Annotated in this window: 111 protein-coding genes, 1 tRNA gene, 1 other RNA gene and 2 pseudogenes (1 of these 115 cut by a window edge); 53 read left to right on the forward strand and 62 right to left on the reverse strand. The window is 67.8% G+C overall.

Features of this window, described 5'->3' with window-relative positions; translation table 11 throughout:
* Positions 1-125 precede the first annotated feature (125 nt).
* Positions 126-950 (reverse strand): glycosyltransferase, encoded by an 825-nt coding sequence (locus FN829_RS13325; protein WP_142987461.1) that lies wholly within the window; start codon positions 948-950, stop codon positions 126-128.
* 73 nt (positions 951-1,023) lie between these two features.
* A pseudogene (locus FN829_RS16470) lies at positions 1,024-1,158 on the reverse strand (glycosyltransferase family 1 protein); the annotation flags it as partial.
* A 48-nt stretch (positions 1,159-1,206) separates the two neighbouring features.
* Here FN829_RS16470 and FN829_RS13335 point away from each other — a divergent pair.
* Positions 1,207-1,803, forward strand: a pseudogene (locus FN829_RS13335) (NAD-dependent epimerase/dehydratase family protein); the annotation flags it as partial.
* Between the two features lie 68 nt (positions 1,804-1,871).
* On the opposite strand, the gene FN829_RS13340 reads toward FN829_RS13335, so the two are convergent.
* Entirely contained in the window at positions 1,872-2,213 is a 342-nt protein-coding gene (locus FN829_RS13340) for a hypothetical protein (protein ID WP_142987462.1), read from the reverse strand.
* Complete coding sequence (locus FN829_RS13345; protein WP_142987463.1) at positions 2,206-2,619, reverse strand: MarR family transcriptional regulator; 414 nt, start codon at positions 2,617-2,619, stop codon at positions 2,206-2,208. The genes FN829_RS13340 and FN829_RS13345 overlap by 8 nt, the downstream gene beginning before the upstream one ends.
* Before the next feature lie 112 nt (positions 2,620-2,731).
* Here FN829_RS13345 and FN829_RS13350 point away from each other — a divergent pair, with 112 nt between their 5' ends.
* Positions 2,732-3,124 (forward strand): winged helix-turn-helix domain-containing protein, encoded by a 393-nt coding sequence (locus FN829_RS13350; RefSeq protein ID WP_142987464.1) that lies wholly within the window; start codon positions 2,732-2,734, stop codon positions 3,122-3,124.
* A 483-nt stretch (positions 3,125-3,607) separates the two neighbouring features.
* On the opposite strand, the gene aglM is transcribed toward FN829_RS13350, so the two are convergent.
* Positions 3,608-4,927 (reverse strand): UDP-glucose 6-dehydrogenase AglM, encoded by a 1,320-nt coding sequence (gene aglM, locus FN829_RS13355; protein WP_142987465.1) that lies wholly within the window; start codon positions 4,925-4,927, stop codon positions 3,608-3,610.
* Positions 4,928-5,087: 160 nt separating this feature from the next.
* On the opposite strand from aglM, the gene aglF reads away from it, so the two are divergent.
* The 3 genes from aglF (at position 5,088) to FN829_RS16385 (ending at position 6,752) form a co-directional block, all read left to right on the forward strand.
* Positions 5,088-5,852, forward strand: a complete 765-nt coding sequence (aglF, locus tag FN829_RS13360) for a UTP--glucose-1-phosphate uridylyltransferase AglF (RefSeq protein WP_142987466.1) — start codon at positions 5,088-5,090, stop codon at positions 5,850-5,852.
* A gap of 209 nt (positions 5,853-6,061) precedes the next feature.
* Complete coding sequence (locus tag FN829_RS13365; RefSeq protein WP_185955767.1) at positions 6,062-6,493, forward strand: nucleotidyltransferase domain-containing protein; 432 nt, start codon at positions 6,062-6,064, stop codon at positions 6,491-6,493.
* Positions 6,486-6,752 carry a HepT-like ribonuclease domain-containing protein gene (locus tag FN829_RS16385; RefSeq protein ID WP_142987467.1) on the forward strand — a complete coding sequence of 89 codons (267 nt, stop codon included), beginning with the start codon at positions 6,486-6,488 and terminating at the stop codon, positions 6,750-6,752. Before FN829_RS13365 ends, FN829_RS16385 begins: the two co-directional genes overlap by 8 nt.
* Here FN829_RS16385 and FN829_RS13375 read toward each other — a convergent pair.
* Positions 6,718-7,959, reverse strand: coding sequence for an RNA-guided endonuclease InsQ/TnpB family protein (locus FN829_RS13375; RefSeq protein ID WP_142987468.1), 1,242 nt, complete (start codon positions 7,957-7,959; stop codon positions 6,718-6,720). The two genes, FN829_RS16385 and FN829_RS13375, sit on opposite strands and share 35 nt — an antisense overlap.
* 3 nt (positions 7,960-7,962) lie before the next feature.
* The gene (locus tag FN829_RS13380) at positions 7,963-8,103 is read right to left on the reverse strand and encodes a DUF2080 family transposase-associated protein (RefSeq protein WP_142987469.1); all 141 of its coding nucleotides are present in this window, start codon (positions 8,101-8,103) and stop codon (positions 7,963-7,965) included.
* Between the two features lie 218 nt (positions 8,104-8,321).
* Here FN829_RS13380 and FN829_RS13385 point away from each other — a divergent pair, with 218 nt between their 5' ends.
* Entirely contained in the window at positions 8,322-9,482 is a 1,161-nt protein-coding gene (locus FN829_RS13385) for an NAD(P)/FAD-dependent oxidoreductase (protein ID WP_142987470.1), read from the forward strand.
* A 133-nt stretch (positions 9,483-9,615) separates the two neighbouring features.
* The gene (locus FN829_RS13390) at positions 9,616-10,548 is read left to right on the forward strand and encodes an NAD-dependent epimerase/dehydratase family protein (RefSeq protein WP_142987471.1); all 933 of its coding nucleotides are present in this window, start codon (positions 9,616-9,618) and stop codon (positions 10,546-10,548) included.
* Between the two features lie 36 nt (positions 10,549-10,584).
* Here the strand turns inward: FN829_RS13390 and FN829_RS13395 are convergent, their stop codons facing one another.
* From FN829_RS13395 to FN829_RS13420, 6 genes are all read right to left on the reverse strand, one after another.
* Positions 10,585-11,016, reverse strand: a complete 432-nt coding sequence (locus FN829_RS13395) for a type II toxin-antitoxin system VapC family toxin (protein ID WP_142987472.1) — start codon at positions 11,014-11,016, stop codon at positions 10,585-10,587.
* Positions 11,017-11,289, reverse strand: coding sequence for an AbrB/MazE/SpoVT family DNA-binding domain-containing protein (locus FN829_RS13400; protein ID WP_142987473.1), 273 nt, complete (start codon positions 11,287-11,289; stop codon positions 11,017-11,019). It lies immediately after the preceding gene.
* Positions 11,290-11,515: 226 nt separating this feature from the next.
* Positions 11,516-13,147 (reverse strand): hydantoinase B/oxoprolinase family protein, encoded by a 1,632-nt coding sequence (locus tag FN829_RS13405; RefSeq protein ID WP_246066538.1) that lies wholly within the window; start codon positions 13,145-13,147, stop codon positions 11,516-11,518.
* Positions 13,144-15,204, reverse strand: a complete 2,061-nt coding sequence (locus FN829_RS13410; RefSeq protein ID WP_142987474.1) for a hydantoinase/oxoprolinase family protein — start codon at positions 15,202-15,204, stop codon at positions 13,144-13,146. Before FN829_RS13410 ends, FN829_RS13405 begins: the two co-directional genes overlap by 4 nt.
* Positions 15,205-15,382: 178 nt before the next feature.
* Positions 15,383-16,798, reverse strand: a complete 1,416-nt coding sequence (locus FN829_RS13415; protein WP_142987475.1) for a sugar transferase — start codon at positions 16,796-16,798, stop codon at positions 15,383-15,385.
* Positions 16,799-16,906: 108 nt separating this feature from the next.
* Positions 16,907-19,372 (reverse strand): hypothetical protein, encoded by a 2,466-nt coding sequence (locus FN829_RS13420; RefSeq protein ID WP_142987476.1) that lies wholly within the window; start codon positions 19,370-19,372, stop codon positions 16,907-16,909.
* Positions 19,373-19,498: 126 nt separating this feature from the next.
* Here FN829_RS13420 and FN829_RS13425 point away from each other — a divergent pair, with 126 nt between their 5' ends.
* From FN829_RS13425 to FN829_RS13435, 3 genes are all read left to right on the forward strand, one after another.
* Complete coding sequence (locus tag FN829_RS13425) at positions 19,499-19,945, forward strand: VanZ family protein (RefSeq protein WP_142987477.1); 447 nt, start codon at positions 19,499-19,501, stop codon at positions 19,943-19,945.
* An 86-nt stretch (positions 19,946-20,031) separates the two neighbouring features.
* Positions 20,032-20,301 carry a ribbon-helix-helix domain-containing protein gene (locus FN829_RS13430; protein WP_142987478.1) on the forward strand — a complete coding sequence of 90 codons (270 nt, stop codon included), beginning with the start codon at positions 20,032-20,034 and terminating at the stop codon, positions 20,299-20,301.
* A 10-nt stretch (positions 20,302-20,311) separates the two neighbouring features.
* Complete coding sequence (locus tag FN829_RS13435; RefSeq protein ID WP_142987479.1) at positions 20,312-20,611, forward strand: type II toxin-antitoxin system RelE family toxin; 300 nt, start codon at positions 20,312-20,314, stop codon at positions 20,609-20,611.
* Between the two features lie 205 nt (positions 20,612-20,816).
* On the opposite strand, the gene FN829_RS13440 is transcribed toward FN829_RS13435, so the two are convergent.
* The 4 genes from FN829_RS13440 to FN829_RS13455 form a co-directional block, all read right to left on the reverse strand.
* A complete protein-coding gene (locus FN829_RS13440; protein ID WP_142987480.1) occupies positions 20,817-23,804 on the reverse strand; it encodes a BGTF surface domain-containing protein in 2,988 nt (995 codons plus the stop codon).
* 428 nt (positions 23,805-24,232) lie between these two features.
* Complete coding sequence (locus tag FN829_RS13445; protein WP_185955773.1) at positions 24,233-24,391, reverse strand: hypothetical protein; 159 nt, start codon at positions 24,389-24,391, stop codon at positions 24,233-24,235.
* 1 nt (position 24,392) lies between these two features.
* The gene (locus tag FN829_RS13450) at positions 24,393-24,629 is read right to left on the reverse strand and encodes an antitoxin VapB family protein (RefSeq protein WP_142987481.1); all 237 of its coding nucleotides are present in this window, start codon (positions 24,627-24,629) and stop codon (positions 24,393-24,395) included.
* Between the two features lie 104 nt (positions 24,630-24,733).
* Positions 24,734-25,387 (reverse strand): DUF6517 family protein, encoded by a 654-nt coding sequence (locus FN829_RS13455; protein ID WP_142987482.1) that lies wholly within the window; start codon positions 25,385-25,387, stop codon positions 24,734-24,736.
* 187 nt (positions 25,388-25,574) lie between these two features.
* On the opposite strand from FN829_RS13455, the gene FN829_RS13460 reads away from it, so the two are divergent.
* Positions 25,575-26,315: a hypothetical protein gene (locus FN829_RS13460; RefSeq protein ID WP_142987577.1), complete on the forward strand. Its 741-nt coding sequence runs from the start codon at positions 25,575-25,577 to the stop codon at positions 26,313-26,315.
* A gap of 59 nt (positions 26,316-26,374) precedes the next feature.
* On the opposite strand, the gene FN829_RS13465 is transcribed toward FN829_RS13460, so the two are convergent.
* Positions 26,375-27,430 (reverse strand): PhzF family phenazine biosynthesis protein, encoded by a 1,056-nt coding sequence (locus FN829_RS13465; RefSeq protein ID WP_142987483.1) that lies wholly within the window; start codon positions 27,428-27,430, stop codon positions 26,375-26,377.
* Positions 27,431-27,528: 98 nt separating this feature from the next.
* Here FN829_RS13465 and FN829_RS13470 point away from each other — a divergent pair, with 98 nt between their 5' ends.
* The 3 genes from FN829_RS13470 to FN829_RS13480 all read left to right on the forward strand — a co-directional run bounded on the left by FN829_RS13470 (position 27,529) and on the right by FN829_RS13480 (position 29,986).
* A complete protein-coding gene (locus FN829_RS13470; RefSeq protein WP_142987484.1) occupies positions 27,529-28,875 on the forward strand; it encodes an alkaline phosphatase family protein in 1,347 nt (448 codons plus the stop codon).
* Positions 28,876-28,902: 27 nt separating this feature from the next.
* Positions 28,903-29,610: a hypothetical protein gene (locus FN829_RS13475; protein ID WP_142987485.1), complete on the forward strand. Its 708-nt coding sequence runs from the start codon at positions 28,903-28,905 to the stop codon at positions 29,608-29,610.
* Positions 29,611-29,707: 97 nt separating this feature from the next.
* Entirely contained in the window at positions 29,708-29,986 is a 279-nt protein-coding gene (locus tag FN829_RS13480; RefSeq protein ID WP_142987486.1) for a ubiquitin-like small modifier protein 1, read from the forward strand.
* Positions 29,987-30,053: 67 nt separating this feature from the next.
* Here FN829_RS13480 and FN829_RS13485 read toward each other — a convergent pair whose 3' ends face one another.
* Positions 30,054-31,760, reverse strand: coding sequence for an aldehyde ferredoxin oxidoreductase C-terminal domain-containing protein (locus FN829_RS13485; protein WP_142987487.1), 1,707 nt, complete (start codon positions 31,758-31,760; stop codon positions 30,054-30,056).
* A gap of 177 nt (positions 31,761-31,937) precedes the next feature.
* On the opposite strand from FN829_RS13485, the gene FN829_RS13490 reads away from it, so the two are divergent.
* The 10 genes from FN829_RS13490 to FN829_RS13535 all read left to right on the forward strand — a co-directional run bounded on the left by FN829_RS13490 (position 31,938) and on the right by FN829_RS13535 (position 40,701).
* Positions 31,938-32,534: a DUF7097 family protein gene (locus FN829_RS13490; RefSeq protein WP_142987488.1), complete on the forward strand. Its 597-nt coding sequence runs from the start codon at positions 31,938-31,940 to the stop codon at positions 32,532-32,534.
* 157 nt (positions 32,535-32,691) lie between these two features.
* Positions 32,692-32,886 carry a DUF7333 family protein gene (locus tag FN829_RS13495; RefSeq protein WP_142987489.1) on the forward strand — a complete coding sequence of 65 codons (195 nt, stop codon included), beginning with the start codon at positions 32,692-32,694 and terminating at the stop codon, positions 32,884-32,886.
* A 144-nt stretch (positions 32,887-33,030) separates the two neighbouring features.
* Complete coding sequence (locus FN829_RS13500) at positions 33,031-33,981, forward strand: calcium/sodium antiporter (protein ID WP_142987490.1); 951 nt, start codon at positions 33,031-33,033, stop codon at positions 33,979-33,981.
* Between the two features lie 87 nt (positions 33,982-34,068).
* Positions 34,069-34,752, forward strand: a complete 684-nt coding sequence (locus FN829_RS13505) for a haloacid dehalogenase type II (protein ID WP_142987491.1) — start codon at positions 34,069-34,071, stop codon at positions 34,750-34,752.
* Positions 34,753-34,858: 106 nt separating this feature from the next.
* The gene (locus FN829_RS13510) at positions 34,859-36,304 is read left to right on the forward strand and encodes a D-aminoacyl-tRNA deacylase (protein ID WP_142987492.1); all 1,446 of its coding nucleotides are present in this window, start codon (positions 34,859-34,861) and stop codon (positions 36,302-36,304) included.
* Positions 36,305-36,421: 117 nt separating this feature from the next.
* Positions 36,422-37,576 (forward strand): cell division protein FtsZ, encoded by a 1,155-nt coding sequence (ftsZ, locus tag FN829_RS13515; protein WP_142987493.1) that lies wholly within the window; start codon positions 36,422-36,424, stop codon positions 37,574-37,576.
* A 78-nt stretch (positions 37,577-37,654) separates the two neighbouring features.
* Complete coding sequence (locus tag FN829_RS13520; protein WP_066414288.1) at positions 37,655-37,831, forward strand: protein translocase SEC61 complex subunit gamma; 177 nt, start codon at positions 37,655-37,657, stop codon at positions 37,829-37,831.
* Positions 37,831-38,283, forward strand: coding sequence for a transcription elongation factor Spt5 (locus tag FN829_RS13525; RefSeq protein WP_112077898.1), 453 nt, complete (start codon positions 37,831-37,833; stop codon positions 38,281-38,283). Before FN829_RS13520 ends, FN829_RS13525 begins: the two co-directional genes overlap by 1 nt.
* A 131-nt stretch (positions 38,284-38,414) precedes the next feature.
* Entirely contained in the window at positions 38,415-39,377 is a 963-nt protein-coding gene (artA, locus tag FN829_RS13530; protein WP_142987494.1) for an archaeosortase A, read from the forward strand.
* 76 nt (positions 39,378-39,453) lie between these two features.
* Positions 39,454-40,701, forward strand: coding sequence for an MgtC/SapB family protein (locus tag FN829_RS13535; protein ID WP_142987495.1), 1,248 nt, complete (start codon positions 39,454-39,456; stop codon positions 40,699-40,701).
* A 177-nt stretch (positions 40,702-40,878) separates the two neighbouring features.
* On the opposite strand, the gene FN829_RS13540 is transcribed toward FN829_RS13535, so the two are convergent.
* From FN829_RS13540 to dph5, 4 genes are all read right to left on the reverse strand, one after another.
* Positions 40,879-43,038, reverse strand: coding sequence for a beta-alanine-activating enzyme beta-propeller domain-containing protein (locus tag FN829_RS13540; RefSeq protein ID WP_142987496.1), 2,160 nt, complete (start codon positions 43,036-43,038; stop codon positions 40,879-40,881).
* A gap of 180 nt (positions 43,039-43,218) precedes the next feature.
* Positions 43,219-43,593: a CBS domain-containing protein gene (locus tag FN829_RS13545; protein ID WP_142987497.1), complete on the reverse strand. Its 375-nt coding sequence runs from the start codon at positions 43,591-43,593 to the stop codon at positions 43,219-43,221.
* A gap of 68 nt (positions 43,594-43,661) precedes the next feature.
* Positions 43,662-44,045 (reverse strand): CBS domain-containing protein, encoded by a 384-nt coding sequence (locus FN829_RS13550; protein WP_142987498.1) that lies wholly within the window; start codon positions 44,043-44,045, stop codon positions 43,662-43,664.
* Between the two features lie 75 nt (positions 44,046-44,120).
* The gene (gene dph5, locus FN829_RS13555; protein WP_142987499.1) at positions 44,121-44,918 is read right to left on the reverse strand and encodes a diphthine synthase; all 798 of its coding nucleotides are present in this window, start codon (positions 44,916-44,918) and stop codon (positions 44,121-44,123) included.
* Between the two features lie 242 nt (positions 44,919-45,160).
* Between dph5 and FN829_RS13560 the strand changes: the two genes are divergently transcribed.
* The 3 genes from FN829_RS13560 (at position 45,161) to lrpA1 (ending at position 48,508) form a co-directional block, all read left to right on the forward strand.
* Positions 45,161-47,056 (forward strand): 2-oxoacid:acceptor oxidoreductase subunit alpha, encoded by a 1,896-nt coding sequence (locus tag FN829_RS13560; RefSeq protein ID WP_142987500.1) that lies wholly within the window; start codon positions 45,161-45,163, stop codon positions 47,054-47,056.
* 3 nt (positions 47,057-47,059) lie between these two features.
* Positions 47,060-47,998 carry a thiamine pyrophosphate-dependent enzyme gene (locus FN829_RS13565; protein ID WP_142987501.1) on the forward strand — a complete coding sequence of 313 codons (939 nt, stop codon included), beginning with the start codon at positions 47,060-47,062 and terminating at the stop codon, positions 47,996-47,998.
* 81 nt (positions 47,999-48,079) lie between these two features.
* Positions 48,080-48,508, forward strand: a complete 429-nt coding sequence (gene lrpA1 / locus FN829_RS13570) for an HTH-type transcriptional regulator LrpA1 (protein WP_142987502.1) — start codon at positions 48,080-48,082, stop codon at positions 48,506-48,508.
* A 196-nt stretch (positions 48,509-48,704) separates the two neighbouring features.
* Here lrpA1 and FN829_RS13575 read toward each other — a convergent pair whose 3' ends face one another.
* Positions 48,705-49,175, reverse strand: a complete 471-nt coding sequence (locus FN829_RS13575) for a GNAT family N-acetyltransferase (protein WP_142987503.1) — start codon at positions 49,173-49,175, stop codon at positions 48,705-48,707.
* A 122-nt stretch (positions 49,176-49,297) separates the two neighbouring features.
* On the reverse strand, positions 49,298-52,447 hold the full coding sequence (ileS, locus tag FN829_RS13580) for an isoleucine--tRNA ligase (RefSeq protein WP_142987504.1): 3,150 nt from the start codon (positions 52,445-52,447) through the stop codon (positions 49,298-49,300).
* Between the two features lie 180 nt (positions 52,448-52,627).
* Here ileS and FN829_RS13585 point away from each other — a divergent pair, with 180 nt between their 5' ends.
* Positions 52,628-53,938, forward strand: a complete 1,311-nt coding sequence (locus FN829_RS13585) for a carboxypeptidase-like regulatory domain-containing protein (protein WP_142987505.1) — start codon at positions 52,628-52,630, stop codon at positions 53,936-53,938.
* Between the two features lie 105 nt (positions 53,939-54,043).
* On the opposite strand, the gene cobT is transcribed toward FN829_RS13585, so the two are convergent.
* Positions 54,044-55,132 carry a nicotinate-nucleotide--dimethylbenzimidazole phosphoribosyltransferase gene (gene cobT, locus FN829_RS13590; RefSeq protein WP_221929844.1) on the reverse strand — a complete coding sequence of 363 codons (1,089 nt, stop codon included), beginning with the start codon at positions 55,130-55,132 and terminating at the stop codon, positions 54,044-54,046.
* Positions 55,129-55,587, reverse strand: coding sequence for a hypothetical protein (locus tag FN829_RS13595; protein WP_142987506.1), 459 nt, complete (start codon positions 55,585-55,587; stop codon positions 55,129-55,131). Before FN829_RS13595 ends, cobT begins: the two co-directional genes overlap by 4 nt.
* Before the next feature lie 111 nt (positions 55,588-55,698).
* On the opposite strand from FN829_RS13595, the gene FN829_RS13600 reads away from it, so the two are divergent.
* Together FN829_RS13600 and ffs are read left to right on the forward strand one after the other, a co-directional pair.
* Positions 55,699-56,106 (forward strand): DUF7548 family protein, encoded by a 408-nt coding sequence (locus FN829_RS13600; RefSeq protein WP_142987507.1) that lies wholly within the window; start codon positions 55,699-55,701, stop codon positions 56,104-56,106.
* A 96-nt stretch (positions 56,107-56,202) separates the two neighbouring features.
* An RNA gene (gene ffs, locus FN829_RS13605) (signal recognition particle sRNA) lies at positions 56,203-56,511 on the forward strand.
* Positions 56,512-56,608: 97 nt separating this feature from the next.
* On the opposite strand, the gene FN829_RS13610 is transcribed toward ffs, so the two are convergent.
* Positions 56,609-58,243, reverse strand: a complete 1,635-nt coding sequence (locus FN829_RS13610; RefSeq protein ID WP_142987508.1) for a tryptophan--tRNA ligase — start codon at positions 58,241-58,243, stop codon at positions 56,609-56,611.
* A gap of 100 nt (positions 58,244-58,343) precedes the next feature.
* Positions 58,344-59,531: a tRNA-intron lyase gene (endA, locus tag FN829_RS13615; RefSeq protein ID WP_142987509.1), complete on the reverse strand. Its 1,188-nt coding sequence runs from the start codon at positions 59,529-59,531 to the stop codon at positions 58,344-58,346.
* A 147-nt stretch (positions 59,532-59,678) separates the two neighbouring features.
* On the opposite strand from endA, the gene FN829_RS13620 reads away from it, so the two are divergent.
* Positions 59,679-61,940, forward strand: a complete 2,262-nt coding sequence (locus tag FN829_RS13620) for an AAA family ATPase (protein ID WP_142987510.1) — start codon at positions 59,679-59,681, stop codon at positions 61,938-61,940.
* A 42-nt stretch (positions 61,941-61,982) separates the two neighbouring features.
* Here the strand turns inward: FN829_RS13620 and FN829_RS13625 are convergent, their stop codons facing one another.
* The 5 genes from FN829_RS13625 to lwrS form a co-directional block, all read right to left on the reverse strand.
* Positions 61,983-62,471: a CopG family ribbon-helix-helix protein gene (locus FN829_RS13625; protein ID WP_142987511.1), complete on the reverse strand. Its 489-nt coding sequence runs from the start codon at positions 62,469-62,471 to the stop codon at positions 61,983-61,985.
* A gap of 27 nt (positions 62,472-62,498) precedes the next feature.
* Positions 62,499-62,882, reverse strand: a complete 384-nt coding sequence (locus tag FN829_RS13630) for a PadR family transcriptional regulator (RefSeq protein ID WP_142987512.1) — start codon at positions 62,880-62,882, stop codon at positions 62,499-62,501.
* Positions 62,883-63,081: 199 nt separating this feature from the next.
* Positions 63,082-63,732 carry an HAD family hydrolase gene (locus FN829_RS13635; protein ID WP_142987513.1) on the reverse strand — a complete coding sequence of 217 codons (651 nt, stop codon included), beginning with the start codon at positions 63,730-63,732 and terminating at the stop codon, positions 63,082-63,084.
* Between the two features lie 59 nt (positions 63,733-63,791).
* The gene (locus tag FN829_RS13640; protein WP_142987514.1) at positions 63,792-64,109 is read right to left on the reverse strand and encodes a hypothetical protein; all 318 of its coding nucleotides are present in this window, start codon (positions 64,107-64,109) and stop codon (positions 63,792-63,794) included.
* Between the two features lie 103 nt (positions 64,110-64,212).
* On the reverse strand, positions 64,213-64,578 hold the full coding sequence (gene lwrS / locus FN829_RS13645) for an LWR-salt protein (protein WP_142987515.1): 366 nt from the start codon (positions 64,576-64,578) through the stop codon (positions 64,213-64,215).
* Between the two features lie 142 nt (positions 64,579-64,720).
* Between lwrS and uppS the strand changes: the two genes are divergently transcribed.
* Positions 64,721-65,674 carry a polyprenyl diphosphate synthase gene (gene uppS, locus FN829_RS13650; protein WP_142987516.1) on the forward strand — a complete coding sequence of 318 codons (954 nt, stop codon included), beginning with the start codon at positions 64,721-64,723 and terminating at the stop codon, positions 65,672-65,674.
* A 16-nt stretch (positions 65,675-65,690) separates the two neighbouring features.
* Here uppS and FN829_RS13655 read toward each other — a convergent pair whose 3' ends face one another.
* Positions 65,691-66,149 (reverse strand): NOB1 family endonuclease, encoded by a 459-nt coding sequence (locus FN829_RS13655; protein WP_142987517.1) that lies wholly within the window; start codon positions 66,147-66,149, stop codon positions 65,691-65,693.
* Positions 66,149-66,394, reverse strand: coding sequence for a PRC-barrel domain-containing protein (locus FN829_RS13660; RefSeq protein WP_142987518.1), 246 nt, complete (start codon positions 66,392-66,394; stop codon positions 66,149-66,151). The genes FN829_RS13655 and FN829_RS13660 overlap by 1 nt, the downstream gene beginning before the upstream one ends.
* Before the next feature lie 179 nt (positions 66,395-66,573).
* Between FN829_RS13660 and infB the strand changes: the two genes are divergently transcribed.
* Positions 66,574-68,367: a translation initiation factor IF-2 gene (infB, locus tag FN829_RS13665; RefSeq protein WP_142987519.1), complete on the forward strand. Its 1,794-nt coding sequence runs from the start codon at positions 66,574-66,576 to the stop codon at positions 68,365-68,367.
* 135 nt (positions 68,368-68,502) lie between these two features.
* Here the strand turns inward: infB and FN829_RS13670 are convergent, their stop codons facing one another.
* The 7 genes from FN829_RS13670 to larE all read right to left on the reverse strand — a co-directional run bounded on the left by FN829_RS13670 (position 68,503) and on the right by larE (position 74,256).
* A complete protein-coding gene (locus FN829_RS13670) occupies positions 68,503-69,057 on the reverse strand; it encodes an HAD family hydrolase (protein ID WP_142987520.1) in 555 nt (184 codons plus the stop codon).
* The gene (locus tag FN829_RS13675; protein WP_142987521.1) at positions 69,054-70,214 is read right to left on the reverse strand and encodes an acyl-CoA dehydrogenase family protein; all 1,161 of its coding nucleotides are present in this window, start codon (positions 70,212-70,214) and stop codon (positions 69,054-69,056) included. Before FN829_RS13675 ends, FN829_RS13670 begins: the two co-directional genes overlap by 4 nt.
* A gap of 78 nt (positions 70,215-70,292) precedes the next feature.
* Positions 70,293-71,297: an AIR synthase family protein gene (locus FN829_RS13680; RefSeq protein ID WP_142987522.1), complete on the reverse strand. Its 1,005-nt coding sequence runs from the start codon at positions 71,295-71,297 to the stop codon at positions 70,293-70,295.
* On the reverse strand, positions 71,294-72,523 hold the full coding sequence (locus FN829_RS13685; protein WP_142987523.1) for an alanyl-tRNA editing protein: 1,230 nt from the start codon (positions 72,521-72,523) through the stop codon (positions 71,294-71,296). The genes FN829_RS13680 and FN829_RS13685 overlap by 4 nt, the downstream gene beginning before the upstream one ends.
* Before the next feature lie 101 nt (positions 72,524-72,624).
* Complete coding sequence (locus tag FN829_RS13690) at positions 72,625-72,927, reverse strand: glutaredoxin family protein (protein WP_142987524.1); 303 nt, start codon at positions 72,925-72,927, stop codon at positions 72,625-72,627.
* A 66-nt stretch (positions 72,928-72,993) separates the two neighbouring features.
* Entirely contained in the window at positions 72,994-73,197 is a 204-nt protein-coding gene (locus FN829_RS13695; protein ID WP_142987525.1) for a hypothetical protein, read from the reverse strand.
* Between the two features lie 114 nt (positions 73,198-73,311).
* Positions 73,312-74,256: an ATP-dependent sacrificial sulfur transferase LarE gene (larE, locus tag FN829_RS13700; protein WP_142987526.1), complete on the reverse strand. Its 945-nt coding sequence runs from the start codon at positions 74,254-74,256 to the stop codon at positions 73,312-73,314.
* Between the two features lie 170 nt (positions 74,257-74,426).
* Here larE and FN829_RS13705 point away from each other — a divergent pair, with 170 nt between their 5' ends.
* A complete protein-coding gene (locus tag FN829_RS13705) occupies positions 74,427-76,469 on the forward strand; it encodes a MutS-related protein (RefSeq protein ID WP_142987527.1) in 2,043 nt (680 codons plus the stop codon).
* 27 nt (positions 76,470-76,496) lie between these two features.
* Here the strand turns inward: FN829_RS13705 and FN829_RS13710 are convergent, their stop codons facing one another.
* From FN829_RS13710 to FN829_RS13720, 3 genes are all read right to left on the reverse strand, one after another.
* Positions 76,497-76,880: a RidA family protein gene (locus FN829_RS13710; protein WP_142987528.1), complete on the reverse strand. Its 384-nt coding sequence runs from the start codon at positions 76,878-76,880 to the stop codon at positions 76,497-76,499.
* A gap of 74 nt (positions 76,881-76,954) precedes the next feature.
* The gene (gene uvrA / locus FN829_RS13715; protein WP_142987529.1) at positions 76,955-79,909 is read right to left on the reverse strand and encodes an excinuclease ABC subunit UvrA; all 2,955 of its coding nucleotides are present in this window, start codon (positions 79,907-79,909) and stop codon (positions 76,955-76,957) included.
* 70 nt (positions 79,910-79,979) lie between these two features.
* Positions 79,980-82,208, reverse strand: coding sequence for a twin-arginine translocase subunit TatC (locus tag FN829_RS13720; RefSeq protein ID WP_142987530.1), 2,229 nt, complete (start codon positions 82,206-82,208; stop codon positions 79,980-79,982).
* 117 nt (positions 82,209-82,325) lie between these two features.
* Here FN829_RS13720 and FN829_RS13725 point away from each other — a divergent pair, with 117 nt between their 5' ends.
* Complete coding sequence (locus FN829_RS13725) at positions 82,326-83,639, forward strand: twin-arginine translocase subunit TatC (protein WP_142987531.1); 1,314 nt, start codon at positions 82,326-82,328, stop codon at positions 83,637-83,639.
* A 15-nt stretch (positions 83,640-83,654) separates the two neighbouring features.
* Here FN829_RS13725 and FN829_RS13730 read toward each other — a convergent pair whose 3' ends face one another.
* Together FN829_RS13730 and FN829_RS13735 are read right to left on the reverse strand one after the other, a co-directional pair.
* Positions 83,655-84,104 carry a DUF6653 family protein gene (locus tag FN829_RS13730; protein WP_142987532.1) on the reverse strand — a complete coding sequence of 150 codons (450 nt, stop codon included), beginning with the start codon at positions 84,102-84,104 and terminating at the stop codon, positions 83,655-83,657.
* Between the two features lie 146 nt (positions 84,105-84,250).
* The gene (locus FN829_RS13735; protein WP_142987533.1) at positions 84,251-84,709 is read right to left on the reverse strand and encodes a DUF5807 family protein; all 459 of its coding nucleotides are present in this window, start codon (positions 84,707-84,709) and stop codon (positions 84,251-84,253) included.
* Between the two features lie 292 nt (positions 84,710-85,001).
* Here FN829_RS13735 and FN829_RS13740 point away from each other — a divergent pair, with 292 nt between their 5' ends.
* Positions 85,002-87,464, forward strand: coding sequence for a DEAD/DEAH box helicase (locus tag FN829_RS13740; protein WP_142987534.1), 2,463 nt, complete (start codon positions 85,002-85,004; stop codon positions 87,462-87,464).
* 37 nt (positions 87,465-87,501) lie between these two features.
* Here the strand turns inward: FN829_RS13740 and FN829_RS13745 are convergent, their stop codons facing one another.
* Positions 87,502-88,329, reverse strand: coding sequence for an MBL fold metallo-hydrolase (locus tag FN829_RS13745; RefSeq protein ID WP_142987535.1), 828 nt, complete (start codon positions 88,327-88,329; stop codon positions 87,502-87,504).
* 98 nt (positions 88,330-88,427) lie between these two features.
* On the opposite strand from FN829_RS13745, the gene FN829_RS13750 reads away from it, so the two are divergent.
* Complete coding sequence (locus FN829_RS13750) at positions 88,428-89,453, forward strand: succinylglutamate desuccinylase/aspartoacylase family protein (protein ID WP_142987536.1); 1,026 nt, start codon at positions 88,428-88,430, stop codon at positions 89,451-89,453.
* A gap of 33 nt (positions 89,454-89,486) precedes the next feature.
* Here the strand turns inward: FN829_RS13750 and FN829_RS13755 are convergent, their stop codons facing one another.
* The 3 genes from FN829_RS13755 to FN829_RS13765 all read right to left on the reverse strand — a co-directional run bounded on the left by FN829_RS13755 (position 89,487) and on the right by FN829_RS13765 (position 91,104).
* On the reverse strand, positions 89,487-89,990 hold the full coding sequence (locus FN829_RS13755; protein WP_142987537.1) for a Tfx family DNA-binding protein: 504 nt from the start codon (positions 89,988-89,990) through the stop codon (positions 89,487-89,489).
* A 134-nt stretch (positions 89,991-90,124) separates the two neighbouring features.
* Positions 90,125-90,607 carry a TRAM domain-containing protein gene (locus FN829_RS13760; protein WP_142987538.1) on the reverse strand — a complete coding sequence of 161 codons (483 nt, stop codon included), beginning with the start codon at positions 90,605-90,607 and terminating at the stop codon, positions 90,125-90,127.
* Between the two features lie 149 nt (positions 90,608-90,756).
* Positions 90,757-91,104 carry a hypothetical protein gene (locus FN829_RS13765; protein WP_142987539.1) on the reverse strand — a complete coding sequence of 116 codons (348 nt, stop codon included), beginning with the start codon at positions 91,102-91,104 and terminating at the stop codon, positions 90,757-90,759.
* A 116-nt stretch (positions 91,105-91,220) separates the two neighbouring features.
* Between FN829_RS13765 and FN829_RS13770 the strand changes: the two genes are divergently transcribed.
* From FN829_RS13770 to FN829_RS13785, 4 genes are all read left to right on the forward strand, one after another.
* A complete protein-coding gene (locus tag FN829_RS13770; protein WP_142987540.1) occupies positions 91,221-91,442 on the forward strand; it encodes a hypothetical protein in 222 nt (73 codons plus the stop codon).
* Positions 91,439-92,281, forward strand: coding sequence for a BKACE family enzyme (locus FN829_RS13775; protein ID WP_142987541.1), 843 nt, complete (start codon positions 91,439-91,441; stop codon positions 92,279-92,281). Before FN829_RS13770 ends, FN829_RS13775 begins: the two co-directional genes overlap by 4 nt.
* A gap of 124 nt (positions 92,282-92,405) precedes the next feature.
* A complete protein-coding gene (gene purL, locus FN829_RS13780; RefSeq protein WP_142987542.1) occupies positions 92,406-94,664 on the forward strand; it encodes a phosphoribosylformylglycinamidine synthase subunit PurL in 2,259 nt (752 codons plus the stop codon).
* A gap of 189 nt (positions 94,665-94,853) precedes the next feature.
* Positions 94,854-96,095: an ABC transporter ATP-binding protein gene (locus FN829_RS13785; RefSeq protein ID WP_142987543.1), complete on the forward strand. Its 1,242-nt coding sequence runs from the start codon at positions 94,854-94,856 to the stop codon at positions 96,093-96,095.
* 43 nt (positions 96,096-96,138) lie between these two features.
* On the opposite strand, the gene FN829_RS15980 is transcribed toward FN829_RS13785, so the two are convergent.
* Positions 96,139-96,285: a DUF7550 family protein gene (locus FN829_RS15980; protein ID WP_185955768.1), complete on the reverse strand. Its 147-nt coding sequence runs from the start codon at positions 96,283-96,285 to the stop codon at positions 96,139-96,141.
* A gap of 113 nt (positions 96,286-96,398) precedes the next feature.
* On the opposite strand from FN829_RS15980, the gene FN829_RS13790 reads away from it, so the two are divergent.
* Positions 96,399-97,001, forward strand: a complete 603-nt coding sequence (locus tag FN829_RS13790) for a hypothetical protein (protein WP_142987544.1) — start codon at positions 96,399-96,401, stop codon at positions 96,999-97,001.
* Positions 96,979-97,245: a hypothetical protein gene (locus tag FN829_RS13795; protein ID WP_142987545.1), complete on the forward strand. Its 267-nt coding sequence runs from the start codon at positions 96,979-96,981 to the stop codon at positions 97,243-97,245. The genes FN829_RS13790 and FN829_RS13795 overlap by 23 nt, the downstream gene beginning before the upstream one ends.
* 10 nt (positions 97,246-97,255) lie before the next feature.
* Here the strand turns inward: FN829_RS13795 and FN829_RS13800 are convergent, their stop codons facing one another.
* Together FN829_RS13800 and FN829_RS13805 are read right to left on the reverse strand one after the other, a co-directional pair.
* Positions 97,256-97,774 carry a DUF3368 domain-containing protein gene (locus FN829_RS13800; RefSeq protein WP_142987546.1) on the reverse strand — a complete coding sequence of 173 codons (519 nt, stop codon included), beginning with the start codon at positions 97,772-97,774 and terminating at the stop codon, positions 97,256-97,258.
* Positions 97,771-98,073 carry a UPF0175 family protein gene (locus FN829_RS13805; RefSeq protein ID WP_142987579.1) on the reverse strand — a complete coding sequence of 101 codons (303 nt, stop codon included), beginning with the start codon at positions 98,071-98,073 and terminating at the stop codon, positions 97,771-97,773. Before FN829_RS13805 ends, FN829_RS13800 begins: the two co-directional genes overlap by 4 nt.
* A gap of 135 nt (positions 98,074-98,208) precedes the next feature.
* Here FN829_RS13805 and FN829_RS13810 point away from each other — a divergent pair, with 135 nt between their 5' ends.
* Positions 98,209-98,499, forward strand: coding sequence for a ribbon-helix-helix domain-containing protein (locus FN829_RS13810; protein WP_142987547.1), 291 nt, complete (start codon positions 98,209-98,211; stop codon positions 98,497-98,499).
* Entirely contained in the window at positions 98,486-98,773 is a 288-nt protein-coding gene (locus tag FN829_RS13815) for a type II toxin-antitoxin system RelE family toxin (protein ID WP_142987548.1), read from the forward strand. Before FN829_RS13810 ends, FN829_RS13815 begins: the two co-directional genes overlap by 14 nt.
* A 33-nt stretch (positions 98,774-98,806) precedes the next feature.
* Here the strand turns inward: FN829_RS13815 and FN829_RS15985 are convergent, their stop codons facing one another.
* From FN829_RS15985 to FN829_RS13830, 3 genes are all read right to left on the reverse strand, one after another.
* Positions 98,807-98,986, reverse strand: a complete 180-nt coding sequence (locus tag FN829_RS15985; RefSeq protein WP_185955769.1) for a hypothetical protein — start codon at positions 98,984-98,986, stop codon at positions 98,807-98,809.
* Between the two features lie 172 nt (positions 98,987-99,158).
* Positions 99,159-100,061, reverse strand: a complete 903-nt coding sequence (locus FN829_RS13825) for a hypothetical protein (protein ID WP_142987549.1) — start codon at positions 100,059-100,061, stop codon at positions 99,159-99,161.
* 157 nt (positions 100,062-100,218) lie between these two features.
* Positions 100,219-100,797: a DUF7344 domain-containing protein gene (locus FN829_RS13830; RefSeq protein ID WP_142987550.1), complete on the reverse strand. Its 579-nt coding sequence runs from the start codon at positions 100,795-100,797 to the stop codon at positions 100,219-100,221.
* A gap of 465 nt (positions 100,798-101,262) precedes the next feature.
* Between FN829_RS13830 and FN829_RS13835 the strand changes: the two genes are divergently transcribed.
* The 5 genes from FN829_RS13835 (at position 101,263) to FN829_RS13855 (ending at position 107,319) form a co-directional block, all read left to right on the forward strand.
* Complete coding sequence (locus FN829_RS13835; protein WP_142987551.1) at positions 101,263-101,820, forward strand: DUF1102 domain-containing protein; 558 nt, start codon at positions 101,263-101,265, stop codon at positions 101,818-101,820.
* Positions 101,821-102,064: 244 nt separating this feature from the next.
* Positions 102,065-103,660 carry a CARDB domain-containing protein gene (locus FN829_RS13840; RefSeq protein ID WP_142987552.1) on the forward strand — a complete coding sequence of 532 codons (1,596 nt, stop codon included), beginning with the start codon at positions 102,065-102,067 and terminating at the stop codon, positions 103,658-103,660.
* Positions 103,661-103,707: 47 nt separating this feature from the next.
* Positions 103,708-104,652: a hypothetical protein gene (locus FN829_RS13845; protein ID WP_246066540.1), complete on the forward strand. Its 945-nt coding sequence runs from the start codon at positions 103,708-103,710 to the stop codon at positions 104,650-104,652.
* Positions 104,653-104,721: 69 nt separating this feature from the next.
* Positions 104,722-105,885 carry a signal peptidase I gene (locus tag FN829_RS13850; RefSeq protein ID WP_142987553.1) on the forward strand — a complete coding sequence of 388 codons (1,164 nt, stop codon included), beginning with the start codon at positions 104,722-104,724 and terminating at the stop codon, positions 105,883-105,885.
* A gap of 6 nt (positions 105,886-105,891) precedes the next feature.
* Complete coding sequence (locus FN829_RS13855) at positions 105,892-107,319, forward strand: DUF5305 domain-containing protein (RefSeq protein ID WP_185955770.1); 1,428 nt, start codon at positions 105,892-105,894, stop codon at positions 107,317-107,319.
* Between the two features lie 28 nt (positions 107,320-107,347).
* Here FN829_RS13855 and FN829_RS13860 read toward each other — a convergent pair whose 3' ends face one another.
* A complete protein-coding gene (locus FN829_RS13860; protein ID WP_142987554.1) occupies positions 107,348-107,542 on the reverse strand; it encodes a heavy-metal-associated domain-containing protein in 195 nt (64 codons plus the stop codon).
* Between the two features lie 99 nt (positions 107,543-107,641).
* On the opposite strand from FN829_RS13860, the gene FN829_RS13865 reads away from it, so the two are divergent.
* Positions 107,642-108,232, forward strand: coding sequence for a winged helix-turn-helix transcriptional regulator (locus FN829_RS13865; RefSeq protein ID WP_142987555.1), 591 nt, complete (start codon positions 107,642-107,644; stop codon positions 108,230-108,232).
* A 48-nt stretch (positions 108,233-108,280) separates the two neighbouring features.
* A tRNA-Gln gene (locus FN829_RS13870) sits at positions 108,281-108,353 on the forward strand.
* 79 nt (positions 108,354-108,432) lie between these two features.
* On the opposite strand, the gene FN829_RS13875 is transcribed toward FN829_RS13870, so the two are convergent.
* The 3 genes from FN829_RS13875 to FN829_RS13885 form a co-directional block, all read right to left on the reverse strand.
* Positions 108,433-109,494, reverse strand: a complete 1,062-nt coding sequence (locus FN829_RS13875) for a hypothetical protein (protein ID WP_142987556.1) — start codon at positions 109,492-109,494, stop codon at positions 108,433-108,435.
* Positions 109,491-109,967 carry a FlaD/FlaE family flagellar protein gene (locus tag FN829_RS13880; protein ID WP_142987557.1) on the reverse strand — a complete coding sequence of 159 codons (477 nt, stop codon included), beginning with the start codon at positions 109,965-109,967 and terminating at the stop codon, positions 109,491-109,493. Before FN829_RS13880 ends, FN829_RS13875 begins: the two co-directional genes overlap by 4 nt.
* Positions 109,968-110,051: 84 nt before the next feature.
* Positions 110,052-110,585 carry a zinc ribbon domain-containing protein gene (locus tag FN829_RS13885; RefSeq protein ID WP_142987558.1) on the reverse strand — a complete coding sequence of 178 codons (534 nt, stop codon included), beginning with the start codon at positions 110,583-110,585 and terminating at the stop codon, positions 110,052-110,054.
* A 94-nt stretch (positions 110,586-110,679) separates the two neighbouring features.
* Between FN829_RS13885 and FN829_RS13890 the strand changes: the two genes are divergently transcribed.
* Positions 110,680-111,160, forward strand: the 5' end (the start) of a protein-coding gene (locus FN829_RS13890) for a pantoate kinase (protein ID WP_142987559.1). It continues 482 nt past the right edge of the window; 481 of the gene's 963 nt are visible here — the first part of the coding sequence; the start codon lies at positions 110,680-110,682; the stop codon falls past the right edge of the window.

Genomic DNA, 111,160 nt, shown 5'->3' on the forward strand with positions numbered 1-111,160 from the left:
ATCATCCGTGTCGGACACCGCTGACGCGGTGTCCTTGTCCTCTTCGACTCCACAGCAGCAGCTCAGCAGTATCAACAATCTCCTACAGAAGAGCGTACGGTGTAATTCGACTTGATTTCTCGTGTTCAATTCCGCAATATTCGTTTGTATATCTGTCCCCGAATGCGAGCAGGAAGCAATCTTATGGGAATTCGGATGAGGAGATTAAACACAAATCTAGGAAGAGATATCGAACCCATACGTAGCAACTGCCTCTGGACAGTATAGTCAGTTTTTGCGTACGAAATACCTCCACGACGGTGGTAGAGATCGTCACCAGCATGGCACTTGACCAGTACAGTAGGTAAATTTTCCAACATATATCCTTGAGACAACATACGCATCCACAACTCATAATCTTGCATTGACCGCAGCGACCGATAGTTTCCCGCCCCAATCACAGCACTCCGACGGAACATCACGCTTGGATGATTCATTGGGCACCGAAACCGACCCATAGAAGCGATGTCTTCATAGGTGGTCGGTACTTCCCGAATCTGATTTAGATCGTCCGGATCTTGATTGAATTCTCCGATATACCCGCCAAGAACGTCTGTCTCCCGATTTTTATCCAAATGGTTGAGCTGTTGCTCGAATCGGTCTTCCACCGCGATATCATCGGAATCCATCCGGGCGATCCACTCGTGAGAACACGCCTCGACGCCGTGGTTCAGCGCAGCCCCTAATCCCTGATTCGTTGGGAGAGACCTCCGAGTGAGCAGATCCGGATGTGCCGACTCGAAGTCGTCGAGAGCCGCTTCGAGTTCGGTAGTCAGTGGTCCGTCAGCAACCACGACGATCTCGTCGGGTCGTACCGGCTGATCGATCACGCTCTGGAGCGCTCGCAATAGGTCATCAGGATCGTCGCCCTCGTACGTGGCGATCAGAACCGAGAACTGCCGATCACACATGGCTAGAAGTACGGCATGAAGAGAGTTCGTTCGGCTCGACTGCTCTTCCTTCGTCGAAACTGGAAAGCGTCACTTCGTCCGCCCGCGTCGTGAGCACGGTCACGTCGTGACCCATCGCGGCCTGATCTCTCGACATCGCGTGAACGTGGTAGTCCCCCCCGCCCTTCGTATCGGGATAGATCCACGGCGCGACCCGGAGAATTGGCATTACGTCTCCCTACCGAACGCCCGCAAACAAACGTACCGATCCGCACCCGCCGACTCCATCTACGGCAGTCGCACCGAGCCCTCGCCCGAGAGCATGGCCGTCGAGGCACACACCGCCTACGAGGCCTCCAAGCTCGCTCGCGAGCGCTACGCCGAGTACTACGCCAACCACCATGACATGAACGTGGCGGGCCTGCGCTTCTTCTCGGTGTACCAGGGCTTCGCCGGCAACGAGGAACACAAGGGCGAGTACGCCAACACGGTCGCGCAGTTCGCGGACGCCATCGCCCGCGGCGAGGCCCCCGAGTTATTCGGCGACGGCACGCAGACCCGCGATTTCACCCACGTCGAGGACGTCGCGCGCGCCTGCGAGCTCGCCGCCGACCACGAGCTGACCGGCGTCTACAACGTCGGCACCCAAGAAGCCTACTCCTTCAACGAGATGGTCGACCTCATCAACGACGCGCTCGGCACCGACATCGACCCCGAATACGTCGAGTGCCCCTTCGACGGCTACGTCCACGACACCATGGCCGACTACTCCGCCTTCCACGACGCCACCGGCTGGGAACCCCAGATCGGCTTCGAGGAGGGCGTCCAACGCGTCTGTCGACCCTATCTCGAGGATGCTCCCGAGATGAACTAGGCGGGACGCGACCGAGATAGAAAGCGAAACAGTTTCGAACTGCTCCGTGACCTTCGGTCGACTGACGGTTACGGAATGAGAGAGATCAGCGACTTTTTCAGCAATCTTCGCCCCGATTCCGTGAGTTCGCCTTTCGTATTCCCGTTCATGATCGTCCCAGGAGCGATCGTGTAGAGTGCCCACGGCATCAGGTACGACGTGTCGGTGAAGGAGATGCCGTCGAGATGCTCGTCCGTGAGCTCTGGTGTGGTTTGCTGGTACGCTCCGGCGCTCGTTCCGACACACATCACGGTACAATCGGTGGCACTGAACGGGTGTGTCTCGTGAGCGAGCACGACCACCGGCCTCTGAGGGTGGGCACCCGTCGGATCCCGTGCCAAGCAAACGTCCCCTGCTGAGAGCTTACTCATCCGAGCCGTCCATCTCGTTCTCTAGCGCTTCCAGCTCCGCATCGAGTTCCTCGTCAGTCCGACCGTCACCGATCCGTCTCTCGGGTGTCTCGGGAGTGGTCTCCTCGTCGCGGTGGTGACCGAACAGCCGATGTGTTTGGTCGAGACTGGAGACGTACCGCCGGACGTCGTCGCGATCACCCAGGGCGTGGTAGTAGCCGTCATCGGTTTTCCCCAGATAGTCGTCGTCGTAGAGACGTTTGAGCGTGGTCGTGGCGGTTCCCCGAGGGATGTCGAGAGCCTCCGTGACGTCTTTCGGAGAGTATCCCCACTCGGGGTGTTGATAGAGGTATTTCACGATATCCGACTTCGTGGTCCCCGGCCGAAGGGCGAGTTCGGGGTCGTGGTCCTTGAGGAGTATTGGCATTGTGTATTCGAATGTAGTTGATTGTATTAGAAAACCGTTTCGGTCAGAGTAGACACATCAACGATCGCTGAGTCAGCGAAAGCTTACGGTCTGCGGCATTCCACCGCTAGACATGACCGAGAGAGAACAGGGAGAACACGACTTGGGTGAGCGATCGTCACTCCTTCCGGAACACAGTATGCTGTCGCTCGAGGAGTATCTCGCGATGCAGCGAGCGATCGGCAACGAGACGCGGTTTCGGGTCCTCGATCTGCTCGTCGAGGAAGGCGCACGAGGGGCCACGGAACTCCGGACCGCACTCGATATCGAGTCGAACACGCTTCACTATCATCTCGACGAACTCGTCGACGTTGGCCTCGTGGAGAACCGAAAGCGAACGGAGCCGTCGAGCGACGGACTCTACTCGTACTACCGGGCGACTTCCCTCGGCGAGGGGATCCTCGAACACGGCGTCCGCGAACTGATGCGCGAAGAGTGGGAGCTCCTCGATGCCTACGGGGAGTGAGACACCGGCGACGTCCGTGTTCTGAACGGCGCCACAGGTTTCGACCACCTGTGAACCCGGGGTGAGTTCACGAGGTCTGGTATCGGGTCTTCACCGATGTGCTTCCGGAGGAGTACTGCCGAGTTACTCCGTGTCGTCCTCGTCGTCGTCCGCGAGAGCGTCGTATAACTCGGCGTGTTCCTCGACGTCTTTCGCCATGTCTCGCTCGCTCTCCCAGTTCATCGTACTCGAGGACAGGGCACGTACTCGTGAAAAGTGTTGCTGACGTACGGTCAGTGCTCCTTTCGACGAGGAGATCCCCTCAAGGTGGCGCGATCGGGAGTGTATCTCTGCCGTATACACGGAGATCGGCTTCCGGGAGGACGTCGAACGCGTCCGTGCGCCCTACCGCGAGGCCGACGCTCCCGGGACGAACGGGGCGGGATACTCCTCACCGACGTACACAAACGAACGATCGCTACGGCGCGACCGTCCGGAACCGACCTACCAGGTCAACCCCTCGTAGGTGATCCCCTCGCGCCGCTCGATTATCCGCCGGCCGTCGACGACCACGGACTCGGCCATCGCGTCGAACTCCTCGTCCAGCGCCGCGAACTCGTCCCAGTCGGTCGCGACGACCGCGCCCGACGCGCCCGCGAGCGCGTCCGCGGCCGAGTCCGCGTACTCGATCTCGGTCTCGGAGAACACCTCGCGCATGGTTTCCGTCGCGACGGGGTCGTAGCCGACGACCGCGGCTCCCCGCTCCAACAATCCCTCGATCAGGGGGATCGCCCGGGAGTTGCGCACGTCGTCCGTGCCGGGCTTGAACGCCAGCCCGAGGACGGCCACGCGCTCGCCCGCGACGTCGACGTGCTCGTCGAGCAGCGCGAGCAGGCGCTCGGGCTGCCGGTCGTTCACCTCGACAGTCGCCTCCAGGAGGGGCGGCTCGTAGCCGACCTCTCTCGCAGAACTAATTAGTGCGTCGACGTCTTTGGGAAAACACGATCCTCCCCAGCCGACCCCCGACCGCAGGAACCGCTCGCCGATCCGGTCGTCGAGTCCGACCGCCTCCATCACCTCGTAGGCGTCGAGCCCGAACTCCTTGCTGACGTTCCCGAGGTCGTTGGCGAGCGAGATCTTCGTCGCGAGGAAGGCGTTGTTGGCGTACTTGATCAACATGGCCGTCTCCGGGTCCGTCCGGACGACGGGGCTGTCGGTCGACTCGATCAGCGGCGCGTACAGCTCCTCCAACGTCGCGAGCGCCGACGCCGATTCCGTCCCGAAGACGATCTTGTCAGGGTTCCGGAAGTCCGAAACGGCGGTCCCCTCACGGAGGAACTCCGGGTTCGTCGCGAGCTCCACGTCGCCCGCGAGCGCACCGGCGTCGGCGTCACCCCGGTCCAACCCGGTCGCGAGAGCCTCCCGAACCCGACCGAGACCCGGCGGCGTGATCGTCGACTTCACGACGACGAGGTGTTCGCGGTCGCCGTCGAGTCCGGAGAGCGCCTCGCCGACCATCTCCGCCGCCGCCGACAGCGGTCCGAGGTCAATGCTCCCGTCGGACCGCGAGGGAGTGCCGATCGCCAGGAAGGTGAGGTCCGCGTCCGCGAGGTCGGCGTAGGAGGTCGTCGCCCGCAGTCGGGTGCCGACGTGCTCTGCGAGCAGGTCGTCGAGGCCGGGCTCGTGAAGCGGTGCGCGCCCCTCGTTGATCGTCTCGACGACGGACTCGTCGATGTCGATGGCCGTGACTTCGTGGCCCATCTCCGCCAGACACGCGGCGAGCGTCGTACCGACGTAGCCGCTGCCGACGACGTTGACGTTCATGGACGAGACGACGGGGAGCGAGGACAAAAACCGCGGGGTCGCGGTTCGAGCCATCGAGTCGGTACACGGTCACCACACTCGCGTCGAGTCGTCCGCACGAGTGGAAATCGACCCCCCGAAGACCGAATCCTTATACGCCTATGACAGAAATCACCGTCCAATGAAAGCCGTCGTACTCGCGGCCGGCAAGGGCACGCGCCTCCGGCCCCTGACCGATGACAAGCCCAAGGGAATGGTCGAGGTGGACGGGAAGCCGCTCATCACCCACTGTTTCGACCAGCTCATCGACCTCGGCGCGGACGAGCTCATCGTCGTCGTCGGATACATGAAGGAGGTCATCATCGACCACTACGGCGACGCCTACGAGGGCGTCCCGATCACCTACACCCACCAGCGCGAGCAGAAGGGGCTCGCCCACGCCCTCCTGACCGTCGAAGAGCACATCGACGAGGACTTCATGCTCATCCTCGGCGACAACGTCTTCCAGGCGAACCTCCAGGACGTGGTCCGCCGCCAGCGCGAGGACCGCGCGGACGCCGCCTTCCTCGTCGAGGAGGTCTCCTGGGAGGAAGCCTCCAGATACGGCGTCTGTGACACCAACCAGTACGGCGAGATCACGGACGTGGTCGAGAAGCCCGAGGACCCGCCGAGCAACCTCGTGATGACCGGCTTCTACACCTTTTCACCCGCGATCTTCCACGCGTGTCACCTCGTCCAGCCCTCCAACCGCGACGAGTACGAGATCTCGGACGCGGTCGACCTCCTCATCCAGTCGGGCCGCACCATCGACGCCATCGGCCTCGATGGCTGGCGGATCGACGTGGGCTACCCCGAGGACCGCGAGGAGGCCGAACGTCGGCTCAGCGGCGATGCTGGGGCCGAACCGGACGAGTCCACGGACGAGACGGTAGAATCGGACGCGTAGCGCGTCGGTGACGACAACTACCCCGGACCGATCGAGTAATTCTTCCACGTAGTCACGGTTATTACACAGCGGACGGCGCAGAAACGGGCCTCAGGACACCGAACTCGGGACCGTTTCGAGTCGTTTCGAGCCGCTGGTAGGGTATCCGACACCAATACGGATCCCGTCGGCGGAATTTTTTTGTGACGATACGACGTTCTCTCACGCGTATGGATCCGAGTGCCGATCGTTCGCAGATACGCTCCACTCTCGAGGAGGTAGTCTGCGCCGATCCGGACGTCGTCTTCGCCGTCGCGTTCGGATCACGACTCTCGGATGCGTCGACGCCGTCGTCCGATCTCGATGTTGCCGTCAAGTTCACCGCGGACCTTTCCAAACGAGAGCGATTCGAGAAGCGGTGTTTCCTGTCCGGCGACCTCCAAGGTGAGGATCGTCCGTTCATCGACGTCTCCGATATCGAAACGCTCTCGCTGGACGTCGCAAACGACGCCGTGAACGGCGAACTGCTCTGTGGCGATGAACGGGCCTTCGATGCGTTCAAAAGGAACGTCGAAGCGGAATTTGGCAAGCAACGGGAGACGATTCGGCGTCGCCAACGCGCGGTCATCGATCGGATAGCGGAGGACGGATTACGTGGTTGACGAACGGGTCGTTTCCGTCAAGCTCGAACAGATCGAGCAGTACCACGGCGAACTCAACGCGAAACGAGAAACGCTTTCTCGCGGTGATTTTCTCTCGAGTACGACCGAACAACGTGCCGTCGAACGAATGTTCGAAAACGTGATTCAGGCGTGTGCTGACCTCGCTCAGCATATCGCCTCACGCGAGTTCGGATTCGCCGGGACGACGTGTGAACTACCCCACCCTACTCGCTCACGGCTGACGCCGTTCGCTCCTTGAGGGTGGGGCTTCCTGTTTCCACGACGCGCTTTGCAGATACAGGCGTATCCACAGGGAGCGCAGTCTCCACAGGCGTTGATTCGGAGTATCCCACTCCTACTTCTTCAAGACCACGAGAAAGGATGTTCCACGCCGCGTTCGCATCCCTATCCGCTTCAAATCCACACGCCGGGCAGGAGTGTTCGCGCATCCACAGCGGTTTCTCAGTCTTCACACCACAGGAAGCGCACTCCTTTGTCGTCCCGCGCGGGTTCACGGCGACGAAGTGCGTCCCTTCACGTTCACACTTGTATTCGAGCATCCGCAGGAACGTTCCCCACGCCGCTCCCGCCCGATTTCGTGAGTTTCTGGGGAGTTCGACCAGCCCTTTCGCATCCAAGTCCTCAACAGCCACCAAGTCGTACTCGGTGGCGTAGTAGTTCGACAGCTTGTGGAGAAAGTCGCGGCGCTTTCGCTTGAGATCAGCGTGGCGTTCCGCCACGATTTGTCGTTGTGTCTCCCAATTCGTAGAGCCGTGTTCCTTCCGCGAAAGGTCGCGTTGGGCGCGTTCCAATCGTTCGCGCTCGTCGCTGAAGTCGGGACTTTCGATGGCGTACCCATCGGTGTCGTGGGCATACTTGAGAATCCCCACGTCGATACCAACGCACCGATCTGGATCGGTTGGTTTCTCAGGTGTCTCTTTCCCGTCGACAACGAATGAAGCGAACCAGTCCCCAGTTGGCTCCTTCTTAATCGTGACTTGTTTGATCGTCTCGGTGTCGGGGATTGTGCGGTGTTTGATGAGTGGAACATCCGCAAGTTTCGACAGCGACAATACGGTCTGACCGTTCTTACTATCGAACTCGAAGCCAGACTGTATGTAGGTGAAACTGCGGAAGTCCTTGGGAGCCTTCCAGTCGAGGCTTCCGACGTTGTAGCCGTTCTGTTTCAACTGGGAGAGGGCTTTGATGCTGTCTTCGATACGCATGACAGCGGCTTGTGCGACCGTTGAATAGAGGTCATTTAGTTCATCCCACCAGACTTTAAGATCGGTGAGCTGATCGCGTACTTGGCGTACTCGTTGGTTGAGTGTTCCCGCCGATTCGGGGATTTTCTCAAATTCGTTGAGTGCGTGATTGTAGAGTTGCCTACAGGTATCTCGGTGTTGATCCAACAGCTCACGCTGTTCAGGCGTGGGATCAAGCCGGAATCTGTAGGTGTAGCGCATTGACTATTCGTCGGAGGCTGAGGTTCGGACGATTTTCACGTCTGCACCACGCCATCGCTTCGGAACGAGAACGTGTGCGCCGTTGCCGGTCGGCTTCACCTCTCCCTCAATGACTTCGTGGCCTTCTACTTCGTGTCTATCCATCATCTGTGTTTAAATATTATTTCAACTTGACTCTATCGGTGGGGTGGTTGGGCAGCGAGTACGAACGTGTTTGAGACATGATGACGGCGGTGTATCCCCTCCCTACTCGCTCCCGCTGGTCGCTCCTTGAGGAAGGGGGCTTACCGCCTGTATTCTGCTAAAATCGGGTGTCTGTACCTCACTACTCTATAAGTGAGTCGCGTGCGACCGTCCACGCCATGTACGACGCGGTCGTGGTCGGCGGGGGCATCGTCGGCTCCTCGGTCGGATACCACTTGGCGCGCGCGGGAGTCGAAACGCTGCTCGTGGACCGCTGCGATCCGGGTCGGGCGACGACCGCCGGCGCGGGCATCGTCTCCCCAGGCACGAGCAGCCGCACCGCGGACGACGACTGGTTCGCGTTCGGGACCGCCGCCGGCGACTACTACTCCGAGCTCGTCGATCGGCTCGAGGCGGACGGCGTCGACGACACGAGCTACGCCGAGGTCGGACTGATCGCCGCCGCGATCGACGACGACGAACTCGGCCCCTACGAGGAAGCGACCGCCCGGATCGAGGCGCGACGCGACGAACTCCCTGACATCGAGGAGATCGACCCGGCCGCGGCGACCGACCGCGTCCCCGCGCTCGCGGAGCCGCAACGGGCCTTTCACGTCCCCGACGCCGCTCGCGTGAACGGGGAAACCTTCGCACGCGCGCTGCGGGAGGCGGGGCGGACCCACGGCCTCGAGACGACCGAGCGCGACGTGACTTCGATCCGGACCGAAGGCGGCCGCGAGAGCCGACTCCCCGACGGCCGAGACGCCCGGGTGACCGGCGTCGAGACCGCGGACGGCTCTCGGATCGAGGCGGACCGGGTCGTGGTCGCCGGGGGCGCGTGGTCGCCCGCGTTCGGAGACGACTTGGGCGTCGAGATCCCCGTCGAGCCCAAGCGCGGGCAGATCGTCCACCTCGACCTGCCGGACGCCGAGACGGGCTCGTGGCCGGTGCTGAAGGGGTTCCGACACCACTACATCGTTCCGTGGCCGGACGGCCGCCTCGTCGCGGGCGCGACCCGCGAGACCGGGAGCGGCTTCGACCCGCGGGTCACGGCCGCCGGGCTGGAGGAGGTTCTCGGGGAGGCGCTCCGGGTCGCCCCCGGCCTCGCCGACGCGACCGTGATCGAACACCGGGTGGGCCTCCGCCCCGTCTCCGCCGACGGCGTCCCGATCCTCGGTGCGGTCCCCGGCGTCGAGGGCGCACACCTCGCGACCGGCCACGGCGCGACCGGACTCACGCTCGGCCCCTACAGCGGGAAGGTCGTCGCCGACCGGATCACGGACCAGAAATCGGTCCCCGATGCCGTCTCGGTTGCGCGGTTCGCGGACGGCTCGCGGTAGCCGATCTCGAAGACGGGCGATCCCGCTCGGTTCGAGACGCGTTCACGATTCGGGATCGAACCGAATCGAATCGAACCGAACCGAATCGAACCGAATCGAAGCGCTAAACCGCCGCCTCCGAGGATCCGTTCACATGAACGACAAGCGCGTCCTCGTCACGGGGGGTGCGGGCTTCATCGGCTCGAACCTCGCGAACCGCCTCGCCGCGGACAACGACGTGGTCGCCGTCGACGACACCTACCTCGGCACGCCCGAAAACCTCGACGAAGCGGTGAAATTCGTCGAGGCTTCGGTCCTCGAGGACGACTACCCCGCCGACGTCGACGTCGTCTTCCACCTCGCCGCGCTCTCCTCGCGAAACATGCACGAGGAGGACCCCCAGCGCGGCTGCCGCGTCAACGTCGAGGGCTTCGTCAACACGGTCGAGCGCGCCCGAAAGCAAGGCTGTGAGACCGTCGTCTACGCTTCCACCTCCTCCATCTACGGCAGCCGCACCGACCCCTCGCCCGTCGACATGGACGTCGAAGCCCACACCGCCTACGAAGCCTCCAAGCTCGCCCGCGAGCGCTACGCCGAGTACTACGCCAACCACCACGACATGAACGTGGCCGGCCTCCGCTTCTTCTCGGTCTACCAGGGCTTCGGTGGCAACGAGGAACACAAAGGCGAGTACGCCAACACGGTCGCGCAGTTCGCCGACGCCATCGCCGCAGGCGAGGCCCCCGAACTCTTCGGCGACGGCACCCAGACGCGCGACTTCACTCACGTCGAGGACGTCGCTCGCGCCTGCGAGCTCGCCGCCGACCACGAACTGACGGGCGTCTACAACGTCGGCACCCAGGAGGCCTACTCCTTCAACGAGATGGTCGAACTCATCAACGACGCGCTCGGCACCGACATTGATCCGGAGTACATCGAGTGCCCCTTCGACGGCTACGTCCACGACACCATGGCCGACTACTCCGCCTTCCACGACGCCACCGGCTGGGAACCTCAGATCAGCTTCGAGGAGGGCGTCGAACGCGTCTGTCGACCCTACCTCGAGGACGCGACGGAGACGGCGTGAATCGGCTCGGGATCGAGACTCGAGTCCTCTCGCGGTTCAGCTGAACGGGTTGTCGGCGGTCTCCAACCTGCTGATGGCGTCGATGGTGTCGAAGTCATCATCGAACGAGTACAGATACTCGATGTTCTCTCGCTCCATGTAGGCGACGACGGTCGCGTCTCCGAACGCGAGTCCCTCGTAGGTTTCGAAGAGTTCCACCGCGCGATGAAAGTCCTTCTGAGCGGAGTGGATCAGTTCGAAGCCCGCCGAATCGGAGAGCCGATCACGGAGATCGACCGCGATGTCGTGCCGCCGTCGCTCGTGGATCCAGTTTAGAGACTCCAACAGCACGTAGTTCGTGACGCGGGCCGTGGGAAGGTCACCCCGATCGATCGCGTGAACGATGGCTGCTGCCTGGTCGTGACGGCTACCAGAGCTCGTATCCTTGTAGTCGATGAGGACGTTCGAATCGACGACTGCGACCGCCATTCAGGCGTTCTCCGTGAACGCGGGGTCGTCTTCGTGTCCGGCGAGGTCGTGTGTTTCGACGCCGTCACCGCCCATCGGAGCCTGGAGGTCGTCGTCTTCGAACGCCCCGTAGCGCTGTCGGACGACCTCGACAGCGAGATCCCCGCCCTCGGTGACGTTCCAGCGGAGCTTGTCGCCGGGCTCGATATCGAGCCGGCGTCGGAGTGCCGCCGGGATCGTGACCATGCCACGGTCACTGACCGTGGTCTCTTCGGGGAAATCTTCGGCTGCCATACGCACCGGTACACGCTTTGTCACATTACATGTTACGCTACATGTTCTTCGCGAGAGAGGACGCCGGGACCGACCCGGACCGCTCTCGTGACACCAGCGGGCCGGGGTCCGCAGCGAAGTCGGATCGGGCGAACAGGGTATACTCAATGGATCAGGTCGAGATCTCACAGGAGATCTGACGACACCCGGTCCGAAGAAGGAACGGTCAGTCCACCCGCCCTGACGATCACCCCTCCTCGACCTTCCCGTCGCGCCGGTCGCGCTCCCGCGCCTCCGGGTCGCGCTCGTCGGGGTCGCCGTGACCGCCGCCGCCGGGCGTCAGGATCGAGACGGTCGAACCGGCCGCGACGTCGAGGGAGGTCTTCGCCGGAACGGGCTCGCCGTCGACGAGGTTCTCGCCGGTCGCGCCGTCGTCGCCGCCGTCGAGCCCCGCGGGGGCCGTCTGCCGGCGTTCGGTCAGTAGCGAGACGGTGGCGTCGGTCTCGACGGTGACGGTCCGTTCCAGTCCCAGTCCGCCGCGGTATCGACCGTCGCCGCCGCTTCCGGGACGCAACGCGTAGCGCTCGACGCGGAGCGGGTACTCCGCCTCCATCGCCTCTGCGGGCGTGTTGAGCGTGTTCGTCATCCCGACCTGGACGCCGTCCATGCCGTCCTTTCCGGGGCGGGCGCCGAACCCGCCGCCGATCGTCTCGTAGTAGGTGAACTCGCCCGACCGGTCGCCGATGATCAGGTTGTTCATCGTCCCCTGCCCGCCCGCGGGGATCGCGTCCGGGACGGCCGGGGCGAGCGCCGCGAGCGTGACGTCGGTGACGCGCTGGCTCGTCTCGACGTTGCCGCCGACGACCGCGGCCGGTGGCCGCGGGTCGAGAAGCGATCCCTCGGGTGCCGACACCGACACCGGCTCGTAACAGCCGTGGTTCGGCGGGATCTCCGGGTCCGTGATCGCGCGGACGACGAAGTAGACCGCGCTCTTCGCGACCGACAGCGGCGCGTTCAGGTTGCCCGCGACCTGATCCGCGGTCCCGGCGAAATCGACGTCGAGCGACGCGCCGTCGATCGTGATGGCCGCCTCGATCGGCACGTCGTCGTCGGTCACGCCGTCGCCCTCGAGTGCGTCCCGCGCTCGGTAGGTGCCGTCCGGGAGCGCGTCGACCTCGGCCTCGACGCGCTCGCGCGAGTAGTCGATGACGGCGTCGAAGGCGTCGACGAGCGTCGCGCCGTGTTCCTCGAGCAGCTCGCCGACCCGCTCCTCCGCGCGCGCGTTCGCGGCGCGCTGCGCGCGGAGGTCGGCCTCGCGCTCGTCCGGAGTCCGGACGTTCGCGCGGATCAGTTCGTGGACCGCCTCGTTCGGCTCGCCGCCGTCGACGAGCCGGACCGCGGGCAGCCGCAGCCCCTCCTCGAAGATCTCGCGGGCACCGGCGGGCATGCTCCCCGGCGCGCTCCCGCCCACGTCGGCGTGGTGTGCGCGCGACACCGCGAAGCCGAGCACCTCTCCTTTCGGGGCGATCGTCGACACCAGCGTGACGTCCGGCAGGTGGGTCCCGCCCGCAAAGGGGTCGTTGACGACGAACACGTCGCCCGGCCTCGGGTCCTTCTCGAGGACCGTCTCCACCGCGTCCGGCATCGCGCCGAGGTGGACCGGGATGTGTTCGGCCTGCGCGACCATCCGCCCCGACGCGTCGAAGAGCGCCGTCGAGCAGTCCTGCCGCTCCTTGATGTTCGGCGAGTACGCTCCGCGGATGAGCACGTGGCCCATCTCCGTCGCGACGCTCTCGAGTTGGTTCCGGAGGATCTCCAGGGTAACCGGGTCGAGCACGTCGTCGCCGCCGTGGCTCTCGCGTCTCACGTCGTCGCTCACGACTCGGTCACCTCCGCCACCAGCGCGCCGTCTCCGCGGACCCGCACATCCCAGCCCGGCGGAACCACGGCCGTACTCTCGTCGCCCTCGACGACGGCCGGCCCCGCGAGCGTCTCGCCCGGCGGCAGTCGACCGCGGTCGTAGACCGCCGTGTCGCGGACGCCGTCGTCGGCCGTCCCGCCGTCGTCGTTGGCGGCCGTCTCGCCGACCTCGCCGAAGACCGCCTCGCGGGTTCCCTTCCGCGCGTCGCCGGCGGCGTCGTACCCGATCGACGGCGCGCTCCGGGGAACGGTTGCCGTCGCCCGACAGTTCACGAGTTCGACCGGCTCGTCCACCCGGTAGCCGTAGGCGGCGTCGTGGGCCGCCGCGAACGCCTCGCCGGCCGCCTCGGGGTCGAAGGGACGCTCCACGTCGACGGTGAGTTCGAAGCTCTGTCCGGCGTATCTGAGGTCCGCGGCGTGGCGCACGCTCGCCGCGTCGCGGTCGCTCACCTGGGCCAGAAGCTCCTCGGAGAGCTCCGCGTACACCGCATCGATCGCGTCGGGGTCGACCGCCGAGAGGGGGCGCTGGCGGGTTCGGACGGCGTCGCGCTTCTCGTCGGCCGCGAGCAGCCCGTACGCCGAGAGGACGCCGGAGGCCCGCGGGATCACCACGCGATCGATGTCGAGGCCCTCGGCGATCGCGATCGCGTGCATCGGCCCCGCGCCGCCGAAGGCGACGAGCCCGAATCGCCGCGGGTCGTAGCCGCGCTCGACGGTCACCGACCGGATCGCGCGGCTCATGTTCGCGTTCGCGACGCGGTGGACGCCGCGGGCGGCGGCGAGCGGCCCCTCGAGGCCCGCCTCCGCGGCCAGATCGGCGAGGGCGTCGCGGGCGGCGTCCGCATCGAGTGACAGTTCGCCGCCGAGACTGGTGCTCGCGCCGACGTACCCCAACACGAGATTCGCGTCCGTCACGGTCGGCTCCGTGCCTCCCTTCCCGTAGCAGGCCGGGCCGGGGTCGGCCCCCGCGGAGCGCGGCCCGATTCGGAGCGCGCCGCCCGCGTCCACCCAGGCGATCGACCCGCCGCCCGCGCCGACGGTCTCGACGTCGACCATCGGCGTCCGGATCGGCCGGTCGGCGATGACGCCCTCGGTGGTCCGTTCGGCCGCGCCGTCGCGGACGAGGCTCACGTCGCTCGAGGTCCCGCCCATGTCGAAGGTGACGAGGCCGGCTTCGTCGAGTTCGTTCGTTCCACTGCCCCCGCCCGCCATCGCGCTCGCGCCCACGACGCCCGCGGCCGGTCCCGAGAGGACGGTCGTCACGGCGTTTTCCCTGACGGTGTCGGCGTCGGTTATCCCCCCGTTCGCCTGCATGATCCGCGGCTGCGGGACGCCGCGGTCCCGCGCGCGCGCCGAGAGCCCCCCCACGTAGCGGTCGATCGCCGGGCGCACGTAGGCGTCGACGGCCGTCGTCGACGTCCGCTCGTACTCGCGGAACTCGGCGAGCACCTCGTGGGAGGCGGACACCGGCGCGTCGAGCTCCTCGCGGAGGACCGCCGCGACGCGCTCCTCGTTCTCGGGATGTGCGTAGGCGTGAAGCAGGGAGACGGCAACCGATTCGGCGTCGGACTCGCGGATCTCCGCGGCGAGCGCGCGCACCTCGTCGGCGTCGACGGGGCATTCGATCCCGTCGACGGTCGCCCGCTCGTCCACCTCGAACCGGCGGCGTCCCGGAACGAGCGGCTCGGGCTTCTCGGCGTCGAGGTCATAGAGCGACGGGCGGTCCTGCCGGCCGATCTCCAGAACGTCTCGGAACCCCTCGGTCGTGACGAGTGCGGTCCGCGCGCCGTCGTCCTCGAGCAGCGCGTTGACGGAGACGGTCATCGCGTGAGAGAACTCCGAGACGCTCTCGGGGTCGATCCCGGCCGCCGCACAGGCCTTCTCGATCCCGGCCATCACGCCCTCGCTCTGGTCGTCGGTGCTCGGGACCTTCGCGGTCACGAGCTCGCCGTCGAGTGCCAGAACCACGTCGGTGAACGTGCCGCCGACGTCGACGCCGATCCGCCGTGCTCCCATCTACACCACCCCGGCGGCGCGGTAGACCGTCGCCTCCGGACTCTCGGTTGTGTGTCGTGTGTGTTTCATGTAGATCGCTTCGGGGTTACGAGAGGTTCCGGTAGCGGGTGGAAAACGTTGTCGGGGACGTCGCGACGCTACCAGGGAAGACGGAACCGTCGGAGTTCGGTTCCGCAAGTCACTTCCAGACCGTCTCGACCACGTCCGCGCCAACCTTCCAGATCTGTCGCGTGACGAGTTTCATGTCATAAGAGAACGATTGTCGTTTCACGTACTGGAGGTCGTATCGTAGCTTCTCCTCGGGGTCGGTACTTTTCGCGTCGTTGACCTGTGCCAGCCCGGTCAATCCGGGCTTGACGAACCACCGCTTACGCCAGGACTGCTCTTGTGCCTCCAGAAGCGACTCCTCGTCGGTCCACACCGCCCGCGGTCCGACCACGCTCATGTCGCCGACGAGGATCGACCACAACTGGGGAATCTCGTCGAGATGCGTCTGTCGAAGGACTTTCCCCACACGCGTGATCCGGTCGTTCGCCTCATCGTCGACCGGTTCGACCGACTCGCCTTCCGGAACCATCGACCGGAACTTGTACACGTCGAACGTCTCGCCGAACACCGCCGTCCGCTCCTGACTGTAGAGGATCGATCCACCGTCGTCCAGCTTGATCGCGGCGGTGATCGCGGCGATGACCGGACTCAACGCGAGCAACCCGAAAAGCGAGAACGCCACGTCGAACCCCCGTTTCAGGACGTGGTCCTGGACGTCCCACGGCTCGACGTCGACGTCGACGAGCGTCCCCACGTCGTCGTCGTCGGTCAATACCCGGTCGGCGTGTTCGCGGTGGACCTTCGCCGCGACCCCGTGTTCGTAACACGCGTCGAGCGCGCCGAAGAACTCCGCGCGGTCGGTGTGTTCGAAGGCGAGTACCGCCGTGTCCACGTCGTACTCGACGAGCACGTCCTCGATCCGCGAGAGCCCCCCGAGCCGGTCCAGTCCCCGGATCCGATCCCCGCCGTCGGCGACCGCCGTCGCGACCGCCGATGACTCCCCCGATCCCGTGGCGGGGTCGAGCGAACTCGTCGGACAGAGGTAGCCGAGCAGGGGAACGTCCACGTCGGCGGCGAGCCGCTCGATCTCCGCGGGATCGTCGCCGACGACGATCACCCGATCCGCCTCGGCGGTCGGCCGTCGGCGGATCCACACGAACCACGCCGGGAGGACGACGAGCAACACCGGCGTGACCGCGATGAGCGTCGTCCGAGGCAGGCGGTAGGTGTAATCGAAGTAGCCCACGGCCGCGAGCGCGAACATCGCGACCATGACTCGCTTCTGGGCGAGCGCGATCGTATCGAGGATGCGGCGCGGCCGCGGCTTGTACAGCGGAACGAAGGCGGCGGTGACGACGACGACCGTCGTGGCGATCTCGAAGACGAGCTCCGCACCCATCGGCGCGTCCGCCGCCAACCGACCGACCAACGGGAGCCGACCCAATATCGCGTGCGTGACGGCGCTGTTCGCGACGGCGACGGCGACCGCCGTCAACGCCGCGACGCCCGCGACGCTTTCGAGCCGATACCGCCATCCGGAGAGCATCGCCGACAGATACCGGTCGAAATGATAAAAATACTGTGAAGTTACGGACGTGCGTCAGACGCCGATAGACGGGGCGTCGGGGAGGGAATACCGATCGTGAGCCGAGTATCAGCCGCCCGCTGCGACGCGCTCGCCGCCGGAGATCGCGGAGCCGGGGACGGTCACCGTCCGGTTCCCGACCGCGGATCCGGCGGCGGTTTCCTCGGGTCCTCCCTCGACGTCCACCGCGTACTCGCCGGGGTGAGCGACGACGACGGCGTAGCTCCCCTTCGCATCCGTCGTCGTCCGACGCTCGTAGGCGAACGACGCCCCGGGGACCGTGACGTTCGTCTCGACCGTCACGGTCGCGTTCGGCGCGGCCTGCCCGGCGACCGTCGCGCCGCCCACGGGACGGAACACCGCGATCGCGTCCTCCTCGGTGACGTACGCCAGCCGGAACCGACCGGAGCCGTTCGCCGCCGGGGTGGCGCTACCCCACGCCTCGTACAGCTGGGCGTACCCGGAGTCGGGGGGCGGGTCGGCCGCCTCGATCTCGTGTATCGCCACGTACCCCGCCCGCCCTTGGAACCGGTCCGCGTGTGTATCGGGGTTCGGATCGCGGATGAGCGGCTCGTAGTTGCGCTGGGCGTAGCCGTAGGTGTTCGATTCGCCGTTGACGCCGTAGTTGAACATGCGGCTGCGGCCCCACTCGGTCAGGACGTAGTCCGGACCCTCGGTCGCGTTCGCGTCGGCGTCGATCCACTCGATCGCCTCGACCTCCGCGTCGGTCGCCGCGACGTTGTCCATCACCGCCGGCACCATGAACAGGCTCAGGCTCGCGACCAACAGCACGGTCGCCGCGGCGTAGCCGACGTCGCGCCCCGAGACGCCGTCGGGTCGGAGGTCGAGTCGAACTCGATCCGCGCGATCGCCGAAGGGGGTCGGTCGCTCCGCGAGGTCGATGACCGACAGCAGGTACACGAGACCGACGCCGGAGAGCACCGCGACCACGCCCGTGGCCTCGCCCGCGAAGCGGATCTGGACGAGCCCGAAGGTGACGAGCGTCGACGCGTAGCCGACGACCACCAGCCACCGGGGCTCGTGATCGCGCACGCAGCGCGCGCCGACCCACGCGAGGACGGGTAACGCCACGAACAGGAACCAGCCGAAGTGGTCGATCGGTCCGAAGATCACGCCGTAGTCGGCGGCGAAGAGGCTCCGCGTCTCGGCTATCCCCTCCCGTCCCAGAAGCGATCCGACCGTCCGCTCGGCCAGTCGGTCGGCCACGTCGGGGCGGAACCGGTTCAACCCGAACCAGATCGGGGGGACGCTCAGCGCCGAGACGACGAGGTGGATCACCGGATGTGCGTCGAGACGGCCGAGCACGGCCGCGGCGACCGCGACCAGCGCCACGCCGACCGCGACCAGAAGCGGCGCGTACACCGCGACCGGCTCCTGCCACCCCGCGCTCGTGTGAAGGCGGTGGGCGAGCAGGAAGCCAAGCCCGAGCGCGCTCACGACGGGCGTGGCGGCAACGAGCGGATTCCACCCGGCGCGCATGTCCGAGGCCGCTCGCAGCGTCGCGTACACGGCGAGTCCGACGAGGAGGATGGGCGATCCGTTCCAAGAGTGCGCCATCGCGGCGAAGACGACGGCGAGCCCGGCCACCACCAGCCACGTGGCCGGCGACGTGAGGTGACCGAGCCGCGCGTCCGGATCGCGCGTCTCGTGATCGCGTGCGAGCCAGGTCACGCCGACGATGGAGAGCGTGAGCCAGACGTAGTCGATCGCGTGATGATCGAAGAAGCCGATCCCGGAATAGAGCGCGTGCCCGGGAAGCAGCGCCAGGACCACGACCGAAGCCACCGCGATACGCTCGTCGTTCGTCGTCCAGACCGCGATCAGGAAGACGCCGAACCCGACGACGAGAGCGGCGACGACGGGGATCCAGGCCACGATCGCCGCGGCGTCTTCCACCCCGCCGCCGAGAAGCTCCGTCGTCCACCAACCGAGGGTGTACGCGAGCGGCTCGCTGTTGACGCGTCCGCCGAGCACGCCGCCGATGGTCTCGAACGCGAACCGGTCGGGGCTCGCCTCGGCCAGCCGCTCGACCCAGTAGAGGTAGTGGTACGGGTCGTTGCCCGGCAGCACGACGCGACCGTCACGGAACACGCTCCCGATCGTCGCGATCCGGAACGCGAACAGGAAGAGAAACGCCGCGAGAAGGCCGCCGAGCAGGTCGCGATGGAGCGCCTCCCGCCATCCACGGACCGCTCCGCCGACCCATCCGTCCTCCCCGGCCGCCCCGCCAAACGCGCTCGAGATGCCGCCCGATCCGTCCGCGTCTCGACTCGCGTCCGCTGGTTCTCCCTCCAGCGCGGCCCGAACCGCCTCGGGGTCCGCAACCCGGTACTCGTCGCCCTCGCGCTCGACGATCTCTCGCGAGACCAACTCGCCGAAGGTGCCGGAGTCGATGTCGACGTCGTCGAACTCCCACGGGCCGGAGTCGTCCGCCGCGAGGACCGATTCGAGCGCCGACTCGACCGCCGGTCGCTCCTCGAGGAGCTCCCGCGTCGCCGCGTGCGGGTCCGCCATTACCCGACCCTGTGCGGGCGACCGGGTAAAACCCTCCGTTGTCCCGTCCCGTCGGCGCGTTCTCCACTCGCGGCCCGCGCCGCGGGACCGGACGTTTTAGGTCCGGCGCGTCGCCATCGGGCGTACATGGCTCGGATCCGGCTGCCGCTGATCCCACGGGGCGTCCGCTGGGTGGCGGTCGCGCTCGTCGCGCTCGTCATCCTCCTCTACTCCGTCGTGCCCGCGCCCGGCAGCGGCACGTTCCGAACCGGCCCGTTCGGCCTGCTCGGGTACTCCACCTGGCTCCACCTGCTCGCGTACGGCGGCCTCGCTGCGGCGCTCGCGTATACGCTCCACGACTCCCCGCGGCCGGACTGGCAGGTGCTCGCGCTCGTCTTCTGTGCGGTCGCCGCTTACGGGATCGGGATCGAGCTGCTCCAGTCGACGCTCACCGCCCGCACCGCGGCCTACGACGACGTCCTCACCAACGCCTCCGGCGCGGGCCTCGCGGTCATCGGCTGGCGGATCGCGACCCGCTACGTGCGCTTCTATCGCGCCCGCCGCGTCGCGGACCTTCAGGTTCCCGTCGAGTAGGTAGAGAGTTATCAGATCTAACGGGTAGACGATCCACGAAACGATTTAGCGACAGTTCTTTCAGTACCACGTACGTACCACGGAGCATGAGCACGGAAACAGATTCCAACGGCGACATGGTCAAATTGAACGTCAAAGTCCCGAAGCGGCTTTTAGAGGAGATCGACGAACTGGCCGAGGAACTGGAGTACACCAACCGGTCGGAGTTCGTTCGTGAGGTACTGCGCGACACCACGGAACCGATCCTGACGCCGGGAGCACGGGAGGGCGTCTCCGAGGGCTACGCGGACGTCGCGGCGGGACGGACGATGTCCACTGACGAGGCCCGGGAACGCCTCGGTATCGACACGAACTGAGGGCCGAACGGTGGCTCACGAGGTCGTCCTGACCGAAACGTTGGTCGAAACGCTGGAGCAGTTCGAAACGAAGGACGCGAAGCGGATCATCAACAAACTGGAGGACATCGATGAGTTCCCCGATCACTTTCTCGATCGACTCAAGAACCATCCCGGCTACAAGCTTCGAGTCGGAGACTTTCGCGTGCTGATCGACTGGGACAAAGACGACGAGGTACTCTACGCCATCGACGCCTTCGAGCGAAAAAAGGAGTACCGAGAACTCGGGAAGTTCCGTGAGGTGTGGGGATCGTGGCGTGATAACGAGTAGCTCCGGCCACGGAAGCGGTGAACAGCACGAGTACGTTGGTGTCGAGAACGGCCTTCATTCGTCGCCGTCACGCGCGTCGTGAACTCGTCACAACGTCACACGAATTCGACCGAGCACCGCCGCTGGTCGGTGTAGCGTCGCGATAAAGAAATCCCGCGAAGGTGACCGGCGCGGGGCCGGTAATTAGCTTGACGGAGTGGCTGCCTTAGTCGCGACGGCGCGTCGCGAGCAGGGCAGCGGCGATGAGCGCCACGAGGGCGACGAGCGCGCCGAAGCCGGGCGTGCTGTCGTCCGTGGAGTCATCCGTGGAATCGTCGCTAGACGAGTCATCCGTGGAATCGTCGCTGGACGAGTCATCCGTGGAGTCATCGCTGGACGAGTCATCCGTGGAATCGTCGCTGGACGAGTCATCCGTGGAGTCATCGCTGGACGAGTCATCCGTGGAGTCGTCCGCACTGCCGTCGTCGGACGGAGCCTCGACGGTCAGCGTGGCCGTCTGGCTGTCGTCGTTGGTGAAGACACCGTGGTCGTAGTCGCCGGCATCGAGACCGGAGGTGTCGATGTCGGTGAACTCGACCGTGGTGCTCTCGCCGCCACCGAGCTGGACGTCCTGCTCGGCGACCGCGTTACCGCCGACGCGGAACTCGACCGTCTGCGTGGCCGAGGCCTCGCCGGTGTTCTCGACCATCGCGGAGACGGAGATGACGTCACCCTGCGTGACGGTCACGTCCTGCGGGTCGAGACCGGAGACCGCGAAGTTCGCGGGCTCCTCGGGCGCTTCGACGACCGTGCCGTCGACCTCAACGTCGTCGTTGAAGGTGGGCTGCGAGACGGTCAGCGTGTACTCGTCGCCGACGTTCTGCTCGCTGAAGTCGTACGTCGTGGACCACGTGCCGTCAGCGGACACGTTGACCTCGTCGTTCGTCTTCACGAACGAGGGCTGCGTACCGGTCTCGGAGCGGGCGCGGACGGTGAACTCCGTACCGGGAGCCACGTTCGTCGTGCCCGTCACTTCCGCGGACTCGGTCGCGGTGAGGTTGTACGGGTCAGCGTCGAAGGAGGCCTCTGCCTCGTTGATGCTGACTTCCTGGGACACCGTGTTGTAGTAGTTGTCTTCGAACTCGGTGTTCGTGTCGATGTCATCGCCGGGGTTCAGGAGCCGCTCGTCCTGAACCGTGAACTCGACATCGTACGTGTAGTCCTCAGTGTCGTCGAGGCTGGCGCCACCGACACCAGCGAGACCGCTCGTGTCAGCGACGACGTAGTACTCGTCGTTCGCCTCGTCGACGATGATGTCGTCAACGTTCGAGCCGTTGAGCCGGAACGTATCGCGATCCGCGTTCGGACCCGCGCTGCTGCGAGTCTCATACAGGCGGAACTCGATCGCATTGTCGTTGTTGCTGAAGTCGTTGGAGGTGAACTGACCGTTGTTCAGATCCTCGACCAGCTCATTGAGCTGCTGGACCTCCTCGTCGGAGTTAGCGTTGCCCGACTGACCAGCGTAATCGAACAGACCGCCGAGACCGCTCGCACTGACCTGGATGACGGCCGTGTCACCGTGGGCGATCGTGCTCGTCTGCGTGAGCTCGTTCGCCTCGACGGCGCTGGTGATCTCGTCGAGTTGCTCGTCGTCGTCAGCACCCGTGATGTCGTCAGCGTTGCTGTCGGATGCCGTCCAGACCTGGACGCCCTCCGTCGAGCGCTCCTCGATGAAGAGCGTGGCAACGTCGTCGGAGTTGTCGAGCGTGTTGCTCGCGCTACCCGTGCCCGACGAGATGTCGTAGTCGCCGGTTGCGAGGATCTCGTCGAGATCCTGCGAATTGGGTCCTTCCTCGACCTCGATGTCGTCGTCATCGTCGTCCGTGTCGACGACCTCGACGACGTTGTCCGCACCGCCGCTGAAGGAGTTGTCCCCAGCGGTGTACGTGTTGAACCGCAGCGTGATCTCGTCGTCATCACCGAAGTCGGTGATGCTGACGTTGGCCTGGTAGCCGAAGTCGTCCTCGTTACCGATGACGACCGTACCCTCACTCGAAACACCGTCACTGGTCACGGTGAATTCGACGTTGTCACCCTGCTGGGTGGTGAGGCTGGATTCCTCGATGTTGATTTCGCCGTCACCGGCGTCCTCGACGGTGATCGAGGCGGTGTCCTCGGCCGTCGAGTCAGTCACGTCGAACGTGAACTCGTACTCGCCGGCGTCAATGTCGGTGAAGTTCGCGTCGATTTCGCCGTCACTGACAGTGCCGAGCGAGATCGTTTCATCGTCTTCATCAACGTTGGTGACGGTGGTACCAGCGTTGGTGAAGATCTGCTCAAGATCCTCCTCATCCAGACCGTCCGCAGAGACTGTAACCGGGTAGCTGCTACGGAGATCAGACTGGAGATCGACCGCTGTGGTTGCGTCTTCACCGGTGTCGGAAGCGGTGTCATCGTTCCACTCGGCGGAGATATCTTGGACGGAGAGGACGAATGTGTCACTCGAACTGCCACCAGAGCTAGGTCCGGCAATATAGTAATCTCCTTCAGAACGGTCCTCAGTACTGAAGAAGATCACGCCATCACTGGTAGACGTGGTTCGAACGCGTGGGCGCGTGGTTTCATCATCAATCCGCTCATACAGGACGTATTCGGTATCGGCGTCCAGATTACTTACCGCGACCTCTTGACCCTGGAAGACAGATCCAGTGCCGCCGTGAAGGGCACCGGGTGAGCTACTCGGGTCCGTGAAGACCACGTTGGCCACGCCACCGCTATCGGAATCGAGAGCGGCGCCCTCTACGTCATCTACACTGTCACCGTCTTCATAATTGCTGAGTGCGCTGGATTCGCTCTCATTGAACAGATGAGCGGTGTGGACACCGGGGAATCCATCAGTATCATCGACCTCAATGTCGACCTCACCGGTACTCGCAGTATTAACAGTCGTGGAACCTGCGAGGATAGTGTCGCCACCATCTTCGTAGGTCAGAACGACCGTTACGTTGTAGGGTGAGGTACCAGCAAGGTTGGTGATATCTGCCGTTACGCTACCATCATCAATCGCTTGGTCATCAAAAGTAATGGTACTGCTGCTATTGGCGTCCGCAGCGGCAGGTGCCGCAGCGAAGCCGACAGCAACCATGGAGATGACCATGAGGACACTGAAGAAGACCGCGTTGGCCTTCGTGCGTGTGCTATTGTCGTTTGTCATTGTTGTTGTGTTTCGTTCCGCATCGCATCAGTAGCTTTGTCCTGACCTTCGAGACGCGCCCGGTCATCGTCACCTACCCTGTCTCGTTGTACAGCCGGACTCGGTCGGGGATTACTCGTCCACTGACGCATTTCGGATAGGGGTTGCGACCGTTTGTTGTAGGGTTCAGTATAAATGCTTTGTGTGAATTCGTCGTGGCGTGTGAACGCGTCACAAGGCAGTCTGACAGGGGTCAGACGCTCGTTTTCGGTTTTGAGAACGCTCGTTGCGGCGGGGTTCCGTGAATCGTCGAAATCCTTCGGCGTGTTCACTCGTGAGACGTATACGCCGGGATATTCGTTTCGAACGACCGCCGAAGCGTAGTCCACAGGATCTCCGTCGGAACGGATCTCGTAGAGAAGAGCGGACGATCGCCGTCCGGCGTGCGTTCAGTACGTCTCTACGTCGACGTCGAGGCGTTCGAAGTCCTCGACGTTTCGCGTGAGAACCGGTTGCTGGACGAGGTCGTTCTCCAACTCTCTCGTCTTCTCCACGGTGTCTTCATCACCGTTCATCAGGTCGATCGAGAAGGACGTGTCCAAGAGCACGTTACGCGTTTTCCATCTCTGCCGTGATCCCTTCCAACTCCGCTTCCCGCCGATCGCGTCGCTCGTCGATGGCGTCGCGGAAGGTGTCGGCCTCCTCGTCGGAGAGAATGCCCGCGAGTTCCAGGAGCGAGCGCTCTCCAACGATCCGGAGAACCACGTCCAAGAATGTCTCATCCTCGCGTTTGCGGGCTTCGAGGCGCTCATAAGCGTCTTCCGAGAGACGGATGCTCTTCGACATATGTGTACGCTCGTATACAGATTCAAAAAGCTCTTTCTCCGGTGTGGGATCGAACTCGGAATCTGAAGCCACTTTCCGGCCCCACGGAGTCGCCCGCCACCGCCTCAGTGCTCGACCGCCTCCATCAGCGCACCCTGGGTTTCACCCTCCTCGATCGCACGCGGGTGGACGCCCACGAGCACGAGCACGTCCTCGCCGTGTTCGACGGTCGCGACGTGGATGAGCGCCGGAACGCTTCCCTCGGTGTCGACTGGCGCGTCCCCGACGTCCTCGAACCGGATCTCGGTGGCGAACGTGGTCACGGTCGTCTCGCTTTCGAGGATCGTCCGCGTCTCGGTGCCGACCTCCTCGAGGTCGCCGACGCTCCCGCCGTCGACGCCGCCGCTGCCTCCCTGCTCGAGCAGTCGCCGGAGCAGTTCCGCGCCGTCGGCGCGAACCAGCGGGTTGACCGACTGACCCGCCACCGTCGCGTTGGGCGTGCTCGCGACGAGCAGCGACGACGCCCGCTCGGGGTTCTCGTAGCTCGCGACCCACGACGTCGCCGACACCCGCCCCTCGATGCCGGCGACCTCGAACGTCTGCTCGATCTCGAACGACTGTGGGCCCTCGCCCTCGTAGCCCGCCTCCGACAGCGCCGCGTCCGGCACCCGCGCCGGCTCCGCGTCGAACTCGTAGGTCCCGTCCTCGCCGCCGAGACACCCGGCGGCCGCGACCGCCCCCGACGCCGCGACGGCCCCCAACAGTCGTCTTCGGTACATACCCGGAGGTACGTCGCCGTCCCGGTTTAACCGTACCGGCGGACGCGGGCGCGGGCGAGAGTGGCCGCTCCGGGCGGAAGGGGGGCGGCGTCGCTCCCGAGTCGGGCGCGTCCGCCGCGAGGCACAAAGTTCACGTCACCCCGCGCGCGATGTGTGCCAAATGGAACGACGAGGGCAGATCGGCCTGCTGGAGGCGCTCCTCCTCGACGTGGTCCGACTCCACGAGACGTGGATGGAGATCGTCTTCCCCAGACAGCTCGATCCCAGCACGGTGCTTGGCAAGTGGAAGCCGGAGACCGCCCCCCAGACCGTGGGGTACTACCTCTGGGCGGTCCTCGGCACCCCGCTCGTCGCGGTGGCGTATCCGCTGTTACTCGTCGGGTTCGCGACCCGGTTTTACGCCGCGAAGCTCGACTCCGCGGTTACCCGCATCGGGATCGCGGGCGCGGTGCTCGTCGCGACCGTCGTCTGGGGGGCGCTCACGCTCGTCACCTACCTCCAGCTTGCCACCGCAGACGTGATCGCGGTCGGCGCGGCCAGCGTCGTCGCGATCGTCTCCGCCGCCCTCGCCGCCGGGTTCTCGAAGGCCGGCGGCCGTCTCGTCAGCGTCCTGTTGGCGTACCCGTTCGCGATGACCGCGCTCTTCTTGCCGCCCGTCGTGGCCGCGCTCGTCACGCCGACTCTCGAGGCGATCATCCTCCCGTCGAGTTACGACCTGGCCGTCTGGATCCTCGACACGTTCCTCGCGGTCGGCGACGTCAACGAAACGCTCCGGAACGCCTTCGACCTCGAGACATTCGGCGAGCAGTGGGGGCTCCCGGGACTGGGGTACGTCCTGATGTGGATCGGCATCTCGGTCCCGCTCGGCTGGTTCCTCGGCGCGCTCGTCGCGCTCGCGAACCTGGTCCGCCCGAAGCCCGAGGAGTAGCCGACCCTCCACGCCGTTTCCCGGCTTGTTTCCGACTCGGACGACTCGAACGACTCGAACTACGCCTCGATGATCTCGTCGTCGTCGACCTCCTCGGGGAGGCTGATCTCGCCGTCGAGCGAGACGACCGCGTCGCCGCCGACTCTCACCGTCACGTCGCCGTCTCCGTCCGTGACGCCTGCTCCGTCCGTGACGCCTGCTCCGTCCGTGACGCCGTCGTCGCTTCTCCCTTCCTCGGCCGCCTCGATCCGAACTCGAACGCGTCCCGGTCGGTCGACGAAGTGGCCCTGCTCACACCGGATCTCCTCGGGGAAGTCGCCGTCGAAGGCCTCCACCGCGCGGAGGTACCCGCCGACTGCGCCGCTCGCGGTGCCCGTCACCGGGTCCTCGGGGATGCCGATGGCGGGAACGAACGTCCGGCCGTGGAGCGTCGAGTCGGCCTCGAGCGCGTCGAAGGTGAAGGTGTAGACGCCCGCCACGTCGAACTCGGCGGACAGGTCCTCGACCGCGCGCATATCCGGGTCGGCCTCGCCGAGCCGCTCGAGGAAGTTGACGGGAACGACGAGGAACCGGAGCCCGGTGGAAGCGACCGCCACGGGGAGGTCCGCGCCCACGTCGCGCAACGCGGCCGGGTCGATCCCGAGCGCGGAACCGAGACGCTCCGGATCGACGTCGACGGGCTCGACCGTCGGCGACCGCTGTCGCATCCAGACCCGGCCCGATTCGGTCACCGAGATCACCAGGTCGCCAACGTTCGTTCGGAGGACGTGATCGCCGGCCTCGACGGCCCCGTCCGCGAACAGCGCGGCGTACGAGGCGATCGTGGCGTGCCCGCAGAGATCGACCTCGTCGGTCGGCGTGAAATACCGGACCCGGTGGGCGGTTCCCGCCCCGTTCGGTTCCCCGTCAACCCCGTCGATTTCGTCGTCCGCCACGTCCATTTCCCCGGGGTCGAGAGGCGTGAGGAAGGCGGTCTCGGACGCGCCGATCTCGCTCGCGATCCGGCGCATTCGGTCGTCGCTCATCCCCGCGGCGTCGGGCACCACGCCGGCGACGTTGCCGGCGAGGGGGTCGTCTGTGAACGCGTCGACGAGCAGGGTGCGTCGCGTCTCCATGCGATCCCCTCGTTGCGCCCGCAAAAAAGGGTCCCGGGGCGGCGGGGACCGGGCCGTTCGATATCAACCCTTTTGCTCCTCTCCGCCGATGGGGGCGTATGGGCCTCTTCGACCGGTTGCGGGGGAACGACACTCCGCGCGTGGCGTTCGTCGGGATCGACGGACTTCCGTACGACCTCGTCGCGAACGACCCCGAGACGTTCCCGACGCTCTCGGCGATCGCCGAGGCGGGCGACGGCGGGGCGATAGACAGCATCGTCCCGCCGGAGTCGAGCGCCTGCTGGCCCGCCCTCACGACCGGCGTGAATCCGGGTGAGACCGGCGTCTACGGCTTCCAGGACCGCGAGGTCGGCTCCTACGACACCTACGTCCCGATGGGGCGGGACGTCCAGGCGACGCGGGTCTGGGACCGAGCCACCGCCGCGGGCCTCGACGCGACGGTGTTGAACGTCCCCGTCACGTTCCCGCCTCAACGGGACCTCCAGCGGATGCTCTCCGGATACCTCTCGCCCGAGGTCGACAAGGCCGCCCACCCCGAGGAGCTCCGGCAGTACCTCGCGACGGCCGAGTACACCCAGTCGGTCAACGCCAAGCTCGGCCACAAGTCGGACAAGACGGCGTTCATCGAACACGCCCGCGAGACGCTCGACCGCAGAGCGGCGCTGTTCGAGCGCTACGTCGAGCGCGACGACTGGGACCTCTTCGTCGGCGCGTTCACCGCCCCCGACCGGGTCAACCACTTCCTGTGGGGCGATCACCTCGATTCGGGAACGTACCACGAGGAGTTCCTCGAGTTCTACGCCGCGCTCGATTCGCACGTCGGATCGATCCGGAACGCCCTGCCCGACGACGTCACGCTCGTCGTCGGGTCCACCCACGGGTTCACGCGGCTTGAACACGACGTGTACTGTAACGAGTGGCTCGAGCGGGAGGGGTGGCTCGCGTACGAGGACGACGACCACGACTCGCTCGCGGACGTCGGCGGCGACGCCCGGGCGTACTCGCTCGTGCCCGGCCGGTTCTACGTCAACCTCGAGGGACGCGAGCCGGAGGGCGTCGTCCCCGAGAGCGAGTACGACGAGGTCCGTGCGGAACTGATCGCGGACCTGGAGGCGTGGGAGGGGCCGAACGGGAAGCCGGTCGTCGACCGCGTCGTCGAGCGCGAGACCGCCTTCCGAGGCGACCACGACGCGATCGCGCCGGACCTTGTGGCGATCCCGAACTCCGGGTTCGACCTGAAGGCCGGCTTCCGGCCCCGCGACCGCGTCTTCGACCCCGACGGGCCGCGGACGGGGATGCACACCTTCGAGAACGCCGCGCTCTTCGTCGATCACCCCGCCGCGGCCATCGAGGACGCCGACCTCCTCGACGTCGCGCCCACCCTCCTGAAGCTGCTCGACGTGGAGTACGCCCGGACCGACTGCGACGGCGCGAGCCTGGTGTGAGAATCGCGGAGGACGCCCGGAACCTCCATGACGCCCGTTCTACAGGCCGCGTTTCTCGTGTTCCTCGCCGGGATCCTCGGAGCGCTCCTCGTCGGGGCGCGGTCTCGGGACCTCCGGGCGGTCGTGAACGGGATCGCGTCCCTGGTCGCGGCCGCGACGCCGACGCTCGCCGAGTTCGCGATCGCACGCGCGATCGGGACGAGCGTCGCGTTCGCCCCCGAACTCTCGGCGTGGATCGCGGCCGCTGGCTTCCTCCACATGCTGGGGATGTTGGGGTGGTATGAGACCGTCGGGTGGTGGGACCACCTCACGCACACCGTCTCGGCCGCCCTCGTCGCGGCACTCGTCTACGGCAGCCTCCGGGGCCAGCATGCGCTCGCCTCGCAGGTCACCGACCTCTACGCGGTCGGCTTCACCGTCCTGTTCACGCTCGGAGCCGGCGTCTTCTGGGAGTTCGTGGAACTCGCGGCCCGCGAACTCGGCGAGTACGTCGACAGACCGCCGGTGCTCGAGTACTACGGCCTCCGCGACACGGTCCTCGACATGGCCTTCAACGGAGTGGGCGCGCTCGCGGTGATCGCACTCGACGTCCGCGTCTTCACGTCGATAGCGGAACAGATCCCGCGGATCGCGGGAGCGGTCCTCGCCGGGGGCACCGTCCTCCTGTTCGTCGGCACGCTCTGTCTCGGAGTCGCACTCGAGACCGTTCGAACGGACGCGACCGACGCGGGATGAGTCACGGAACCGTTCGACGACCGCCGACACGACGACCGCCGACGCGACGACCGCCGAAACCGCCAACGCTTATTCGGTGCCGTCCGTACCCGCGCCCATGCTGGTCGTGTTTCGGGCCTACGGCCCCGTTCGGGACGTCGTCGGATCGAAGACGGTCGACCGGGAGCTTCCGCCGGGCGCGACCCTCGAGGACCTGCTGACGGGACTGCTCGAGGAGCATCCCGACCTGACCGACCTCCTCTGTGCCGACGGAGACGTCGGCGACGCCGTGAGCCTCACCGTCGACGGCGTCAACGTCTCTCGGCTCGACGGACTCGAGACGACGCTGTCGGCGGGCGACGAGGTTCGCGCGGCCCCGCCGATCCACGGCGGATGAGGCGTCACGGCAGGTGACGCGTCTGCCGGGTCACTCCCGCCGGGGCGTTCAGCCCGACCGGATCCTCTCAGTCGTCGGCGACGCCGGCGGGCCCGCCGGCGACGTTCCCGGTCGGGACCGTTCCGTCCGGGTTCCAGCCCCGCAGGTCGTAGTACTCGTCGAGGGCTGCCTCGAAGTCGGGCAAGTCGTACGGCAGCCGGTCGTCCTCGCGGTCGAACCCGCGGCGGTTGTTGAAGTGCCGCTCCAGTTCTATCACGCGGTCGCCCATCGCGAGGAGGTCCTCGAAGTCGGCGTCCAGGAGTTCGGATCTGGCCTCGTCGTCGACGTAGCCGCTCGCGAACGCACAGAAGATGCCCGAGTCGCGGACGGCCTGTCGGTTCTCCCGTTCGATCAGGCGTTCGGGTTTCCCCGCCAGTCCCTCCGGGTCGACCTCGCCGTTGTACTCGAGGCTGAGGAACGACGAGTACATGTGGTCTGCCCCGCGATTCGCCACCGCGTAGGAGAGCCCCTGGCCGTGGATCGCCCGACCGTCGTGGGCGGCGAACTCGAGGCCCTTGACCGACCAGTTCTCGACGCCCAACTCGTCGTGACAGCGGGCGACGCCCTCGGCGAGCGCGTCGCCGACTCCCTCGCGGCGGGCGATCTTCTCGAGCGTCTCGTGGACCAGCGCCGCGTCGCCGAACGCGTCCTCGCTCGCGAGGTAGGCGGCGACCGTGTCGCCGGCGGAGATCGTGTCCATCCCGAGGTCGTCACACCGGTCGTTCGAGATCATCACGTCGACGACGTCGTCGACGCCGGCGTTGCTGCCGAACGCCATCACCGTCTCGAACTCCGGGCCTTCGGTCTCGACGCCGCGCTCCTCGTCGCGGGTCGGCAGCTTACACGCGAACGCGCACATCGAGCACGCCGCCTTCTTGTACTTCTTTTCTTCCACCGCGTCCCCGCCGATTCCCTCGACGCCCTCGAAGCTCATCTCCGAGAAGTACCGGGTCGGCAGGCCGAACTCGTCGTTGATGAACTCCGTCCCGTTCGTCGTCCCCTGGCGTTTCATGACGTCGTCGGCCGTCGCCGCCTCGCCGTGGATCTCGGACTGTATCTCCTCCGGGAGGTCGACGCGGGCGGGCGAGTCGCCGGCGAAGGTGAGACACTTCACGTTCTTCGCGCCGAGGACGGCACCCAGCCCGCCGCGGCCGAACGCGCGCGTGTCCGAGGTCATCACGCAGGCGAACCGGACGCGGTTCTCGCCCGCCGGTCCGACCGTCGCGAGGTGTTCGCTCTCGAGGCCGTGGCGCTCGCGCATCGCCTCGGTCACCGCCGGGACCTCCGCGCCGGCGAGTTCGGGGACCTCCTCGAACTCGACGGTCGGCGTGCCGTCGCCCGTCCCGTCGTCCCCCCCGCCGTCCCGGACGTGGACGGCGAGCAGTTCGTCGCTCGCGCCCGTGACCTCGAGGACGCTGTGCCCGGTGTCGACGAAATTCCGCGAGAGGTAGCCTCCGGCGTTCGTCGAGAGCAGTCCGTCCGTGAGCGGCGAGAGGCCGGTCATGTTCATCCGTCCCGTGAAACTCATTTGGGAGTGCTGGAGCGGCCCCGAGGAGAGGTACACCCGGTTCTCCGGGCCGAACGGGTCCGCGTCGAACGGGATCCGGTCGTGTGCGAGCTTCGTCGCCACCCCGCGGCCGCCGACGAACGCGGCCAGCACGTCGTCGATGTCCGTCGTCTCCGCCTCGCGGGCTCCGACGTCGACGGTCAGGAGGTCACCCTTCGCGTGGTTCATGCGGACGTATACCACGTGACGGGTTAGGGCGTCTGGGGAACCGTACAGCTTTTCCGGTACTCGCCGTGAGCGCGACGGGTTTCGGCCGGTCGAGTCGTCCTCACATCGATCTCACGCCGAAGTGACGGTCGACGCCTCCCGCGTCGAGTTGAAGTGTACCGGGATGGATCGGCGGGCATGGAACGGACGCCGGAGGGCACGCCGGTCGGGGTGGACGATCCCTACGCCACCGCCGGGACGTGCGATCACCTCACCGACGACGGGCGGTGCCGGTTCGCGCTGACGCGGGCGGGCGACGACCTCGCGTTCGCGGCCGAGCGGCGCGCCGACGACTACGCCTGTCACGTCGGCTCGGGCGGCGAGTGGCGGGCGTGTCCGCACTACCGATCGACGACCGACGGTCGCGAGTGCGCGCGCTGCGGGCTCGAGGAGGTCCGGCTGGCCCACGAGGACGCCCGATCGCTGGTCGAGGAACACCACCTCTCGTACGGGAGCGCAACGGACGCGAGCGCGGACGACGTCGGCGACGCCGTCGGCGTCGATTCCGACGAGAACGCCGGTTCCGACGACGCCGGCCCGCACGAGATCACGGTGGCGCTGTGTCGCTGGTGTCACGCGAAGGTCCACGCCTCCTTCGCCCGGATCGACGACGACGCGAGCCCGGACCCGGAGGCAGTGGCCGAGCGGGAGGGCCGCCGGACGAGGGAGCGGGAGGAGTCGGCGTTCTCGACGGCTCGGGAGCGGTACGGTTCCGAAGAGTCCGGTGACCGGTAGGCGGACTGGCCGTCGGAGCGATCGGCGACGCCCCGGCCGCTCCGCTCACGACCACTTACGCACGCTCGGCGCTCGAGGGTGCGCCACCGCATTGAACGGTGGTCACCGTCCGAGGGACCGACCGAACCCTTAGGTACGCGAAACCCGAACCGATCGTATGGAGTTCGACCTCCCGCGTGCGGCCGGTCTCGTGGCGCTCCTCATCGTCGTCGGAACCGCCGGGCTCGTCGGCGGCGGCATGATGCCGCTTTCGACGACGCTGATGATGGTCGTCCCCTCGATGGTCGCTTTCGGCGCCGTCGTCTTCGTCGTGGGCATGAAACACGGGGAGTTCCGCGCGACGCGAGCGTAGGGAGCCACCCTCCTCACCGTCCGGGCGACGCCCGTCACCGCTCGTGGTCTCGCCCCGTTGGCTCGCCCTGTTGGCTCGCTCCGTTCGCCTCGTTCCTCCGCGTCGTATCGCGTCGCTTTTGAAACGACGGCGTGAACCGCGGCCATGGTTCTCGGATCGCCGGTGACGGAACTCATGCTCCTCCTCGCCGGCGTCGGTCTGTTGTACGCCGGCGCGGAGTTGCTGGTCGCTGGCGCTCGCGATCTCGCGCTCGCGGTCGGGCTGAAGGCCTCGACGGTCGGGGTGACCGTCGTCGCGTTCGCGACGACCACGCCGGAGCTGTTCGTGTCGGTGCTCGGCGCGCTCACCGTCTCGACGGACATCGGGCTGGGCGCGATCGTGGGATCGAACGTCGCCAACATCGGGCTCGTGCTGGGCGTCTCCGCGCTCATCCGCCCGCTCGACGTCTCCGAAACGGTGTTTCGCCGGGACGTGCCGTTCATGATCCTCGCCGCGCTGCTGCTCGTCGGGCTGGGGTGGAACGGCCGGATCGGCCCCCTCGAGGGAGGCGTCCTCCTCGCGGCGCTCGTCGCGTTCACGGTCGTGGTGTTGCGCCGGGTTCAGCGGACGCAGGCCGGGATCTCCACCGCGGAGCGCGACGACATGCCCGACGCGGAGGCGAGGGACGTGGTCGTCGTGATCGGCGGCATCGTCGCGCTCGTCCTCGGCTCGCGCTGGCTGATCGACGGCGGCCGCGACCTGCTCGCCGCGGCCGGCTTCTCGGACTTCTTCATCGGCCTCACCGTTCTCGCGGTCGGCACCTCGCTTCCCGAACTCGCCGCCAGCGTCGTCGCCGCCGTCCGCGGCGAGGCGAGCTTCAGCGTCGGCAACGTCGTCGGCTCGAACATCTACAACGTCCTGGCCGTGATCGGCCTGCTCGCGTTCGTCTCCCCGATCGACGTGAGTCCGGGGATCCGGAGCTTCGAGTTCCCGGCGCTCCTCGCGTTCACCCTGCTCGTCGTCGGGCTGATGTACCGCGGCGACCGGCTCACGCGGGTCGACGGCGCGGTCCTCGTGGTCGCGTACGGGGGGTTCATCTACCTGCTGTTGCCGTGAGATCACCGCGGATGGCCGTCTGCCGGTGTGCGACGATCCCACACGAGGGCGGCACGGTTATGTCCGCGTTCGTGGAAGACCCGTCGAATGTCGTTCCTACCGGAGCGGGTACGGACGGTCACGTTCGATTCGTACAGCACCCTCGTCGACGTGGACGCCGCCGAGAAGGCGCTCGCCGAGCGGGTCGCGGACCCGGAGCCCGTTTCGAGACTCTGGCGGGCGCGGTCGCTCGAGTACACGTTCGTCGCGAACTTCGTCGACGCCTATCAGCCGTTCTACGAGATGAACCGCGACGCGCTCCAGTACGCGCTCGACTTCCACGGCGTCGACGTCCCGCCGGAGGAGCGCGACGAGATACTCGCGGTGTACCACGAACTCGACGTCTTCGACGACGTCAGAGCGGGGATCGAGCGGCTCCGCGACGCCGGGTACGACTGTTACGTCGTCTCGAACGGGGACCCGGAGATGCTCTCGGCGATGATCGACCACGCCGGGATCGGCGACGTCATCGAGGACGCGATCAGCGCGGACGAGGTGGAGACGTTCAAACCCGACGCCGAACTCTACCGCCACGCGGCCGCGAGAACGGGGACGCCGATCGACGGGATCGCCCACGTGACCGCCGCCTGGTTCGACGTGATGGGAGCCGAACACGCCGGCGCGCAGGGCGTCTGGGTGGATCGGAAAGGGTCGCCGTTGGACGCCTTCGCCGGGTCGCCGGACCTGACGATCGAGTCGTTCCACGAGCTGGCGGACGCGCTCGACGTCTGAGGGAGTCGCCCGCGCGTCCGACGGCGATCCGCCGGATCCGGACCGATAGCCACTCTACCGGACCCGAACCGATGGCTATTCGGCCGGCGACCGCGCACCCGGAGCCGTGATAGCGATCGTCGTCAGCCGGGCCGACAGCGCCTCCGAACACATTGGTGAGCGCCTTCTCGAGATCGGCGACTGGACGAGCCGCGAGGACGGGAGCCGCCCCGACGCCGCGGGCGGCGGGACCTACTACCGGACGGACGGCTTCGAACTCCGGGAGTTCGACGGCCTCCACATCGACCTGTCGAACCCCGCGGCCGCCTTCGGGGACGAAGACGGGGAAGACGACGGTGCGGACGGGAACGACGAGCGCGACGACCCCAAGCTCCTCGTGTTCGTCTCGCGACACTCGGGGAACTCCGGCCCGCTCCTGACCGCCCACGTCACCGGCAACTTCGGCCCCGCGGAGTACGGCGGGGAACCGCGGACGCTCGCGCGGGCCGCACCCGGCGCGGTGAGCCGCGTCGTCGACGCGATGGCGACGCACGCGCCCGAGGGGTACGACGTGGGGATCGAGTGTACCCACCACGGGCCGACCGACGCCGCGGTCCCCTCGCTGTTCGCCGAACTCGGCTCCGATGAGTCCGAGTGGGCCGATCCCGAAGGCGCCCGGGCGGTCGCGAGGGCGGTTCTCGAGCTTCGGGGGAGCGGGCCGGATCTCCGCGGATCCGACGGTCGGAACCGCCACGTCGTCGGCTTCGGCGGCGGCCATTACGCCCCACGGTTCACCCGGATCGTCCGGGAGACGGAGTGGACCGTCGGTCACGTCGGGGCCGACTGGACGCTCGACGAGATGGGCGCGCCGGACGCGAACCGCGACGTGATCGAGCAGGCGTTCGCGCGGAGCCGCGCCGATCACGCCGTGATCGAGGGGGATCGTCCCGAACTTGCCGACGCGATCCGAGATATCGGCCACCGGGTCGTGAGCGAGACGTGGGTCCGCGAGGTCGGAGACCGCCCGCTCGCGCTGGTCGAGCGGCTCGAGGAGGCGATGGGGTCCGTCGACGAGGGGCTCCGGTTCGGCTCGGTCGCTCCCGAGGACGACGCGGTCGACCGCGACGGTCGGGACGCCCCCGGAGATCCGGCGGACGCGGTGACCGTTCGGGATCTACCCGCCGAGTTGCTGGCGCGGGCACAGGGCGTCGACGCCGAGGCCGCCCGCGAGGTCGTCGAGTCGAACGCGGTCGCGTTCGGGACCGAGCAGGCGGGGACGCGCGCGGCCAGGGAAGTCGCGCTCGCGGGCGACGACGCAGACTCCGGATACGCGGACCTGATCGCCGACCTCGCGGACGTCCTGGAGTCCGGCTACGACGAGGTCGTCGTCGAGGACGACGCCGTCATCGCTCGCGAGACCGCCTTCGACCCGTCACTGGCGGCCGAACTGGGCGTGCCGGAGGGTCCGGCGTTCGGGCGGCTCGCGTCGGGCGAGACGGTCGAGGTCGACGGCGAGGCGATCACCCCGGACGCGGTCTCGACGCGCTCGGAGGAGCGGTTCCCGATCGAGTGAGCGGCTCGAACCGAGCGATCGGCCCCCTCGGGCCGACTGGCGGGGGCTCCCGCCGTCTGACGCGAGTCGGACGATCGGGCAAGAATAAATACGTCGGGGTCGCAACGCAACCATATCATGGACTCCATCGTTGAGGACGCCATCGACGAAGCCGAGGAATCCCCGGCGGACGGCTCCGGGGGTCCCGGCGACCCCGCTCAGGACGAACACACCGGCGCGGCTCCACAGACCGGCACGATGACCGACGACGAGCTGAAGGACGTCCTCCAGGACCTCCAGACCAACATCACCGTCGTCGGCTGCGGCGGCGCGGGCGGCAACACGGTCAATCGGATGACCGAGGAGGGGATCCACGGCGCGAAGCTCGTCGCGGCCAACACCGACGTCCAGCACCTCGTCAACATCGAGGCCGACACCAAGATCCTGATGGGTCAACAGAAGACCCAGGGCCGCGGCGCGGGGTCGCTCCCGCAGGTCGGCGAGGAGGCCGCCATCGAGTCCCAAGAGGAGATACAGGACGCCATCGACGGCTCCGACATGGTGTTCGTCACCGCCGGGCTCGGCGGGGGGACCGGTACGGGATCGGCCCCGGTCGTCGCGAAGGCCGCCCGTGACTCCGGTGCGCTCACCATCGCCATCGTCACGACCCCGTTCACCGCCGAGGGCGAGGTCCGCCGGACGAACGCCGAGGCCGGCCTCGAGCGCCTCCGCGACGTGAGCGACACCGTGATCGTCGTCCCCAACGACCGCCTGCTCGACGCGGTCGGGAAGCTCCCCGTGCGCCAGGCGTTCAAGGTGTCCGACGAGGTGCTGATGCGCTCGGTGAAGGGGATCACGGAGCTGATCACCAAGCCTGGCCTCGTCAACCTCGACTTCGCCGACGTCCGCACCGTGATGGAGAAGGGCGGCGTCGCGATGATCGGCCTCGGCGAGTCCGACTCCGAGTCGAAGGCGCAGGATTCGGTGAAGTCGGCGCTGCGCTCGCCGCTCCTCGACGTCGACATCTCCGGGGCGAACTCCGCGCTCGTGAACGTCACCGGCGGACAGGACATGTCCATCGAGGAGGCGGAGGGCGTCGTCGAGGAGATCTACGACCGGATCGACCCCGACGCCCGGATCATCTGGGGGACCTCCGTCGACGAGGACCTCGAGGGCGAGATGCGGACGATGATCGTCGTCACGGGCGTCGAGTCGCCGCAGATCTACGGCCAGAACGACGGCGACGCCGAAGGGGCCGCCGCCGAGATGGAGGACATCGACTACGTCGAGTGAGACCGTCTCGCGGCGACGGCGTCGCCCCGAACCCGCATCAAAAGGTAAAAACCGTCCCGTCACGAACTCGCTCGTAACATGGACGTCCCGTACGACCTCAACAGCTATATCCGCGTGTTGAAGCTGGCGAGCACGCCGAGCACCGACGAGTTCCTCCAGGTGTCGAAGATCGCCGGTGCCGGGATCCTGCTCATCGGCTTCCTCGGCTTCCTGATGTTCGCGATCATGAGCCTCCTTCCGGGGGTCGGCGCGTAATGCCGATCTTCTCGGTCAAGACGACCGCCCGCCAGGAGCGGACCGTCGCGGACATGCTCGCCGAAAAGGAGATGCCCGAGATCCAGGCGGTCATCGCCCCGGACCAGCTCACGAGCTACGTGATGGTCGAGGCGAGCGACGGAAGCGTCTTCGCCCGGATCCTCGACGAGATCCCCCACGCCCGCGGCGTCATCCAGGGCGCGGACGGTCCCGCGGAGAGCCCCTTCTCGGAGGTCGAACACTTCCTCTCGCCGACCCCGGACGTGGAGGGGATCGCCGAGGGCGACATCGTCGAGCTGATCGCGGGGCCGTTCAAGGGCGAGAAGGCCCGCGTCCAGCGCATCGACGAGGGCAAAGACCAGGTGACCGTCGAGCTGTACGAGGCGACCGTCCCCATCCCGGTCACGGTCCGCGGCGACCAGATCCGCGTGCTCGACAGCGAGGAGCGATAGCTCCTCGGACCGGTCGACCGCGCGACGCGCCGTGAATCGACGGCGAGAAGCGGTAGTCCCCTACTCAGTCTCCCTCCTCGGATCTCCGGCAACGACAAGGGCTTTATTCGACGACCCCCGACCCTCTCCACATGTTCGGTCCCGGCGTCCCCGCGATACTGAGCGTGGTCCCCGACACGTTCACGTTCGCGTGGATCGTGGCGATCCTCTTCGCGGCCGCCTGGCTGCTCGACTCCCGCGGGTATGCGGCGGGACGCGCGCTCGCGGCCGGTACGTGGGGCCTCTTCGGACTGTTCTGGCTGACGACGGTGCCGTACTTCGCGTTCGAACACCAGAGCTACGTCGAGTCGATCCTCGCGCTCGTCGGCGTCCCCGCCTGCGTCTACGTCGGCTACCTGCTGTACGACGGGCGGGCGTCGCTCTTTACGCTCACGAGGGCCGTCTCGATCATGCTGTTCATCTACCTCCCGTTCGAGACGATCCCCGCGTTCACGCTGGCCGGCGTGGCGGTCCCGGAGCCCCGACGGATCCTCATCGAGATCGTCGCGAACCAGACGGGCGTGCTCATCGATCTGCTCGGGTACGCGCCCGAGCGGGTGGCGAACTACGAGGGGTACGACGCCGCCTTCGCGTGGACGCTCGAGGACGGCCACCGCATGCGGATCAACGTCGTGTTGGCGTGTACGGGGCTCGGCAGCATGGCGATCTTCGGCGGGCTCGTCGCCGCGGTGGAGGGGCCGCTCGACCGGAAGCTTCGGGCGCTCGCCGTCTCGATCCCGCTCATCTACGTCCTCAACCTCCTCCGGACGACGTTCATCACGGTCGTCGCCGGCAACCAGTACATGCAGTGGCAGCCGGAGCTGGTGTTGGCGATGTTCGGCGCGACCGACCCCTACCGCGTCTCGTTTCTGGTTTCGGACCGTATCATCAGCCAACTGCTCGCGGTCGTCGCGCTGATCGGGATCACCTACCTCGTCGCCAGACAGCTCCCGGAGCTCGTCGTGATCCTCGAGGACGTCCTCTACGTGCTCACCGGCGAGGAACACGACCTCACGGAGGCGCTCGACCTCCCGCGGGAGCCGACCAACCGGTGACGAGGTGTCGATCCGTGGAACCGATCCGACGCGACCGACGGGCGCTCCGACGCGGAAAACGGAGGCGTGACCCGCCGTGGTGAGCGGCGTCGACCTCCTCGTCTACCTGGAGACGAACGTCGCCAAGCTGGTGTTGGCGACGCTTCTGGGGATGTTCCTGGGGCTCGAACGCGAGTGGTCACAGAAGTCGGCGGGGATCCGGACGTTCGCGCTCGTCAGCCTCGTCGCCGCCGTCTTCTCCGTCGCCGGCGAGCCGGGACTGCTGGTCGTCGGCGGGGTCCTGATCGTCGCCAGCGCCGTGCTGTTGGCCGTCCGGAGCTTCGTCGAGACGGACGTGGACGGCCTCTCTCTCACCACCTCCGTCTCGATGCTCGTCGCCTACGGGGTCGGCGTGCTCGTCGCGGCGAGCCTCTTTCTGGAGGCGGTCACGGTCGCGGTGCTCTCCTCGTTCCTGCTCGTGTTGAAACGCGAGCTCCACCAGTTCGCGTGGGGGCTCTCCCGCGAGGAGGTGCGCAGCGCCGTCGAGTTCACCATCCTCGCGTTCGTCGTCTTCCCGATTTTACCCGCGGAGACGGTCGACCCCTGGGGGGCGGTCCAGCCGCGGCTGGTCTGGTCGCTCGTCGTCGCGATAAGCGCGATCGGGTTCGTCAACTACGTGCTCGTCAAGAAATACCAGGGCCGCGGCTACGCCGTCACGGGCTTCTTCGGCGGGCTCGTGAACTCCACCGCGGTCGTCGCCGAGATGGCCAAACGCGCCGCCGGACGAAGCGATCTCGTCGACATCGCCGTCGGCTCGATCCTGCTCGCGAACGCGGCGATGGCGCTTCGGAACGCGGCGCTCGTCGTCGTCTTCGTCCCCGAGGCCGCCCTCGCCGTCGGCGCGCCCCTCGGCGCGATCACGGTCGCGGGGGTCGCGATCGCGTTCTGGCGGAGCGAGTGGCGGACCGGCGTGGAGGCCGAACTCACCTCCCCGTTCAGCCTGCGGAACGCGCTCACCTTCGGCGGGCTGTTCCTCGTCGTGCTCCTCGTCTCCGCCGGCGCGGAGCGGGCGTTCGGCGCGACCGGGTTCGTCGTCACGGCGTTCCTCGCGGGGCTCGTCTCCTCGGGCACGGCGACGACGACCGCCGTCTCGCTTCTGGGAACCGGCCAGGTCACGGTCGACACCGCGGTCGCGGGGATCGTCGCCGGCACGGTCTCGAGCATCCTCGTGAAGACCGCCTTCGCCGCGAGCGTCGGCCGCGACCTCGTCCGGCCGGTGCTGATCTGGAACCTCGTGCTCATCGCCGTCGGGCTGGCGGTCGGAACGCCGCTGTTGCTGTTTTGAGCGGTGCGAGGCGGAAGGAGTTCGATCGAATCCCCGTTCTCGAGCCCTCAACCTCACTGAACTGCCCGCCGAGTGTATATTGATCACTGAAACGTCGATCTCTCCACCGAGGTGTTCCGATACTCGGGCGGGACAGACAGCCCCAATACGGCAGAGCTGCCGCTCGATCACAGTCTCCTATGAACTCTGAGCGAATCCGTATTCGGACTGTTCACGTCGCCGTGAAACCGCTTCTTCGGTGTCGAACTCGTAACTATCGGCGTCGTTCCACCACGACAGCAGCGTCAGTGTCGTCGCTACCCCGTCATTCGTCGTCTCTTCAGTCACCAGTGTTTCGACGGCAGCAGGGAGCCACGGCGGTTCCTCGCTGCTCTCGAGTTCGCCGAGCGTCTCGATTCCAGCGTCGGTCAGGGCCGCCGTCTCTGCGTCCGGGATCATCGGTAGCTCACTGAGCGTCGTCGAGACCAACTCTCGATCGGGCTGGACGCTCACTTCCACGGACGAGGTGAGCAGGTCGTCGTCGCCGTCTTGGAGAATATCGATGGCTTCCTCGAACGAATCCCGCGCCTGCCGGAACCGAATCCGGGCGAGCGTCCGGCTAGCCTGAGCGTAGGCCACGATACCCACCTGAAAGCTCCGTTCGGCCGCTCTCAGCACCTCCCTGAGATCGTCCCGTTGCTCGTTGCGGGTCTGGATAGTCGCTAATTCGCCACGTGTCGAGTCGATGGACTCCTCGATCTCCGCGCGTGTCTCGGTGGCTCCGGCGTCGAGTTCGTCGAGGGCTGCTCGATACTGGATGAGAGCCTCGCTGTAGGCGTCGGCTGCCTCGTCGAACTCGTCGTTCGCTCTGGCGAAGACGGCCGTTTCGAGGGCCGTTTCGGCCTCCGATCGAAGCTCATCGACCTTCGATGAGCCGTCGGTTTCGGACTCTTCTGTGGGCGTCGTCGATGGATCCGTCTCTGAGGAGGGTGTGGAAGACGGTTTACTACTGGACTCTTCAGGGGACTCCTGATCCGATTGCTGAGTCTTCCTGCGTCGCCGGAACAGATATCCACCACCAGCGATGCCTCCGATCCCAACACCTCCGATGGTAAGCCATTCAACGTTGTTTCGAACCCACGAGGCGTATAACGCGTAGGCAGGAATGTCGATTGATTGGTCGGCATAGCGCCAGTCGCCGTGGTGTCCCAGCGTTCCAAGCAGTACACGGGAACCTTCACTTGAGCCATCGAGACCAGTGTCTATTGCATAGAGATTGCCACCATCACTCCCGACGAAGGCGGTCCCATCAACTACCGTCGGCGACGAGTGTATCGACGAGCCGGTTTCGAAGGCCCACTGTTGGTCGCCCGTTTCCGCATCCACCGCATAGAGATTGTCACGATAACCAACGAGGACGATATCCTCAACCACCGTCGGCGAAGAGTAGATCCCATAGTCGGCCTTGAAGTTCCACTGTTGCTCACCGGTTTCCGCATCTACCGCGTAGAGATTGCCACCATCACTCCCGACGAAGACGGAATCACCACTCACCGTCGGCGATGAAAAGATCCCCTCGCCAGTTTCGAAGGCCCACTGTTCCTCTCCCGTTTCCGAATCCACCGCGTAGAGATTGCCGTCGGTACTCCCGACGAAGATGGAACCACCACTCACCGTCGGCGACGACCGAATCGTACCGTCAGTTCCGAAGGCCCATTGTTCCTCTCCCGTTTCCGCATCCACCACGTAGAGATTGCGATCCAGACTCCCGACGAAGACGGAACCATCACTCACTGTCGGCGACGACTGAATCGCACCGCCGGTCTCGAATGACCACCGTTGTTCACCGGTTTCCGCATCCACCGCGTAGAGATTGCTATCCCAATCCCCGACGAAGACGGTCCCATCAACCACCGTCGGCGACGAGCCAATTTGACTGGTGGTTTCGAAGGCCCACTGTTGGTTGCCAGTCTCGGCATCTACCGCGTAAAGACGACCCGTTCCTTTCAAAATGTCAAATGTATCTACTGTTCCCCCGACGAAGACGGTATCATCAACCACTGTCGAGGATGATTCCGTATAGACGCCGATCTCGAAGACCCACTGCTGGTTGCCCGTCTCGATATCGACTGCGTAAAGATTTCCGTTGGAACTCGTGACGAAGACGGTGTTGTCAACTACCGTTGCGGACGACTCAATCGCACCATTGGTTTCGAAGACCCACAGTTCGTCGCCAGGATCGCCAGCAACCGTGGGAGCACCCGTACCGAGGATGCCCAGCGTCGTGAGACCACCGACCGTCCGAAGAACCCGACGGCGATTTGCTCGGAGGCGTCCGGACCCCGGGCTATCTCTCATAGTCTCATGACTGTCTCTTGAATTGATAAATTATTAGGGTAAGTTGCTGAACTCCGGTTTTTATTTCTTACAGTTTCTCTGACATAATATAATTACTCAGCGCTCTGCGTCGGTACGTAGATCACCCGACCGGCTTCGATCGGCCGAAGCGGACGGAACCGGGCAGCAGACCGACGCTCACTACGACAGGTGCGCGGTCACGTCGGTCGAGGAGATCATCCCGACGTAGTCGTCGTCGACCACGGGGAGGTGTTTCACGCCGTACATCGTCATCATGGCGGCGACCTCCTCCATCAGCAGGTCCGGCGTCACGGTCTCGACGTCCTCCGTCATCACGTCGCGGACGAGCGTCTCCTCGGTGTCCCGACCCGCGGCGACCGCGCCGATGATGTCGCTCTGGGTGACGATACAGCCGCTGCCGGCGGTGACGACGAGCGCGCTGATGTCACCTTCGGTCATGCGACGCGCGGCCTCGCGGATCGGTTCGTCGCCGCCGATCGTCTCCAGCGGCGTCGACATGACCTCGCTGACTCGGGTGCGATCGTGTAAGTCCATATCACACCTCGTCCGTGAGGCGTGTTGGTTCTTCCGGATGGCGCAAGGGGTTTCGCCCCCGTCGGGGACTACCGGCGGGCGAGGTGTTTCGTGAGGTCGGTCGTCGACAGCATTCCGACGACGACCCCGTCCCCGTCGGTCACCGGGAGGTGACTGTACTCGCCATCGGCGAGGTCGGCGAGCGCCTCGACCGAGTCGTCCTCGGAGGCGGTTACGACGTCGGCGGTCATACACTCGCCGACGAGCGTCGCGTCGTGAGGGTCGTTCTCGCGGACGAGCCGCACGAAGTCCCACCCGGTGAGCAGCCCCTCCAGACGGCCGGCCTCGTCGACGACGAGGATCGAGTTCACGCCCGTCTCCAGCATCCGTTCGGCCGCCTCCGCCGCGGTGGCTTCGGCGGCGACCGTCACGAGCTCCGTCGACATGAGCCGACCGACGGGTACGTCAGTCATGTTCCGCGTCGACGGGGGCCACCATAATTAATCGTGAGGGTCGGTGCGCCGCTCCGGTTCACTCCTCGGGAGAATTCACTCCTCGAGGAGCGACTCGGGCGCGCCGGCCAGCCCGACGAGCGCCTCCGCCTCGACGTGGTGGAGGTCGCCGGGGATCACGAGGAGGTGGAGCGGGTCGCCGAACTCGCGGCCGGCGAGTGCCGAGAGCCGGTCCGCGTCGACGACCGCGTCCGGCGAACCGGCACGGGCGACGACGACGGCCAGTTCGTCGCGCCAGCCGTCCGCGAGGAGGCCCGCCGCGTAGTCGGCGGTCATGTACTCCTCGTGATCGGGATCGGGACCCGACGGGCCGGTCCCCACCTTGATGTCGAGGTAGACGACGGTGTGGAGCCCGCGCTCGCGGTTCGCCTCGATCGTCTCGCGTACGCTGCCCGGCACGCCGTCGCCGCCGTGTGCGTAGGGGAACGGGAGCGTCACGGCCTTCCCGAACCGGTAGTTCTGGAGGCCGGTGAGACTCGAGGCGGCCGACTGGGCGGTAACGCCGTGGATCACCCGCGTCTCTATCCCCCGTTCTTCGGCCCGCAATCGGAGGTCGGTGTGCGTCGTCGAGATCATCGTGTCGCCGGCGGTGAGGAAGGCGGCGTCACCGGCCTCGGCGGCCGCGAGGATCGGTTCCGGGTCGCGCTCGACTCCCTCGCGGTCGCGCACCTCGATGTCGACGCCGTGGGCGGCCTCGAGGTCCGCGACGTCCGCGCCGACGAGTCGGCTGGTGTAGAACTCCGCGAAGACCCGGTCGGCCGACCGGAGCGCCTTGCGCCCCTCGACGGTGATCGAGCGCTCGTCGTGGAGGCCGAGTCCGATGAACGTGAGCATACCCCCGTTCCGCGGAGGACGGTCTAAAAGGGCGCGGACCGCCGTCGCCCGACCGCTCGACGCGAGCGGCGTCGGCTCGCCGTTCGGCCTCCACGCCGGACCTCGGAACCCCCGTACGCACCGGCGAGGGGGCTTCGCTCCGGGGATCGTTCATGATCGTTTCATGTGAATCCATAGCAAACCCTAAGAGGTGACCGACACAACGTCTGGCTACTGGGCCTTACCGGGCCAAGATCCACAATATGACTGACGAAGAACTCATCTGGCGGATATCGGGAGGGTCCGGCGACGGGATCGCTTCCACCAGCCAGAACTTCGCGAAGGCCCTGATGCGATCGGGGCTGAACGTGTTCACACACCGGCACTACCCGTCCCGGATCCGTGGGGGCCACACGTACACGGAGATCCGCGCGGCGGCGGACCCGGTCGACTCCCGCGGCGACGGCTACAACTTCCTGTTGGCGCTCGGGGACTCCTTCGCTCGCAACCCGCAGGAGGGTGCCGTCTACGGGAACGAGGAGATCAAGCCGCTCTCCGAGAACCTCGACGAGCTCCGCGAGGGGGGCGTCATCGTCTACGACGAGGGCCTCCTCGATCCCTCGGAGATCCCGAACTTCGACGAGCGCGCCGAGGAGAACGACTGGCACGTCTTCCCGCTCGACCTCCGCGGGCTCGCCCGCGACATGGGTCGGGAAGTGATGCGCAACACCGCCGGCGTCGGCGCGACCTGTGCGCTGATCGGCATGGACCTCGAGCACGTCGAGGACCTGATGCGCGACGCGATGCCCGAGAAGATCCTCGACCCCAACCTCGAGATCCTCGAGACCGCCTACGACCAGGTCCGCGAGGAGTACGACGTCGACGGCGTCGACGTCTCGGTCCCGACCGGCGAACACGAGGAGACGCAGCTCCTCATGTCCGGTTCCGACGCCATCTCGTACGGCGCGATCGACGAGGGGTGCCGGTTCATCGCGGGCTATCCCATGACGCCGTGGACGGAAGTGTTCACGATCATGACCCAGAACCTGCCCGAGCTGGGCGGGATCTCGGAGCAGGTCGAAGACGAGATCGCGGCGGCCGCGCTGGCCGTGGGGGCCTCCCACGCCGGCGTGAAGGCGATGTCCGGCTCCTCGGGCGGCGGCTTCGCCCTGATGTCCGAGCCGCTCGGGCTCGCCGAGATGACGGAGACGCCGCTCGTCCTCGTCGAGGCGATGCGCGCCGGCCCGTCGACCGGAATGCCGACGAAGCCGGAGCAGTCCGACCTCGAGCACGTCCTGTACACCTCCCAGGGCGACTCCCAGCGGGTCGTCTTGGCCCCCGGCACGGTCGAGGAGGCGTACGAGCAGTCGCGGATCGCCTTCCGACTCGCCTACGAGTACCAGATCCCGACGATCCTCCTGTATGACCAGAAGCTCGGCGGCGAGCTGAAGAACGTCCCCAAGAGCCACTTCGACCGCGAGCCGAACCCGACGCTCGGCAAGACGCTCACCGAGGAGGAGCTCGCCGAACAGCCCCACTCGGCGGACGGGAAGTTCCACCGCTTCCAACACGACGTCGAGGACGGCGTCACCCCGCGGTCGATCCCCGGCCAGAAGGGCGGTCGCTTCCTCGCGACGGGCAACGAGCACGACCCCACGGGCCACATCAGCGAGTCGCCCGACAACCGGGTCGCACAGATCGACCGACGCACCCAGAAGCTCGAGGCGATCCGGGCGGACCTGGACACCGAGGACACGAGCTCGTACGCCGGCCCCGACGACGCCGAGTACGGCATTCTCACGTTCGGCAGCCAGCAGGGAACCGTCGAGGAGGCCGTCGGTCGGCTCAACGAGGCCGGCGTCTCGGTGAAGTCGCTCGGCGTCTCCGACATGCTTCCGTTCGCGACCGAGGAGGTCGAGGCGTTCATCGAGAGCGTCGACGAGGTCCTCGTCGTCGAGATGACCGCCTCCGGGCAGTTCCGCGGGCTCGTCCAGAAGAACCTCGGCCGGTACGGGGAGAAGCTGTCGAGCCTCCTCAAGTACAACGGGAACCCGTTCGAGCCGGCCGAGGTCGTCGACGGCTTCGAGGCGGCGATCATCGAGGGCGACGGCGACGCGTCCGACCATCAGACCACCTTCGTCCCAGCAGCAGGTGATTAACCCATGAGCACGTTTTCAGCCATCGGAGAGGAACGAGAGATCGACCGCGACGAGTACACGCCCGGCGTCGAGCCGCAACCCACCTGGTGTCCCGGCTGCGGCGACTTCAGCGTCCTGAAGGCGTTGAAACAGGCGCTTCCCGAAGTCGGCCGATCGCCCGAGGAGACGCTTCTCTGTACCGGGATCGGCTGTTCGGGCAAGCTGAACAGCTACCTCGACACCTACGGTTTCCACACGATCCACGGCCGCTCGCTGCCCGTGGCCCGTGCCGCGAAGCTCGCGAACCCCGACCTCGAGGTCATCGCCGCCGGCGGCGACGGCGACGGCTACGGGATCGGCGGGAACCACTTCATCCACACGGCCCGGGAGAACCACGACATGACCTACATCGTGTTCAACAACGAGATCTTCGGGCTCACCAAGGGGCAGACGTCGCCGACCAGCCCGAAGGGTCACAAGTCGAAGACGCAGCCCCACGGCAGCGCCAAGGAGCCGCTCAAGCCGCTCTCGCTGTCGCTGAACGCCGGGGCCTCCTACGTCGCCCGGACGGCCGCGGTCAACCCGAACCAGGCCAAGGAGATCCTGATCGAGGCGATCGAACACGACGGGTTCGCGCACGTCGACTTCCTGACGCAGTGTCCGACCTGGAACAAGGACGCCCGGCAGTACGTCCCGTACATCGACGTCAACGACTCCGACGACTACGACTTCGACAAGACCGACCGCGTCGAGGCCGCGGAGATGATGCGGACGACGGAAGAGGCGCTCTACGAGGGCGAGGTGCTCACCGGCCGCTTCTACGTCGACGAGGATCGCCTCTCCTACGGCCAGGAGAAGCGACAGATCGGCGAGATGCCCGAGGAGCCGCTGGCCGAGCGCTACTGGGACGACGACTACGACTGGGAGCGCTCGTACGACCAGTTCGTCGACAAACACGAGTAAGCCCGACGGCCCGGTTCGAGATCTCTGTCTTCCGTTTTCGGGTTCGCAAGGTATTTTTTCCGTGGTGACAAAGGAGTTCGTATGAGTACCGTCTCGACGGAAGAGCGTATCCTCTCGGTGTTGGAGGAGGACGCGCAGGCCTCCTGCGGGGAGATCGCGGAGCGGGCGGAGGTCTCGAAGCCAACGGTGCGAAAGTACATCGACAAGCTCGAGGAGGAGGGCGTCATCGTGGGCTACTCGGCCGACGTCGACCCGAAGAAGCTCTCGACGCAGTCGATCGCGATGGTGGGGATGGACGTGGACTCGGGCAAGTACGTCTCGGCGACCCGCGATCTGAAGGCGCTCGAGGAGGTCGAGGCGCTGTACACCTCATCGGGCGATCACATGCTGATGGCGGAGGTCCGTGCCGCCGACGGCGACGAACTGGGCGACGTGATCAGCGACGAGCTGCTCGCCGTCGACGGCGTCACCGCCGCCCACCCCTCGTTTCTCCAGGAGCGCCTGAAGTGAGCGGTTTGGAGGACTGGTTCGGAGCGGTTTCTAGCGGTACGCGACCGCGATAGCGAGCGTCGAGACGACCGCGGTGGCGAGCGCGGCGACGGCCACGGTCTCCCCGCTCGCATCGAGGAGCGCCGGACCGAGGTCGGAGATCGTCACGTCGGGAGAGTGCGGGACGGGCGTCGATCCGAGGCCGGAACGACGGGCCTCAGGCGATCGTTTCGATGTCGACCGCCACGACGATCTCGTCGCCGGCGGGACCGCGTCGCACCGCGCGGCGGTCGAATCCGTGAGCGCGGTAGAACTCGCGGGCGCTCGGTCGGTCGTCGGGGACGCTCGCGCGGAGGGTGTCGACGCCGCGGTCGGAGAGCGCCGACGCGACGCGCGCGAGCAGTTCCTCGGTGACGCCCTCCCCGACGTGTTCCGGGTGGACCCACAGCGCGAGGAGTTCGGCCTCGGATCCCTCCTCGTCGGGATGGGCGATCGCCACCCCGATCGGGCCGTCGTCGTCCTCCATGAGGAAGCAGCACTCCGCGCCCACGGCCGCCTCCCGGACGCCGGCTGCCGAGACGTCCAGAAGCGGCGCGCCGATGTCGTCGAACACCGTCGCCTCGCGGGCGCGGGAAACCGTCGTCCGAAGCGTCTCGGCGTCGCCGGGACGCGCCGGTCGAACACGCATACACGTCCCGTGGAGAGGGGACTAGGTATACGTTTCGGGGTCGGTCGAGCGCCGCCGTCGATCGTCGTGTGACCGTCGCGGAAGGCGAGAGAATCGGGGATGGTGGGTGTCGCGAGAACGCGCTACGCGACCGGTTCGATCCCGATCGTTATCGTGACGTCCTCGACGTCCCACTCCTCGACGAGCCCGCCGGAACCGTTCGCGGCGTCGGCCGGATCCTCGAGCCACCCGTCGGCGCGGACCTCGCCCGCGATCAGGTCGGCGTGCTCCTCGACGAAGCCGCCGACGCGCTCGTCGTCGACGGCGACGCCAACGCGGATTCGCGCCTCGACGTCGAGGTCGAGGTCCTTGCGCATCTCCTGGATTCGCCGGATCACGTCGCGGGCGTACCCCTCCGACTCGATCGCGGGGGTGAGCGAGGTATCGACGTACACCGTCCCGCCGTCGAAGTCGACGCCGGTGACGCTCTCCGGTGGCTCCGCGACGTACTCGACCATCGAGTCGTCGAGGTCGACGGGGTCGCCGTCGACCGTGATCCCCGCCTCGACTTCGGCTCGGGTCGCCCCCTGGACCGCCTCCATCACCTTCTGCGCGTCGCCGCCGAAGGCCGGGCCGATCTCCGACATCCGCGGCTCCGCGGTCTCTATCAGCTCGTCGAAGGCGTCGGTGACGGTCACCTCTCGGGCGTTGACGCGGTCGGCGATCAGGTCGGAGAGCCGGTCGACCGCGCCGGCGACCGCGTCGTCGTCGGTCTCGACGACGACCCGCGGAACCGGCCAGCGGAGCTTTCGACCGGCCTGCTGGCGGGCGTTCGCCGCGGCCTCCTCCACGTCGCGGAAGACCGCCACGTCGCGTTCGAGGTCGGGGTCGCGCAGGTCGTCGTCGGGCTCGGGGTAGGCGAGCTGATGGACCGTGGTCGCCTCGCCGTCGAGCGTTCGGTACATCCGCTCGGTCAGGTACGGCGCGATCGGCGCGAGCAGTCGAATCACCTCGTCGAGGACGGTCGCGAGGGTGGCGTACGCCCCGCGCTTCGAGGCGGAGTCGGCTTCCTCCCACATCCGGTCGCGAACGGCCTTGACGTAGAAGCGCGAGACGTCCTGGGTGACGAACTCGATCACGGCGTTGACCGCGTCGCTGACGCGGTAGTCGTCCCACGCCTCGATGACCTCCGTCTCGACGGACTGGAGCCGCGAGAGCACCCACTCGTCGACGAGTTCGAGCTCACCGTCGGAGAGGTCGGCCTCGGCCGGGTCGTAGCCGTCGAGTTCCATGTACTCGAGCGGGAAGCGGAAGACGTTCCAGAGGATGTTGAGCTTCCCCTGGATCTCGCCGAGCCCGTCCCACTCGAACGCGAGGTCGACGCCCTGCTGGTCGTGGCTGAGCAGGTACGTCCGGAGGGGGTCGCGGCCGGCCCGCTCGATCGCCTCCTCCGGCGTGACGATGTTGCCGACGGACTTGGACATCTTGCGGCCGTCCTCGTCGTTGGCGAACCCGTGCATGATCACCTCCTCGTAGGGGATCTCGCCGACCGCGGCGGTCCCCATTCCCAGTTGCGACCAGAACCAGCCGCGCGTCTGGTCGTGCGCCTCGATGATGAGGTCGGCGGGCCACAGCTCGTCGTGGGCGTCCGTCTCGCTCGGGTACCCGAGCGTGCCCCACGAGGCCACCGAGGAGTCGAGCCACACGTCGAAGACGTCCTCGACGCGTCGGTAGGTCGTCCCGTCCTCGACGATCGTGAGGCCGTCGACGGAGGGTCGGTGGAGGTCGATGGTGTCGGGGTCGACGTCCTCCTCGACGCGCTCGGCCAGCTCCTCGCGGGTGCCGATCACGATCATGTCGTCGTCGAGGTTCCCGGCCTCCGCGTCCTCGGGGACCCAGATCGGGATCGGGATACCCCAGTAGCGCTGTCGAGAGACGTTCCAGTCGGGCGCGTCCTCGATGAAGTCGCGGAACCGGTTGTCGCGAGCCCACTGCGGATGCCACTCCGACTCCTCCATGTTCGCGAGGAGGTCGTCTTTCACGTCCGTGATCGAGATGAACCACTGGTCGGTGACGAGCTGGATGATCCCGGTGTCACACCGCCAGCAGTGGCCGTAGCTGTGCTCGACGGTACCGTGAGCGAGCATGTGGCCGTCGGCGACGAGGTCGTCGATGATCTCCTCGTTGGCGTCGCGGACGAACTGCCCGGCGTACTCGCCGGCCGCGTCGGCGAACTCCCCGTTCGGTCCCACGGGACAGAATATCTCGAGGCCGAGCTCGCTGCCGCGGCGGAAGTCCTCCTCCCCGTGGCCGGGCGCGGAGTGGACGAGCCCGGTGCGGTCCGCCTCGACGTAGTCGGCGGCGTACACCTGCCCCGCCCCCTCGAAGTCGGGGTAGTCGGCGAGCCGGTCGGCGAGCGGGTGGTCGTACGCCCAGCCGACGAGGTCCTCGCCGGCGAGCTCCGCTTCGATCTCGTAATCGTCGTACCGGCCCTCCCCGAGAACGTCCTCGACGCACGCCTCGGCGACGTAGAGCAGTTCCTCCTCGCCGTCCTTCTCGGCGCGGACCGCGTTATAGGTGAGCTCCTCGTCGACGGCGACGAAGGTGTTCGCCGGGATCGTCCACGGCGTCGTCGTCCAGATCACGAGGCTCCCCTCGCGGTCGGACAGGGGGAACTTCACGTAGATCGAGGGGTCCTCGACGTCCTCGTACTCCACCTCGTTGTTCGCGAGGCCGGTCTCACACCGCGGGCACTGCGAGATGGAGCGTTTCCCCTGCTCGACGAGATCGTTCTCGGCGACGTTCGAAAAGGCCCACCACGCGGCCTCCATGTACTCGGGGTCGATCGTCTCGTAGGGGTTCTCCCAGTCCATCCAGACGCCGATCGACTCGAAGTCCTCGTCCATCGCCGCCCGGTTGTCGAGGGCGAACTCCTTACACCGCTCGATGAACGGCTCCATGCCGTACTCCTCGATGTCGCGTTTGTTCTCGAAGCCGAGTTCCTCCTCGACTTTCACCTCGATCGGGAGCCCGTGCATGTCGTAGCCCGGCCGGTCCGTGACGCGGTGGCCGGTCATCCGCTTGTGCCGGATGACGGCGTCCTTCAGCGTCTTGTTCCAGGCGGTGCCGAGGTGCATCTGTCCGGAGGTGTACGGCGGCCCGTCGACGAAAAAGAAGGGCGGGTCGTCGGCGTGCGCCTCCTTCGCCGCCTCGTAGGCGTCGGCGTCGGCCCAGTACTCCGCGACCGCCGACTCGACGTCGGCCGGCGTGTACTGGTCGTCGATCTGCTCCATATCCGTTGGTCTTGGCGCGCGTATTTGAATACGGCGGAGTCGGGGTCGGAGTCGCGGAAGAACCGGAACGGGACCGCGGAAGAACCGGGACGGGACCGGCGGGAATTCGAGGAGAGAAATCGCGGTGAAGGCCCGGTAGTCGGCCCATACCAATACCGTGGAAACCCCTGTGTCTCGCGTATGAACACCCCACGTTCGGCGGTCGTCGGAGGGGCAGTACTGTTCGTCGCGCTCGTTGCGACCGGCGGCGTCGCCGCCGACCCGGTTACGCTCACCGTCTCGGTCGCCGATCAGGACGGTGACGCCGTCGGCGGCGTGACCGTCGAGGCGACGTGGGAGACCGAGTCCGACGAGACGGGGACCGCGTCGGGCACGACGGCGAGCAACGGAAACGTGCTCCTCGACGTTCCCGAGGGATCGAGCGTCGAACTGGACGTCGACGACGGCGTTTACGTCCGGAACCGACCGCTTCGGATCGCCAATGCGAGCGCGACCGACGTCGCGCTCGGCGTCTCCCGAAGCGGAACCGCGACGGTGACGGTCGTCGACGATCGGAACCGATCGCAGGCCGGCGCGAGGGTGACCGTCCGCGAGGACGGGAGAGCCGTCGACCGTGGCGAGACCGGTTCGGACGGCGTCTACGAGACGGCCCGCCTCGAGCGCGGGACCTACGACGTTACCGTCGTGAAACCGGGATACCTCGAGACGGAGCGGTCGGTGACGGTGACGCGGAACGCGGAGACGACGGTCGGTATCGAGCGGGGCACCGCGGCGCTCGACGTGCGCACCTTCGACGATCACTTCGACCCGCCCGTCCCGATCGAGACCGGAGCGATCCGAGTGTCGTCGTCGGTGTACGACGGCGAGGTGAGCGTGACCGAGGGGACGGCTTCGCTCAACGTGCCCGTGAACGCCGCGTACACGGTCGCCGTCGTAAGGGACGGATACGACGCCACGCCCAAACGGATCAGGGTCGGGGAGACCTCGGTGAGCACGAACGTCACGGCGCGTCGGACTCCGGCTCTGAACGTCACGCCGGCGAACGAGCGCGTCCTCGTCGGCGAGACGACCCGCGTGACGGTGCGGAACGCGTACGCCGAGCCGGTGGCCGGCGCGGCGGTCGAAGTCGACGGTGACGCCGTGGGCGAGACCGACGATCGCGGGGAGATCGCCGTTCCGATATCGTCCGCCGGGAACCGAACGATCGTCGCACGGCACGAGGCCGTCGCGTCCGATCCGGTGACGGTCGAGGGCGTCGAGATCGCGAACGGGACCGATACGCCCGGATCCGACACGGGCGACGCCGACGGGAACACCTCGGACGACGGTGGCGGGGAAACCGATTCGGCCGACACCGACGTGGACGACTCGACCGATACCGACGGGGACGACTCGACCGATACCGACGACGGTATCCCCGGATTCGGCGTCGTCGCCACGGTTCTCGCCCTCCTCGTTGCCGGTGCTATGGGTCGGTATCGCGGTCAGTGACGCGTCGGTGCGCGCGACACGCGTGCGACGTCTCGTCGAAACGGAGCATCGAAACGGAGTGAAGTTCCGTCGAAGCGGAGTGAGTACCGACCCCGATCCGCTCCGTTATCGTTCGATGCCCACCTCCGCGAACGTCGCCATCCGGTCGTGAGTCCGGCAGGCGGCTCTGTAGGTCGCGAGCGCCAGCGCCGCGCCGGAGCCCTCGCCCAGCCGGAGGCCGTGATCGAAGAGCGGTTCGAGATCGAGGACGTCGAGTTGGACCGCGTGGCCGGGTTCGCTTCCGACGTGGGACGGGAGGAGGTAGGGCCGCACGTCCGCCGTGACCGCGTCCGCGACGAGCGCGGCCGCGCCCGAGACCACGCCGTCGACGACGACGGGAGTTCGATCGGCCGCACAGCCGATCGCGACGCCGGCGAGGAAGCCGACCTCGTAGCCGCCGACGCGCCGGAGCACCTCGACGGGGTCGACGTCGGAACCGACGTCCGGCTCCCCACCATCCGCGAGCCCGTTCGTCGCGAGCGCGCGCTCGACGACCGCGACCTTGTGCGCGCGGGTCTCCTCGTCGACGCCGGTCCCCGGACCCGTGACCCGGTCCGGATCCGCGCCCGAGAGCGCCGCCGTGAGCGCGGCGGCGACCGTGGTGTTGCCGATCCCCATCTCACCGAGCGCCGCGATCCCGGCCTCAGAGAGCCGCGTTCGAGCGGTCCGGACGCCGGCCGACAGCGACGCGACCGCGTCGGCGCGAGACATCGCCGGTCCCGCGGCGAGGTCGGCGGTGCCGGAGCCGATCCGCTCGTCGACGATCCCGATGGATCCGTCGACCTCGACCGGCGGCCCATCGACGCCCGCGTCGACGACGAGCGTCTCCGCGCCGACGACCTCGCCGATCGCGGAGACGGCGGCCCCGCCGGCCGCGAAGTTCCGGAGCATGGCGCGGGTCACGGACTTCGGGTACGCCGAGACGCCCCGGTCGACCACGCCGTGGTCCGCGGCGGCGACGACGACGGTCGGGTTCGAGAGCTGCGGTCTGGGATCGCCAGCGAGCCCGGCGAGCGCGACCGCGAGGTCCTCCAGTCGGCCGAGGCTCCCGGGGGGCTTCGTCAGTTCGGCCTGCCGATCGCGGGCCGCGTCGGCCGCGTCGGCGTCGAACGGCGGGATCGACGGCGGGGTGAACTCCTCCTTCGACACGGTCACGCGTCGAAGTCCGGGAGGTCGTCGGGGGCCTCGTAGGCCGACTCCCACTCGATGTACTCGTCTTTGAGGACGTCACAGACGACCTGCCCGAGCTCCGTGAGCCCGGCGTTGATCGCGGAGACGGAGCCCCACGAGTCGAGGTCGTCGTGATAGTTCTTCTCCTTCCAGTCCTCTGGGATCCCCGGCGCGTGATACCCCACGCGGTCGGCGAAGGAGTCCCAGAAGAAGTCGAACCGGGAGACGAGACCGAGGTCCTCGACGATCCGCCAGTCCGACTCGTCGAGGTCGCTGTCGGCGGCCCACTCCGCGAACGCCTCCTCCCAGGCCCCCTCGCGCAGGAACGCCGACAGGTCGTCACGGCGGTACTCGCCGCCGGCCACGTCGGCGTCCTCGTACTCGTTCGGGTCGACGGCGGACAGCTCCGGCGGGTCCGGCGTCTCGATGTCGAGCGACATGTCCGCCCGTCCGCGCCGCGGGGCCAAAACGGTGCGGGCTCGGCGGCGGGATCGGGTGGAGAAACGACCGCGATCCGGTCCTTTTACCGCGCCGACCGAGTATCTCGAGACATGAACGTCCGCGCCCGCTCTCGACAGGTCGGAATCGCCGCCGCCCTCGTCAGCGCGCTCCTGCTCGCCGTGCCGTACGCGCTCGTTTCGGGCTTCGACGCCCAGCTCGCCGGCTACTACACGGCCGGCCCCGTGGGCGCCGGCGGAGTGGCGCTGTTCGCGCTGTTGAGCGCGGTCGTGTTCGCCTCCGTCGAGCGGGGGAACGTCGATCCCGGGACGCTCGCCGGCGCGCTCGTCGTCCTCGGAGCCGCGACGACCCTGCTCGCGGCGCTCTGGTGGCTCTCCGTCGAGCCGACGACGATGTTCGGCGAGCACCGCTGGCTCGAGTATCACGCGCCCGCGGTGACCGCCGCGTCGCTGCCGGTCCCCGTCTCCGCCGGCGTCTACGCTCGGGAGCTGCTCGAGTAGGTCCGAGAACCGAGCGAAGCCGTCGCGAAGCCGTCGCGAGTCCGTCTCCGGTCCCGCGAACGAAAGGCCCTTATGTGGCACCGATGTAGGACAGCCCGGACTAGGTCGGGCGGTTAGGCCCCGCTCTCCACCCGTGAGGTAGTCTTCAGCGGGGACCGAACACCGGGCGCGTCCGGATAGACCGGCGCGGGCCCCGAGAGCCAACGTGGAAGCCTCGTCCGCCGGGGACAGCGGTCCGCGATGCCCGCTCGCAGGAGCGGTCCGTCGCGGTTCGCCGGCGACAACGGGTCAGGCGCGGAAGCGAGCAGCCCACCGCCGGACGCCCGTCGCTCGTCGGGTCGCGGGGTGGAGGAGGCAACCGGGATACCCCGTGCCGGAACACCGGGCTACCCCGGCCGTCCACCATTCATACCGGATCGTCAGTCACGTAGCGGCCGCGCTCGCGTCCTCCCGCTCCCGTCCGACTGAGCCGGAACGGTCGGCGGCGTGATCGGCGTCGCCCTCAGTGCTCGCCGCCCGTCCCGCGCCGATCGGAATCGAGGTCGATGTCGAGGTCCTCCAGGAGCTCCTCGGCCTCCTCGCGTTTCTCCTGGTGGTCTTCCAAGAACTCGCGCATGAGTTCCGCGGCCTGTTCCTTACAGCCGCCACAGAGGCGCTCGCCGTTCACGCACTCCGAGTACACCTCCGCCGCGAGCCCGTCGTCGTCGCCCGCGAGCAGGTAGGCGTACAGTTCGTAGACGGGGCACTCGTCGGCCTCGCCGCCGAGCTCGCGCTGCTCCTCGGCCGTGTCGCGCCCGCCGGTCGTCGCGGACCGCACCTTGTCGTACCCGTCCTCGGGGTCGTCAAGAAGCGAGATGTGGCTCGCGGGGATGGAAGAGGACATCTTCCCGCCGGTGAGCCCGGTCATGAATCGGTGGTAGATCGAGGAGGGCTGCCGGAAGCCGAACCCGTTGTGGTCGATCTCGACTTCCCGCGCCAGCGACTCGGCCTCCTCGCGAGTCATCTCGAACGCGTCGACGTGCCCCTCGAAGACACGCTTCTCGCCGTCGATCGCCTCGATCAGCGCCTCGAACGCCTCGTCGGTGGCGTTGCGGTCGAGGAAGCGGACGCGCGGGCGGAGCGGTTCTTTGACCGCGTTACGGAGGTTGTTGATCGCATCCCGTTCCGGGTCCGGTTTCGTCCCTGCTAACACCGTGTCTTTGTCTGGGAACTCGTTTATGTCCCAGGTCACGGAATCCATTCCTCCATCGATATACTGGGCGGCCCAGCCGCACCGTATCATATCGACATCTCGCTTTTCAGCCTCCTCTTTGAGGTCGTCGTACGCGTCCGCGATGATCTGGTGAACCTCCTCATCGGCCTCGAAGCTCGCGAACGCCTCGGTCACCTTGAAGTACCGGAGCCGGGTAGCCAGGTCGCGGGTGAGCCGAACGTGCGGGTCTTGGTCGGGACCGACCGGGATGACGGTGGGTTTCGGCTCGTCGACCAGCTGCGGGTAGAGGATGTCCGCGGTCTGGGTGACGACGCTCTGCATGTGCGAGATGTTCGTCTCGCCGTCGAAGCCGTAGATCGCCTCGAACTCCGAGAAGTTGGCCTTCGATCCCAGTTCGAAGCCGAGGTCCTGGACCTCGCGGTTGTCGGACTGCCGATACAGCTCGCCGTCCTCGGGGTCGAACCCGAGTGCGAGAAGCGAGAGCAGGTAGCTCCGGGCGTGCTCGTCGATCTCGTCCCACGACATCCCCCGGGCCGAGTGGGCCTCGAGGTCGGCGATCAGCCCGAAGACGTCGCCGCCGCGCTCTTGGTGCCAGATCAGCTCGTCGAACACGAGCTTGTGACCGATGTGCGGGTCGCCGGTGGGCATGAACCCCGAGAGCGCGGCGAACGGCTCGCCGTTCGCCATCGCCTCCGCGACCGCGTCGTACTCGCGGTGGCCGAAGATGACGCCGCGGCGCATCAGGTAGTGGTGATCGACCACGTCGTCGGCGACGTCGTCGAACGCCTCGATGCCGAACTCGGCGAACAGGTCGGCGTAGTCGCCGACCGACGCCGACCCCCACGGGTCGAGCGCGACGTCCTCGGTCGACTCGCCGTCAGCGCGCTCGGTCCCGCCGTCCGTGCGGGGGGTGTCCTCGTCCATACCTCCCCTCCCGGCGGTCGACGCAAAAACCGTTCGCTTGCGCGTGTGTGGCTCGCCGGCCGGGTCGGTAGACGACGCGCGCGTCAGCGTTCCTCGGACCTCACGGCGTCAGTCGCCCGACCGAGAGCCACTCGATCCCGTCGTCGGTTCCAGCGCCTCCCGGATCTCCGTTCCCGTCGACCAGCGCGAACACCAGCTTCTTACGGACGCCGCCGGCGAGCCGCACGTCGAGCGAGAGCTCCCGGGGGGCGAAGACGTGATCGGGCTCGACCACTCGAACGAGGTGTTCGGAGTGCGGGAGGTCCTCGACGGTCTCCACGTCGAGGTACGTCCGGAAGTCCGCGCCGAACTTGAACCCCGTCTTGGGGACGGTCCGACGCTCGCGGAGGTCGCGGTATGTCGCCAGCCGACGGCCGAACCGGTCGCCCTCGACCGCGCGGCCGCGGGCGACGATCGCGGCCGTAGCGCTCGCGTGATCGTCGCCGGCGGGGACGGTGTCGTCGTCGCCCGTCGGCTCGATGTCGCCGTCGCCGTTCTCCCCGACGACGACCTCGGAGAGCCGGAGGACGCCGTCGGCCGCGAGCGACGCGGCCTCGACGAGCGAGAGCTGGACGATCCCCTCGACGGCGGCGGCTCGTCCGGAGAGCGGCTGGCCGTAGAACCCGCGCTCGTAGAGGGCGGGCGGCGCGTCCCAGACGACGACCCGGTCGGCGAGCAGGACGCCGGTCAGGTCGGCGGGCGGGTCGTAGTCGGTCGAGCCCGTCAGGTCGGGGCGGCCGGTCTCGAAGTAGGTGATGTCGCTCTCCTCGTCGACGACGGCGAGGGTCTGCCCGGCCACGTCGTCCGCGGGGACCGACTCGCGTTCGCCCACCACGCGCACCGGATAGTGAACGTCCCCGGTGTCGGGCGTCGACCCCCGCTCGTAGGCCACGACGTCGACCGCGTCCGCCACGTCGGCCCGACCGCCCGGCCACGGCTCGCGGGCGGGCGAGAGGTAGAACCCGCGGTCGCGGAGGTCGGCGTAGACGAGATAACGAACCGCGAACCGGTCGGCCGCGGCGGCGCTGTCGACGAAGAACCGCTCGAAGCCGGCGGGGTCGTCGCCGTCGCCGCCGAGACGCACTCCCGAGAGGTCGCCGCGGAACAGCAGGTGGGCGGCCTCGACTCGTGAGAGCTCGATCGCGTTCCCGCCGACCGGGCGGCCGTAGCCGCGCGAGTCGTAGAACCGCTGTCTGGCGTCCCCGCCGACGTGGACGGCGTCGCCGCGGAGGTCGCCTGTCGGTTGCATGCTCGCACACCCGGTCGGCCGGGGTAAGGCGGTTGCGGTCGATGAGGCGGCGTCGCGATCGGCGAGGAGGCGTCGCGGTCGGTCGGGAGCATCGCGGTCGCGGACGCCCCGAGTAAGGGTAAAGGACCAGCGGGCGGAAGGCGACCCATGAACGAGACTGCCGGCGTCACGCTCACCGTCCGCGCCGCCGAGAAGCGCGACGCGGGCCGCGGCATCGCCAGGCTCCCCGAACCCGCGCGCAAGCGACTCGGCCTCCTCAGCGGCGACACGGTCAGGATCGACGGCGAGCGCTCCGCCGTCGCGAAGGTGTGGCCGGGCGGCCCCGACGCGCAGGACGGCTCCGTCCTCATCGACGCCGACACCCGCGCGAACGCCGGCGTGAAGGTCGGCGACGCCGTCACGGTCAGTCCCGTCGACGTCGTCGACGCCGACCGGGTCGTCTTCGACGCACCCGCCCGGCTCGCCGAGGTCGACGTGAGCCGCGAGGTCGTCGAGCGCGCGCTCGCCCGCGACCTCCGCGACCGACCGATCTCCCGCGGCGAGGCCGTCCACGTCGAGCGGCTCGGCGGCCTCCGGTTCGTCGTCGGCGAGCCCGACCCGAGCGGCACCGTCCGAGTCACCACCGGCACCGACGTGTCGGTCGATTACGACGGGAGGGACGAGGAACGCGATCGAACCGAGTCACGGTCCGACGGAACCCGGCGCGGTTCCGGGAGGAGATCCGACTCCGGCACGTCGGGAACGCAGGCGGCCGACTCGCCCCCCGGAACCGACGGCCGTCCCGCGGGCGGGGGATCGACGCCCCCGGCGGACCACACCGCCGGCGCGACCTACGAGGACATCGGCGGGCTCGACGAGGAGCTGGAGCTGGTGCGCGAGACCATCGAGCTGCCGCTCTCGGAGCCGGAGGTGTTCACCCGGCTCGGGGTCGACCCGCCGAAGGGCGTCCTGCTGTACGGGCCGCCGGGAACGGGGAAGACGCTCATCGCCCGCGCCGTCGCCAACGAGGTGGACGCGACGTTCATCACGGTCGACGGTCCGGAGATCATGTCGAAGTACAAGGGGGAATCGGAGGAGCGGCTCCGCGAGGTGTTCGAGCGCGCGAGCGAGGATGCGCCCGCGATCGTCTTCTTCGACGAGATCGACTCGATCGCGGGAAAGCGCGACGACGGCGGCGACGTGGAGAACCGCGTCGTCGGCCAGCTGCTCTCGCTCATGGACGGACTCGACGCCCGCGGCGACGTGATCGTCATCGGCGCGACGAACCGGGTGGACTCGCTGGACCCGGCGCTCCGCCGCGGCGGACGGTTCGACCGGGAGATCGAGATCGGCGTCCCCGGCGAGGCGGGCCGCAGGCAGATCCTCGACGTCCACACCCGACGCATGCCGCTCGCCGACGACGTGGACTTGGACCGGATCGCGAGCAGGACCCACGGCTTCGTCGGCGCGGACATCGAAGGGCTGACCCAGGAGGCCGCGATGACCGCGCTCCGGCGCGCCCGGGAGACCGACGCGCGGGCGCTCGATTCGGTGACCGTCACGCGGGCCGACTTCGAGGCGGCCCACGCCGCGGTCGAGCCGAGCGCGATGCGCGAGTACGTCGCCGAGCAGCCCACCACGGACTTCGGGGACGTGGGCGGGCTCGACGGCGCGAAAGAGAAGCTGGAGAGGGCGGTGAGCTGGCCGCTCACGTACGGACCGCTGTTCGATGCCGCGAACGCGGACCCGCCGACGGGCGTCCTGTTACACGGGCCGCCGGGCACCGGGAAGACGCTTCTCGCGCGGGCGATCGCGGGCGAGAGCGGGGTCAACTTCATTCAGGTCGCCGGTCCGGAGCTGCTCGACCGGTACGTCGGCGAGTCTGAGAAGGCGGTGCGCGACCTCTTCGATCGGGCCAGACAGGCCGCTCCCGTGATCGTCTTCTTCGACGAGATCGACGCGATCGCCGCGGACCGCGACGGCGGGGGCGGCGACGGATCCGGCGTCGGCGAGCGCGTGGTTTCCCAGCTGCTGACCGAGCTGGACCGCGCGAGCGACAACCCGAACCTGGTGGTGCTCGCCGCGACGAACCGCCGGTCGGCGATCGACCGCGCGCTGTTGCGTCCCGGCCGGCTGGAGACGCACGTCGAGGTGCCCGAGCCGGACCGCGAGGCCCGGCGGGCGGTGTTCGCGGTCCACACCCGCGAGAAGCCGATGACCGAGGACGTCGACCTCGACCGGCTCGCCGACGAGACGGACGGCTACTCCGGCGCGGAGATCGCGGCGGTCTGCCGGGAGGCGGCGATGACCGCGATCGAGCGGGTCGCGGACGAACACGGCGAGGCCGCGAACGACCACGCCGACGAGGTCGCTATCACGGGCGAGGACTTCGCGACCGCGGTCGCGAACGTGGCCGCCTCGCGACAGTGATCCGGCGTTTTCGTCGACTTCGCGTTACTCGCCTCCCTCGCGTTACTCGTCGTCCTCGCCGGTCCCGCCGTCGTGGGCGTGGCCGTGTCCGCCCGCTCCGTCGAGGGCCTCCAGTCCGTCCGCGCCGAACTCGTCGACGGGAGTCACGCTGTAGTCGACGGTGAGAGTGTCCTTCGTGGCGCGGACCTTCCCGACGAACGTGGAGATGTCGGCGAGGCTCCCCTCGAGGACGAAGAGTTCCATACAGTATCGGGAGCCGACGTGGTTGTGGAAGTTGGAGGCGACGAGCCCCTCGTGTTCGTGTCGGAGCCGCATCATCCGCTCCTCGACGCTCGTCGTCTCGTAGTCGAAGAGCACCGTCACGACCGCCATCAGCCGGCGGTCCTCCAGCCGGTTGTCCTCGAACTCGCCGAGGAGGTTTCGGGAGGCCTCCCGTATCACCTCGCTTCGGCCGGTGTAGCCGTGTTCGTCGGCGAACTCGTCGATCCGGTTGAGCAACTCCTCGGGCATCGACACGCTGACGACGGTCATATGTAATAATTCACTCCCCGAATGTTGTTAACCTTTGAGGTCGGCGTCGTCGCTGCCGGCGTCATCAGGGAGGTGATCGTCAGGGCGGTCGGCGTCGGATCGGTCTGCGTCGGGACAGTCGAGGCGGACAGTCCCTGCCTCGACGCGCTCGGAGAGCCACTCGTAGTGGTCGAGGAGGGCGGCCTCGCCGGCGTCGGTGAGCGTGTAGACGTCTCCGAGCCCCTCGGCGCGGCGGGCGAGGTAGCCGGCCTCGACCATCGCGGTGAGAGTCGCGTAGAAGCTCTGCGGATCGAGCCGCTCGTCGTAGTGGGTCTCGAGCCGGCTCTTGAGCGACTGCGCCCGCAGCTCGCCGGCCTCGTAGATCAGCGCACAGCAGTCGCGCCGCCGCCCGCTGTGGAACCACTTCGTCATACCCCGCGTTCCGGTCGCGGCCTCACGACGGTTTCGGTCGAGGGGCGTGAACCGGGGGGACGCGATCGGGTCCTCGCGGAAGTCACGGGCACGGTTCCCGCACCGCACCTCACGCCTCCCCAGCCTCGCCGCGCGACTCGCGGCTCCGCCGCTCGCTTCGCGCGCGCCACCGCGACGGAGGGTCGCTCGGGCGTCCCTCTCAGGTCGCCTCGAGCAGTTCGTCGAAGGCCTCCACGCGGCGGTCGCCGAGGACGCACCGCCCCCGGTCGGCGTGGCCGACGCGCTCGACGTGGACCGCGTCGAGCCCGGCGTTCCAGGCCGCGCCCACGTCGCTCTCGCCGTCGCCGGCGTAGTACCCCCGGTCGCGGGCGTCGACGCCCATCGCGTCCATCGCGACCTCCAAGGGATCCGGATCGGGCTTCCAGCCGGTCTCGTCGGTACAACAGACGACCGCGTCGAACCGGGAGTCCAGATCGAGCCGGTCGAGGACGGGCTCGGCGAGGAACCGCTGGCAGTGCGTGACGAGTCCGACGGGGCGGTTCGCGGCGTCGAGCCGGTCGAGCAGCCGGGCCGCGTCGTCGTGGAGGTACGTCGCCTCCGCGCGGGCGATCGGGTCCTCCACGTCGTGAAAGGCCGGCCAGAACCGGTCGGGGTCGACGCCCATCCCGCGGAGGGTCCCGGCGCGCGACCCGCCGAGCCCGTGCCAGAGGACGTACGCCTCGCGGTCGGAGAATCGCCGGCCGAGGCGGTCGCCGACGCGGTCGAACACCCCGCGGGTGTACGCCCACTCGGCGTCGACGAGCGTCCCGTCGAGGTCGAACAGGTGGAAGTCGTACTCGGCGAGGACCATGGGGGCGTCCGTAGGCGCCGACCCGATAAGTGCGTTGTGGCGACGCCGCCGAGCGAGCGTCAGTCGCCGACGAGCGGGAGCGGGATCTCGAGTGCGACGGCGAGCGTGACGACGGCCAGCGCGAGCAGGGCGACCGCGACGGGGATCATGACCAGCGACCCGTCGATCGCGCCGATCGCCGCGATCACGCCGAACCAGAGCAGCGCGACGGCGAGCGCGAGCGACACGATCGTCCAGAACACGTTCATCAGCGCGTCCTCGACCGCCTTTCGGACGATCCAGTAGCGTGTCGACGCGTCACCGGCCGGCGCGTCTCCGGCGTCGTCGTCGGACGGCCGATCGCGGGTCTCGGCCGCGTCGTCGGATGGAGGGCTCACGGCCGGAATCACGGGTCGGCCCGATATATATCGTGACGGTCGTAGCGGTCGTGACGGCCGTGGCGGACGTAGCGGTCGCGACGGCCGCGGAGTCGCCGCGGCATCAGTCCCGAACGTGGATCGACGACCCGAGGTACTTGTGGAGGACCTCGTCGACCGACTCCGCGTTGAACCGGGAGCGGTCCGCGTCGATCGCGGCCTCGAGCGCGTCGAGGTACGCGCGGTCCGTCCGGAGTTCGCGGAACGCGACGCGCTCCACCTCGACTCCCAGCCGCTCGCCGAGGAACCGGCGGACCGACGGCTCGTCGCCGACCTCGCCGCGCCAGAGCCGGTCGCGGAACAACAGCCACCCCTCCTCGCCCGGCTCGACCGCGGGGACCTCCACCGTCGTCTCGAAGCGATCCGGGTCGGCGCGCGCTCCCTCGGGATCGATCCGAAACGTGACGCGAAAGACGTAGGCGGCGTCCATACCGGGCCTCGTCGACGGGTCGACGAATAACGCTTTCGCGGGTCGAGCCGAATTCGGGTCGACGGACGTCCGTCCGATTCACGATCCGTGTCATCGAGGAACAACGACAAGCTACATACGACCCCGCGGCGTTGTCCCGGTCATGCTGAATCGGCTCCGCTCGGCCGTCGAACGCGCGTACCTGCGGCACCTCCGCCGGCGGGTCGAGACGGTCCCGACCCACGTCGCCGTCATTCAAGACGGAAACCGTCGATACGCCCGCGAGCGCGGCGACGACGCCCCGGACGGCCACCGCGCCGGCGCGGACACGACCGAGCGCGTCCTCGACTGGTGTGCGGATCTGGGCGTCTCGGAGCTGACGCTGTACGCCTTCTCGACGGAGAACTTCGAGCGACCCGACGAGGAGCTCGAGCCGCTCTTCGACCTCCTCGAGGCCAAGCTGTTGGAGTTCGCGGACGCCGACCGCGTCCACGACCAGGGGGTTCAGGTCCGCGCCATCGGCGACGTCGATCGGCTCCCGCTGCGGGTGCGCGAGGCGGTCGACTACGCCGAGGAGCGCACCGCCGACAACGACCGCTTCACGCTCAACGTCGCGCTCGCGTACGGCGGGCGCACCGAGCTGCTCGACGCGGCTCGCGGCGTCGCCCGCGAGGTCGCGGAGGGCGGTCTCGACCCCGCGGACGTGGACGTCGAGACGGTCGAGCGCCGGCTCTACGACCGCCCGATCCGCGACGTCGACCTCATCGTTCGGACCGGCGGCGACGAGCGCACCTCGAACTTCCTGCCGTGGCACGCCAACGGCAACGAGGCGGCGGTCTACTTCTGTACGCCCTACTGGCCCGAATTCTCCGAGGTGGACTTCATGCGCGCCATCCGGACGTACCAGGCTCGAGAGGAGTCCTGGCAGCGTGCTCGTGCGGAACGCGCCGCGGCCCTCGTCCGCGCGGTCGCCGAGGTCGAACTGACGGAGGCGCGGCGAGTGGCGGGCCGGCTCCGCGGGCGGCTGCCGCGGAGCGAACACGACGTCGTCACCGAGGAGCTTCCGGACGGTGAGGCCGTACGGGAGGCCGACGCCGAGTCGGAGCCGGCCGGCTAAGTCGATCGGAGGCCGGCTACGCCGGGTTCTTTCGCGTGAGATCGCTGCCGCAGATCGGACAGCGCTCGCGGTTCTCCTCGAAGGTCCGGCTACAGCCGACACACTGGAACCGCCACTCGCGCTCCTCCGTGATCCCGTCGCGGGCGATGGGCTCGACCCCCAAGTCGAGCCGCTCGGCGACGTTCTGCATCGCGTAGTCGTCGGTGACGAGGGTGGCGTCGAGCTCGAGAGCCGTCGCGATCAGTCGAACGTCGGTCTCGGACAGTTCCGCGGCGTCGCCGGAGCCGCGGGCCGCGCGTTGAACGTTCGTCACCGCCTCCGGGGCCGGCACGTGGATCGTCATCCCCGAGCCCTCCATCGCGTCGAACCGGAGCGCGGTCTCTCCGTTGAGTTCGTCGTGGACCTCCGGAACGGAGACCACGGGGTCGTCGGTGGTGTACTCGTGAATGAACGCGGACGTGTCGAGAACTCTCATCAGCGGCCGACGACGATGTAGTCTTTCACCGCCTGGACGTTCGCGACCGGCACCCGGAGCCGTCCCGTCTCGTCGACGTCGAACGCCACGCGCTCGGGGCTGAGCTGTTCGTGCGGGCTCACGAGCAGGTGGTGGAGCTGCCCCGATTTCAGGTCCATCGTGATGTTGTACAGATCGCCGAGTTCGGTCCCGTCCGAGCCCATCACCGCCTTCCCCGACAGGTTCTCCGCCAAGATGTTCGCCATGTGGGCACACTTCCGGTCGACGGTATTAAACGCCACGGGCCGTCGGACGGACGGCCGACGGATCCCGCCGCCGACGTCTCCGGGGCGGATCCCGCGGCCGCCGTCGCGGGCGCGTCCTGAAACACTTAACTGACGGCCGAGCCGAACGGGACACAACCACCTTCTGGGGGGCGATTCTCATGACTGACGACACACACACGGACACCCTTCGGACGCCGATCGTCGCCGTGCTCGGCCACGTCGACCACGGGAAGACGAGCCTCCTCGATACGATCCGCGGCTCCGCGGTGAGCGAGGGCGAGGCCGGCGCGATCACCCAGCACATCGGCGCGACCGACATCCCGCTCTCGACGATCTCGACGATGGCGGGCGAGCTCGTGAACCCCGACGACTTCGATCTGCCCGGACTGCTCTTCATCGACACGCCGGGTCACCACTCCTTCTCGACGCTTCGCGCCCGCGGGGGCGCGCTCGCAGACATCGCGGTGCTCGTCGTCGACGTCAACGACGGGTTCCAACCGCAGACCGAGGAGGCGATAGACATCCTCCGGCGCACGGGCACCCCGTTCGTCGTCGCCGCCAACAAGGTGGACACGACGCCCGGGTGGAACCCGCAGGAGGGCGAGCCGATCCAGCGGAGCCTCGAGGCCCAATCCGAGCGCGCGGAGTCGATGCTCAACGAGAAGCTCTATGAGATCATCGGCCAGCTGTCGGACGCCGGCTTCTCGGCGGACCTCTACTGGCGGGTCCAGGACTTCCAGAAGAACATCGGGGTCGTCCCCGTCTCCGCGCTCACCGCCGAGGGAATCCCCGACCTGCTCGCGGTGCTGATGGGCCTCTCCCAGCGGTTCATGAGAGAGGAGATGGCCATCGACGTGTTCGGACCGGGCGAGGGAACGGTCCTCGAGGTCAAAGACGAACGGGGGTTCGGGGCGACGATCGACACCGTGGTGTACGACGGCGTGGTGAGAAACGGCGACACGATCGTCGTCGGCGGCCAGGCGGACCCGATCGTCACCGAGGTGCGCGCGCTCCTCCAGCCGCGCCCGCTCGAGGAGATCCGCACCGAGAAGAAGTTCGAGAAGGTCGCGGAGGTCGGCGCGGCCGCCGGAGTGAAGATCGCCGCGCCCGACCTCGACGACGCGATGGCGGGCGCGCCGGTCAGAGTCGTCCGCGACCACCCGGTCGAGGAGATGATCGAGGACGTGAAAGCCGAGCTCGCGGAGATAGAGGTCGACACCGCCGAGGACGGCGTCGTGATCAAGGCGGACACGCTCGGCTCGCTCGAGGCCATGGCGAACGCGCTCCGGGAGGCGGAGGTGCCGATCCTGCGCGCCGAGGTCGGCGACATCGCCCCCCGCGACATCGCCGTGGCGGAGACGGCCAACCAGGACGAGCACAAGGCGATACTCGGGTTCAACGTCGACCTCCTCGCGAACGCCGAGCGGGAGCTCGAGAGCGCCGACGTGAAGCTGTTCACGAACGACGTGATCTACCAGCTGATCGAGGACTACGAAACGTACGTCGAGGAGCGCCAGCGCGCCCAACAGGAGACAGTCCTCGACAAGGTGGTCCGACCGTCCCGCTTCCGACTCCTCCCCGATCACACTTTCAGACAGAACGACCCCGCGGTCGTCGGCGTCGAGGTCATCGCCGGAACGCTCCAGAACAACCGCAACGTGGGCTACTTCGAGGGCAACGAGTTCCACCGCGTCGGCGGGCTCTCGGGGATCCAGAAGCAGGGTGACGACGTCGACGAGGCCCGCGCCGGCGAGCGCGTGAGCATCGCGATCGACGGCCCCACCGTCGGCCGCGACATCGAGGAGGGCGACACCCTCTGGACGGAACTCCCCGAGAAGCACGCGAAGATCCTCGAACAGGAGCTCAAAGAGGAGATCACCGCCGACGAGCGCGAGGCGCTCTCGGGCTACCTCGAGACCCGCCGGAAGCGCGACCCGTTCTGGGGGAAGTAACCCCGGAGTCGTCGTCGGGATCTGCTTTTCGTTCGTTCTCGTTCGAACCCTCGACGCGAGGCGCTCCGCGCACTCGGTGGCCGGCGGTGTGTTCCTGCGACCGCCGAGGGACCGTCCGCTGATCCGTCCGTGCGACTACTCGCCGAGCGCGTCGGCGACGGAGACGAACGGGACGCCGGCGCGGTCGGCCGTCACCGCGTCGCTCTCGGAGTCGCCGACGAAGACGGCCCGCACCGGTTCGACGCCGAGCGCGTCGACCGCCGCCAGCAACGACTCCGGCTCGGGCTTGTGCGTCTCGACGGTGTCGCGACCGATCACGGCGTCGACCGCTCCCTCGAGACCGTGCGCCTCGAGGGCGATCCGGCAGGCCTCCTCGCAGTTGAGCGAGCAGACCGCCGCGGGGCGGTCGTCCTCGCCGGCGGCGAGTCGCTCGCCGAGCGGCAACAGGAGCGACTCGTTCGCGCCGTCTCGCTCGTGGTCGGCGATCGTCCCGTGGACGACGTCCTCGATGTCGTAGTCAGAGGCGGCGTCGAGCAGCGACCAGAGGTCGCCCGTCGGCGGGATCAGCGCGCGCTCGGCGTACGCGGCGATCACGTCGTCGGCGGCGGCGTCCCAGTCGACCGCGAGTTCGAGGAGGGTGCCGTCGAGGTCGTACACGATCGCGTCGGCCGCGTCGAAGGCGGTGGTCATCGTGTGTCGAAGGCGCCCCGAGCGATGACTTCCTTTTGGATCTCCGTCGTCCCCTCGTAGATCTCCGTGACCTTCGCGTCGCGGTAGAACCGCTCGACGTCGTACTCACGCGTGTAGCCGTAGCCGCCGTGGATCTGGACCGCCTCGTTGGTCACCGACATCGCGGCCTCGCTCGCCCGGTACTTCGCCCGTGCCGCCGCGACGCGGGCGTCCTCGCCCGCCTCGGCCCGCCGGCACGCCTCGCGGACGAGCAGCCGCGCGGCGGCGACGTCGGTCGACATCTCCGCCACCGTGTGGCGGACGGACCCGATCTCAGAGAGCGGCTCGCCGAACCCCTCCCGCTCCTCGGCGTACGCCGTCGCCGCCTCGAGGGCAGCCCGCGCGACGCCCACGGCCTGCGCCGCGATGCCGATCCGTCCGCCGGTCAGAACTTCGAGCGCGGCCGCGAGGCCCCGCCCTTCCTCGGTCAGCCGGTTCTCGGCGGGGATCCGACAGTCGTCGAAGGCGATCGGCGTCGTGTCGGAGGCGCGCAGACCGAGCTTCTCCTCCTTCGGGCCGACCGCGACCCCCTCCGCGTCCATGGGGACGAGGAACTGCGTGATCGAGTCGGAGTCGTCGGGGTCGACCTTCGCGAAGACGACGGCGATGCCCGCGCGCGAGCCATTCGTGATCCACTGCTTCTCGCCGTTCAGGACGTACTCGTCGGTCTCCGGGTCGCACTCGGCGGTCGTCGACATCGCCGCCGGGTTCGACCCCGCGTGCGGCTCGGAGAGACAGAACGCCCCGACCGGGCGACCGTCGGCCATCTCCGGGAGCCACCGCTCTTTCTGGGCCTCCGTGGCGAACTCGGCGAGACAGGACGCGACGAGACAGTGGACGGAGAGGGCGGTCGCGACCGCGAGCGACCCGTGCGCCAGCTCCTCGTTGACGACCGCGTACGTCGTCGCGTCCGCGTCGAACCCGCCGTAGTCTTCGGGGACGGTCAGCCCCGTGAGCCCGAGTTCCGCGAGCCCGTCCCACACCTCCTCGGGGAACGTGCCCGCCGCGTCCGCCTCCCGAGCGGTCGGCCGGACCTCCTCGGCCGCGAACTTCCGGACGAGGTCGCGGACCGCCCGCTGTTCGTCGGTGAGCGCCGACCCGACCCGCGCGCCGGTCATGACCCGACGTTCGACCCCGCCGGGCAAAAGTGCGCGGGGCGACGGGACGTGCGCGCGGGTCGGAAACGAGCGGGTCGCTCACTCCCAGAGCCGGTACAGTTCGTCTCGCGGCGGCTCGCGGATCGCCTCCCTGTCGAGGAGGAGGGTACCGGCCCGCTCTCCGCCGGGTCCGGTTCCCGGCTCGCGGACCGAACCGATCTCGGCGGCGTCGATCCCGGCGCGGCCGTCCCCGGCGTCGTCGAGCGCGTCGAGCGCGTCGTCGACCCGGTGTTCGGGGACCGCCGCGAGCAACGCGCCCGAGCCGAACGCGCGGAGCGGGTCGATCCCGAGCGCGTCACAGCAGGCGCGCGTCTCCGGGCGCACCGGCACGCGGTCGCGCTCGACCTCGAGGACCGTCCCGCTCGCCGTCGCGAGCTCGACGAGCGCACCGGCGACCCCGCCCTCGGTCGGGTCGTGCGCCGCGGTCGCGAACGCCCGAACCGCGGCGGCGTCGGGGACGACGCTCACCTCCTCGAGGAATCGCGCCGCCGACTCCAGCGTCTCCGCGGGCACGCCGGCGTCCGCGCATTCCTCCCGGAAGTCGGTCGCGAGGATCGCGGTCGCCTCGATGCCCGCGCCCTTCGTTAACAGCAGCCGGTCGCCGGGCGTCGCACCCCCGGTGGGGAGGAAGCGGTCGGTCGTCCCGAGCGCCGTCATCGAGAGCAGCGGACGCTCCAGCGCCGGAACCGTCTCCGTGTGGCCGCCGACGACTGCCGCGCCGACCTCGGTCGCCGCCGCGTCCACCTGGCCCGCGATCGTCTCCAGCCGATCGGGGTCCGCGTCGGGGACGAGAACGGTGTTCGTCAGCCACCGCGGGTCCGCGCCGCTCGCGGCCACGTCGTTACAGGCGACGTGGACCGCGAGCCGCCCGACAGCGTCGGTCGCGAGCGAGAGCGGATCGGTGGCGACGACGAGCGTCCGATCGCCTAAGTCGATCGCGGCCGCGTCCTCGCCGTAGGCGGGGCCGACCGCGACCGCCGGGTCCATCGCTCCCGTGGCCGCGAGGAGGTCCTCGAGGGCGTCGGGCGGGACCTTCCCGGTCATCGATCCCGGAGCCACGCGACGACTGCGTCCGGATCGGCGTCGAGCCCGCCGCCCTGTGCGAACGTCGGACCGCCGCCCCCGCCGCCGCCGAACTCGTCCGTGGCCGCCTCGACGACCGCCCCGGCGTCCGCGTCGACGTCGGGCCCGGCCGCGGCGACGACGAACGGTGTCTCTCCCTCCCCGACCGCCGCGAGCGCGTCGACCGAGTCGTCCGACTCGATCAGCGCCGTCGCGGGCTCTCGGAGGTCGTTCGGGTCCGCGTCCGCGACGGTCCCGACCGCCCAGACGACCCCATCCCCGTCGACCTCGCTCGTCGGGAACTCGGCGAGCCGGGCGCCGAGCAGGTCGGATTGCGCGTCCCGGAGCGCGGAGTCGAGCCGGTCGACCTCCCCACGGAGCCGCCGGACCTCGTCGGGGAGCTCCTCGACGTTGGTGTCGGCGGCCGTGGCCGCCTCCAGCGCGGCGGCGTGGCGGGCGGCGACGCGGTCGATGGCGGTCGGGCCGACCGCGAACTCGACGCGGGTCACGCCCTCGCCGGGGTTCGAGCGGTCGAGCGCCGCGATCTGGCCGATCTCGGCGGTGTTTTCGACGTGGGTACCCCCGCAGGCCGCCACGTCCCAGTCCTCGACGGTGACGACGCGAACCGACTCGCCGCCGCTCATCGCGCCCTCCTCGGTCTTGGTGTTGAACGCGATCCCGTCGCGGTCGCGCGCTTCGGACTCCGGGAGCACCTCCCAAGAAACGGGTCGGGAGTCCCACACCGCCCTGTTCGAGAGCCGCTCGAGCTCGACGAGGTCCTCGTCATCGAGCGGCTCGGCGGTGGTGAGGTCGACGCGGACCTTCTCGGGAGAGATGTCGAAGCCGGCATAGCCGAGGTCCTCGCAGGTCCGGCGGGCCGCGCCGTAGAGGACGTGCGAGGCGGTGTGCGCCCGGGCGCAGTACGTCCGGAAGTCGTCGTCGATCACGCCTCGAACGGGCTCGCCGGGCTCCACGTCGCCCGCGCCCCCGGCGGTCGGGTCCTCGGCGAGGACGTGGACGACCTCGCCGTCGCGCTCGGTCACGTCGTCGACGAGGACGCCCGCGAGGGTGCCCCGATCGGCCGGCTGGCCGCCCGACTCGGCGTAGAAGTACGTCTCCTCCAGTACGACCTCGCGGCCGTCGACCCGTTCGACCGTCGACTCGAACTCGCGGACCGCCGGCTCCGCCGGCGCGCGTGATGCCGTCATGGACTGGTCGTCGTCGCGGTCGGGTAAATAGGTGTCCGGTCGTCCCATCGGTCCCGCCGCTCTCGCGCGCTCTCACGGCTCACTCGTCGTTCATCCGCCGCTCACGACGCCGCGAGCAGCTTCAACCGGAGCTCCCGCTCGCCGATCTCGTATTTGAACGCCGGGGTACCGTCGACGAACACGTAGGGGACGCGCTCGCCGTACTCCTCGGCGAGTTCGGGGTCCGAATCGACGTCGACGAGTTCGAGGTCGACGTCGACCGCCAGATCGGCCGCGACCCGCTCGACCGTCTCGCGGGCGACGACGCAAAGCGAGCAGTCCTCGCGGGTGTAGATCGTGACGGAGACGGAGTCCGCGTCGAACGCCGTCGAAGCGGACCGATCCGGTTCGTCCGTGTCGCTCACGACTGCGAGGAGGGCCTCGGGGGACCAGTGCGTTTCGGTCCGTGACACGACCCGGACCGATCCCCGTCACTCGCCGTCGGCGTCCACGAGGAACTCCACGTCGCCGGCGATGACCGCGCTGGCGACGACCGCGGTGCCGACGACGAGCGCGACGATCAGCGTGATCAGCGTGACGCGTATCGGGTCCCCGCCGATCGCGACGCCGACGAACGCGCCGACTGAGCCGCCGACCCCACCCGCGAGCACCGCGAGCGTGTTGGCTTCGCCCATGCGGTGGGATCGGTCGATCCAACATATAAGCGTTCGCGCCGGATTCTCCCGGCTGATACTGTGAACCGATCGACACGTGGCGCGACTCGGAAGCGTCCCCGGCGATCCGGGTCGTCAGCGCGGATACTCTCGGCCGAGGTCGACCGGGTCGAGCCCCCCATCACCGGCGTCACTCGCGGCGTCTCCGTCCCCTCCGGGACTCACGCTGCCGGTCCGATACCCCGCCATGTCGAGGGTGACGTACTCGAAGCCGATGTCGGTGAGGTGTTCGTGGACCGCGTCGGCAAAGGCGGGATCGAGCGCGCGCTCCAGCTCCTCGGGAGCGATCTCCACCCGTGCGAGCCCGTCGTGATCGCGCACGCGGAACCCCTCGAAGCCCCATTCGCGAAGCCGATTCTCCGCCCGCTCGACGCGCGAGAGGCGCGCCTCAGTCACCTCGAGTCCGGTCGGGATCCGCGAGGAGAGACACGCCATCGACGGCTTGTCGGCCACCGACAGGTCGTACGCCTCGGCGATCGCGCGGACCTCCTCCTTCGTGATCCCCGCGTCGAGAAGCGGCGAGGACACGTCGAGCTCCTCGACCGCGCGCAGGCCGGGACGGTGGCCCTCGCCGGGGTCGTCGGCGTTCGTCCCGTCACAGACGGTCCCGATCCCGAGCTCGCGGGCGCGGTCGTACATCCGGCCCAGCCGCATCGTGCGGCAGTGGTAACACCGGTCGCCGTCGTTGGCGACGAAGTCGGGGTCGTCGAGCTCCGAGAAGGTCACCGTGTCGTGGCGGACCCCGATCTCCTCTGCGACCCGTTTCGCGTCGTCGAGTTCGGCGGCCGGCAGCGTCTCGCTGCGGGCGGTACACGCGACCGCGTCCTCGGCGAGCGCGTCGTGGGCGAGCGCCGCCACCACCGAGGAGTCGACGCCGCCGGAGAAGGCGACGAGGACCCCGTCGCGGGCCGCGAGCGACTCGCGAGCGGATCGTGCCTTCTCCGCCGTTTCGGGGTCGAGCCGGTCGGTTCCCGCCGCGATCGGGTCGTCGGTCCCGACCGCGGGAGCGTCCTGATCCATGGCCGCGGTTCGTCGTCGTCGGGAAAAAGGGCGTCGGCGCACCGGCGCACCGATGTCGCCGTATCGTCCCACCGATGTCGCCGCATCGGTGCGTCGACGTCGGCGTGTCGGCGTCGAACGGCCCGCCGACACCCGCATCCTTTTGCGGGTTGCCGCGATATGAGGCGTGAATGGAGCTGGAGGCGATCCCTGGCGTGGGCGAGAAGACGGCGCGGGCGCTCCGCGAGCTGGAGGACCCGGCGGCGACCGTCGAGTCCGGCGACGTGGCGGCGATCGCCCGCGCGCCCGGGATGAACGAGGCGCGGGCGGCCCGCGTCGCCCGCGGCGCGATCCGCCGTCGCCACGACGACGCGAGTCGCGTGCTGGCGACCGATCGCGCGCGGGAGGTGTACCGCGACGCGCTCGGCCTGCTGAAGGAGCGAACCGTGACCGACTACGCGGAGAAGCGGCTGGAGACCTTCTACCCGAGCGCGTCGGCGTCGCGGATCGGCGAGGCGCAGGCGTTCGCCGCGGAGGCGATCGATCGCGAGCCCGACCCGGTCGTCCTCGAGGCGCTCTCCGGCGTCGAGCCGCTCTCCGACCCGCCGACCGTCAGGGTTCGCGACCGCTGTCTGGCGACCGCCGACGCCGAGGTGTACGCCCGCGCGGAGGCCCGCGTCCCCGAACTCTCGGTCGAGACGGTGGAGGACACGCGAGACGTCGCGGAGCTCGCGCGGTCGTACGCGACCGTGATCGTCCTCGACGAGACGTTCGCCGGGATGGACGTCGAGGGCGACGTCCACGTGCGGCCGGACGCGCTCGAAACGCCCGCAGAGACCGTTCCCGAACGCCTGCTCGCGTTCTTCGCCGAGAACCGCGAGCGGCTGGAGGCGGCCGCGGCGGTTCACGAGGCGGCGGCCTCGACTACCGACACTACCAACGACCTCGACGACCCCGCCGCCGACCTCGACGCGCTCCGGGACGCTCTCTCGCGGCTCGACGACGACGGAACGATCGTCGGCGATGCGGAGCTCGAGCGGCTGACCGCCGCCGTCGACGACCTCGACGCGTCGGTCTCGACGGCCGAGTCCGTCGCGGACGACCACCTCCGCGAGGCGATCCGCGAGCGCGACGTCACCATCGAGGGGACGGACTTCCTCTCGCTCGTCGAGCAGGGCGCACGCGTCGATTCGCTTCTCGACCGCGAGCTCGCCGACGAGTACGACACCGCGATGGAGCGCGCCCGCGATCACCTCGTCGACGCGCTCGAGTTGGCGCCGGAGGAGGTCGACCTCGCGGAGCGCGTCTTCGACGACGATCCCTCATTTCCGGTCGAGCACGACGAATCGGCCGTCTCGCGGCTGCGGACCGAACTCGCGGCCGGCCGGGACCGGCGGGCGGCCCGGCTGAAGGCCGACCTCGCGGCGGATCTCGGCAATCTCCGCGACCCCGTCGAGGAGCTGGTGCGGGACGCCCTCGAGCTCGACGTGGAGCTCGCGATCGCCCGCTTCGCCCGCGACTTCGACTGCGTCATGCCGGAGGTCCGCGATCCGGGTGCGGTCGGTGAGGAAGGCGGTTCCGCACGCGCCACCCCCGACGGCTTCCGGCTCGAAGGCGGGCGCTCGCCGCTTCTCGACGTGGAGTTAGAGGCGGTCGATCCGGTCGACTACGCGGTCGACGGGGTGCGGCTGCTCTCCGGCGTGAACTCCGGCGGGAAGACCTCCACGCTCGATCTGGTCGCCCTGGTGGTCGTCCTCGCGCAGATGGGGATGCCCGTCCCGGCCGAGAGCGCCGAGATCGACCGCTTCGAGGAGGTCCACTACTACGCCAAATCGCAGGGCACCCTCGACGCGGGGGCGTTCGAGGCGACCCTGCGGGACTTCGGCGACCTCGTCGAGGGCGCGGACGGGCGGCTCGTGTTGGTCGACGAGCTGGAGTCGATCACGGAGCCGGGCGCGTCCGCGAAGATAATCGCGGGCATTCTCGAGGCGCTCGACGACCAGGAAACCACCGCCGTCTTCGTCTCGCACCTCGCCCGCGAGATCCGCGAGGCCGCCGACTACGACGTGGCCGTCGACGGCATCGAGGCCGTCGGGCTCGTCGACGGCGAACTCCGGGTGAACCGCTCGCCGCGGGAGGGTCACCTCGCGCGGTCGACGCCGGAGCTCATCGTCGAGAAGCTGGCCGAGGACCGCGGCGGCGGGTTCTACACGGACCTACTGGAGAAGTTCTGAGCGTGTGCGTCCGCCGGGCGACCGGAGTTACTCGCCGCCCTCGAGCTCCGCGTCGACCGTGATCTCGACGTCGAGCGGCGCGGGGAGCCGCGACACCTCGACGCAGGTCCGCGCGGGGTACGGCTCGGAGAGGTACGACCGGTACGCCTCGTTCACCTCGTCGTAGTCGTCCATGTCGGTGAGGTAGACGGTGGCGCGGACGATCGCGTCCGCGTCCGTGCCGGCCGCCTCCAGGATCCGCTCGACGTTCGCGAGCGTCTGCGTCGTCTGTTCGCCGGCCGACTCCGGGGCCTCCCCGGTCTCGGGGTCGACGCCGGTCTTGCCCGAGACGTGGACGGTGCCGTCCGAGACGATGGCCTGCGAGTACGGGCCGAGCGCGTCCGGGACGTCGTCGCTGGTGATCTCCTTCATCGTTCCGAGCGACGACCGGGCGGTATATCAAGATGCGGGTCGGCGGGGATCCCTCGCCGAACTGACCGCCCGCCTCAGTCGTCGTCGGCCGCCTTCGCGGGCTTCCTCCGGTCGCTTCTCGGCCCTTCGATGTCGACGGCGGGGAGGAGGTCGCGCAGGTACCGCCCGGTGTGGGAGTCGTCGTCGCGGGCGACCGCCTCGGGCGTCCCGCGCGCGACGAGTTCGCCGCCGCCCTCGCCGCCTTCGGGACCCAGGTCGATCACGCGGTCGGCGTTCTTCACGAGGTCGAGCTCGTGTTCGATGACGACGACCGTGTTGCCGGCGTCGACGAGCCGGTGGAGCACCTCGATCAGCTTCCGTTCGTCCTCCTTGTGGAGCCCGGTCGTCGGCTCGTCGAGGAGGTACAGCGTGTCGCCGGTGGCCTTCTTTCCGAGCTCCTCGGCGAGCTTGACGCGCTGCGCCTCGCCGCCCGAGAGGGTGGTCGAGGGCTGTCCGAGATCCATGTAGCCGAGCCCGACGTCCTTCAGCAGTTTCAGGCGGCGCTGGAGCCCCCCGTGGCTCTCGAAGAAGTCGTACGCCTCCGCCACGCTCATCTCGAGGACGTCGGCGATGGTCGCGCCCTTGTACGTCACCTCGAGCGTCTCGTCGTTGTAGCGCGCCCCGCCGCACTGCTCGCAGGGGACGTGGACGTCGGAGAGGAAGTTCATCTCGATCTTCACGGTGCCCTGCCCGCCGCACTCCTCACAGCGGCCGCCCTTCACGTTGAAGGAGAATCGGCCCTTCTCGTAGCCGCGGCGCTTCGCCAGCTTGGTCTCCGCGAACAGCTCGCGGACGTGGTCGAACACGTCGGTGTACGTCGCGGGGTTCGACCGGGGCGTCCGGCCGATCGGCGACTGGTCGATGAGCCGCACCGTCTCGATCCCCTCGATCCCCTCGATCGCGTCGTGCTCACCGGGGTCGACGCTCGTGTTGTCGTTCATCTCGCGGGCGAGCCCCTTGTAGAGGACGTCGTTGACGAGCGTCGACTTCCCGGAGCCGGAGACGCCCGTGACGGTCGTGAGCGTGCCGAGCTCGATCGGCACGTCGAGGTCCTTCAGGTTGTGCTGGCGGGCGCCGCGGACGATCAGTTCGCCGTCCGGCTCGCGGCGCTCGTCGGGAACGGGGATAGACTCCCGGCCAGCGAGGTAGTCGGCGGTGACGGAGTCGTCGGCCGCGACGATGTCGTCGAAGTCGCCCTGTGCGACCACCTCGCCGCCGCGCTTGCCCGGACCCGGGCCCATGTCGACGATCTCGTCGGCCCGGCGCATCGTCTCCTCGTCGTGTTCGACGACGAGCAGGGTGTTCCCCAGGTCGCGAAGCCCCTCCAGGGTGTTCAACAACCGGTCGTTGTCGCGCTGGTGGAGCCCGATGGAGGGTTCATCGAGCACGTACAACACGCCGACGAGCCCGGAGCCGACCTGCGTCGCGAGCCGGATCCGCTGGCTCTCGCCGCCCGACAGCGTCGACGCCTCCCGGTCGAGCGTGATGTACTCCAGCCCGACCTCCTCCATGAAGCCGAGCCGGGCGCGGATCTCCTTGAGGATCTCCGTGGCGATCTTCGTGTCGCGTTCGGAGAGCTTCGCCTCCATCCCCTCGAAGTGCTCGCGTGCCTCCGCGATCGACAGCCGGTTGACCTCGGTGATCGGCGTGCCGGCGACGAGGACGTGTCGCGACTGCTCTTTCAGCCGCGTCCCCTCACACTCCGGGCAGGTCGTCACGGCCATGTACTCCTCGATGTGGTCGCGGGCCCGATCGGAGTCGGTCTCGACGTGGCGGCGCTCCAGGTTCGGGATGACGCCCTCGAAGCGCTCGGTCTTCTCTCTGGTGCCGTTCTTCGTGGTCCACTCGAAGTGAACGACGTCGTCGGTTCCGTGGAGGAACTGCCGCCGGACCGACTCGTCCAGCTCCTCGAAGGGCGTCTCGAGGTCGACGCCGAAGTGCTCGGCGACGTTGTCGATCTGTCTGGAGTAGTACGTCCGGTTGTAGCTCCACGGCTCGAAGACGTGTTTCAGCGGCTTCGAAGGATCGACGACCACCAGATCCTCGTCGACCTCCTTCGTCGAGCCGATCCCCTCGCACTCGGGGCACGCGCCGTACGGGCTGTTGAAGGAGAACGAGCGCGTCTCGATCGCCGAGAACTGGAAGTCCGAGTTGGGGTTGCCGAGCTCCTCGGAGAACTCGACGACGAGGCGGTCGTCGCCCTCCGCATCGGCCGCCAGCGACCCGGTCGACCGGGCGTTCGAGGCGAACGGGGTGTCCGCGGGTGGGTCGGGGACGATCAGCTTGAGCGCGCCGCCGGCCTCCTCGAGGGCGGTCTCGACCGAGTCCGTGATCCGCGAGCGGGCCTCCGGGCTCACCGTCACCCGGTCGACGATCACGTCGATCGTGTGATCGTAGTTCTGGTCGAGATCGGGGTCGTCGAGCGTCAGATCGAGCGGTTCGCCGTCGACCTCGACGCGGGCGTACCCGTCGGACACGAGGTCATCGAAGAGGTCCTCGAACGCCCCCTTCTGGTCGCGCACGATCGGCGCGGCGATCTTCGCGCGGGTCCCCTCGGGTAACTCGAGGATCTGCTTCACCATGTCCTGGGCGGACTGTTCGCCCACCTCCTCCCCGGTGATCGGGTCGTGTTGGACGCCGATCCGGGCGTACAGAAGCCGGAGATAGTCGTGGAGTTCGGTGACGGTGCCGACCGTCGATCGCGGGTTATTGGCGGCGTTCTTCTGGTCGATGGAGATCGCGGGCGAGAGCCCCTCGACGGACTCGACCTGCGGTTTGTCCATCTGTCCGAGGAAGTTGCGGGCGTACGCCGACAGCGACTCGATGTATCGGCGCTGGCCCTCGGCGTAGATCGTGTCGAACGCGAGCGACGACTTGCCCGACCCCGAGAGGCCGGTGACGACCGTGAACTCCTCGCGCGGGATCCGGACGTCGAGGTCCTTGAGGTTGTGCTCCTCCGCGCCGCGGACCTCGATGTAGTCCTTGCTCATTCTGCTCGCGTGTTGCGCCCGCGCGCGGGAATACCCGTCGGTTTCGGCGATCGGGCGGGATTCGGGGACGCTACCGCCCGACGATCTCCGCGGGCGGCGAGAGGTCCCGCCGGCCGCCGAGCGTGAGGAGGAAGAGCACGCCGAGCCCGACCCCGTACGCGACCATGAGCGGGATCGTCACGAGGAACATCGTGATCACGTCGGCGGGGGTGAACACCGCCGCGAACAGCATGATCCCGACGGTGACCTCCCGCCAGCGCCCGCGGAAGCCGTCGTAGGGGACGCCCGCGTTGTTCAAGAGCACCATCGCGATCGGGATGTCCGCGAGGAAGCCGATCCCGATGGTGGTGAAGATCACGAGCCACATGAAGTCGCTCACCTGGTAGGTGATGATCATGTTCGCGTTCGCGGCGTCGGTGACGAGCCAGCCGATGATCCGCGGGGCGATGTAGGCGTAACCGAGCGCGAAGCCGCCGATCAGCCCGGAGAAGAGCGCGCCGGCCCAGAGATACACCTGCCGGATCCGCCCGGCGACGAACCCTCGGTCGCGAAGCGCCGGCCACGCGGAGTAGAGCAGGACGGGGAACACCGCTATCCCGCCGAGAAGCAGCGAGAACTTCACCATGAAGATCAGCGCCTCGACGGGGTGGAGCGTGATGATGTTGATCCCGCCGCCGACCTCCGCGGGGACGCGCTCCTGGAGGTCGGCCCGCACCGCCGCCAGCCCCCCGAGATACAGCCAGGTGAACGCCGCGCCCATCACGCCGCCGAACACCACGAGGAGGATGAACGACTTCGAGCGGATCGCGTCGAAGATGAACCTGAGGTCCTTGTAGTACCCCCCGATGTCGTCCTCGGCCTCGTCGTCGCCGGTGAGCTCGGAGAGGAACGTCGAGGAGGCGCGAGAGGTGCGGTCGCCGACCGACGCGGCGAGGCCGCCGCCGGAACCACCCCCGCCTACATTCCCTCCGCCCGCGTCCCCTCCACCCGCCGCGTCCTCGCTTCCGCCGTCACCGTCCCCGTCGCCGTCCGCCGCCTCGTCGAAGCGGTCGAGGATCGCCTGCGCCTTCTCGTGGTCGTCATCGTCGAGCGCCGCCTGCGCCCGCGCGAGCGACTCCTCCTCCGTCATCTCGAGGAACGGCTCCTCGGGGGCGGCGCGGATCCCCGCGGCGTCGAGCTCGTCGAGGTCGATGGCGGCCGGATCGCCGTACTGGTACCCCGCGCTCGTGGTGTCGAGGTCGGTGTAGACCGCCCACAGCGTTGCGACGGTCACGAACACGAGCGCCCACGCCGCGGCGTACACCACGGCGGCGGTCGCCGGATCGAGGCCGAGTCCCTCCCCCGGCGTGAGGAAGCGCCAGTCGCTGTCGAGCGCACGGAGGAGCCCGTTGACGGCGGTCCGGCCGCCGTACTCATAGAAGGCGTACACGAGGCCGCCGCCGAGGACGGCCGCGCCGCCGACGACGTTCCAGTGGTTGCGGACCGCCCCGAGCACGCGGATCCGGTCGGAGCTGCGCTTCGCGGTGACGACCAGCTTCGCGAGGTAGAGGCTGAAGCCGTACAGCGCGACGAGCGGGAACGCCCACATCAGCTGGGTGAACGGGTCCGGCGGCGAGAACACCGCGCCGAAGACGAAGATGGCGACGACCGCGTAGCGCCACTTGTCGCGGAACGTCTCGTAGGGAACGATCTCGGCGTACGAGAGCCCGGTGATGAGAAGCGGCATCTGGCCGGCGAGCCCGAAGGAGAGCGAGAGGAAGACGATGAACTCCGTCCACATCACGATGCCGTAGGTCGGCTGGATGCCGGCCTCAAGCCCGAACCCGGCCAGGAAGGAGAACATGATCGGGAAGAAGGCGTAGACGCCGTAGGCGACGCCGACGGCGAAGAGTCCGCCGCCGAGCAGCCCGATCGCCGCGAGCTTCCAGCGGGCGACCGGCGACTGCGGCCACAGCCCGCGCGCGCGGAGTTCGTCGCGGGTGAAGTAGATCAGCGCGGGAAGACAGACGATCGCGCCGACGACGAGCCCGATCTTCGCTTGAAGGAGAATGACCTCGAAGGGAGTGGTCGCGATGACGTCGGCCTCGGCGGCGACGTCGGGGGACATGTTCGCAAGCGTCATCGCGAAGAGGTAGTCCCAGACGTGTACGCGGAGCGCCCAGAACGTGCCGATGAAGCCGATCAGGAAGACGACGAACACCTTCTGGAGGTCCTTCTGGATCGACCGAAGGAACGCCCGGGCCGACTCGCGGCCGGCCGCAAGCGACTGTTGGGTGTCCTCGTCGAGGGCACTCGCCATACGGCGGCAGAGGACCGTCGTCGTTATCAACCTTTTCGACCGCGCCCGCGAGATCTCTCGGCGAGGGCGACGTCATCCGAAAAGGCCTATAATCACCCGGTGGCGTACCTAAGGTGAATGGACGACGACGACCGGTCGAGCGACGAGCCGTCGGATGCCGAAGACCCGTCGCCGTCGGTCGAATCGAGGGAATCGACCACCTCCGAGGAAGAGGATCCCGGCTCGGGCGACGACGAGGGTCCCGGCTCGGGCAACGGCGAGGACGACGACGGTGTCGAAGACGGAGACGAGTCCGCTAGTGAAGACGACCCCGTCGAGGAGGACGAAGGCGAGGCTACCGAGGAAAACGACTCAGCGGAAGACGCAGCTGACTCCGTCAATGAAGACGGAGACGAGTCCGCTAGCGAGGACGCCCCTGACGACGGAGGCGACTTCGAGGAGGACGAAGACGCGGACGACTCTGCCAACGACGAAGACGCGGACGACTCTGCCAACGACGAAGACGCGGACGACTCTGCCAACGACGAAGACGCGGACGACTCTGCCAACGACGAAGACGCGGACGACTCTGCCAACGACGAAGACGCGGACGACTCTGCCAACGACGAAGACGCGGACGACTCTGCCGAGGAAGACGCCGAAGACGACCACGCCGGCGACGGCGGCACGACGGCGGCCGCCGGTGACGCCGAGGACTTGGGCGGGATACAGGGTCCCGATACCGACGAGGAGATGCCGCTCGCGGAGCACATCGAGGAGATGATGCGGCGGCTCGCGGTTGTCTTTCTCTTCGGCGGTCTCGCGACGCTCGTCGCGGTGACGGAGTCGACCGACCTCATCAACTACTTCTGGGGCTACCACATCCCCGCGCCGCTCGAGAACCGGCCGCGACTGTACGGACCGCTCGAGCTACCGCTGACGCGGCTGAAGGTCGCCGGACTCGCGGGCGTCGTCGTGGGGCTCCCGGCGTTCGTCTACCAGACGTATCGGTTCATGAAGCCCGGCCTCTACGAGAACGAGCGGCGGTACTACCTCGCGGCGGTTCCCACGAGTTTGGTCCTCGGTGGGATCGGGATCGCGTTCGCGCACTTCCTCGTGTTGCCCGCGATCTTCTCGTATTTCACCACCTACACCTCCGACGCGGCGACCATCGCCTTCGGGCTCGCGGAGACGTTCAACCTGATCGTGATCATGCTGGCGTTCATGGCGATCGTCTTCCAGATCCCGCTTTTCATCATGCTCGCGATCATGATGAACCTCGTCACGCGCCTGTGGCTGGAGGACAAACGCCTCATCTTCTGGGGCTCGTTCCTCGGGATCGCCTTCCTGTTCAGTCCCGACCCGACCGGGATGGCCCCGATCATCGTCACGCTCACCATGATCGCCCTCTTCGAGGGGACGCTCGCGATCCTGCGCTGGACCGGGAACTGACCCGGTCCCGGACTCTCACCCTCCACTCGGTGTCGTTCGCTCGGCGTCGTACCGGCGGACGAGCTCGGCGACGAATCGGAGTTTCAGGAACATCGATGCCAACCCCGCGACCGCGGTCCGAACGGGACGCTTCCGGTACGCGGCCAGCAGCGCGTACGCGAAGACGGGGAGGTTGAGCAGGTTGAGGACGGCGGGGTACGAACGCGAGAGGACCGCCTCTCCGCGCTCGTCGATCCACCATCGCTCGGCGAGGACGACGCGAGTCATCCACGCGTCGTCGTCCGCGGGCGGCGAGAACAGAACGGGGTTCACGGCCGTGAACGCGAGCGCCAGCGCCGCGATCTTCCCGCTTCGTCGATACACCGCGTACAGCAGCACGGGCGTGACGAGGAGTCGGCTCCAGCCGCTCTTCGGGTTCGCGTGTCGCCTCCAGAGGACGTCCGAGATCGACTCGAGGGGATCCATGCGCCGTCTTCGACCGCCGAGGCGATAGCGATTTCCCCGGAGTCGCGTCTCGTCTCCCGTCATCGACGGCCCGGAGTCGCGTCTCGTCTCCCGTCATCGACGGCCCGGAACCGTGCTTCACTCCCGATCGCCAGCCGCCGATCCCGTTACTCCCGATCGCCGACGACCCACTTGTGCGAGTAGCTTTCCCCACAGGTACAGTGCGCGTACGCGTGGATCACGTCGCCCTCGGCGTAGAGGCCGCCCACTTCGGGGTTCTCCCCCTCGGCGAACGCGAACACGAACCGGACGGCGTGGTCCTCGTCGTCGCCCTCGGCGTCGGTCTCCGCGTCGTCGCCGGCGAACGGACACTCACCGCCGTCGAGCGAGCGGTCGATCTCCCCCTCGTTGGCCATCGCCTCCTTCGCGAACTCCATCGCACCCATGCCCGTTCCGGCCTGAAACGCCGAGCGGCCGGTCTCACCGTCGAGGACGAGCCGCACCCCGTCGTCGGTCTCGGTGCCGACCTCCCGGAGCCGCGAGTCGTCGTCGAGGAACGCGTCGCTCAGGTAGAACACCACGTCGTCGAGTCGATCGCCGGCGAGGAACTCCTCGAGCTTGCCCATGCCGGCCCGAGGCGCGTGAACCCTAAAAGGCGTGCGAGTCGCGACCGCGGCGCCGGAGTCGTGTCGGTCCGAGTCCGTCCCGACGAATCGGAATCGGGGTAAGTGTTAATACGAACCACGGAGATCCGTCAGCCGATGAGCACGCAAACCCCGACCGGAGACCGGCTCGTCGAGTGGGCGAGGCTGGTCGACGAGGACGTGCCGGAGGAGGTCCGAGACGACCGCCCCGGCGACCGATAACTTTCACCCCGGTTCGCGAAGCCTTTAGGCCGATGGCGGCGAAGCGTCGCCGATGGCGACCGAGGCCACAGGGATCGACCACCCGTTGCTCGTCGACGACTTCCTCCAGTCGCGACGCTACCAGCTTCAGCTCGCTGACGCCGCGATCGACGACCACACCCTGGTGTGTCTCCCCACCGGCCTCGGCAAGACCACGGTGAGCCTGCTCGTCACCGCGAGACGGCTCCACGAGGCGGGCGGGACGGCGCTGTTTCTGGCCCCCACCAAGCCGCTCGTCCAGCAGCACGCGGAGTTCTACCGCGAGGCCATGACGGTCCCGGACGACGAGATCGTCGTGTTCACCGGCGACGTGAAACCCGAGGACCGCGCGGCGCTGTTCGCGGACGCCCGCGTCGTGATCGCGACGCCGCAGGTGATCGAGAACGACCTCGTCGGCAACCGGGTCTCGCTTCGCGACGTCACCCACCTCACCTTCGACGAGTGTCACCGCGCGACCGGCGACTACGCGTACGTGTACATCGCCGAGCGGTACCACGCCGACGCCGCCGATCCGCTCGTGACGGGGATGTCGGCCTCGCCCGGCGGCGACATCGAGGAGATAGAGACGGTCTGTGAGAACCTCGGGCTGACGAACGTGGAGGTGATGACGGAGGAGGACGCCGACGTCGACGAGTACACCCACGACACCGACGTGCGCTGGGAGCGGATCACGCTCCCCGAGGAAGTCCTCGAGATCCGCGACGCGTTGAACGAGGTGATCAAGGACCGCCTGGAGAAGCTGAAGTCGCTCGGCGTGACGAACAAAACGAGCCCGGACCTCTCCCAGCGAGACCTCAACGAGATGCGCGGGAAGCTGAAGCGGATGATGGACAACGACCAGTCGGACGGCTACAAAGGGATGAGCACCCACGCCGAGGTGATGAAGCTCCGCCGGGCGGTCGAGTTGGTCGAGACGCAATCGGTGGAGTCGGTCCGGCGGTACTTCGAGCGCCAGCGCGAGGCCGCCCGCTCGTCGGGCGCGTCGAAGGCGAGCCAGCGGATGGTCGCGGACCCCAAGGTTAGAGAAGCGATGCGGAAGGCGGAGTCGTTCGACGGGCTCCACCCCAAGTTCTCGCAGGCGCGGATCCTGCTCGCGGAGACGCTGGGGATCAACGAGGGTGAGCGCGCGATCCTCTTCACGGAGTCGAGAGACACCGCGGAGGCGCTCGTGGAGTTCCTGGAGGCGAGTTTCGACGTCCGCAAGTTCGTCGGCCAGGGCGACAAGGAGGGCTCGGACGGGATGAGCCAGAAACAACAACAGGAGACGCTCGAGGAGTTCAAGGCGGGGGAGTTCGAGGTGCTCGTCTCCACGAGCGTCGCGGAGGAGGGCCTCGACGTGCCCGAGGTCGACCTCGTCTGCTTCTACGAGCCGGTCCCCACCGCGATCCGCTCCATCCAGCGCAAGGGGCGGACCGGGCGGCAGGCGGAGGGGAAAGTCGTCGTGTTGATGGCCGAGGACACCCGCGACGAGGCGTTCTTCTGGATCTCCAGGCGGCGGGAGAAGGAGATGGCGAGCCAGCTCGCCGACCTGAAGGCCGCCACCGACGACATCGAGGGCGCCGTCGGCGACGACGGGCAGGCCGGGCTCGACGCGTTCGCCGACAACGGCGGTGATTCCGCCGCCGGCGACGCGGAGACCACCACCGCCGTCGATACCGCTGCCACCGTTGACGCGGACGACGGAGACGACGATCCCGGCCTGACCGACTTCGCCGCGGAGGCGCGCGAAGGTGGAGACGACGAAGGCGACGAGGAGACCGCGGCCACCGGCGACGGCGACGCCGAGGACGACGAGAACGCCGTCGTCGCGACCGCGGGCGTCGACGACGGGGTCGAGGTCGTGATCGACCAGCGGGAGCTCGACTCCTCCATCGCGAAGGACCTCTCGACGCGTGACGGACTGCTCACCCGGCTGGAGACGCTCGCCGTGGGCGATTACGTCCTCTCCGATCGGGTCGCAGTCGAGCGGAAGTCGGCGGCGGACTTCGTCGACTCCATGCTCGATTCCGACCGCTCGATGTTCGAGCAGGTCGGCGAGCTGTCGCGGGCGTACGCCAGGCCCGTACTGGTCGTCGAGGGGACGAACCTCTACGGCCAGCGCGACATCGATCCCAACGCGATCCGCGGCGCGCTCGCGTCGCTCGCGGTGGACTTCGGGATCAGCGTCCTCCGGACCGAAGGGGAGACGGACACCACGGAGCTGCTGGCGACGATTGCCAGGCGCGAACAGGAGACCCGCGACCGCGAGGTGAGCGTCCACGGCGAGAAGACGACGAAGACCCGCGCGGAACAACAGGAGTACGTCGTCTCCGCCATCGCCGACATCGGCCCGGTCACCGCCCGCGCGCTGCTCGAGTACTTCGGCTCGGTCGAGGACGTGATGACCGCGCCGGAGGACGACTTGCTCGAGGTGGAGGGCGTCGGCCCGGTGACCGCGGAGCGGATCCGCGAGGTCGTCGGGAGCGCGTACGAGTGAGCGCGGCCGACCGCGTGTCGCGGTCGACTGCTCCCTTCTACAGCTCGTAGGTCTCGCCGTCGACCGCGAGCGGCTCCGCGAACGCCTCCTCCGGCGGGTAGAAGTGTGCGAGGTGAACCAGCCGCGTCCGGTCGGCGTTCAGTTCGTCGGCGAGCGCGAGCGCGCCCTCGCGAGTCATGTGCTTCGTGCCGAACGTGCGCGGGACGCCGTCGGGTCCCTCGTGTCGCCCGCCGATCGGGTGGTGTTCACACAGCGAGGCGGGGACGATGGCGTCGGCGAGGAGCAGGTCCGGGTCGGCGAGCGCCTCGCGGGAGCGTTCCGGGATATCGTAGCTCGTGTCGCCCGTGAGCGAGAGCTTCCCACCCGTCTCGGGATCCTCGACGACGACGCCGAAACACAGAAGCGGCGGGTGGTCGACGGGGACGAACCTGACCTCGAGCCCGCAGGTCTCGAACGGCTCGAACGGGTCGCGAGAGTGGACGCCGATCCGGTCCTCGAGGTAGTCGTACTTCCGGCGGACCGTCTCGGCGACGCTCTCGTCGGTCGCGGGGTCGGTCTCGCTCGGCGCGTGGACGGGAAGCCCGTCGACGAGCCGGTAGACGTTGCCGAGGCCGTCGAGGTGGTCGAAGTGGATGTGCGTCACGATCCCGGCGTCGGGCAGCCCCACGTCGTTGTCCAGGAACTGGCTCCGGAAGTCGGGGCTGAAATCGACCAGCAGCGACTCGCCGGTCCGTTCGTTTTCGACGTGGACCGAGAACCGCGAGCGCGACACCCCGCGATCGCGCGCCTCGCGACAGGTGTCACAGTCGCAGCCGACGGTGGGCGTCCCCGTCGTGTCGCCGGTTCCGAGGAGCGTGACCCGCATATCGTGATGGCCTCCTCGTCGCACGGCCTTAGCGTCCGTGATCGAAGGTCTCCTCCGCGACCCGGATTTATAAGCGATTCCGGCACCAAGCCCGGCGCATGTACGACAGCCGCGAGCTCGTCCTCGCACGGCTCCCGTCCGGCGTCCCGATCCGCACGACCGTCCACGTCTACGGCGAGGGAACCCTCGTCGACGGCGAGAAGGGTCCCGAGCTCGACGTTCCCGGCGACGGCGGCCCCGTCGTCTACGCGCAGGCGGCCCAACACGGTCGGGAGGTGAACGGCGCGGCCGTCCTCCGGCGGCTCCACGAACGGCTGACGGGTGGGAACTCCGAGAGAGGGGAAACGGAGTTCCGCGGGACCCTCGTGAGCGTCCCCGTGGCGGACCCGCTCACCTTCGATCACGTCTCGTACACGACGCCGGAGTCGCTCGACTCGATCAACGCCAACATGAACCGCTGTTGGCCCGGCGACCCCGAGGGGACGCTCCACGAGCGCATGGCCGCGCGACTCTGGCCGTTCGCGAGCGCGGCCGACGCGGTCGTCGACCTCCACACCGGGTCGCCGAACATGCTCACCCACACCGTCTACATGCGCGGCGACGAGGAGTGCCGGGAGCTCGCGGAGGCGTTCGGCACCGACCTCCTGTTGGCGGAGGCCGCCGGCGACGACGCGGACACGGAGTGGGCCGAGCGGAACTTCGGCGGGAAGTTCCGTGTCGCCGCGACCCGCGAGGGGATCCCGACGATCACGCCAGAGCTCGCCCACAGCCGCGAGATCGTCGAGGGGGCGGTCGAGACCGGCGTCGACGGGATGGTCGGCGTCCTGCGAAGCGAGGGCGTGCTCGCCGGCGACCCCGCCTCGTGGGACGGGACCGTCGCTCGCAACCACCTCGGGCGGGTGACCGCGGCCGACTCCGGGCTGTTCCGGCCGGAGCCCGACCTCGCGATCGGCGACGAGGTGGCGGACGGGGAGCGGCTCGGCGAGGTGTACGACCCGTCGACCTTCGAGACGCTCCAGGTCGCCGAGGCGGACCGGGACGGGATCGTCTACTCGGTCGCCCGCGAGTCGACCGTCACCGCGGGCGCGACGCTGGTGGGCGTCGCCGAGCGGATCGAGGAGTGAGACGGCGAACGCGCGTGGCGGACCGCCGCCACGTCACCGCACCCGGATCCGGCCGTCGGCGGCGACCGTGACGAGCAGGCGCTCGCGGACCTCTCGACCATACACTGCGTCGCCCGCGCGCTCGCCGATGGTCTTCATCAGGTCCGGCGCGGTTTGGCTCACCTTGACGCCCGCCTCGTCGCAGGCGTCGTACACCCGTTTGGGCGCGTCGTAGAGGTCGGTTCCCTCGGGGATCTCGACGCGGACCGGCGCGGAGAGCGCCTCGGCGAACGCGACCGTCTCCTTCGCGCGCTCGACGTTGTCGCGCGCGCTCGCCTCGACGCTGGAGACGTTCGCGCGGGAGGTCCCGAGCCGGTCGGCGATGTCGGACTGGCGGAGCCCCCGCTCGCGGAGCGCGAGGACCTCGGCCTGCCGCTCGGTGAGCACGCTCGCGTCGGCGTCGAAGCCGGCACGCGCTAACAGTTCGGCGGCGTCGACGTCGTTCGCGTCGTCGACGTCTCCCGCGTCGCCAGCGGACGAGGCGTCGTCTGCGACCATGCTTCGGCCGACGAGGCGGGCGGTGAAAAAACGGCGGTTTCGCCGGGGAACGGCGATCGATCGGATCGGAGTCGGTTCGGGACCGGATCGGCGGCGTGTGGACTGTCCGTGGGGTGACCCGGCCCCGATCCCCTTCAGTTGCCCCAGAAGTTCTCGCGGCTGCCGAGCCGCTCGCGGTCGGTGCGGCTCGGACGCCCCTCGCGCTCGTCGGTTTCGTCGTCCTCCTCGTCCGCTCCGTCGCGGTCGGCGTCGTCGTCCTCCTCGCCCTCCTCGTCGGGGTCGTCGGGGAGCCGCTCGACTATCTCCTGGGCGGTCGCGTGACTGGATTTCACGCGGTGGATCGACACCACGGCGCGGGCGGGCGGGAGCAGCCCGTCGACGAGCACGATGAATCCGTCGTCGGTGCGGCCGACGCCGGCCCCGCTCTCGTGGATGTCGTCGACCTCGACGACGACCTCCTCGCCGGGCTGGACCGGCTGTCGTTTGAGCTCGTAGATCGGCATGTCGTAGTGGTTACACCACTCGGCGCCTCCCTTGTTGCCGTAGTGTTGACACCCCATGCCCTGGATCCGTTCGTCGAAACTGGGGCAGTCGTCGGCGAGTGGACAGTCCGCCATACAGTAGGTCAGACCGGCGGCCGTTGTAAACGTTTTCGACTTCGCGGGTGTTAAACGGCGGAAACGACCGGCTCGTCCGGCTGAAAATCCGAAGATTCGGTTTCTCGGCGACTCGACCTCGCGGGCGAGTCCTGAGAACCAGACCAGCCTCAGAGGAACTCACGGACCTCGGAGTACCACATGTCGTGGTGGTCGACCGCCCCCACCGCGTCCGCGATATCGACCGCGATGGCGTGCCAACAGCGCTCCGCGGGGTCCTCAGGGTCGAGGTTGTACGTCGCGTCGGCGCAGTCGCAGCCGCCGTCCTCGACGACGTACTCGTCCTCGTGACCGACGACGACGGTGAAATCGCGGTAGCGCTTGATTCGACCCTCCCCGACCGCCTCGATCGCGCGTTTCCCGCGGTCGCCGTGGTCCTCGACGATCGCGGCGGCGATCGGACCGGAGAGTTCGCCGGCCGCCTCGATCGCCGTCCGCCAGTCGTCGACCGGCTCCATGTCCGGTCCTTTTCGGGCGCCCGGTTAAATCCCCTCGGTGGCGTGTCGGAGCGCCGAATCCGCGGAGCGACCTCTCAGAGGGGTGGTTTCAAGCCCCTCGTTGACGATGACCGAACATGAGCGAGACGTGTCCGCACCTGGAGTACCGCGAGGAGGGCGACGGACGATCCTTCGAGGTCGCCCGCGCGTTCTGTACCGTCACGGGGTCGTTCGTCCAGCCGATGCGGGCCGACGTCTGTAACGCCCGGCACGGGCTCGATCCGGAAGCCGACTGCGAGTTCTACGTCGCGCCTGAGGCGGAGGCGGGCGTGGATATCGACGAGAACGAGGAGCGATGACCTACGCCGAGTACCTCGACCGGAAGCCGGTGGTTATCACCGCGGCGCTCACCGGGGGCGTCCACGGGAAGGAGGCGCATCCGGGCCTCCCGGAGACGCCCTCCGAGATCGCCGCGGCCGCGGCGGCCTGCGAGGCGGCGGGCGCGAGCGTCCTCCACCTCCACGCGCGCCGCGAGAACGGCGAGCGCGCGTTCTCGGCCGAGCGGTTTCAGGAGGTGACCGACGCGGTCCGCGAGGCGACCGACGACGTCGTCATTCAGCACTCGACGGGCGGCACCGCCGCCCCCGACGACCTCCGTCACGAGCCGCTCCGGACCGACCCCGCCCCGGAGATGGCGTCGCTCGACATGGGCCCGCTCAACCGTTACGAGCGGCTCACCTCGGAGAACACCCGCGGGCTCGTCTCGTCGCTCCACGACGAGATGCGGGAGCGGGAGATCAAACCCGAACTGGAGGTGTTCAACGACGGCCACCTCAACGAGTCGCTCGCGATCCTCGAGGAGTTCGAGGAGCCGCCGTACCTCAACCTGCTCTTCGGCGGCGGGACCACGTCGCCGCCGCACCCGCGGAACCTCGTGAACCGGGTGGAGGCGCTGCCCGAGGGCGTCGAGTTCAACGTGATCGGGTTCGGGCCGCACCAGTTGCCGATGACGACGCAGTCGATGCTGCTCGGCGGGCACGTCCGGGTCGGGCTGGAGGACAACCGGTACTACGAGCGGGGGGAACTCGCGAGCAACGAGGACCTAGTCGCGCGGGCGGCGCGGATCGCGGAGGAGCTGGATCGCCCCGTGGCGACTCCCGAGGAGACGCGGGAGCTGCTCGGGTTGCGGGGTCGATAGCGACTTCCCGGAAGCGGTGGCGTCGCCGGCGCTTCGGCGGAGTCATCCGCGAAGATATCGCGACAATACCCACGAACGTGCGCATAGAAAAGCATTAGAACCGGCTCGATAACCACGTAAGTGAATGAGTCTGTCCGAGCCGGACCACGAGCTCGTCGCCGCGGAGCTCGGCCGGGAGCCGACGGCGGCCGAGGCCGCGCTGTTCGAGAACCTCTGGAGTGAACACTGCGCGTACCGCTCCTCGCGGCCCCTGCTGTCGGCCTTCGACAGCGAGGGCGACCAGGTCGTCGTCGGCCCCGGCGACGACGCCGCCGTGCTCGCGCTGCCGACCCCCGAGGCGGCCGACGCGCCGGCCGGAGCGCGCGATGCCGACGACTACGGCGACACCTACGTCACGTTCGGCATCGAGAGCCACAACCACCCCTCCTACGTCGACCCGTTCGACGGCGCGGCCACCGGCGTCGGCGGCATCGTCCGCGACACGATGAGCATGGGCGCGTACCCGATCGCCCTGCTCGACTCGCTGTACTTCGGCGACTTCGGCAGCGAGGAGTCACGGTACCTCTTCGAGGGCGTCGTCGAGGGTATCTCACACTACGGCAACTGTATCGGCGTCCCCACGGTCGGCGGCAGCGTCGCCTTCCACGACGGCTACGAGGGCAACCCGCTCGTCAACGTCGCCTGCGTCGGCGTCACGAACGAGGACCGCCTCGTCACCGCGACCGCCGAGGAGCCCGGCAACGCCCTCGTGCTCGTCGGCAACGCGACCGGCCGCGACGGGCTGGGCGGGGCCTCCTTCGCGAGCGAGGACCTCGCCGAGGACGCCGAGACCGAGGACCGGCCCGCGGTCCAGGTCGGCGACCCCTACGCCGAAAAGCGGCTGATCGAGTGCAACGAGGCGCTCGTCGACGAGGACCTGATCGTCGCCGCGCGCGACCTCGGCGCCGCCGGCCTCGGCGGGGCCTCCTCCGAGCTCGTCGCGAAAGGCGGGCTCGGCGCGGCGATCGACCTCGAGGCGGTCCATCAGCGCGAGCCGAACATGAACGCCCTCGAGATACTGCTCGCGGAGAGTCAAGAGCGGATGTGTTACGAGGTCGCCCCCGACGACGTCGACCGCGTTCGCGACCTCGCCGAGCGGTTCGACCTCGGCTGCTCGGTCATCGGCGAGGTGACCGAGGGGAACTACGTCTGTACGTTCGAGGGCGAGACCGTGGTCGACGTCGACGCGGAGTTCCTCGCGGACGGCGCGCCGATGAACGACCTCCCCTCGACGGAGCCGGCCGAGCCCGACCGCGATCTCCCGGATCCCGACCTCGAGGAGGCCTTCGAGGCGGTCGTCTCGGACCCCAACGCCGCCAGCAAGCGCTGGGTGTACCGGCAGTACGACCACGAGGTCGGGACGCGGACCGCGATGAAGCCCGGCGACGACGCCGCGATCGTCGCGATGCGCGAGGCGGCCACGGGCGCGACCCCGGACGATCCGGAGCCGGTCGACGACGGGAGCGGGGACGGTCGGAATGAGGACGATCGGCACGGGGACGCGACCGGCGTCGGGCTCGCGCTCTCCTCGGGCGCGAACCCCCGCTGGACGAGCGTCGCGCCCTACGACGGTGCGCGCGCGGTCGCACTGGAGAACGCGACGAACCTCGCGGCGAAGGGCGCGCTCCCCCTCGCCGCGGTCGACTGTCTGAACGGCGGCAACCCGGAGAAGCCGGAGGTGTACGGCGGCTTCGAGGCGATCGTCGACGGGCTCGCGGACGCGTGTGCCGCCCTCGATACCCCCGTCGTCGGCGGCAACGTCTCGCTGTACAACGACAGCGTCGAGGGGCCGATCCCGCCGACGCCGACGCTCGCGGTGCTCGGGACGCGCGCGGGCTACGACGCGCCGCCCGCCCGGCTCGACGGCGACGCCGCCGAGAACTCCGAACTCCTCCTCGTGGGGCACGCCGGCGACGGGCTCGGCGGCTCGGCGTACCTCGCGGCGGCCGGCGGGTCGGACCGCTTTCCGGCGTTACCCGACGACCCCGCCGCGATCGTCTCGTCGCTCGCGGCGGTCGCGCGCCACGAGGCCACCCTCGCGAGCCACGACGTCAGCGACGGCGGGCTCGCGGTCGCACTCGCGGAGCTCGTCGACGACGACGCGGGCGCGGACGTGACGCTGCCGGACCACGCGGCGGCCTTCGAGGAGACGCCCGGGCGGATCGTCGTCCAGACGACCGACCCGGAAGCGGTCGCCGATCTGGCCGGCGACCTCCCCGTGTTCCGGCTCGGCGACGTGACGGCGGACGGGACGCTGTCGCTGTCGGTCGGCGGGGAGTCGATCGCGGTCGACGCCGACTCGATCCGCGAACTCCGCGGCGTGATTGAGCGCGAGCTCGCCTGAACCGTCCGAATCGCCCGAACCGCCCGATATCCCCGGTCTCGCGTATCTCCCGCCGCTCGACGAGCCACACTCCAGTCACCGCCCTCCTCGTGTCCTCCTCACGGGCCGCCGCGAGCGACACGCTTTTAGGTTCTCCTAAAATACATGGCCCAACGACCGGACGCCGCTTCGATCGGCGTTCGAACTCACATGGCTCACTCACAAGGGACGGACTCACGACAGGTGACGGATCGCGCGCCCGGCGCGTCGTCCGCGTCGGCGACTACCGAGGGGGCCGTCGCGGACGAGGCGGGTCCGCGTGACGACGGGTCGCAAGTGACCGACTCGGTCGAGGGCTCCTCCACCGAGGAGACCGGATCCGAGGCCGATTCCGTGTTGACGCTCTCGGACGTCTCGAAGGAGTTCGGCCCCGAGCGAGCCGTCGACGGGGTCTCACTCGACGTCCGATCGGGCGAGCTCCTCACCTTCCTCGGCCCGTCCGGGTGCGGGAAGACCACGACGCTCCGGATGATCGCGGGGCTCGAGGAGCCGACGGAGGGGTCGATCGCGCTCGCAGGCGAGACGGTGGCCGACGCGGACGCCGGAAACGCCTTCGTCGAGCCCGAGCGTCGCGACGTGGGGATCGTCTTCCAGAACTTCGCGCTCTTCCCGCACCTCTCCGTGCGCGAGAACATCGCGTTCGGGCTAAGCGACGCCGACGAGGCGGAGACGAGCGCCCGCGTCGACGAGCTGCTCGAACTCGTCGAGATGACCGACCACGGCGGGAAGACGCCCGACCAGCTCTCGGGCGGGCAGAAACAGCGGGTCGCGCTGGCCCGGTCGCTCGCGCCCGAGCCGGACGTGCTCCTCCTCGACGAGCCGTTCTCGAACCTCGACGTGCGCCTGCGCGTCGAGATGCGCGAGGAGGTCCGCCGCATCCTGAAGGCCGCGGGCGTCACCGCCGTCTCCGTCACCCACGACCAGGAGGAGGCGCTCTCCATCTCCGACCGCGTCGCCGTGATGAACGACGGCTCCATCGAGCAGGTCGGTCGCCCCGAGACCGTCTTCGAGCGGCCCGAGTCGAAGTTCGTCGCCTCCTTCCTCGGGCGGGCCTCCTTCCTCGAGGGGAGCCTCCGTGAGGGGCAGGTCGAGACCGGCGTCGGCCGGTTCAACGCCGCCACGCTGGAGGGGTACGACACGACCTACGACGGCGCGCCCGTCGACGTGCTCGTCCGGCCCGACGACCTGCGGGCGACGCCCGCCGACGAGGGCGTCGCCGACGGCGTCGTCGTCTCCAGACAGTACGTCGGTCCCTCGTTCATCTACCGGGTCGAACTCGACTCCGGCGAGGCGGTCCACTGCCTACACAACCACGTCGAGGAGTTCGAACTCGACCAGTCGGTGAGCATCGACCTCATCGCGGACCACCCGCTGGCGTGGTACCCGCGGTAGGTTCGAAAAGACGTTTCTCGACCGAATCCTTGCTCGTCCGGCGTCAGATCAGAAGCGCCGGCAGCACGTACGCGAGGAGGAGCCCGATCAGGGTGACGGCCGCGCCGATGCCGACCTCGCGGCCCCCGAACTCCTGCATCGGGGCGGTCACGCGCTTCTCCGGGTCGGGTTCGTGGGAGTGGTCGTCCATGTTCCGGAGTGTGGCCGCCGGATACAAAAACGCATCTGAACGGGATCGACTTAGGAGCGTCAACGGTCTAGGGTGTCACGGAGGTTTATCGGCACTCGTCTCGACGAGCCGGTATGGGTGGCGTCGAACTCACCGACCGTGGACTCGTCGTCGATCGCGATCCCAATCGTCTCGACGAGCTCGCCATCGGATTCTTTCGGGTCCTCTCACGGCTCGAGATCGACCACGTCTTCGTGGCGGGCTATGTGGCCATCCTCTCCGGACGATCACGGTCTACCGAGGACGTGGGCGTGTTCATCGAGCGATGTTCGTCGGACCGGATCGACGACCTCGTCGCCGAACTCGAACGCGACGGATACTGGGGTCCAGCCATGCCGCTCTCGGAGACGTACGGAAACCTCGCGAGCGGAACGGACATCTGGGTCGCGCCGGACGGCGAGATGACACCGCACTTGGAGGTGAAGTTCCCGGGCGACGAGTTCGATCATGCCTCCCTGGCGAACGCGATCGACGCACACGTCGGCGACGAAACGATCCCGATCGGGCCGTTGGAGCTTCAGATCGCGTACAAGCTCTCGCTCGGCGGGCGGACCGATCTCGAGGACGCCGCACACCTCTACGCGGTGTTCGGAGAAACGCTTTCGAAGCCTCGTCTCGAAGAATGGGTGGAACGACTCGACGTCGAGGGCCGCTATGACCGACTCACGAACGCCTGATGCCGACGACGACGGTCCCGAGCGACCGCCGCGCTACGATCAGGTGATCCGGTGGGCCGAGTACATCGAGGAACACCCGCCGGAGGTGTGGGGGCCACAGCAGAACGCGGTCGTGAACGGGCAACTCGAGAGCGCGCAGGCCGTCGACGTGAGCGCCGAGGAGAAGGTACAGATCCGGGAATTCGCGGACGAGGTGTTGCGGGCGGAACGTGATGACGACGAGGACGGTGAGAACGAGGAGTAGATCGATCCGATCACTCGAACGACTCCATTTTCCGGACGATCCTCGTGTACAGGTCCGGGGCGACGTACCACCCGTGCTCGATCATCGTGTCGATCGTCTCGCGTCCCCGATCGGGTGATAGCTCCCCGCATTTCACCGCCGAGAGGACCACGTACGCGGTCCCTCGCGTCTCGACGCCCTCGACTTCCGCGGCCGACCGGCCGGCCGCCTCGTCCATCACCGCGACCGCGTCGCGCGCGTCGGCATACGCCAGCACCGCGACGTCGGCGTCGCTCAAGCCCGAGTGCCGATCCAGTCGCGTCGCGATCGCGGAGTCGTCGAGGTCGGTCTCGACGACCTCGAGGCGTCCCCCCTCGACGGCCTGCTCGATCCGGCGCGCGTCATCGTAGCCCGCCTCGATCTCCTCGGTCACCACCTCGTCGTACACCGGCTCCGGGACGAGTCGGGGTTCCGAAAGCGTCTCGACGACCGCGAGCCGCTCCGCCTTCGCGAGGTAGATCAGCGCGGTCGCGTCGAAGACCCAATTCACAGGTCCTCGAGGTCGGCTTCGAGGTGATCACCAGAGACCCACGCGGCGTCGGCCTCCTCGACGAGTCGTGCGAACTCCCAGACGGACAGGTCGGTGAGTTCGGCAGCCTTGGTGAGCGAGACCTCGCCGTCGGCGAACCGGTCGAGTGCGCGCTCCCTGCGCCACTCCTCGAGACCCTCCGAGAGGAGTTTCCTGACCGCCGTACTCCGGTCGAGGCGCTCGGACTCGAGGTAGGCCTCGAGTTCCGATTCGAGGTCCTCGGGGACGCGGGTTGAGATCGTGCCCGTGGCGTATACTATGTGTACGATGTATTCATAGGTTTCAGGGCTCGCGTGTACGCCTGCCTGTCGGAGTACCCGATCGACCTGATACCGAGAACGGGATCGACCGTCGGCCGGGTGTGATTTATATGACCGCGAGAGCAATACACACGTATGTCAGAAGCGGGTACGAACGACGTCGATTCCGACGACCCCGAGACCACGACGATCAACGTTCGGGTCACCGAGCGGCAGTTGGAGGAGATCGACGCGGTCTGGAAGGAGGAAGGCTACACCTCTCGAAGCGAGTTCCTTCGCCACGCGATCCGGGACGCGACGGAGCACCCGGGTGCGTCACGCGGCATGCTGGTGAGCATCGCCGCCGAGGAGTACGCGATGCGGAAGGGGGAGCATGACTCCGTTTCCCGTGAAGACGTTCTCGAGATGATCGATGACGGCGAGTGACGACTGGACGTGGGAGTTCCGGCCGCCCGCCGCGCGGGCGTTCGAGAGGCTCGATCCGGCGATACAGCAGCGCATCGTCTCGAAGCTCGACGAGATCGTGACGGACGAATGGCGGGAGCCGCCGGCGTACGTCGAACCGTTGTCCGGCGTCCCGCACGGAAAGATCCGTATCGGTGACTTCCGTTTGGGAGCTGCTGCGGACCGCGAGAACGAGACACTACTGATCTACGACATCGAACATCGGTCGGGAGCGTATCGGCCGGGTGACGACTAAGCACTGATTCGAACGCGCTGAGCGACTCGCCTGCTACAGCGTACTCGGATCGATCCGGTTCACGACGCCGTCAAAATCGTCGTCGAAACTCAATACGGCGTCGATGTCGTGGCGGTCACACAGCCCGACGGTCGTCGCGTCGGTGAAACTGAGTTCCTGATCGTCGTAGCGTTCGAAGACGTCGACCGAGTCGGCGAAACTCGCGTTTGACACTCGGAGCATCTCGAAAACCATCGGATACGGATCGACCCCGCGGAGTCGCCGCCCGCCCCGCTTTGCGGCGGGGAACGAGCACGGTTCGTTTGCGCGTCAGTGTGACGGTCTCGTCTTACACGTTGTCGGTCACGTACGCGGAATCTAATTCTCCTCCTCGTCGACTGTAACGCTACGGACCTTGGCCATTGTTTTCACTCTGACCTTGGCCATTGTTTTCACTCTGACCTTGGCCATTGTTTTCACTCTGACCTTGGCCATTGTTTTCACTCTGACCTTGGCCATTGTTTTCACTCTGACCTTGGCCATTGTTTTCACTCTGACCTTGGCCATTGTTTTCACTCTGACCTTGGCCATTGTTTTCACTCTGACCTTGGCCATTGTTTTCACTATCGTCGCTGCTATCTGTGATTTCCGGCCGCTCGTAGGTTATTCCACCGACTGTTACTGACTCAATCTCTTCACTTGATCGTTTGATGGTTGCTTTATCTTTTTTCGAACTAACTTCTTCCTTGTTTCCGTCGACAAGTACTTCCATGTCGTCCGATTTACCATATATGAAGACCGTACCTTCTCCGTTGAATCGGACATCGATACACGAAAATTCGAACTGCTGGGTCGTTTCGACGGCCGCTCCACCAGCTTCTCCATAGAACGAGAGCTTGACCGATCCCGTTCCAGTATCCCCACACTCGACGCTGATGAAAGCCTTCTCGCCGACACCCAGTCCCTCGTCGTCATCTTTGTTCTCGATCGCGTTGTCGATCGTGACTCCATCGACGACGCCTCCTGTCTTTACGACGTTCACGGTTAGATCAAGCGGATCGGAGAACTGATTCTGTACCCTCACGACACCGTTCGGTCCGTAATCCTCGTCTTCGTCCGCCCGTTCGTAGTCGCCATCGGCTGGAACGACCTCGTTCACCTGCTTCAGTCCCAGATACGCGTTCTCGTCCTCGACGACGTTCACGTCGACCCCCCGCTCGGCGTTCACGCTGCTGAACGCGCCTGAACCAATGGTCATCGCGCCGGAGCTTGCGCCGCCGAGCAGGAGGATCAACTGTCGTCGTTTCATTCGCTGGAGCCCCTCCGTCTTCGAGTCGAGATCGACGCTGTATTCGTATCGTTATGCGGTGCCGGAACGATGGTACGGAGCGCTTGAATTCGTTTCAGGGTTTGATTATTTCTCCGTATCTGTGGCTCTGTAGCCTGTATTAGTCGTTCGGGTTGGATCACTGGAGCTCCGGCGGCTCCTCCAGTTCTCCGACCTTCATCTCCTCGGTGTAGTACTTGTGCGTGACCGCGGAGAACATGAACGCGACAACGATCGCGAGCGTCCACGCGAGGTTCGGAAGCAGCGAAAAGGGCCACGCGCCGATCCACACCGCGGCCACGAGCGCGAGTGAAACTCCCGACAAGCCGATGTAGTACTCGCTCCAGGGGATCTCCTTCCCCTCGACCACGTCCATGTAGAGATCGATGTTCTGGAGCGCGTCGGTGGGCTCGACGACCCCGCGGTTCTTGTTGAAGTCGACGACGCCGGCCCGGTCCATCTTCGGCAGGTGCGACTGCTGGAGCGCGGTGTACACGCGCTTGCGTTCGTTTCCCGTGATCTCTACCGTCTCGACGCCGTTCTCCCACGCCGCGATCTGCTCGGCCATCTCGCCGATCTTCATCGTCTCCTCCTCTCGTTTCAACAGATGCACCGCGAACCGCCGACGCTGGTTCGCGAGCACGTCGAACAGCTCGTCGTCGGAGATGTCGACTCCGACGTCAGAGGGTCCCCCGTCGATCTGCTGTGCCGACGCCATTTCTGTCTGACATATATGGTCCGACCAACATAAATCCTCGGATCGTGATGATTTAGTGAGGGTTCTCACGGCTCGAAACGCGCTCACGAGAGAACCCAAGTAAGCCGGAATTATCGGATACAGAGGGTTGATGAAGTCGTTATCTGATCTGATTACGAACGTCTCACGACTCACGAACGACGATTATTATATGAATAATTACGTATTAAAACACGCAGATCAGCCCTTCAGACCGATCGTGAACGGTGGGAAAGTGGTCTTCAGATCGGTCCTGAACCGATCGACCCGTCGTTCAAGCGGGGGCGGAAGGTATCCGAGCGATCTTCAGTCCAGCCCCGAACCCTTTCTGGAAATTCATAACGATATGGGATAGGCCCCATGGGTGTAGTAGAGCGACCCCGGGTGACGCGGGATGTCCCGCGTCGACAGCCCGCGGGTCGTGTGCGGTCAACGAGGTAACCAACTATGGCAAACCGACGCAAGTTCATCGCCGGTCTGGGCGCATTGGCTACGGGTAGTGCAGCTGCAATGGGTACGGGGGCGTTCAGCTTCATGAACGCTCAGCGTACTGTTAGTGTGAATGTTACGGGCGACTCGAGTGCGTTCCTTGGGATCGAAACTTCGCAATCAAAGTACGCAACTGAATCTGGAGGGACTGCTGAAATAACGCTTAATTCTGATAGTAATGGTAGCGGAGACGGGATTAACGCCAATGCGGATACTCGATTTGATAACGTGCTAGTTCTCCGCAACAATGGTGATCGTGATGTTTCTGTTTCTGTCACCGATAATGATGATAATGTAGAGGATGTATTCCAGGTCTGGGTTGCCGATAGTGCGCCAACTACAGGAGCGAGTCTAACTCGTATTGATAACGGTACGACGTTTATTCTAGGAGAAGGAGAAGCGGCTCATCTTAGTGTGGGTACTTTCCTCCGGAACAATGCGGCGACCCATCTCCCTGATCAATTGACATTTTCAGTGGATAGTTCAATCCCCAACGACGCAGTTGAACCACAGTAAACTCAAGTACATCGGAGAATAGTTGTGAAAAGAAGATTTTTAAATGAATTCGCAGTTGCTACGGTTGATCACAATCGGACCCCGTGCTGTTGGATAAGTATTATAAAAGATCACCAAAATGAATATAATGGTATTGAAACCTGATGATTTCAATTTGCGGGTCACTCACAATACAATCCGAAATAATGTAATCGGGGAATTCAGAAAATATTTGATCAAAATATATTAGATACAATAATATCCTATGGTTCCTATACGTCGCACCGCGATCCTCGCCGTCCTCCTCGTAGCCGCGGGCTCGCTCGCGTTCGCGACGGGCGCGGCGGTCCTCGACGGCGAGGCGGACACCCTCGCCGACGACCGCGTGGCGATCCAGCCCGCGGACGGCCCCAACGGGAAGTACGCCTACCTGAACGAGGACGACGAGATCACGGTCGACGTCTCGCCGACGAACCCGAACCTCTCCGCCGACTTCGAGGGTATCAACGTCGGCTCGACCGGCCGGATCGACGACGTGTTCACGATCACCTACACCGCGGACGAGACGGCGGACGTCTGGATCGAACACGCGGGCGAGAACCTGACGTTCACCACCGACGACGGCCCGATCGAGAACGAATCGAACGGCGTCACCCTAGGGCCGGATCAGTCCGTCTCGGTCGGCCTCCGGTTCGACACGCGCGGGGCGGAGGCGGGCACGTATCTGAGCGGCGACGAGTTCGCGATCCACGCGAACGTCACGGACTCGGCGTCGGCGGAGAACGCGGCGCTCACCGCCGAGGACGGCGACGACGCCGGTCCCACGATGTTCGTCGAGAGCCCGGTGCCGTCGGCGCGCGAACTCGAGGCGAGCGACGTCGACCCCGACGACACGCTCCAGTTCGAGACGGACGGCATGTCGATCGACCGGGAAAACCTCACGCTCGACCGGATCGACCTCCACGGCGTCACGACCCGGACCGTCCGCATGAACGCCAGCGGCACCCCGGAGCCGCTGCCCGAGGCCGGCCCGCTTGAGACGCCGCAGGACCCGGTTCCGCTCGGCTACCTCGCGCTCGCGTACGACTTCGACCCCGCCGAGGTCGAGGAGATGGCGATCCGGTTCAGCATCGACCGCGAGTATTTGGGCGACACCGACCCCGAGAACGTGGTCGTCTTCCGCCGGAGCGACGACGGCGACTGGGAGCCGCGCGAGACCGCGGTCGTCGACGAGGAGGTCGTCGAGATGCGCGGCCTCTCCGCGGACCGGGTCCACTTCGTCGCGCGCACGACGGAGTTCTCGACGTTCGCGGTCGCGACCCACACCGACCGGATCGCGGTCCGGAACGCCAGCCTCGCCGACGCGGCGCTCGAGGCCGGCGACGAGACGACCGTGACCGCGACCGTCGAGAACGGGGGCGGCGCGGCCGGCGAGCGAACCCTGGCGCTCACCGCCGACGGGGAGACGCTCGCCACCGAGACCGTGTCGCTCGCGCCGGGCGAGTCGACGACGGTCTCGTTCCCCGTCGGCTTCGAAGACGACGGCGCGTACGACCTCGCGGTCGACGGCGCCTCCGCCGGACCCCTCCTCGTGGGCGACGGGACCGACTCGAGCGACGACGGGGATCGGGCCGGTATCGGCGGCGGAGACGGGAGCGACGCGGACGGCTCGGACGCCGGACCCGGCGCGTCCGTCGACGACTCGGCGACCACCTCGGGCGACGGTTCCGCGTCACCCGAAGCCGACGGGCCGACCGAGGAGCCGGGCGGGTTCGGACTCCCGGAACTCGCGGGCGTGACGGGAGTGCTCGCCGTGCTGCTCGGGTGGTTGGCGGTGATCCGGCGGATGCCGCACTCCTGACCGCCTCCGGCGACAGGGATTTACTCTCGGATGTCGTGGATGTCGCCGTGACGGATCGGTCGATCGGTTCGGGCGCTCGCGTCGCGGATCCGCCGCTCCGTGAGGTCCTTCTCTCTCGTGCCCGACCGCCCGACCTCCTCGTCCTGTCGGCCGTCCCCGTCGTCCTCCTCGCGGCCTTCACGCTCTCGGAGGAGACTCGACGATCGCTCGCGTTCGCGTATCACGATCCGACCGTTCTCACGGCGTTTTCCGCCCACTACGTCCACCTCGAGGCCGCACACCTCCTCTCGAACGTCGCCGCCTACGGGCTGCTCGCGGGCGTCGGCTACCTACTGGCGGTCACGAGCGGGCAGCGTCGGCTCTTCTTCACCGCGTTCGCGACGTTCTGCCTGTCCTTTCCGTTCGTGCTCTCCGCGATGAACCTCGCCGTCCCGCGGCGCGCGATCGGGTTCGGCTTCTCCGGCGTGAACATGGCCTTCGCGGGGCTCCTCCCGCTGTTGCTCGCCGCGTTCGTCCACGCGCGCCTCTCGAACGGCGAACGCACCCCGCTCTCCGCGTCCACCCCGGTCCGACTGCTTCCGGCGACCTTCCTCGTCGTCGTCGGCTGGATCGGAGTCCTCGCGCTACCCACCGCTGCCGATCCGACCGGGATCGTCGGCCCCGGCGTCCTCCTCGGCGGGGTGCTTCTCGGCGCGCGTGGGATCCTGTCGACCCCGCTGGAGCGCCGCCCCTCGGTTCGCGAGGGCCTGCGTCGGGTGATCGACCGACGCGGATACGGCGACCTCTTCGCCGTCGGCGCGACGCTCGCGGTCGCGTACCCGGTCGTCGGATTCCCCACCGACCCCGGCGTCGACGGCGGCGTGATCAACCTCTACGTCCACTTTCTCGGGTTCTGCCTCGCGTTCATCGGCCCATACGTCCTGCTCGCGGGCGGCGTCTTCGACGAACGGACGGCCCGCCTCGGGGGTTCCACCGATCTCCGGCCCGATTGACACGATCCGCGACTTTATTACGCGCCGATGATAGCGTTCTACCGAACGCGACTGCTTCCTGATTGACACATGTCCCCTCGACGAATCCTCTCGGTCGGCGTACAGGTCGCGGCCGTCCTCGTCGTCCTCTCGCTCGTCGTCGGACAGTTCCTGGGACAGCCGATCCTCCTGAGCTTCGTCGAGACGGGGAGTATGCAGCCCACGCTCGATCCCGGCGACGGGTTCGTCGCGATCCCCGCGCCGGTCGCCGGCGGGGTCGGCGTCGGCGACGTGGTCACCTTCGAGGCCCAGGAGATCCAGGGCGGCGGCTTGACCACCCACCGCGTCGTCGACGAGACCGAACGCGGCTACATCACCCAGGGCGACAACAACCCCTTCACCGACCAGGACGGCGGGGAGCCGGTCGTCCAGGAGACGGAGATCGTCGCGAAGGCGCTCACCGTCGGCGGCAGCGTGGTGGTGATCCCCCATCTCGGGACGGTCGCCATGGCGTTCCAGTCGGGACTCGAGAGCGCTCAGACGTGGCTCGCGGTGACGTTCGGGATGCGGTCGCTCCAGGGCACTCAGGGCCTGGCGTACCTCCTCTTCGGTCTCTCAACCGTCGCGTACGCGGCCGACTGGCTGTTGACGGGACGGACCCGCGACCGGCCGGAGCGCGACCGCTCCCGCGACGACGGCACCTCGGTGACGTTCGTCCTCGTCGTGCTCGCCCTCGTGTTGATGAGCACCGCGACCGCGGCGATGCTGGTTCCCGGCGGAACCCAGGAGTACGGCGTCGTCAGCGCGGAGTTCGAGTCCGAGAACCCCACCGTGATCGAGCGGGGAACGAGCCAGGAGCTGGAGTACGTCATCCCGAACGCCGGGCTCGTCCCCGTCCGGACCTACGTCGAGCCGGCCAGTCCAGGCGTGGCGGTCGAGCCACGTCGGGTCGCGGTCGGCCCCCGCGGCGAGGAGTCGACCACGGTGACGCTCACGGCGCCCGAGGAGACGGGCTACTACCGGATGTTCGTCGTCGAGCACCGCTATCTGGCGGTGTTGCCGCCGGCGGTCATCGACGGTCTCTATCGGGTTCACCCGTGGGTCCCGCTCGTCGCGATCAACGCCCTGCTCGGCGGCGGCATCCTCCTGACCGGCCGCCTCCTGCTTCGCGGGGAGCCGGCGCGGATCCGGAGCCGCGAGTCCCGACGGAAGACCCCGCTTCACCGACGACTCCTCCGTGCGCTCTACAAGTGATTCCCCATGAGTACACCCCCCGATCCCGACGACGACCCGACCGCGTTCGATGACGGCGCCGCCGGTTCCGACGAGTCGCGGGTCGGTCCCGGTGGCTCCCGAACCGACCCGGACGAGACCCGGCTACGGCTCAGAGCGTTCCTCGACGCACAGTTCGCCGTTCTCCTCGCCGTCTGTCTCCTCGTCGTCGTGGCTGGCGGCGGTCTCGTCTACACGACGCACGTCGATCCCGGCACGGAGACGCAGACGCGGACCGTCTCCGCGTGGACCGTCGAGACCGAATACGCTCACAGCGCGGAGGTGACCGAACCGAGCCCCGTGTTCTCCATCGGCGACGAACTGACGAACCGGGAGACGTACTTCGCGAGCGTCGCCCCCGAACTCGACGTCGCGGCCGAGACGAGCTACACCGCCGACTCGGCCGAGTCCGTCGACGTGACGCTCGAGTCGGTGTTGGTCGTGCGCAACGTCGGCGGCGAGGAGAGCGGGACGGTCTACTGGGAGCAGCGCGAGCCGATCGACTCGACGACCGCGACCGACGTCGAGCCGGGTGAGACGGTCTCGGTGCCGTTCGCGCTCAACAGCACGGCGATCGACGAGCGGGTCGCGGCGATCGAGGAGGACCTCGGTGCCTCCCCCGGCGAGACGGAGACGTTCGTCCTCACCGACGTCGAGGTGGCGGGCACGCTCAACGGTGAGAACGTCACGTACACGGGGTCGAGTCGGTTCGGGATCAGCCACGAGGGGGCCACCTACACCGTCTCCGATCCGGGCGTTCAGTCCGACGGCGACGAACAGCAGGTCACCGAGACGGTCGAGCGGACCTACGGGCCGCTCCGGGGTATCGGCGGTCCGCTCACCCTGCTCGTCGGGCTTCTCGGCGTCGCCGGGCTGGGATACGCCAGATACGAAGGACTCCTCGGCGTCGACGAGGCGGAGCGGGAGTACCTCTCGTTCCGCGACGACCGCGCGGAGTTCGACGAGTGGATCACTCGGTTCCGGCTTCCGCCGGCGGCACACGACCGCCCGGAGGCGCACGCCGACGGCCTCCGCGACCTGGTCGATTTCGCCATCGACAACGACACCGGCGTCGTCGAGGACCCGAACACGGGGGCGTTCCACGCCGTCTCCGGCGAGTTCGTCTACACGTACCGTCCGCCGCCCGCGCCCGCGTTCGGCGGCGTCGACGACCCGCTCGGTGCGGACGCGCGCGCCTCCGACGGGAGCGAATACGGGGACGGAGATAACGGGTCCGGAGATCGCGAGAACGGGTCCGGAGATCGCGAGAACGGGTCCGGAGATCGCGAGGACGGGTCCGGAGACCCCGAAGACGGGTCCGACGACGCGGGGTTGTTCACGAGTTCACTGTTCGGCGACGGTTCGGACGCGACGGACGGTTCCGAAGTCGACGTCGCCCCGGACGACGAGGAGTGATCGGGGCCCGACGCGTCGGCGAGACGGATCAGATCGTCGGCTCGTAGCCGGCCTCCTCGATCGCCGCCGCGAGGGCGTCGTCGTCGGCGTCGCCCTCGACGCTCGCGGTTCCCGCCTCGTGATCGGCCGAGGCCGATTCCACGCCGGGGACGTCGACGAGCGCGTCGACGACGTTGTCCTCACACCCGCCACACGCCATCCCGCGTATCTCGATCGTTCGCATGGTCCGCCCTTCGTCCCCCACCGATAACTCGCTTTCCCTCGACGGGACTCCGCGGACGCCCGTCACGACGCTTTTGTCCGCCGGGGCGGAACGGGACCCATGCGCACGCTCGACGAGACGGATCGAGAGATCCTCCGGTTGCTGTTGGCGGACGCTCGACGACCCTACAGCGACATCGCCGACCGGGTGGACCTCTCCGCGCCGGCGGTCTCGGACCGGATCGACCGGCTCCGCGAGACCGGCGTGATCGAGGGGTTCACTCTGCGGATCGACGCGGACGAACTCTCCGAGGGATTGGCGACGCTCGTGACCCTTGAAGTCCCTCCCGCGGAGGCCCCGAACGTCTACGAGTCGGTCGCGGGACGAGACCGGGTCGAACACGCCGTTTTGACCGCCGACGGCGACGTGGTCGCGCTCGTTCGAACCGCCAACGGCGACGTCCGCGGGTTCGTCGATCGAGTGGTGGGGTTGGATCGGGTCTCGGGCCTCTCTGTTCGGGTCGTCGACCGTCACGAGTGGTCGCCGGGGCTCGGCGACGCCGACCTCGCCGTCGACTGCGTGGAATGTGACAACACCGTCACCGCCGAGGGCGAGTCCGCCCGGATCGACGGGACGCTGTATCACTTCTGTTGTGGCTCCTGTCGGCGGAACTTCGAGGAGCGCTACGAGCGGCTGGAGGAGGGCGCGTGAGCCCGGGAAAGTAACCTACTTGAGTCCGGCCCGGTTACGTCCGGTCGCAGTCCCGTGGTGTAGTGGCCAATCATAATGGCCTTTGGAGCCATTGACGGCGGTTCGAATCCGCCCGGGACTATTCTTCGAACGAAGGTGACTCAACCGGCACCGCTGAGCGTGCTTTGCGTCGAAAACGCGTCCGGTCGTGGTTTCCGTCTCTATACCAGCCGCTCGGCGATGCGGGCCGCGCCCTCCGCGGCGGCGGTCGCGGGGTCGTCGGGAGCGACGACCTCGACGTCGCGGTCGAGCTCGGCCGAGAGCCGCTTCTCGAACTCCTCGACTAACCCGGGGATACACGCCATCCCGCCGGTGACGGCGATCGGGCGGCCCAACGCGAGCTGGTAGGGCTTCATGTGGTCGTTCGCGAGCTCGGGGAGGAACTCGTTGGCGACGACGTCGACCGCGTCGTCGACGTAGCGGTCGACGGGGTCGCGGACGCCGCGGTCGACGGTGAACTCGTGGCTGCCGCCGCCGGGCTGTTGGACCACGTCGGTGAACGGCTCGAAGTCGTACACGTCGGCGTGCTCTTCCTTGTACTCGCGGGCGGTGGTCCGGTCGATGTGGACCCGGCCCTGGCTCTCCTCCTCGACGGCGGCGACGATCCAGCGGTCGACCTCGTTGCCCGTGACCGAGCCGGTCGAGAACGGCGAGAGCTGCTCGCCGCGGCGGTACGCACAGGCCTCGAGGGTCGTCGAGCCCATGTTGACCGAGACGAACACCTCGTCGATCGCGTCGAGCCCGTCGCCGTAGGCGGGGATCGCCCCGCACAGCGACTCGGGGAAGCTCCGGACCGCCGCCTCGCCGACGCTCGATCCCTCGATGACGGCCTCGAGGTTCTCGACGCCCGCCTCGTTGTCGATGGTCGGCACCGCGTAGACGACCGCGCTGTCCGCGGGGACGTCGTGGGCGTCCACGACCGCCTCGAAGAACGCCTCGGCGTCGGCGACGCCGTCGTCGTTCTCGGGGAGTCCCGACCGGAGCATGAAGCGCACCGAGTCGGGGTACTCCACCGCGGCGTCGTGGCCGTACAGCGCCTTCTCTTCGCCCGTGATGGCGTCCTCGTAGGTCGCCAGACAGGTGAGCGTCGAGTGTCGCTCGCGCTCGCCGCGCTCGTCGGGGAGGTCGAGCACCGTCCGGGTGCTGCCGAGTTTCACCCCGACCGGGGTCGGGGCGTCCTGCTCGTCGAAGTCCGTCGTGTCCGTGGAGTCTGCGTCGCTCATTGTTCACTCGCACACGAGACGATCCGGACGACAGAGACGAGGCTGATCCGATGGTCGGCGGGGGAGAAGGGCCGGTCGCGTCGGGGCGCGTCGAAGCCGGCGAGCCGGCGTTCCAACGCGTCCGCGACCGCCGAGGCGATCCACCCGAGTTCGGCGTAGTACGACAGCGCGTCGCGGCTCCGCAGGTGACCGCCGACGTCGACGAGGTAGCCGAGCCAGTCGGCGATCTCCCGCTCCGCTTCAGGCACGCTCGGAACGGATCGCAGGTAGGGGCGCTCCCCGTCGGCGACCCGCCGCAGTCCGCGTTGCCGCTGGAGGACCTCCCGGAACGCGGCCGAGCGAGCCGCCTGCTCGGCCCGGTTCCGGTTCGGTCGACGAAGCGGCCGCTCCCGAGGCGCTTCGTCGGCACCCGCCCGCGTTCCCGCGAGCCAGCGCAGTTCCCGCACGTCGTATCTCCGTGGGTTCAGGCTCATTGTCCGTCCGTCGTTCGCGTCCGTACCCGAACGGTTCCCGTCAACGTATATGAGCGTTCGTGCGCAGTTATCGGAGTTGAGAAACTACTCCGCGGTCGCCCACGGCAGCGGCTCCGTACACCAGTGGCAGAAGTCGAGTTCGGCGTCGGTCTCGCGTCCGCAGTGGGGACACTCGACGGCAGTCGGCTCGGGATCGGTCTCGTCTCCGGTCGGTTCGGCGACGGTCCCGGCGGCGGCGTCGTCTCCGAGGGCGACGTTCCCGCCGCCGTCCTCGCTCTCCTCGGCCGCGTGCCGCCGGATCGCCGCCGCAGCCGCGGCGGTCCGATCGGTCTCCGCGGCCTCCGAGCGCGCGACGAGGAACGCGTCCACCGCCGAGAGGCCGACCAGGACCGAGACCGGCAGGGCGACGCTCGCCGGCACCGCGGCCGCGACGTCCGCGAGCGACCCGCTCGGATCGATCGGTCCCACCTCGGAGAGGCTGTACAGCGCGAGCGCCCCGCCGAGGATCGTCACGTGCCACACGATCGCTCGACCGAACCGCCCCAGAAACGCGTGTCCCAGGCCGGGGACGAACGTCGCCAGGAGGGCGGCGACCGGTCCGCGGAGACGGCGTCGCATGCCGATCGCTTCTCGCGGCCGCTACTTACCCGCTGTGGTGTCGGACCGCCACGGATAACAACGGTTAATCGGGCGCTTCGCGTGCGAGGATCACATGAACGGGAAGCGGGCGACCGCGTTCGTCCCCGGCCACGTCACCGCCTTCTTCAGCGCACACCCGGCCGAGGACCCGGCCGCCGCGGGCTCGCGCGGTGCCGGACTCACCCTCTCCGACGGGGTCGACGTGACGGTCGAACCGACCGACGATATCGGGGCGTTCGCCGCCGGCGGCGCGTCCGCCACCGACGCGTCCGCCGCCGGCGACGGCCCGGCCGCGGTCGGCGACGACGCGATCGCACCGATCACGCTCGACGGCGAACCGGCCTCGATCGGCGCGGTCGCGGACGTGCTCGCCGCGCTCGACGTTCGGGCGCGGGTCGAACTCGAGACGGACCTCCCGATCGGGGCGGGATTCGGCGTCTCGGGGGCGGCGGCGCTGGGGACCGCCTTCGCCGCCAACGCCGTCGCGGATCGAGGTCGCTCCGAGAACGATCTCGTCCGTATCGCCCACGCGGCCGAGGTCGAACGCGGAACCG

It is taken from the genome of Halorubrum cibi, assembly GCF_900182635.1.
In the GTDB taxonomy this organism is placed as follows: Archaea; Halobacteriota; Halobacteria; order Halobacteriales; family Haloferacaceae; genus Halorubrum; species Halorubrum cibi.

What these genes read in the sequence shown, in the direction of transcription:
- FN829_RS13880 (WP_142987557.1), bottom strand. Translation starts at nt 109,967, where the DNA reads ATGAGCCTGAACCCACGGAGATACGACGTGCGGGAACTGCGCTGGCTC.
- aglF (WP_142987466.1), top strand. Translation starts at nt 5,088, where the DNA reads ATGAAAGCCGTCGTACTCGCGGCCGGCAAGGGCACGCGCCTCCGGCCC.
- FN829_RS13440 (WP_142987480.1), bottom strand. Translation starts at nt 23,804, where the DNA reads ATGACAAACGACAATAGCACACGCACGAAGGCCAACGCGGTCTTCTTC.
- FN829_RS13600 (WP_142987507.1), top strand. Translation starts at nt 55,699, where the DNA reads ATGAACGTCCGCGCCCGCTCTCGACAGGTCGGAATCGCCGCCGCCCTC.
- FN829_RS13400 (WP_142987473.1), bottom strand. Translation starts at nt 11,289, where the DNA reads ATGGCAGCCGAAGATTTCCCCGAAGAGACCACGGTCAGTGACCGTGGC.
- FN829_RS13745 (WP_142987535.1), bottom strand. Translation starts at nt 88,329, where the DNA reads ATGCGGGTCACGCTCCTCGGAACCGGCGACACGACGGGGACGCCCACC.
- aglM (WP_142987465.1), bottom strand. Translation starts at nt 4,927, where the DNA reads ATGAACGTCAACGTCGTCGGCAGCGGCTACGTCGGTACGACGCTCGCC.
- FN829_RS13340 (WP_142987462.1), bottom strand. Translation starts at nt 2,213, where the DNA reads ATGAGTAAGCTCTCAGCAGGGGACGTTTGCTTGGCACGGGATCCGACG.
- FN829_RS13375 (WP_142987468.1), bottom strand. Translation starts at nt 7,959, where the DNA reads ATGCGCTACACCTACAGATTCCGGCTTGATCCCACGCCTGAACAGCGT.
- FN829_RS13565 (WP_142987501.1), top strand. Translation starts at nt 47,060, where the DNA reads ATGAGCACGTTTTCAGCCATCGGAGAGGAACGAGAGATCGACCGCGAC.
- endA (WP_142987509.1), bottom strand. Translation starts at nt 59,531, where the DNA reads ATGCAACCGACAGGCGACCTCCGCGGCGACGCCGTCCACGTCGGCGGG.
- uppS (WP_142987516.1), top strand. Translation starts at nt 64,721, where the DNA reads ATGCTGAATCGGCTCCGCTCGGCCGTCGAACGCGCGTACCTGCGGCAC.
- FN829_RS13815 (WP_142987548.1), top strand. Translation starts at nt 98,486, where the DNA reads ATGACGGCGAGTGACGACTGGACGTGGGAGTTCCGGCCGCCCGCCGCG.
- FN829_RS13625 (WP_142987511.1), bottom strand. Translation starts at nt 62,471, where the DNA reads ATGACCGTCGTCAGCGTGTCGATGCCCGAGGAGTTGCTCAACCGGATC.
- FN829_RS13850 (WP_142987553.1), top strand. Translation starts at nt 104,722, where the DNA reads ATGTCCCCTCGACGAATCCTCTCGGTCGGCGTACAGGTCGCGGCCGTC.
- FN829_RS13680 (WP_142987522.1), bottom strand. Translation starts at nt 71,297, where the DNA reads ATGACCGGGAAGGTCCCGCCCGACGCCCTCGAGGACCTCCTCGCGGCC.
- ftsZ (WP_142987493.1), top strand. Translation starts at nt 36,422, where the DNA reads ATGGACTCCATCGTTGAGGACGCCATCGACGAAGCCGAGGAATCCCCG.
- FN829_RS13345 (WP_142987463.1), bottom strand. Translation starts at nt 2,619, where the DNA reads ATGCCAATACTCCTCAAGGACCACGACCCCGAACTCGCCCTTCGGCCG.
- FN829_RS13675 (WP_142987521.1), bottom strand. Translation starts at nt 70,214, where the DNA reads ATGACCGGCGCGCGGGTCGGGTCGGCGCTCACCGACGAACAGCGGGCG.
- FN829_RS13750 (WP_142987536.1), top strand. Translation starts at nt 88,428, where the DNA reads ATGTACGACAGCCGCGAGCTCGTCCTCGCACGGCTCCCGTCCGGCGTC.
- purL (WP_142987542.1), top strand. Translation starts at nt 92,406, where the DNA reads ATGAGTCTGTCCGAGCCGGACCACGAGCTCGTCGCCGCGGAGCTCGGC.
- FN829_RS13610 (WP_142987508.1), bottom strand. Translation starts at nt 58,243, where the DNA reads ATGGACGAGGACACCCCCCGCACGGACGGCGGGACCGAGCGCGCTGAC.
- lrpA1 (WP_142987502.1), top strand. Translation starts at nt 48,080, where the DNA reads ATGAGTACCGTCTCGACGGAAGAGCGTATCCTCTCGGTGTTGGAGGAG.
- artA (WP_142987494.1), top strand. Translation starts at nt 38,415, where the DNA reads ATGTTCGGTCCCGGCGTCCCCGCGATACTGAGCGTGGTCCCCGACACG.
- FN829_RS13505 (WP_142987491.1), top strand. Translation starts at nt 34,069, where the DNA reads ATGTCGTTCCTACCGGAGCGGGTACGGACGGTCACGTTCGATTCGTAC.
- FN829_RS13390 (WP_142987471.1), top strand. Translation starts at nt 9,616, where the DNA reads ATGAACGACAAGCGCGTCCTCGTCACGGGGGGTGCGGGCTTCATCGGC.
- FN829_RS13585 (WP_142987505.1), top strand. Translation starts at nt 52,628, where the DNA reads ATGAACACCCCACGTTCGGCGGTCGTCGGAGGGGCAGTACTGTTCGTC.
- FN829_RS13525 (WP_112077898.1), top strand. Translation starts at nt 37,831, where the DNA reads ATGCCGATCTTCTCGGTCAAGACGACCGCCCGCCAGGAGCGGACCGTC.
- FN829_RS13465 (WP_142987483.1), bottom strand. Translation starts at nt 27,430, where the DNA reads ATGGAGACGCGACGCACCCTGCTCGTCGACGCGTTCACAGACGACCCC.
- FN829_RS13830 (WP_142987550.1), bottom strand. Translation starts at nt 100,797, where the DNA reads ATGGCGTCGGCACAGCAGATCGACGGGGGACCCTCTGACGTCGGAGTC.
- FN829_RS13810 (WP_142987547.1), top strand. Translation starts at nt 98,209, where the DNA reads ATGTCAGAAGCGGGTACGAACGACGTCGATTCCGACGACCCCGAGACC.
- FN829_RS13425 (WP_142987477.1), top strand. Translation starts at nt 19,499, where the DNA reads ATGGCTCGGATCCGGCTGCCGCTGATCCCACGGGGCGTCCGCTGGGTG.
- FN829_RS13490 (WP_142987488.1), top strand. Translation starts at nt 31,938, where the DNA reads ATGGAACGGACGCCGGAGGGCACGCCGGTCGGGGTGGACGATCCCTAC.
- FN829_RS13885 (WP_142987558.1), bottom strand. Translation starts at nt 110,585, where the DNA reads ATGCGACGCCGTCTCCGCGGACCGGTCGCCGCCCTCCTGGCGACGTTC.
- FN829_RS13760 (WP_142987538.1), bottom strand. Translation starts at nt 90,607, where the DNA reads ATGGCGGACTGTCCACTCGCCGACGACTGCCCCAGTTTCGACGAACGG.
- FN829_RS13500 (WP_142987490.1), top strand. Translation starts at nt 33,031, where the DNA reads ATGGTTCTCGGATCGCCGGTGACGGAACTCATGCTCCTCCTCGCCGGC.
- FN829_RS13410 (WP_142987474.1), bottom strand. Translation starts at nt 15,204, where the DNA reads ATGGGAGCACGGCGGATCGGCGTCGACGTCGGCGGCACGTTCACCGAC.
- uvrA (WP_142987529.1), bottom strand. Translation starts at nt 79,909, where the DNA reads ATGAGCAAGGACTACATCGAGGTCCGCGGCGCGGAGGAGCACAACCTC.
- FN829_RS13480 (WP_142987486.1), top strand. Translation starts at nt 29,708, where the DNA reads ATGCTGGTCGTGTTTCGGGCCTACGGCCCCGTTCGGGACGTCGTCGGA.
- FN829_RS13735 (WP_142987533.1), bottom strand. Translation starts at nt 84,709, where the DNA reads ATGGGCAAGCTCGAGGAGTTCCTCGCCGGCGATCGACTCGACGACGTG.
- FN829_RS13730 (WP_142987532.1), bottom strand. Translation starts at nt 84,104, where the DNA reads ATGGATCCCCTCGAGTCGATCTCGGACGTCCTCTGGAGGCGACACGCG.
- FN829_RS13545 (WP_142987497.1), bottom strand. Translation starts at nt 43,593, where the DNA reads ATGGACTTACACGATCGCACCCGAGTCAGCGAGGTCATGTCGACGCCG.
- FN829_RS13325 (WP_142987461.1), bottom strand. Translation starts at nt 950, where the DNA reads ATGTGTGATCGGCAGTTCTCGGTTCTGATCGCCACGTACGAGGGCGAC.
- FN829_RS13755 (WP_142987537.1), bottom strand. Translation starts at nt 89,990, where the DNA reads ATGGTCGCAGACGACGCCTCGTCCGCTGGCGACGCGGGAGACGTCGAC.
- FN829_RS13450 (WP_142987481.1), bottom strand. Translation starts at nt 24,629, where the DNA reads ATGTCGAAGAGCATCCGTCTCTCGGAAGACGCTTATGAGCGCCTCGAA.
- FN829_RS13620 (WP_142987510.1), top strand. Translation starts at nt 59,679, where the DNA reads ATGAACGAGACTGCCGGCGTCACGCTCACCGTCCGCGCCGCCGAGAAG.
- FN829_RS13825 (WP_142987549.1), bottom strand. Translation starts at nt 100,061, where the DNA reads ATGAAACGACGACAGTTGATCCTCCTGCTCGGCGGCGCAAGCTCCGGC.
- infB (WP_142987519.1), top strand. Translation starts at nt 66,574, where the DNA reads ATGACTGACGACACACACACGGACACCCTTCGGACGCCGATCGTCGCC.
- FN829_RS13790 (WP_142987544.1), top strand. Translation starts at nt 96,399, where the DNA reads ATGGGTGGCGTCGAACTCACCGACCGTGGACTCGTCGTCGATCGCGAT.
- FN829_RS13840 (WP_142987552.1), top strand. Translation starts at nt 102,065, where the DNA reads ATGGTTCCTATACGTCGCACCGCGATCCTCGCCGTCCTCCTCGTAGCC.
- FN829_RS13635 (WP_142987513.1), bottom strand. Translation starts at nt 63,732, where the DNA reads ATGGTCCTCGCCGAGTACGACTTCCACCTGTTCGACCTCGACGGGACG.
- FN829_RS13770 (WP_142987540.1), top strand. Translation starts at nt 91,221, where the DNA reads ATGAGCGAGACGTGTCCGCACCTGGAGTACCGCGAGGAGGGCGACGGA.
- lwrS (WP_142987515.1), bottom strand. Translation starts at nt 64,578, where the DNA reads ATGGACGCCGCCTACGTCTTTCGCGTCACGTTTCGGATCGATCCCGAG.
- FN829_RS13495 (WP_142987489.1), top strand. Translation starts at nt 32,692, where the DNA reads ATGGAGTTCGACCTCCCGCGTGCGGCCGGTCTCGTGGCGCTCCTCATC.
- FN829_RS13705 (WP_142987527.1), top strand. Translation starts at nt 74,427, where the DNA reads ATGGAGCTGGAGGCGATCCCTGGCGTGGGCGAGAAGACGGCGCGGGCG.
- FN829_RS13365 (WP_185955767.1), top strand. Translation starts at nt 6,062, where the DNA reads ATGGATCCGAGTGCCGATCGTTCGCAGATACGCTCCACTCTCGAGGAG.
- FN829_RS13775 (WP_142987541.1), top strand. Translation starts at nt 91,439, where the DNA reads ATGACCTACGCCGAGTACCTCGACCGGAAGCCGGTGGTTATCACCGCG.
- FN829_RS13835 (WP_142987551.1), top strand. Translation starts at nt 101,263, where the DNA reads ATGGCAAACCGACGCAAGTTCATCGCCGGTCTGGGCGCATTGGCTACG.
- FN829_RS13720 (WP_142987530.1), bottom strand. Translation starts at nt 82,208, where the DNA reads ATGGCGAGTGCCCTCGACGAGGACACCCAACAGTCGCTTGCGGCCGGC.
- FN829_RS13710 (WP_142987528.1), bottom strand. Translation starts at nt 76,880, where the DNA reads ATGAAGGAGATCACCAGCGACGACGTCCCGGACGCGCTCGGCCCGTAC.
- FN829_RS13485 (WP_142987487.1), bottom strand. Translation starts at nt 31,760, where the DNA reads ATGAACCACGCGAAGGGTGACCTCCTGACCGTCGACGTCGGAGCCCGC.
- FN829_RS13350 (WP_142987464.1), top strand. Translation starts at nt 2,732, where the DNA reads ATGACCGAGAGAGAACAGGGAGAACACGACTTGGGTGAGCGATCGTCA.
- FN829_RS13430 (WP_142987478.1), top strand. Translation starts at nt 20,032, where the DNA reads ATGAGCACGGAAACAGATTCCAACGGCGACATGGTCAAATTGAACGTC.
- FN829_RS13470 (WP_142987484.1), top strand. Translation starts at nt 27,529, where the DNA reads ATGGGCCTCTTCGACCGGTTGCGGGGGAACGACACTCCGCGCGTGGCG.
- FN829_RS13860 (WP_142987554.1), bottom strand. Translation starts at nt 107,542, where the DNA reads ATGCGAACGATCGAGATACGCGGGATGGCGTGTGGCGGGTGTGAGGAC.
- FN829_RS13520 (WP_066414288.1), top strand. Translation starts at nt 37,655, where the DNA reads ATGGACGTCCCGTACGACCTCAACAGCTATATCCGCGTGTTGAAGCTG.
- FN829_RS13595 (WP_142987506.1), bottom strand. Translation starts at nt 55,587, where the DNA reads ATGTCGCTCGACATCGAGACGCCGGACCCGCCGGAGCTGTCCGCCGTC.
- FN829_RS13630 (WP_142987512.1), bottom strand. Translation starts at nt 62,882, where the DNA reads ATGACGAAGTGGTTCCACAGCGGGCGGCGGCGCGACTGCTGTGCGCTG.
- larE (WP_142987526.1), bottom strand. Translation starts at nt 74,256, where the DNA reads ATGGATCAGGACGCTCCCGCGGTCGGGACCGACGACCCGATCGCGGCG.
- FN829_RS13655 (WP_142987517.1), bottom strand. Translation starts at nt 66,149, where the DNA reads ATGAGAGTTCTCGACACGTCCGCGTTCATTCACGAGTACACCACCGAC.
- FN829_RS13475 (WP_142987485.1), top strand. Translation starts at nt 28,903, where the DNA reads ATGACGCCCGTTCTACAGGCCGCGTTTCTCGTGTTCCTCGCCGGGATC.
- FN829_RS13875 (WP_142987556.1), bottom strand. Translation starts at nt 109,494, where the DNA reads ATGAGCGACGCAGACTCCACGGACACGACGGACTTCGACGAGCAGGAC.
- FN829_RS13415 (WP_142987475.1), bottom strand. Translation starts at nt 16,798, where the DNA reads ATGCTCTCCGGATGGCGGTATCGGCTCGAAAGCGTCGCGGGCGTCGCG.
- dph5 (WP_142987499.1), bottom strand. Translation starts at nt 44,918, where the DNA reads ATGCTCACGTTCATCGGACTCGGCCTCCACGACGAGCGCTCGATCACC.
- FN829_RS13420 (WP_142987476.1), bottom strand. Translation starts at nt 19,372, where the DNA reads ATGGCGGACCCGCACGCGGCGACGCGGGAGCTCCTCGAGGAGCGACCG.
- FN829_RS13670 (WP_142987520.1), bottom strand. Translation starts at nt 69,057, where the DNA reads ATGACCACCGCCTTCGACGCGGCCGACGCGATCGTGTACGACCTCGAC.
- FN829_RS13395 (WP_142987472.1), bottom strand. Translation starts at nt 11,016, where the DNA reads ATGGCGGTCGCAGTCGTCGATTCGAACGTCCTCATCGACTACAAGGAT.
- ileS (WP_142987504.1), bottom strand. Translation starts at nt 52,447, where the DNA reads ATGGAGCAGATCGACGACCAGTACACGCCGGCCGACGTCGAGTCGGCG.
- FN829_RS13660 (WP_142987518.1), bottom strand. Translation starts at nt 66,394, where the DNA reads ATGGCGAACATCTTGGCGGAGAACCTGTCGGGGAAGGCGGTGATGGGC.
- FN829_RS13380 (WP_142987469.1), bottom strand. Translation starts at nt 8,103, where the DNA reads ATGGATAGACACGAAGTAGAAGGCCACGAAGTCATTGAGGGAGAGGTG.
- FN829_RS13575 (WP_142987503.1), bottom strand. Translation starts at nt 49,175, where the DNA reads ATGCGTGTTCGACCGGCGCGTCCCGGCGACGCCGAGACGCTTCGGACG.
- FN829_RS13455 (WP_142987482.1), bottom strand. Translation starts at nt 25,387, where the DNA reads ATGTACCGAAGACGACTGTTGGGGGCCGTCGCGGCGTCGGGGGCGGTC.
- FN829_RS13540 (WP_142987496.1), bottom strand. Translation starts at nt 43,038, where the DNA reads ATGAGAGATAGCCCGGGGTCCGGACGCCTCCGAGCAAATCGCCGTCGG.
- FN829_RS13550 (WP_142987498.1), bottom strand. Translation starts at nt 44,045, where the DNA reads ATGACTGACGTACCCGTCGGTCGGCTCATGTCGACGGAGCTCGTGACG.
- FN829_RS13740 (WP_142987534.1), top strand. Translation starts at nt 85,002, where the DNA reads ATGGCGACCGAGGCCACAGGGATCGACCACCCGTTGCTCGTCGACGAC.
- FN829_RS13725 (WP_142987531.1), top strand. Translation starts at nt 82,326, where the DNA reads ATGGACGACGACGACCGGTCGAGCGACGAGCCGTCGGATGCCGAAGAC.
- FN829_RS15980 (WP_185955768.1), bottom strand. Translation starts at nt 96,285, where the DNA reads ATGGACGACCACTCCCACGAACCCGACCCGGAGAAGCGCGTGACCGCC.
- FN829_RS13855 (WP_185955770.1), top strand. Translation starts at nt 105,892, where the DNA reads ATGAGTACACCCCCCGATCCCGACGACGACCCGACCGCGTTCGATGAC.
- FN829_RS13685 (WP_142987523.1), bottom strand. Translation starts at nt 72,523, where the DNA reads ATGACGGCATCACGCGCGCCGGCGGAGCCGGCGGTCCGCGAGTTCGAG.
- FN829_RS13865 (WP_142987555.1), top strand. Translation starts at nt 107,642, where the DNA reads ATGCGCACGCTCGACGAGACGGATCGAGAGATCCTCCGGTTGCTGTTG.
- FN829_RS13385 (WP_142987470.1), top strand. Translation starts at nt 8,322, where the DNA reads ATGTACGACGCGGTCGTGGTCGGCGGGGGCATCGTCGGCTCCTCGGTC.
- FN829_RS13795 (WP_142987545.1), top strand. Translation starts at nt 96,979, where the DNA reads ATGACCGACTCACGAACGCCTGATGCCGACGACGACGGTCCCGAGCGA.
- FN829_RS13765 (WP_142987539.1), bottom strand. Translation starts at nt 91,104, where the DNA reads ATGGAGCCGGTCGACGACTGGCGGACGGCGATCGAGGCGGCCGGCGAA.
- FN829_RS13695 (WP_142987525.1), bottom strand. Translation starts at nt 73,197, where the DNA reads ATGGGCGAAGCCAACACGCTCGCGGTGCTCGCGGGTGGGGTCGGCGGC.
- FN829_RS13785 (WP_142987543.1), top strand. Translation starts at nt 94,854, where the DNA reads ATGGCTCACTCACAAGGGACGGACTCACGACAGGTGACGGATCGCGCG.
- FN829_RS13560 (WP_142987500.1), top strand. Translation starts at nt 45,161, where the DNA reads ATGACTGACGAAGAACTCATCTGGCGGATATCGGGAGGGTCCGGCGAC.